Source organism: Paenibacillus sp. XP01 (assembly GCF_057364885.1).
Map to the genome: position 1 here is coordinate 2,870,040 of NZ_CP139481.1, position 115,343 is coordinate 2,985,382.

The window sequence follows — 115,343 nt, forward strand, 5'->3', positions numbered from 1 at the left end:
AGTCGCTTAGGAAGAGGATGTTCCAAAGTTTACTTTGGAGACACCCTCTTTTTTATTATTTTGCACAATGACGCAAGATGCGCCGAAAGTTCGATAAAGGAGTGACATGAAAAATCATCAAAAAGGTTTATTTTCTATTTTTTTCAAAAAAAGGACTTGTGCAACTCCGATGTTGAATCTATAATAACCATAAAATCCCAAGTATCTTCAAACCGAAAACGTATGCTTCCATTTACCTCAGGTCCTTCCTTACCGTCAACCGGACAAGCATCCTCTCTGTGTAAAATTGTTGCAATACCCCTAATACACCCTTGATTTGCAACTCTCCCGACACGCCAACACCAAGAAAACCTCCCTGTTAGACAAGCTGCATGGATTTCGCGGATTTCCGTTTGCCTATTAAATTCTAACGAAAAACCTCAGACCTTTCGCCATCGTGATTTTGAACGACTTACACTGCTGAACCGAATCCTGTTTTCACAGCGGTACATGGATCGACACTTCTATCGCAAAGGGGGTGGTGCCAGATGTAATCGACAATCGTAAGGGCTTCAATGTTGTAACCATGCTGAAAAGCACGTGCTATTCGCCAAATTAAAAAACCGGGTAAAGGGAGTGGAAAAGTTTGATAAAGATGAATCGGCTGCGCAAGCCTCTATCTATGGGTCTATCGGTTCTCCTTGCGTTATCTATCATTCAACCGGTCTCCGCACAGAACACCCCCTCGCAGAAGCTGGATATGAAATCGAGCCTGAACCAGCTGGCGACCGACAAGGTCAGTTCCAAACTCAGCAAACAATTTGATGGCAACGAATACGTGACTTACCTGGTTAAAATGAAAGAACAGACGGATACGGCACGCGTTTCGAAGCAGGCCATGGAAAAGGCAACCACCGATAAAATGACGGCTTCTTCCGCCAAATTGTCCGTGCGAAGCTCTGTCGTCAGCTCATTGCGGGAGACGGCCTCACGCACCCAGTATTCGCTGGAACAATACCTGGATCAGCAGGTTGACCAAGGCAAGGTCAAGGAATATAAAAGCTATTTCGTCGTGAACGCGCTGATGGTAACGAGCACGAAGGACGTGATGGAGCAGATTGCCCTGCTGCCGGAAGTCGGTAAAATTTTGCCGAATGAGACGCGTTATCTGGACCGGGCCGAGGTCAGCGGCAAAACCGAAGCGGCCGCTCCGGACAAAGCTCTCGCACCGGCAGCCGTGCCTGCCAAGGCTTCCAAGGAGCAGGCGGCATCGCCGAGCGTTGAAAAGGGCGGATCCTCCACGGCTGTCAGTGACGCTCCCAAGCCGAAGACACAGACGGAGAACGTGGAATGGAACATCGACTACGTTGGCGCTCCGGCCGTCTGGGATAAAGGCATTGACGGCACCGGCATCGTTGTGGCCAATCTTGACAGCGGAGTCGATTACACGCATCCGGCCCTTTCCCAAAAGTGGAGAGCGCGCGACGCTTCCGGCAATATCGTCAGCCCTGAGCTGAGCTGGTATGATCCGCACAGCGGTTCAACGCTTCCGGCAGACGGTGACGGACACGGGACGCATACGATGGGCACAATGGTGGGATCCGAGCCGGACGGCACCAATCAGATCGGTGTTGCTCCTGGCGCGAAATGGATCGCCGTGCGCATTTTCAATCCCGAAACCACCGATGCCATCATCCTGGATGGCGGGCAGTGGCTGTTAGCTCCTGTGGATGCCCAAGGCAATTTGCATCCAGAGCTTGCACCCGACGTGGTTAACAACTCATGGGGCGGGGGCGCCGGCCTGGACGAGTGGTTCCGTCCAATGGTGCAAGCTTGGCGGGATGCGCAGATTTTTCCTGAGTTTTCGGCAGGGAACGTCAGATTGACGAATCCGGGCGGACCGGGCTCCGTCGCCAATCCGGCAAACTATCCCGAGAGCTTTGCGACAGGCGCAACGGACATTAACGGCAATCTTGCTTCCTTCTCCCTACTCGGACCCTCCCCGTATGGAGAGATCAAACCCGAAGTGTCCGCACCGGGCGTAAACATCCGCTCCTCCGTTCCGGGCGGAGCGTATGAAGGAGGATGGAACGGCACATCCATGGCAGGGCCGCATACGACAGCTCTTGCCGCTTTGCTCCTTCAAGCCAACCATTCCCTGACGGTAGACCAGCTTGAAGAAATCATCACCGATACGGCGACGCCCCGCACGGACAGTCAGTATCCCACTTCGCCCAACAACGGATACGGTCACGGCATCATCAATGTTTTGGATGCGGTAGGCTCCGTGCTTGAAGGGATCGGTACGGTATCCGGAAGGGTGGTCACCGCAGGCGACGACCTGGAAGAGCCCGTACTGGAGCATACGCCGGTGAATGCGGCGTTCGCGGGATTTGACGTGCCGCTTTCGGCTCGCGTAACCGATGATGTCGGCGTTGTATCCGTCGAGGCTTTTGCGAGAACGAAAGGCACGGCTTCATACGTGTACCTTCCCATGACGCGTGTATCCGGCGATGCCAAAGACGGTACATATACGGCGACCGTTCCGGCATTCCTGATCGACGAGCAGGGGCTGGAATACTACATTCGCGTCAACGATTACGGCAATAACGGCTTCGAAAGCGACGTATACCAAGTCTCTGTCTCGAACGGCGTACAGCCGGGCTATTTCCAAAATTTCGAGCAGGATCAGCTCGGGTTCACCTCTGGCGGAGAAGGCAATACGTGGGCTTGGGGAGTGCCGACAAGCGGGCCGGGAAGCGCTTTTTCAGGCGAAAAGGTGATCGCGACCAATCTGGAAGGCAACTACGCAGCCAACAGCAATGCTTACTTGGTAGCCCCGCCGATCGACCTGACGGATGCGCCGGATGGAGCGCTGCTCACCTTCAAGCATTGGTACGATTTCGAGAACAATATCGATTTCGGCAAGGTGTACATCGCTGCCGAGGATAATGATTTTGTGTTTGAGGAGGCACTGAGCTTCACGGGCACAGGCGGCGATTGGAAAACGCAGTACGTTGATTTGCGCGAGTATGGAGGCCAGCGTGTATTCGTACAGTTCAACGTAACCAGTGACAATTCCGTGCAGAAAGCAGGCTGGTATATTGACGATTTTGCCGTGCAGGAACTGGACGACACGGCTCCGGGTGCACCGAATTCGCTGACGGCGGATGCAGATATCCTGGGGAATGTAGCTCTGTCATGGCGTGCACCGGCTGACGAAGACCTGGAATCCTATGTTGTTTACCGGTCCGAGGCATCCGGTACCGGATATGAAGCGATAGGCAGCACAACGGCGACCGCTTTTACGGATACGGCAACGGTTACAGATGCCACTTATTTCTATGCGGTGTCCGCCGTGGATTACAGCGGCAATGAGGGAGAGAAATCCAACGAGGTTTCCGTCGCCGTAACCGTGCCGGAAGAGATCTATGTCGCCCATTTCGACGGAGATACAGATGGTGACTGGACGCATTCGGGAACGAAGGACGAGTGGGAACGAGGTATACCGGCAAGTGGTCCTGCCAGCGCCGTGTCGCTGCCGAACGTATGGGCCACCGACCTGGACAACACCTATGAGAACGGATCGAATTCCTCGCTGGTATCACCTGTCATTGATTTGAGTGATGTATCCGAAGCAACGCTGACCTTCAACCATTGGTACGAGATTGAGGGAGGATACGACTATGGTTACGTGGAGGCGACCGCGGACGGCGGCGCGACGTGGACCGAACTGGGCAAGTTCTCGCACAGCACCAATGGCAAACAGTGGACACCCGTGTTCTATAATCTGGGAGCGTTCGCGGGCCACGAAGTCCAGTTCCGTTTCCGTCTAACCTCGGATAATAGCGTTGTGAAAACCGGATGGTACATCGACGATTTCCGCATTCTCGCCCTGGGTGCGCAGAACGTGACGGCAGACGATATCGTGCCCGGCAGCGACAAGCCGAAGCCGGTGTACGATAATCCTTGGTTCAAAGTGACGAGCACGGACAAATTCGAATTTAACCAGAATGCCAAAACCGATGAGCGTCCAAACGCGGACGCAGACGCCGCAGCTCCGGTAACTCCGCAAAGCCTTCCGGCCAGCGCGACAGTCACGGTGCTGGAAACGGGGCGCTCGGTCAAAACCGATCCGGCAACCGGAAAGTATAGCTTCACGCATGTTGCCGGTGAATACACGCTGAAAGCGGAAGCATACGGTTTCTATCCGCGGACCCAGGCAGTGACCATCACCGATGGCAGCGGAGCCAAGGCGAATTTCAATCTGGAGGCCATTCCGGTTGGGCAGATTGAAGGAATCGTGACCGATGAACGGACAGGGGAACCCGTGTCCGGGGCTACCGTGCTGGTGCAGGAAGATGCGCGGGTGCCAGCCGTTCAGACCGGGGAAGATGGCCGATTCGCCCTCGAAGTACTTGAAGGGGACTATACACTTTCCGTTCGGGCCGCGGATTATTACGGTGATACGCTCAGTATCAAAGTTCCCGGCAACGGGACGGCCCAGGCAAATTTTGCTTTGAAGCCATTCGTTGGATTCCCGGGAGAGATCGCCTATGACGACGGAACCGCCGAGAACGCCAGAGCGTTCGTGTCGGCCGGAAATGCGTGGGCCGTGCGTATGACGCCGGAGCAGGATTCATCCCAGCTGACAGGAGTGTCCCTGCGCTTCTGGAACACGGCGTGGCCGCAGCCGGGAGGAACAGCGTTCCAATATGCCGTATACGATGCGACCGGAGCAGATGGCGCGCCGGGCCGTTTGCTGGCCGGGCCATTCGATGCCGAAGCGCTGCGCAACGACCAGTGGACCACGCTGAGTCTCCCCGAACCGGTCGTGGTGGAAGGAGATTTCTACGTTGTATATGAACAGACCGCTGCCGGAACGAACGCGCCGGGTCTGGCGACGGACGAAAACGGTACTAATGCCGGCCGAAGCTGGCAGCGCGTGAACGGAGCATGGAGCACATCCCCGGCAGAAGAGGGCAATTACATGATTCGTGCCGTAGTGCGGTATCCGGTGAACGCGCCGGTAATCACTTCGCCGGCCAACGGGTCGTATACGAAGGATTCCACGGTTCTCGTGAGTGGAACTTCACCGGCATCCGGAGCGGAAATCCGCATCTATAATGGAGACGAAAGCATTGGAACGGCAGCCATTGAGAACGGCCAATTCGAGCTGGAAGTGGAAGTCCAGCCTGGAGAAAATACACTTAGCGCGGAAGTGGTCGTCAATGGCAAAACGACGGAGCGTTCCTTGCCAGTCACGATTACGCTGGATCAGACCGCACCGGAATTAACGATAACTTCGCCGGAGGACGGAGCTCGCATCAATACAGAAGTCGTGCATATTGTCGGCAATGCGCTGGATGCTTATCTGGACAAGGTTACCGTCAACGGACAAACGGTACAATTGGACGGCGAGGGTGGCATTAGCCATCGGGTGCTCGTCGATGAAGGGGAAAACCTTATCACGATTACGGCTGCTGATCTTGCTGGTAACGAAACGACGATCACACGCACCGTATACGTAGAGACAGCCTTGCCTGTACTCAGCAACATTGCACCTGCTGAAGACGTTCGAATCCGGGCAGGCGAAGTGGTGAATGTCTCGTTTGACAGCGCACCGTCTCTGCAGGCTTCCTTCCGGATCGAGCTGCCGCTTGGCCTGAACGGTTCAGCCCGTGCCGAAATTCCGCTGATCGAAACTGAACCGGGTCATTATGAAGGGACGTATACCACTCCGTCCTCGCTGGTGCTTGAAGGCGGGGTCATCGTGATCCGGGCGTGGGATGCCGCAGGCAATGAACTGGAGACGGACGCTCCGGGCAGACTATTTGTCTCTGCGGGCGGAGAAGAGCCGGAACCGCCTGCTGGCGCAGAGCCTGTCGCGATCATTGAAGCGCCATCCACAGCCAAAAAGAAGAAGAACGTTGAGTTCAACGGAGGTTCTTCTTATGTGGAAGGTGGCAAAATCGCCAGCTATGCTTGGGACTTTGGCGACGGGGATACGGCTTCCAAGGCCAAAGCGAAGCATAAATTTACCGCCCCGGGCGTCTATACGGTCCAGTTGACCGTGACCGATAACAATGGGGCACAGAGCAGCGCAAGCCACACGATCACCATTGAATAACCTGCAGTTGGCTCGTATTGTCGCCCATGAGTTTGGAAACTGACCACAATCAATGAAGGAAAAGGATGGCACAATTTAATCCGTTGGAAAAGCGGACAGGTCGACGGCGCAGCACTCACGCCGTCGGCTTGTTCGTTTTTGGTTTCGCATCTGGTGTGACATAATCTAACTTTTATCGCGTTGTAATGTCTTATCTTCATTTACAAAATTGCGTTAATGTTATTGACGTAAAATAACCGAACCTATATATTGAGAAACAATACAAATATAAATGGTTTAAGGTTTATACCATATACTTTAGTTCGGGTGAATCGTTAAACGTGAAGCATTAAACATTGGAATGGAGAGATTTCATGCAAAAAGAGTGGAGATTCGATACGGCTGCCGTACATGTGGGGCATCAGCCGGATCGTGCAACGCGAGCAGTCTCGCAGCCGGTTGTGCCTGCCGTGGCATACGCTTTTCCCGATGCGGAAACGGCTGCGGCCGTTGTCGCCGGGAAGATGGATGGCACGTACTATGGCCGGTACGGCAATCCGACGACGCGTTCGCTGGAAGAGAAGATCGCCTATATGGAACGCGGCGAGGATGCGATCGGCCTTAGCAGCGGCATGGCTGCAATATCGTCCGCGCTGCTTGCTTTTCTCCAGCATGGGGATCATGTCGTCGTCACGAAGGATATTTACGGGGGCACCTATAATTTTATCACGCAGATGGGACCTCGCTTTGGAATCCAACACGATTTCGCGGATTGTTGCAGCGTGAAGGCGCTGGAAGCGGCCATTCGTCCCAACACCAAAGCGATTTACGTCGAAACGCCTTCCAATCCGCTGCTGACGGTTCTTGACCTGCGTGGGATCGCCGCCGTGGCCAAGTCGAGAGGCATCCCCTTGATCGTGGACAATACGTTTATGACGCCGTACCTGCAAAGGCCGTTGGAGCTTGGTGCCGATGTCGTCGTACACAGTGCCACCAAATATTTGAACGGGCATGGCGACGTCGTGGCCGGGTTCGTGGTAGGTACGAGTCAAGTCATCGATTTTATCCGCAAACGGATCTCCGGCGATTTGGGTCAAAATCTGAATGCGTGGGAAGCATTCCTTATTCTGAGAGGGCTCAAAACGCTGGGTCTGAGGGTGCGCACGCATTGCGAAAATGCCCGCCAGGTTGCGGAATTTCTGCAGAGCCATCCTCGGGTGCAGGCGCTCCATTACCCGGGTCTGCCCAGCCATCCCCAGCACGAACTCGCCAAATTGCAGATGGACGGGATGGGGGGCATCGTGTCTTTTGAAGTAGAGGGCGGTATTCAGGAAGCCCAAACATTCATGAATGCGCTAAAGCTGGCGATGATTTCGTTCAGCCTGGGCGATCCAGAAACATTGGTGCAGCATCCGGCCACCATGACCCATTTTTCTGTTCCGAAGAACGAGCGGCTGCGTTTTGGGATAACGGATGGCCTCATTCGACTGTCCGTCGGGCTGGAGGATCCTTCGGATATCATTGCAGACCTGCGCCAAGCGTTTGAATCATTGGCGGGTTTGATCACAGGGGGAGAGACAACAGCATTAACCGGCCAATAGGGGAAAAAGAGGGGATTTGAGCTCTTTTTGTTGTCGAATGACGTGTTCATTCGTTGGAACGTGCATGTTTTTGAAAAAAACTATTGCATATGTGTTTACTCGGAATTATAGTATGAGTATAACGTTTAATGGTATAAGGTTTAGACATTATATCGATCGGAGTGTTGATATGCAGGGTCAGCTGACTTTCCAGTTCGAGAAAGTATCTGCGAAAAAGGTCAGTGAATTTATTCGCGAGCAGTTGGAGGAAGCGATTATCCTCAAGGAAATCATGGGTGAGGACCAACTTCCGTCCGAACGCGAGCTGGCCGAAATCTTTAACGCGAGCCGTATTACCGTTCGCGAAGCGTTAGCCGCGCTGGAAGCAAAAGGATTGATCGAAAAGCGGGTCGGCGCCAAAGGAGGCACGTTTGTTCTGCCTATTACGGCTAACGCGCATAAAAGAACCAAAGAAGAAATCATGCGTGACTGGGAACAAATGCTGCACGTATTCGAGTACCGCACGCTCGTCGAACCTGAAGGCGCATTTCTGGCTGCTGAGCGGATCACCGCAGGCGAGCTGGAAGTGCTGGAAGGCTACGTGATGCAGAGCAGGGAACCCGATTGCTCGCGTGAATGGTTTCGGGCGCTGGACGTCAAATTCCATTTGGCGATCGCGAAAGCGTCCGGCAATCCGTACATAGAGCGAGCGGTTCGCGAGATCCGGACCAAAATCAATCCGGCCTTGGACTTGATGCCTTACGATGACCGGATTCGTTCCCTGAACCACGGCATACATATGGACATCCTGGAAGCGTTGAAAGCTCATGATCCGATACGGTCTCGCGATACGATGAAGAAACATATCGAATCCTCTGCGGATGCCATTTATGCCCGATTGAACGCAACGGAACCTACAGGAAAGGATTGACAAGCAATGGAACAAGCAAAATTGATCGAACTCGCGCAGGCGCTGCAGCCGCGCCTTACCGAATGGCGCCGGGATTTTCACCGCAATCCGGAAATCGGTTATGAAGAGGTAAGGACGTCGTCCATCGTAGCCGAGCATTTGGAGCGTTTAGGGCTTGAAGTCACCCGTAATGTAGGCAAAACCGGCGTCGTTGGTGTGCTCCGCGGAGAAACAGACGGACCAACCATTGCACTGAGAGCGGACATGGATGCACTGCCGATCCAGGATCTGAAAGGCGCGGAATATAGCTCTCAGATCGAAGGCAAAGCACACCTGTGCGGGCATGATGCCCATACGTCCATTCTGATGGGAGCGGCGGAGCTGCTTACGAGCCTTGGGAAGCCCAAAGCGGGCAACATCAAATTTGTATTCCAGCCTGCTGAAGAAGGTCTTGCGGGGGCACGTGCCATGATCCATGACGGCGTGCTGGAAAATCCAAAGGTAAGCGCGATTGCGGGCCTTCACATGACGCCTGGCATGGATACGGGCACCGTGGGCGTAAGCCGGGGCGTTGCTTTTGCTTCGGCAGACCGTCTGGTCATCAAAATCTTCGGCAAAGGCGGACATGCGGCAAGACCGCATGAAGGCATTGACGCGATTGCGGTATCCGCGCAAGTAATCACGGCGCTGCAAAACATCTCCAGCCGTTTGGTGGACCCGCTCGAGCCTGTCGTCGTAACGATCGGCAAAATCAACGGCGGATACATGGGAACGGCGATTGCCCCGGAAGTCGAGATGATCGGCACGGTTCGTACATTGTCTCCGGCTCTGCGCGAACGAATGCCAGCCTTGATCGAGCAAGTGGTCAGCGGGGTCTGCAGCTCGTTCGGCGCAGGGCATGAAGTAGTGTACGGCGACGGTTACCCGGTCGTCGTGAATGATGTGGGCATGGTTGATTTTCTGACGGAAACGATCGACGGCTTGGATTGGGCCAAAGGCTGGACCAGCATCGTGCCTTCCACGGGCGGCGAGGATTTTGCCTTCTATTGCGAGCAGGTTCCGGGCGTATTCTTCAGGCTTGGTTCGGGCAACGAAGAAGAGCGGACGCGTTATCCGCTTCACCATCCGATGTTCGATCTCGACGAATCGGTCATGCCATATGGCGTGGGTATGCTGTCGGCAGTAGCACTTCGCTTTTTGGAAAAACATACGAATCAATAAGGGGGAGCAGGCAACATGAAAAAGAGAACTTGGGCAAGCATGTGGTTGACATTACTCGCAGTCGTATTGGTGCTCAGTGCTTGCAGCGGGCAAAGCGGAAGCGGAACGACGGCAACCGGAACCGAAAAGGGCAGTGAAAGCGGCGCATCCAGCAAAACGCTGACGATTGCGACGCCTACGGACATCGAGAGTTTTGATCCGCACAACAATAACAACACGGCCAGTGAAGCGGTGCTGGTCAACGTGTTCGATTACCTGCTCAAAAACGACAGCAACCAGAACAAGGTTCCCGGTCTTGCAACGTCATGGGAGCAAGTGAACGATACCACGTGGAGATTCAAGCTTCGTGAAGGCGTTACGTTCCATAATGGAGATCCGTTCACATCGGCTGACGTGAAATACACGATCGAACGTGTCGCTAAAGACGAAACGCTGAAACAGAACAGTTACTTCAAAAACATCGTTGAAGTGAAGGAAGTGGACGAGCACACTGTCGACATCGTTACAGACGGTCCTGACCCGCTGCTGCTGAACCGTTTGTCCAAAATGGGTGCAGGCATTCTGCCTGCCAAATACATTCAGGATAACGGCTTCGATGCTTTCCTGAAAAATCCGGTCGGCACAGGCCCATACAAGTTCAGCAAATGGACGAAAGACGACCGTGTCGCGCTTGTCAAAAACGAAAATTACTTTGATGGCACGCCGAAATGGGATCAGGTTGTATTCCGCGTCGTTCCAGAGGCCTCAACGCGGGTATCCGAGCTGCTTGCTGGCGGCGTCGATGTGGCTGCTTCGATTCCATCCACGGACATTGCGCGCATCGAAGGCGAAGCGGACAAAAAAATCGTCAAAGCACCGATCCAGCGCGTACTGCAGTTGATCTTCCGCCAAACGGAAGGAACGATCACCGCAGATCCGAAAGTGCGTGAGGCTGTCGAACTCGCCATCGACAAACAAGGTATTGTCGATAGCATCGCCGGAGGCGCAGGCGTCGTTACCCGCACTTCCGTAACACCGGGCAACTTCGGTGCAGACCCATCGTTGTACCAGACATCCCTCTATGATCAAGAGAAGGCTAAACAGCTGTTGAAAGAAGCAGGTTATGCCGAAGGCGAAGCAGAAATGACGATTTCGGTTTCCTCCCAGTACAAAGAGCAGGCTGAAGTTGTGGCGGCGATGCTGGAGCAAGTCGGCTTCAAAATCAATCTGGACGTGCTTGAGCCAAGCGCTTTCAGCGAACGTTACAGCTCGAAGTCGTTCAAAGAGATTTTCATGATCGGTATCGGAAATTCCTTGTTCGACGCTTCGAACAACTACAATCGTTACATGCTTGAAGAAGCCAAAGGCGAATCGGATTACAACAATCCGGAAGTCGAGAAATTGCTGCAATCCGCGCTCGTGAATATGGACCCGGCATCGCGCGAAAAAGAGTACCAGCAAGTACAGCAAATTTTTGCGGAAGACCGTCCGGCCGTATATCTGTATCAGATGGAAGGCGTGTACGGAACAAGCGCAAGCGTGAACTTCGAACCGCGCAAAGACGAGATGTTCTACGCCGATGAGATTACACCTGTGACTCAGTAACGTCGGACAGAATGACCTGTCCAGGCAAGGATCGGCCGTGAACGGCAGGGACGGAAAGATCAGGTTCCTGCCGTTCTTTCTTCATATTAAGAAATACATCCTATATAAACCGGACGAATCAATCACACAAGGCCACTGCGAGTGGAGTACCATCTTCTGAATCGCGTTTCGCTTGTCCCCAGATTTTTTCGATCCCCTTTTTTCAGAGGGGAAATCCGGTGAACAGCGTATGCTTCCGATGCAGCTTTCTTTCAGAAAGCTTGTGGATCGCTTCGCTTCTTCAGATGGGTTCCGGCTCTCCGTTAACGTGTGTATGTTTTTTGCGGTGTATATAGGAAGGTGATTGGGTTTCATGAGAGTGGTTTCGGATGATGCTTGACTTGAAGCATGGCGGCATAAGAATGATTTTGGTTTATTGGAGGTGAACGGGGAATGGGGAAATACGTATTGAAGTCTTTGCTGCAGGTCATACCGGTACTGTTCATCGTTTCCCTTATCGTGTTCATTCTGGTAAGGGTTACGGGCGACCCGGTCGCCCTGATGCTGCCCGAGACGGCCACCGCCGAGGATCGTGCGGTACTGACAAAAGCGTTGGGGTTGGACCAGCCTTTGTACACGCAATATGTAAAATTCCTCGGCAATGCGCTGCAGGGGGATTTCGGCGAGTCTTTCCGGTATGGGGAACCTGCGCTGCAGCTGGTGTTGGAGAGATTGCCGGCCAGTTTCGAGCTGGCCGTGGCGGCGATGATTTTTGCCGTCTTGCTGGCGATTCCGCTGGGGGTTGCATCCGCAGTCAAACGGAACACGTTTACGGATCTTGTCATTTCGGGGTTGTCGGTCATCGGCAAGGCGATGCCCAACTTCTGGATGGGAATCATGCTGATCCTGCTGTTCTCGGTTATGTGGGGGGTACTGCCGGTATCCGGTCGAGGCGGATTTTCCCATCTGATTTTGCCCGCGTTCACGCTCGGCATCGGTCTTGCCGCGCAGATGACACGGCTGATCCGGTCCAGCATGCTGGAAATTTTGAGCCAGGATTACATCCGCACTGCACGTGCCAAAGGACTGGCGCGCATCGTTGTCATCGGCAAACATGCATTCCGGAACGGGCTTATTCCGGTCGTGACGATTATGAGCTTGCAGTTTACGAGCCTGATCGGCGGTACGCTTATCACGGAAACCGTTTTTTCATGGCCGGGATTGGGACAATTGCTGGTCGTTGCCATCAATACGCATGACATGGCCATTGTGCAAGCCGCTGTATTCGTCATCGCACTGATCGTGGTGCTCACCAATATTTTGACGGACGTGGTCTATAGACTGCTTGATCCGCGGATCAAATACGACTAAAGGAGGTGCATTCCCATGACAGAAGGCAACGAAATGCAGGTGCAGGGCCCGGAAGCCGCGGTGGAGAAAGGTTTGCCCGCTTCCAGCGGGTTCCGATACATCTGGAGACAACTATGGGTTAGCAAGACGGGAATGGTAGGGGCTGTCATCGTTTTAATCGTATTGTTGACGGCGGTCTGCGCACCTTTGATATCGTCGCATGATCCGGCGGCCGTCGATCCGCTCAAACGTTTGAAACCTCCGGTATGGATGGATGGCGGTTCATCGGAATATTGGCTCGGCACGGACAATTTGGGCCGGGATATGTGGACCCGCATCGTATACGGAGCCCGCGTTTCATTGATCGTCGGCCTGGGCGCCGTGCTCGTTTCCGGCTTCATCGGCGCGGTGCTTGGCCTTCTGTCCGGATTTTACGGCAAATGGGTTGATGCGTTCATCATGCGTGTCGGAGATGCGTTCATGGCCATTCCGACCATTTTGTTCATGTTGGTGGTGATGGCGATCGTCGGTCAGGGTTTGACCACGCTGATTTTTGTCATCGGCGTCACCAACTGGGTCGCATATACCCGTGTCGTGCGGAGCGAGGTGCTCAGCATCCGGGAGAGGGACTACGTGCATGCGGCCAAAGCAATAGGCGCACGTAACGGCAGGCTGATCATCAAACATATCGTGCCGAACATTCTTTCTTCCTTTATCGTGATCGCGGGTATGAACGTGGGCACGACCATTATTGCGGAAGCTTCGCTCAGCTTTTTGGGGATGGGCATTAAACCGCCTGACGTTTCGTGGGGCGGGATGCTTAGCGATGGTCGGCAATATGTAGCTACGAGCTGGTGGGTGGCAACGTTCCCCGGACTTGCCATCACATTCACCGTACTCGGCGTTATCTTCCTTGGGGATTGGCTGCGCGACATGCTTGATCCTCGCACAGACAAAACGGAAAAATGATTCAGGCAGAATTACATCACATTGCGGAGGGGAGCAACGGAAATGAACAAACGGCCGATTACCCCGGAGGATTTGTATGCATACCGCTGGGTCACCGATCCTGTCGTCAGCATTCAGGGACGGGCGGCTTACGTGCAGCAGACCATCGATCGGGAAAAGAACGAATATCAAACCCATATTCGCACCATCTTGTTGGATGGTTCGGAAGATACAGCCGTGACCGCAGGCATGAAGGATTCGTCGCCTTCTTGGTCACCGGATGGCAGCATGCTTTCATTTTTACGTTTGGAAGAAGGCGGAAAGGGCCTGTGGGTTATTCCTGTGGATGCCGATAGCATAGAGCCGAAGAGGCTCGTCGCACCGGAACGCAAAATATTGCAATATGCCTGGTCTCCGGCGGGCACGCATATTGCCTTTACGAGCAAGGTACGGCAGGATTCGGCAGTCGTGGATGCCGAAAGCTCCAAAACAGCGCCATTGCGAGGAAAGGTGTATGAGCGCACCACGCCGAAGGCGGAAGGCTCAGGCTGGTGGGACGGATTGTACAGCCATTTGTTCGTATATGATATCGAAAATGATGCCATTACCCAGCTCACCGCCGGTTCCTGGAATGTGAGTTCACCGGTCTGGTCGCCGGACGGGACCGAAATTTCTTTTGTCTCCAAGCAGGTTGAAGATGCTTCGCTGGATGCCGATTTGCTCTATTTTGCGGATGTATATACGATCCGGCCTGGAGAAAGGGAGCCGCGCAAGGTCACTGATTCCAGCCTGCTGATAAGCCAATTTGCGTACACGCCTAATGGTGAAAGTCTGATGCTGCTGGCCAGCGACCGTGAATTCGGCAGCGGAAGCCATAACCGGCTGTACGAGGTGCCAAGCGCCGGAGGGCAGCCGACGCCGGTTGCGCCGGGGCTGGACATGCAGCTCGGCAACGCGGCGCTGGGCGACATGAAATCCGCCGGCGCTTCGCCCTCTCCGCAGATGGCAGCGGGAGACGGCGGTGCATCCATGTATGTACTGGGAACGCATGACGGCACCGTAGACGTGTACCGAATCGGGACAGAAGGAACAGCCGAAGCGGTTACCCTCGGCGGGGAACGGGATGTATATCAGTACGCGATTTCATCGGACGGTCAAACGCTCCTGTTCGCCGCATTGACGGATGAACGTCCGGGCGAGCTATACGCCCTTAATCTGAAAAGCGGGCAAGAAACCCGGCTGACGCACCATAACGACGAACTTATGGACCAGCTCCAAGTAAACAAGCCTGAACGGATCGAATTCGTTTCATCGGACGGATGGCGGATACAAGGATGGCTGCTATTGCCGGAACAGCAGGAAGCAGGAGCGAAGGTTCCTCTTATTTTGCAGATTCACGGGGGGCCGCATGCGATGTACACCGGGGTGTTCAGCCATGAAATGCAGACGCTCGTTGCACAAGGGTACGCGGTGTTGATGGTCAATCCTCGCGGCAGCATGGGATACGGCCAGCAATTTGCGAAAGCTTGCCGGGGAGATTTTGCCGGGGGAGACTGCAATGATTTGCTGGAAGCCGTGGATGTTGCGTTGGCCCAGTATGATGTCTTGGACGATACCCGGTTGGGCGTTGCCGGCGGCAGTTACGGCGGGGTGATGACCAACTGGATCGTGGCACACACGAACCGTTTCAAGGCTGCGGTCACACAGCGCAGCATCTCCAACTGGCTGTCCATGTACGGAACGAGCGATATCGGCATTTCGTATGTCGAAGGTGTCATCGGCGGCAATCCGACCGAACACGCGGACATGTTGTGGTCCCGCTCGCCGCTCGCGCATGCGCACAACATCGAAACGCCGCTGCTGATTATGCATGGGGAACAGGACTACCGTACGCCGGTCAGTCAGGCGGAAGAATTGTACACGACCCTCAAACGGCAGGGGAAAGTGACCAAGCTTATCCGCTACCCGGGTTCCAACCATTCCCTGCTGAAGAGCGGCAAACCTTCTTTGCGGGTGGACAGCTTTGAACAGGTCAATGCCTGGTTCAGCCAGTATCTCTAAAGAAGGGGGAGAATGAACATGAGTTTGACGCAGTTGTCGATTCCGGTCGGCTTGCTTGTGGAAAATGTGCTGACAAGCGGCGAGCCGGTCGAAGTTATCATCGATTGCTTGCGGCGCAGGGATTTCGATCCATTGCTGCCCAAGATCAAAGAGCCTGCGATGGATCTCGAACCCCGGCTCGATACGGCAGCAGAGATCGGCGAAGATTGGGAAAAGGCGATTCGCGAAGGATACCAATTCAAGTTTTTGCATATTAATGGTGTGAAACGTCTACTGGATTTCAGGTTTGACCGAAAGGTTGATCGCGATTTCGTCGAAACCGGCCTTGCTCTGCAGCATGTCCGTTTGACCCGGGAAGAAATCGGCGTGCTGAGAACCCTCGTGGGCAGACAATGGGACGTGTACGAAGAAGCGGAACAAAACGATGCCGCAACGGACGGGGTCCGCTTGGCAGGTATTCGCCTGAAATTTGGTTGATCAAACGGCAGGTTAAGCCGTACGCTACAAGGCCTCAACTCAACATCAGCATGATGAAGAGTTTGAGGCCTTTTTTTAGGGAGGAGCGGCCTTATGGCAGTGTTTTGCGATGCTCTTAATGTTTGCAGGAATTGAGCGGGAATAACGAGAAGTGTTGGGAGAAATCCATGCACGAAAGGGGAAAACGATGTCGACGGGGTACATTTCATTGCTGGTGGTCATTTTCGGAAGCATTACGGGTTTGATTACGATCTTGGTGGTGATGAACACGATTCGCGCGAAACAGGGAGAGCTGAAACGGCGAAAAGAGATTTTGCTGGGCGGAATTCCGGCTAAGGCCGTCATTCGGCATATTGTCGAAACTTCATCCAGCATGGACGACAGGCCAGGTGTGCGTATGGATCTTACGGTGACGCCGGATAACGAAAGCAGCTTCGACGCCGTGGTGGAAACCTACATTTCCGTGCTGGCGGTGCCCCATTTCCAAAAAGGAAGCGAAATCGACGTGAAATACCAAGTGATCGACGGCAAAAAGATCGTTGAGGTGGCGGAAGCGTATATTCCTTAGACGTTTCCGCTTGGCAGCAATCGGTTTATCACTGAAATAAGCACAATGACCACGGTTTATTCCATGGTCACTGCGATGACCGTATGCTTTACTCTTCCTAGAGCGAATTCTTCGAATAGGAGGAAGCACAGCATGTTTACGTTGACGGCACAGACGGAAATACATAGCAATCTGGACTCCAGGCCGGTGGAACGGGCCATCCGACGATTTTATCGCGATTTGGGCATGACGATGGCAGGGGAGACCGAACCGGGTTCCTCGGATCCGATCCGGATCAGTTGCGATGACAGCTTGAATGAAGAAGCTTATATCATTGAAGTGAAAGATCGCCGGATGGATATACGGGTTGCGGATGAATTGGGATGCATTTACGCATTGAATTACATCAGCCGGGAGTATCTCGGCATTCAGCCGTTGTGGTTTTGGAATGATCAGATGTTTGAAAAAAGAGAGGCCAGGTCGATCGACGAAACCACGATCTGTTCCTCGGCCGCGGCGTATCGCTTCAGAGGCTGGTTCGTGAACGATGAAGTGCTGCTTCACGCTTGGACGCTGGAGGGAAGCAAAGAAAAGCCTTGGGAAATGGTCATGGAAACGTTGCTCCGCTTAGGTGGAAATCTGGTTATCCCCGGCACCGACCACAATGCCAAAATATACTCCGATCTGGCTACCGACATGGGCTTGTGGATCACCCATCACCATGCGGAACCGCTCGGTGCGGAAATGTTTTTGCGGGCGTATCCCGACCTGAATCCTTCGTTTGCGGAACATCCCGACCTGTTCAGGCAATTGTGGGAAGAAGGGGTGCTGAGGCAGCGGGACAAGAAAGTGGTCTGGAACATCGGTTTCCGCGGGCAGGGGGACCGTCCGTTCTGGCTGGATGACGAAAGGTATGCGACCGATCAGAGCCGGGGGGAACTGATTGGCTCGATTATGGAGGAACAACGTTTGATTGTGCAGAAGCACGTTGACCATCCGGTATTTTGCACGAATTTGTACGGAGAAATGGTCGAACTTTACCAACAGGGGCACCTCCATATTGCAGACGATACGATTAAAATCTGGGGAGATAACGGATACGGCAAAATGGTCGCCCGCCGTCAACATGGCGTCAATGCAAGGCCTGTTGCGCTCCCGGCTGAGGATCGCCAAGGAGAAGCGCATGGCGTGTATTATCACGCCTCGTTCTATGATCTGCAGGCGGCCAGCCACATGACGATGCTGCCCAATTCTCTGGCAATGGTGCGGGACGAGTTAGTGAGCGCGAGGCAGCGCGGTGTACGTGAATTCATCATCGTAAACTGCTCCAACGTAAAACCTCATGTGTATACGCTGCAAGCGATCGCGGAGTTATGGTCCCAAGGAGACGTGGACACGGCATCGTATCCAGAGCGATACGTGAATGATTATTTTGCAGGCGAGAACGGAGGCATTGCCGAATTATTCGATGCCTACGCATCCTGTGCACCGAGATACGGCGATCATCCGGATGAAGGCTGCGGAGACCAGTTTTACAATTACACGACCCGGCAGCTGCTGTCGCAATGGCTGCGATCAGATACGCAAAGTGCTGCCGAAGGCATGCGCTGGGCATGTCCTGAACAAGGCTTTGCCGAACAGGTATCCTGGTATGCACGGATATGTGCACAGGCGCTGGAGCAGTACGGGGAAGCATTGTCTCGTACGCATCAGGTGAGGCAAGAAGTATCGAACCAAAGGTTGCTGGACGACAGCATCGGGCTGCAATATCGAATGTATTACGAGTTTGCCCAAGGCGGATCTGCCTTTTGCCGCGCATTCGAGCGTTACTGCGAGAACAATTACATGGCTGCCTTTTACGAGCTGGGCAAGTCCAAGGAAGCGTACGAAGCAGCGGACCAGGCTATGCGCGACCGGGAACACGGTCACTGGCAAGGCTTTTACTACAATGATTGCCTGACGGACGTCAAGCAGACGGCCTACTGGCTCGGCATCCTGATGGGCGTTGTGCGCAACATGGGGGAGGGGCCGCATTTTTTTAGATGGCAGCGAGAAGTGCTGTATGCTCCCGAAGACAGAAACGTCATCCTGATTACCAACTTCGAAAATCATCTGACCAATGAGGAATTATATGAGGCGATGAAAGCGAAGGGAGAAGGGTGATTGAATCATTTTGAATGGAGGAGAGAGATGTTATCCAAATATGCATACCTGATCTTATTATTTACTGTAATGTCATTAAGCATAATTGGTTGTACATCCGAAACTAGCGCTACCGAACAAATGGCTCAAAACGTGATGAAAGAAGACAATAATAACGATATTTTTATAATGGAGTCGATCCTATATAAAAAGGTTAAGGTCGTTAATGAAGAAGAGTTTAAGTCCGTCAAAACGACCTCCTATGGAGAAATATCTATGAATTATCAAAAAAATAAAAAGTTTCAGGAAGGTATGGCTTCTGTATTGCCTCCGGGTACCAAATTGTATCGCTCTGTAGCTCATCCTGAATATGTATATTCAAATGAGAATCAGAGATATACTTTTTACAAGTCTGTTCCTGAAGGTTAATTTTAAAAGCATCGGATATATGCGAAGGAGACACATTCTACGAATCGAGTGTGTCTTTTTTTATTATAAGACTCAAATCATTTTCTGAATGAAAATACGGGGTCAACGATATACATTCTCTTGGGTGAAGGATGAAGACCTTGCCTCGCACTTGCTTGACAATCCGTCGAATAAATGGAGTTAACTGGATAGCATTTTTTGAATTGTGTTAATCTGTCTTATAATGGACTGCATTTAGAGAGAGGGATGTTACTTGAAAAGAAACATTTTATATATTGAAGATAACGAGAAGATCGGCCGTTGGGTAAAGGAAGAATTGGAACAGCGAGGATTCTCGGTTCAGTGGCTGCTTTCTGGGGAAGGAGCCGAAAAAGAAGTTCATGAGCATGAAATCGTTATTTTGGATATCATGTTACCCGGTATAGACGGGTTTACGGTGGGAAAACGATTGAAAAAGGCAGCTCCTGATGTCCCTATTTTGCTGTTATCTGCTCGAACATCCATAGATGATAAGGTAGACGGTTTACAATTTGCGGATGACTATGTAACGAAGCCCTTCCATATGGATGAATTAGTTGTAAGATTGGAAGTATTAACCCGTCGAAGTGGCGGAATACGTTCCGAACGCATTTCGTTAGGGAATCAGATTGAAGTCGATCCGGAAGGTCAAATGATATTTGACAAGCGGACAGGTGAAGAAATTATATTGACTGGGAAACAGCATCAAATCTTAATGTACTTCTTACGGCACCCCAATCAAGTTTTACCCAAAGAACAAATTTATGAAGCAATTTGGGAAGAAGCTTATATAACGGGTGATAAAACATTAATGGTGCATATCCACCGACTGCGTCAAAAGCTGGAACGTCATCCCGATTCCCCGGAGATCATTGAGACGTTGAAGGGTATAGGATATCGGGTGAAATTATGAAGCAAAACAAATCATTATTTCGTCGATTTCTAAAAGTGCATTTTCTATTTATCTTTTTCCCTCCGATGATGCTTATTTTCATCAGTGCGTTTTTCGGTGTTTCAAGTACTCATGAAAAAAATGTAAATGCATTAAATCTGTTTTACGTTTCGGTGCTATTGTTTGGTTTTATTATGGTCGCATTTGTGATCTTATCTTGGGTGTTCTTTATGAAACTTCAAAAACGTCTCGCTCGTTTACAGGAAGTCATGTCATCTTCAGCTAAAAATAACTCATTCCCTAAACCCCTATCTGTTCAAGCGGATCGTATGGATGAGATAGACCAGTTAGGAAGCTCTTTTAATTGGATGATTCAGCAGCTTGAAGACAGTCGAAAACGAGAATATGAAGAGGAGTTGTTACGACATCGGCTGATTGCGAATTTATCTCACGATTTACGAACGCCGCTTACCATTTTGCGCGGACACGTCACCAGATTAAATCAAGAATCCATGAGTTTAGAAGGGCAAAACTCGTTAATAGAGATCAACCATACGATTACAAGAGTCGGAGATCTAATGGATGATTTACTGACCTATACATTGCTTACATCAGGAAAACATCCTTTTCGGCCCGTTTCAACAGATATTGGGCGTTTAGTAAGGGCATCTGTTGCTGCGTGGTATCCTGTATTTGAAGAAAAAGAAATTCAGCTCGATGTTGATTTACCAGCAGACGAAACTTTTTATTGGGAAACAGATCCTTCGTGGATGACACGGGTTCTGGATAATTTGTTTCAGAATGTTATTCGCCATGCCGCAGAGGGGAAATATGTAAACATTGCTGTTGACGTAGAAAAAGAACGGATCATTATTGCAGACAGAGGTCCGGGTATGGCTCATTCTTCCTATGGGCGTGGGGCGGGAATTGGTTTATCAACTTCAAATTATATGTTGGAAAAAATGAAGCTGAAAGCTGACTTTACATCCAATGAAAATGGCACAAGTGTAGCTATTGGTAGAGCGTAACCTAAAGTTAACCCAGAAGTAAACAGCAGAATAACCGGGATGTAACTTTGCCTCTTTATACTTAGAACCATAACAGAAAGGAAGTGTTATGGTTGCTTACATTTAATAATCTCGTCAAACATCGCGGGACTCATGAAATCTTATCAGGTATCAGTTTTACAGCCAGATCGGGTAGAGTAACCGGTTTTTTAGGCCCAAATGGAGCAGGAAAAAGCTCTACACTTCGCATCCTGCTTGGATTAGACCGTGCAACCTCGGGGACTGCACTAATTCATGGCAAGCCATTCGCTGAATTACATCATCCTCTAGCAACAATAGGCGCCGCACTGGATGGATCTGGAGCTCATCGCGGGCGAACAGGACGGGCCCATTTACGTTGGATTGCTCGTGCTGCAGGATTGCCACGCTCACGTGTCGAGGAAGTTCTGGAAATCGTGGGTCTTACTAATGCGGCGGGCAAACGAGTTGGGAGTTATTCCCTTGGTATGGCGAAAAGACTTGGAATGGCAGCTGCACTGCTCGGAGATCCCGAAATATTGGTTTTGGATGAACCCGTAAACGGGCTCGACCCGGAAGGAATTCGCTGGATTCGGACGTTTTTACGTGAACGTGCGGAGTCTGGAAACACGGTGTTACTATCCAGTCATCTAATGGGAGAGCTTGCAGAGACGGTTGATGATGTGGTGATTATTAAGCATGGAAAAATCGTTGCAGATGGAACATTGAAAGAAGTAATAGGTTTTCATTCGACGCTGGAGGAAGCCTTTTTTGCCCTGACATCTGACAAAGCAGGTGTCGTTGTATGAGAGCATTCAACGCGGAACTGTCTAAATTGTTCTCTCTGCCGGGCATTTGGCTTGCCTTTCTTATTGGAGCATTTGCCCCAGCGGTCATTGCTGCCCTGGACAGTACAGCACAAAAAGAAGAGATTATTGCCGGAGTCAGCACAAGGCTATCGGAAGTTGGCTTTATTGGATTAGGTCTTGGTGTGCAAGGTGTCATTATTCTAGGTGTGCTTGCCGTCAGCAGCGAGTATTTGACAGAGAGCAGCGAATCTGGTGGAGGACAACAGATAACAACAAGTTTAACGGTTGTTTCATCCCGGCTTTATGTATTGCTGGCAAAAGCGGGGGCTGTGACAGTAATCAGCATACTTTTTAGTATTGTTGCTATTATAACAACGTTGTCGGCCACACATCTTATTCTTGGTGAATATACCCCTGTATTTGAATGGTCTAAACTGATCGGTGCAGTTTGTTACTGGATACTCACTGCTCTTTTGGCTTTTGGGATTGCTGTTCTAACGAAGAATGGCATTATTCCGCTGGCTGTGCTCATCATAAACACATCCGTTGTATCATTCAGTTTCCTGCTTTCTAAGGTTACAAAGTTGGCGTTATACTTACCGGATCGGGCTGGCCTTGAAATGTTTATGTTTATGAGCGACAGATTTCTCACCCCGTTTACAGGCGGGTTAGTCATGCTTGCTTGGGTTATCGTTCTTTTCATTGTTGCAGCTATTGTATTCCTTAGGAGGGACGTTGCAGCATGAGTGTCCCTTCTAGTAAAAAGATACCATTAATTCTTGGTGCTGAACTGGACAAATTACTAACATTACCCATGACTTGGCTCACTCTTATGGGCACATTCATTCTTCATTTAGTTTTAGCCGCGGCTTTTACTTCGATTGGTCTACAAGGGGCTGCAGGGACGCAAAGTTTGCTGAATATAGGTTTTTCTTCTATGGGATATCTTCAAGCAGGATTTGTTATGCTGGGGATCTTAGCTGCTTGTTCCGAGTATGCTGGTGGCCAGATCCGAACTACCTTAACTACGATGCCTTGGCGGGGGGCTCAATTATTCGCGAAGCATCTGGCATTGGCCATTATAACCATTCCTGCGGCGTTTATTATGGTTGCATCAGGTGTGCTATATACTTTTATTATGATGAGAGACACGGTAGCAGTGATTGAGATAGACACCATAATAAAAACGGTAATAGGTGCAACAGGTTATTTAACATTAACTACACTTCTTAGTTCAGCTATGGGAGCTGTATTGAGACGAACCACTCCTGCATTAGTCATTATGCTTGGTTATTATTACGTTGTCAGTCCATTGGTGAGTGATTATCTATCTAGCCTTAGAAATTATTTTCCCGATACGGCAGGATATTATATGTATATGCCGTCATTCTCTGATGAAATAAATGTCCTCACACCCATGCAAGGCGCAGGCATTTCAATGTTATGGACACTGTTCTTTATTACAGTAGCTATTGTGTTTTACTGTAAAAGAGATGCCTAATTTTAAAATTCATCAAATCAAGGTGGTGCACCAATGACAACGGAGGTACTATATAGGTTGAACCGGAAATTTACACGATAACGAAGAGGGCAGAAAGAATCTGGAGAAGCGAAGCGGTCTAAAAGCTTTCTGAAAGAAAGCTGCTTCGGAAGCATAGGAGATTATATGATTGTAAGGGCGGAACAATCGTTCCGGAAAAAGTACGCTGCTCCGAATTGTAGGTGGGCTAATTCCAATACGGTGCGGTGAATCAAAAAGGCGGCAGCTCTGACGAAACGGTTCGTCGGAGCTGCCGCTGTTTGTGCTGCAAACGTATAGCTGGCTGCCAATCAAATTTAATTGGAGTTCAGCTGAACTTTTTTGCCTACAGGTTGTTGTCCCGCTCTTGCAGGGGCCTCTTCTTCCTGTGCAGGCTTCGTGCGTTGGATGAAGAATGACAGCACCAGAGCGACTGCGGATATACCGATAATTACGATGTAGGCGTCGTTGATGCCTTGAATCATCGAATTGGTCATCATCTGCTGCTGATTGGCTGCCTGAGCCGTGCCGTCTGCCATCATGTCCTTGAAATGGGTGGCAGCACGGTTGGTCATGACGCTGACGAGCAGGGACGTACCGACGGCGCCGGCCACTTGTCGGATCGTATTCGAGATCGCCGTGCCGTGCGCATTCAATCGTGCAGGCAGTTGGTTCAAGCCCGCCGTTTGGATTGGCATCAGCAGCAACGCCATACCGATCCGCCGTCCGGTAGACATCAATACCAGGTAAGTATAACTTGTCGAATCCGTCAAATCGATAAATCCAAGCGTCGTGACAATGACGATCACCATACCGATCACGGACAGCCATTTTGCGCCAAAACGGTCAAACAGTCTGCCGGTGATTGGCATCAGGAATCCCATGACAAGTGCGCCCGGCAGCAGCAGCAAACCGGATTCCAGCGCGGTGTAACCGCGAGCGTTCTGCAGGTACAGCGGCAGAAGCATCATGTCGGCATACATGACCATCGTGATGGCAATGCTGATGATCGTTGTCAGCGAGAACATGTTGTACTTGAATGCCCGCAGGTCCAGCAAAGGCGATTCCGATGTGAGCTGACGCCAAGTAAACAGCGCGAGGGCCACTACGCCGGCCGCAATGAAACCAAGCACTTCACCGCTCGACCAGCCGAGGCTGCCAGCTTGGCTGAATCCGTACAACAGGGCGCCGAAACCGATGGTGGAAAATAAAACGCTGAGCGTATCCAGCTTGGTGCGGATGCGTTCGGATACGTTTTTCAAATAAATGAATCCACATACGATGACGATGAGCGTCAATGGGATCATGCCGTAAAACATCGTTTCCCATGCGTAGTTTTCAAGAATGTAACCTGCCAGCGTAGGCCCGATGGCCGGGGCGAAAATGATCGCAAATCCGACCATGCCCATGGCGGCCCCCCGTTTTTCGGGAGGGAAGAGCGTCAAAATGACGTGCGTCAGCAGCGGCATGATAATGCCCGCGCCTGCGGCCTGAATCATGCGTCCTGTCAGCAATGTGCCAAAGTTGGTGGCGATGGCCGATACGATCGTTCCGACCAAAAAGATAAGCATCGACGCCTGAAAAAGCTGTCTCGTCGAAAAACGCTGCATGAAATAGGCCGTGATCGGAATGAGCACGCCGTTCACCAGCATGTAGCCGGTTGTGAGCCATTGCGCTACGGCTGCCGTGATGCCGAAGTCGTTCATGAGCTCCGGCGTGGCAACGCTCATCAAGGTTTGATTCAAAGTGGCCAAAAATGCGCCCAAAATCATGATGAACAGTATGGGTCCTTTTTTTACATTTTGTAGTTCTGTCTGGCTCAATCCATTCCATCCTTTCAATCTTCGTGACTAAATTTACAACGTGTTGTATAGTTGACATTGTATTTATTGAATTATATACATATTCTTCTGAATTACAATTGACGCATTTGCACAAAGCTGTTGTTTAATTTACATTTAAACGACATACTGTTGCATAAGTTTAAAATAATCGACTGATTAATTAAAATTGTAATCTTTCAAAATAAAGGAGATTTGCCAATGACACACAAAAAGAAGTCCGCGATCGATCCGCGAATCATACGAACGCGGCAGTTGATTCGCGAAGCGTTTGTGGAACTGCTGCAGGAGATGGATATCGAGAAGCTGTCCGTGAACCGGATCGCGGAGCGGGCAACCATCAATCGGGTCACGTTCTACCTGCATTATCGCGATATAACGGACATGATGGAGAAGATGGCCGACGAAATGATCGAAAACATCGAAGGGATCGTGCTGGAGCATTCGCTTCAAGAGGGCCAAGGGCCTGAGAAACCAAGTGATCCGTGGCCGGTGCTGGTGAAGTTGCTGGAGCATTTCGCCGAGCAGTCTTCCTTCTATAAAGTGGTGCTGGCGACCAAACGCACCCCTGTTTTTACGGATCGTTTGTTGAAGCTGTTAAGCACGCTGGTCCGATCCAAAATCGAAAGCATGGGCGGTGAGCGCAAACTTGCGAAAGCAGGCATTCATGAAGAGGTTGCGGTCTGGTATGGATCGGCTGCTTTGATCGGAACGATAGTAGCGTGGTTAAAAAACGACATGCCTTACTCGCCTCATTTTTTGGCCAAGCAGTTTTCGCTGATTCGTTCCCATCCCTTTCAAGAGTTGATTTAGATGTGAGAAACCAGTGAGGTCACGGCACGATGCAAGCCATTTGATGTATAATGGACAGATATGCAAATCAGGAAGGGAATGCAGTCATGAAGAAAGTCATCGTCATCGGAGCAGGAATTTTGGGAGCATCGACCGCATATCAGTTGGTCAAAATGGGAGCGGACGTGCTCATCGTGGACCGCAGGGAGAAAGGACAGGCCACAGACGCTGCCGCAGGCATCATCTGCCCATGGGTTTCCCAGCGGCGCAATCAAAAATGGTATCGGTTAGCCAAAGCGGGGGCAGGTTTTTATCCGGGATTGATCGAGGAATTGCAGGCAGAGGGAGAAACGGACACAGGCTACGCCAGGGTAGGCGCACTCAGCATTCATCACGACAGGGATAAGCTCGTCAAAATGGAAGAACGGGCAGCAGCGCGCAAACAAGATGCGCCGGAAATCGGAGACATTGCCATGCTTGATGAAGCCGAAACGCTGGCACGGTTCCCGCTGCTGTCGGAAGGGTATCGGTCCGTGTTCATCGGTGGGGCGGCTCGCGTGGATGGACGCGCTCTGCGCGATGCATTGCTTCGGTCCGCGCAGCGCGGGGGTGCCACGATGATCGAAGGAGACGCGGTCATTCAGCATGAATCCAATCGCGTTTCGGGCGTAAGGGTCGGGGAAGATTTCTATGCGGCAGACGAAGTCATTGTTTGCGCCGGTGCATGGGCGAAAGCCTTAATGCAGCCGCTGGGCATTACGTTTAAGGTTCATTATCAGAAAGCACAGATCATGCACTTCATACTGACGGATGACAACCAGGATACCGGAAATTGGCCTGTCGTCATGCCGCCATCGGATCAATATTTGCTTGCATTTGACCAACGTAAAATCGTCATCGGGGCTACGCACGAAAATGATGTTGAAGGATATGATACCCGGGTCACGGCTGCAGGCATGCAGGAGGTGCTGAATAAAGGACTGGACATCGCAAGCGGTTTGGCTGATGCAGCCCTGCAGGAAGTCCGGGTCGGTTTCCGTCCGTTTACGCCGGGATTTCTGCCTGTCATGGGGCCGATCCCGGGATGGGAAGGACTCGTCGTAGGGAACGGGCTTGGCGCTTCGGGCTTAACGATGGGGCCGTTTATTGGCAGTCAGCTCGCGAAATGGGTGCTGGGGGCGAGAACGGACATCGACTGGAGCGACTACGATCCGGCCCAAGCGATGGACTGAATGCATCGTACTTTGTAAGAAAGCTGGGGATGAGGCTTGGAACTCAGCTTAACGCAAAAGGGCTATTTTAGCTTGGCACTTGGGGGAGAGGAGATTGAGGAAACTTTCATTATTGGTATTTTTTATTCCGGCCATCGTATTAAGCGTGATGGTATGGAATGATTACACCGATGATTTGCAGGGAAACGAGGATCCATATTCGTCGATCGCGGGCATGTTTTATTTGGATGAAGGGGAAGAAGTGGTCGTTTTATCCAAAACGCAGGACTTTACGTGGGCGAGACTGGGGGTCTTTGATGCCCAAACGGGAGCGATACTTAAGGATGTGATGGTTCAGGAGGAGATGCAAGGCGTCATCCCGGCAGTCGTTTATCAGGATCAGGGGATTATTATTCCTACATATAGTGATGGGTCGGGTTTGCAGTTGAATCATGTCTCGAATAGCGGAGAGGTTAAGGAACTCGCGCAAAGCACGCTTCATGTACCCGGATCGTTGAGTTCGAATGTGGCAGCTTGGAGAGGCCATATTCTGATCACCGGGGAGACGATAGGTTCTGCCTATTATGTGGCTGAAATTCAAAACGGGATGAAGAAGTTTGCATTGCTGAATACCGATCTTCTGCCTTCCGATCCAATACGGGCAAGTTTTGTGGGCAGCAGCTTGAACAACGAACAGGGCGTGCCATTGCTTGAAGTCGATTTGCAAAATGGACAAACGGCGTTGGTTAGCGGCATTCTGGATGAAGACGAACGACCTGAAGTCAAGATTCAATCCGAAGAACAAGGAACCTTTGACGCCCGTGACGAGGCTGGTTTACAATTTGCCAAACCATTCGGAATCGACGTCTCTCGCTTAATCCGTATCGATGGTGCAAAAGGGAATCAAGCCCGATTCTATAATGCACAGTCTGAGGAGTGGGGAGAACTTGTTCCAACCCCAAAACCGCTGTATCGTGCCAAGGTTGTATTATTGAATGACGAAGAAGTTTTGATCGCCGGCACGGATACAGAAAATGGGCAGGAACAACTTGCGGGTTATGTGTACAACGAAAAAAACGGCAGCTTCACTGACGCTTCGGCACTTGTAAGTCGACTTACATACAAAGACTTTGCTTCCTCGGATGGCGAATTTTACAAAGAGTCGGGGAGTGACAGCCTGTATTACTCGGACATGGAGAGCGCTGCAGGATGGATGAATATAAGTAATGGTCAAGCAGGCTGGATCGACTCGAATACGTTGGCAAATTGGAGAGAGGCAGCAATGACACAGCGCATCTCGCTTTCCACCTTTATGGCATACGTCCGTGAGGGAGGCGCCCTCATCATCAACTGGATGGCCTGGCTGTTGATTCCAACGCTTATGTTTTTGGTGCCTGCCATCGCCGGACCACTGCTTCGCCAGAAACACTCTCGCAATCTCAAGGAAGGCAGGCTGGTTACGGGGACGATCGCAAGTATGCAGGAGACAGGCGTCTATGTGAACAACTTGCCGCAGGTCAAATTTGTTGTGCAATTTGTGGAAGCTGGACAGCACAAGCAGGTCGAAATCAAGAAGGTCATTTCCTTGGTAAACGTACCAAGGCAGGGAGATGACGTGCTGATCAGCTACAATCCCCGAAACAACAAGGCCATGTTTGTAACGGAAGAGGATGTGAACGTGGAGAGCGACCCGCCGCAAACTATCCCCGATGCCTTGTTAGATCGAATTGAATACCGGGAGCCATTTAGGCGTGGGCAAGCACTGGTGCTGCATTTTGTCACCAGGGAAGAAGATTACCCGGTTCCCGTGATCCAACCGCCAGGGTTCGAATATCATACCGGACGGCGTGCGAACCTGATCGTCTCCGATGGAGTTGCCCGTATTCGCAGCTACGACGGCACGGGTCGGGAAGAGGAAGCGCAATTGGCATTGGAAGCGGAAGTCGTTAGCGTGGAGAAGGCGAATCTTGAAATCGAAGGGCGCCAGCTTCTGGTTATGGACCTGCTAGTATCCAGGGGTGACGACCGTTTGCGCAAGAGCAACAGCCTGTTTGTACCTGAACGATATGCTGTGCAGACAGGCGTTCGTATCCCGATGCAGATGGGCGAGCAAGATTTCGAGCGGGAACTGCGTTTGTCCAAAGGCAAACAAGGTGCTGCCATCGTTCGTACCGTAACTTATGAGGGGCATACGGTTGGGGAGCGCCCGGTAGCACGCATTGACGTTGAACGGGGCGGTAAACTATACCGGATCCGCCAATCGATTGAGCCGGTGCACGGGGTACAGGTTGGAGATGAGATATGGATTGCGTATGACGAAAATTCACAGGAAGCAATGATTGTGAACTATGCATCCTGATCGATAACTACCCATAAATAAGCATGGGTCGAAAGTGGAAGCGCTAAGCTGCCGTGCATCCCCATTAGAACGGGTTATGAATATATAATATGGACAGCCGACCAATTAACCGGCTGTCTTTTTCATTAAGATATAACAGGCAGGATAGTTGTAAGAGTTATGTGCGGAGAACCGTATCAACCGGGCATTGTGGAATCGTAGAAGCCTCCAAGGCGGGAAAGAAAAGTGTTAGAAGTGTCGATGCTGGCAGAGAATTCGCTTCTGACTTTAGTTTCGTGTGGAAGAACGAGAAAGGCTCTAACAATTAATGACTGTATTTCTCCATGATTTATCTGAATTTAATCGTGACTTTGAGGGTCTATTTGAATTGATGTATTGGATTGGTTTTTTGAGAACCTTGACTTTGGAAATGATGTCCAAGGGTATACACGCGAAAAGCGTCGTACCTGAAGAGGTGAATGCCGTGAGGCATTTAATAAAATTGGGTGGTACCACGTGAGCACAACTCTCGTCCCTTTGGGATGAGGGTTTTTTTGTTTGTCAAAAAATGAGGGAGGGAATGATTTGTACACGCGCACCGATCAACAATTTCATCATCGCGTAGTCCAAGATTTGTTTTTGAGACTTCTGGAAAATGGCCATCTTTATAAAAAAACGTTCTGCAGACATATTGTGAAACAGATCAACGATTTTTACCAGATCGATATGTTGAAGGGACTTGCCCCGTATGTGGTAATCGAGCCAGAGGTGATCAATGCGACTTTTGTTCAACATTGCTCGATCCGGCGGATTTGTCTGAGAAGACATGCAAACTTTGTGGAAATCCTCCGATCGAGCGACCAACAGAGCATTTTTACCTTGCACTGTCTGGGTTTCAAGCTGAATTGACCAAATATGCACAAAAGGCTCGGGGATGGAAAGAATTTGGCCCGCTCTGCTCTTGGGAGTAGGAGGGCTACATTTACCGGATCGAATGATCTCATGTGAGTACATGACACTAGAAGGGAAAAAGTTTTCAACAAGCCGTAACTGGGCAGTCTGGGTGCCGGACATTCTAAAAAGGTATCAACCGGACTCCATTCGGTACTTTCTGATTGCAAATGGACCAGAGAAGCGTGACACTGATTTTTCGTGGAGGGAATTCATTTACAGTCACAATGGAGAGTTGCTAGGCGCGTTCGGAAATTTTGTTAATCGAACGTTGGCCTTTATCGGCAAATCCTTTGGAGGATGCGTTCCCTCAGGGGAGATTAGTGAGGGATGGAAAAGGGCAACTGAAGAGATGTATCGAGATTCTGGGATTCTAATTGAAGAAGGTCGTCTAAAAGAAGCGATCGAGTTGATTTTCACCTATGTTCGTCAAGCAAATAAATATTTTGATGAGCAAAAACCATGGGTGCAAATCAGGGAGAATCGAGAGGCATGTGAACATACACTACATTCTTAAGTACAGATTAATGCCAATCTTGCCAATTTGCTTCAACCTTTCATCCCCTTCTCGTGTGAGAAAATAAGAACATTTCTAACGCTTGAAAGACCGAACTGGCAGTTAACTTTTGTTCCAGATGGCTTACAAATTCAAAAGTTAGAGCTTTTGTTCGAGCGCATTGATGTCAGTCGGATTGAAGAAGAGCTGAGTTTATTGGAGAAGCAAAAACTGTAGCCTGGAAAGGGAAGGGCCATCCATCGGAGGGCCTCTCTTCAAAACTTGCCGTTACAGACAGCGCGGAGGGAAGCGTATCACAAGTAATGATATAGTGTAGATTTGTGCTGCATCTCGAGAGAGGTGCTTTTTTATTGTAAGCTGCCTTACGTCACAAATACAGCAAGATCTGAAAAGTAAGTCCAGAACATATTTGTTAAGTTAGATTCAACAAACTAAAACAAACCAAAATCCAATAAGAAAGGGGCTGAACACAGAATAACTCATAGGATGTTTGCGTGATAGGAGAGAAAGGAACAAGCAATAAGCAACAAGAGTATTAATACCTAATAGTGGAGGAATCAATGTGAATAGAGAGCACAATACAATGGTGAATAAATCAACGATAACAGCACATCTTCTACATCAATGGTCAGGATTTATGGCAATAATAGCAGGGATTCTATACATCGTCATTCAATTGATCCACCCGATAGATCATATTTCCTCTGTGAACACGAACTCTTGGCAGGTGGTTGCATGTTTGACTATGGCGATGTCGCTCTTTACACTGATCGGTATTACGGCATTCTATATAAGGCAAGCGAAAGAATCGGGATGGCTTGGCTTGATCGGGTTCCTTATGTTCAATTTGTTCTGGTTCATCTCCATAATTTTTAGTTTCATTGAAGCATTCGTTTTGCCGTTGCTGACGAGTGATGCTGAAAAGTTTGTGGGAGGAATGGTTGGAATCTTTGGAGGAACAGTTAGCGAAGTTAATCTGGGTATCTTCCCGATATTAGCGCCGCTCGCGGGATTGTTGTATATGTTAGGAGGTTTGCTGCTGGGCATCGCCACATTAAGGGCCAGGGTCTTTCCTCGCCCAGCAGCCATTCTGCTGGCCTTCGCTGCTGTAGTGACCGTAGCTGCTGCAATTATTCCCCATCCACTTGATCGGGCATTGGCAATACCTATGGGATTAGCGCTCATATGGATTGGATATGTTATTTGGTCGGAACGTAAGCAAGCATCGGTTTAGAGGTTTTTTGATATTACCAAATGGGATGAAATGAATAGCTCCTCTGACGGTTGGTTCCTCGGTGCAGTATTAAATTTCCATATCGTCAGGGAGTTTTTTGATAGGTGCATAAATATGGTAGGTTGAATTCAAATTGTGAACATCTTCAAAGACCTGAATCAGTTCAATATCGGATTGATTAGACTCTTGCCTGGAAATCTTTAAGAATCTTGCATAGTCGGTTTTGAGGACTTCTCCAATGTCTAGCATGTCACCACAATAGTTAAACCTCGCACAAAAAATAGTCGGTACATCAACCGTGAAATAAAAGGGTTTATGAATTTGAACATCACTTGGGATTCCGAACAGAACTTTGAACCGTGTTGAGTTTGGTTGACAGTTTGAATAAATGACAAAACAGGAACCATTTATATGGTCATCAATGTGGTTCAACAACAATCTTGAATGGGAGTGGATCTTCTTTTTGTAATCATCAGCAGCTAGGTCTACTTCAAAGGCAATCCCGCTTATTCGGGTCTCTTTGAAATCTGTCAGCGTGAAATCCGTGACGATATCCCCATTTATATTTTTAAATGGTCTTTTGACCACTGCAGGTATTGGAGTCGGATCGATTTTTTTGAACCCTGCTCTTAGCGAACTTGGAGCTACGCCGTAATGTTGTTTGAAGGCCCGGGTGAATGAAGCTTGCGTACCAAAAGCGAATTGATATGCAATGTTGGTTAAAGATAAGTTATTTTCATAAATAAGTGATAAAGCGGCATTCAATTTTCTAGATAGAATGTACTGATTTAATGAACAGCCCATCATGGCAGAGAAAAGCCTATGAAAATAATACTTAGACATATTGAAATTAAGGGCAACGGATGCCACGGATAAAGGTTGTTCTACATTTTCCTCGATATGAATCAATGCTTGTTCTATTATCCTATGATGGTTCATACTGACTCCCTTCATCACGCACTTTAATTTATTGTGCTAAGTATATCACAAGCGTTCCATTGCTATAAGGCAATTCGCAATTCTAATCACCTGGGATGTCCAATGAATATAAAGGGAGTAGTACTCATTTTTTTATGCGCTTACATTGTGCTTCTCCGCCGTTTTCAGTAAAATATTTGTAATTTCAATGGTTAAAGGAGAGCGGACACGTGCTGGAACTCAGCTTTGACGACCCTGAACGATTGGCCGGCGTTGCCCATGCCCTATCGGCCCGTTCGCGCATCGATATTCTCCAGCTGTTGCAGTTCGGCAGACTGAATGTCATCGAAATCGCGGAGGCGCTGGATCTTCCCATCTCAACGGTGGCTAACCATGTGAAGGTGCTTGAGGCGGCCCAATTGATCCATACGGAAATGCTGCCGGCGACCCGCGGGGCGATGAAGCTGTGCAGCCGCGTCTGCGACGCCGTACACATGGAACTGAGACGGACGGGACGAACTGCCGAAGTGTCGAGCTATGAAGTGCAGATGCCGATCGGGCACTACAGCGACTGCGAAGTGATGCCTTCTTGCGGCATGGCCAGTGCGGAAGGCATCATTCTGAAGGATGATGATCCGGCCAGCTTTTACCATCCCCTTCATATCGATGCACAACTGATCTGGTTGCAGAGAGGGTATGTGGAATACCTGCTTCCGGTCGACATTCCTGCGGAGGCCAGGATCCTTTCGTTGGAACTTTCCATGGAAATATGTTCGGAGGTGCCTAATTACAACAATGTTTGGCCGTCGGACATCTCCGTGTGGATCAACGGCGTAGTCATCGGAACATGGACCAGTCCCGGGGATTTCGGCGATCGCCGCGGCAAGCTGAATCCCGCGTGGTGGAACAACACGTTGACGCAATACGGACATCTTAAGGTTTGGCAGGTTAACGAGAGCCATACCAGCCTGGATCATGAGCGGATTTCCAGCGTGAACCTGCATCACCTGAGGGTGCTGGAAAGCCCCAAGCTGCGTCTGCGCATCGGCATCGACCCCAATGCGGTGCACCAAGGGGGAATGAACCTTTTTGGCAGCGGGTTCGGGGACCATGCGCAGCACATTCGGATGAGCGTGATGTATTCGACAAAACCCTGAAGACAGGAGACGGACGGGAATGAGGTTGCAAAAACATGGAAAACGCAAATATGCCATTCATTGTAAGTATCGAACGCTTTAAACCGCATACGTATCAGCTGGAGCAGGGCGAAGGTTTCTTTATGTCCCACTCGCACGGGTACGATGAACTGACTCTTGTGCTCGAAGGTGAAGGGTATTACAGTTCCCCCCAACAAAATATTAAAGTCGCTGCCGGGGATATGATCGTGATCCCGCCGGGGCTTCACCATGGTTTTGTATGCACTACGCCTTGGCAGGGCATATCCGTGCATTACCGCATGGACATTTTACCTGTGCAGAGCCGCTATCCCTTTCACCGGTCGGACCAGGAAGGAGAACGCATTCATCACGCCCATCTGACGCAGGATGATCTGCAGTGGGCCAATTTCAGTCTGGCCCGGTTGGAAAAAGAATGCTTGTCGGACGATCGGGACATGGATGGGCTGCATCTGAAACAGCTTGCATTGGAGACGGTGCTGCAATTGTTTCGGCGCAATCTTGTCCGTGAGCAGTCCAGTGAGGCAGGCCGTTCGGAGCAGAGGGTCATTCAGGACATTTTGAAGGAGATCCACATGAAGTATTTCACCTCCTTAACCGTAGGGGATCTTGCCGCCAAACATTTTATGTCCGAAAGCCATTTGCGCAAAAAATTCGTGGAGGCTGTCGGGGTCTCGCCCAAACAGTACATCATCAACTTGCGGATCAAAGAGGCGAAACGGCTGCTGAGGCAGTCGAGCAAAGCCATTGAGACGATTGCCGCCGAGGTCGGATTTACTTCATCGAGCCGTTTCTATGATTCGTTTGTGAAATCGGTAGGCGCAACGCCGCTGGAATGGCGGACCAATCAGCAATAATATAGCGATTTGATCGAAAACCGCCCTTGGGGCGGTTTTTTTCGACCGACGAAACCGATCAAAGGTGTTCTTTTTTTGAGCTTCAAATGAAGCGTTTTCATAATTGTTTATGAAACATGTTTGCCAGATAATGAGAGAAGAATCGCGATATTACACATAACAAAGGGGAGGGCACATGAATTTGATCAACGAGAAAAACGTCTTCCGCAATCCGGTCGTTGCGCAGGCAGCTGATCCATGGGTGATGAAGCATACGGACGGTCAGTACTATTTCATGCACACGCGGTCGGATCGGTTGGAACTGGTGCAGTCGGCATCTTTGGCCCGCATCGGAGAAGGCAAAAGGAAGGTCATTTGGAACCCCGAGCCGGGCGGTGCCTATAGCCGCAACTTGTGGGCGCCGGAGATCCATCATGCAGCGGGGAAATGGTACGTCTATTTTACCGCCAATGATGGGGGTGGCGATGAGACTCGCCGAATTTGCGTGCTGGAGAACGAACGCGCCAACCCTCTTGAAGGGGAGTGGACGTGGAAAGGGGCGCTGGACACTCCTGTTCCCGGATTGGACGGAACGGTGTTTACGCTAAGAGGAGAACTGTATTTTCTTTATGCCGGGTATGGTCACTTTCCCGATTACGGTTCGGCCATCTACATTATGCGTATGTCCAGTCCTATCAAGGTCACTGGCGATCATGTGCTGCTCACGGCTCCGACCATGGACTGGGAGAAGCAGGGCGGCATGGCGATCAATGAGGGACCGGTGCTGCTGCACAGAAACGGACGTGTATTCCTCGTATATTCCGCAAGTACGACTTGGTCCGAGGATTATTCACTGGGCATGCTGACGATGAACGAGCAGGACGATCCGATGATTCCTAGTTCCTGGAGCAAGTCGGATAAACCTGTATTCAAAAAAAATCCGGAACACGCCGTGTACGCGACCGGACACAACAGTTTTACCAAGTCACCCGATAACACGGAGGATTGGATCGTTTACCATGCGCTCCCCGCTCCGGGAGCGGATACGGCACTGCGGGCAACACGCATTCAGCGTTTCGAGTGGAACGAAGACGGAACTCCATGCTTTGGCGTGCCACTTGGCGATGAGCAAGAGCTTTCTTTTCCATCCGGTGATCACGGTGAGCGAGAGGGAAGGTAGTCGCTATGCGGCATTTGTTTCAAAAACAATGGAAGTAAACCGGAGTTTCTCCAGAACACCCTAAGGAGAAGCATTTTTTTAACATATGTTTCAAAAAAGAAAGATGAAAACGGTATCATTTTTATGTTTTGTACGTTTGACGGGTGTGGATTACAAAAAAACAATAATAAAAAAACGTTGTTCGAAAGGGCTTCCCACAAATCGATTCGGGGGGATTCGTATGACGAAATGGTCAAAACGTTTGATCACGCTTACCTTGCTGCCTGCGCTGGTGCTGTCCATCGCCGCCTGCAGCAGCACAGATGCCGGGCAGACGCCAGCTCCGGAAAAGGGGAATTCCATAGAGCGGAAGGAAGTGGCTTTTACCGATATTAGCTCAACGATCAGGGGGAATACAGCTCCTTCCCAAGCGCAGATCGATGAGGTCAACACAACGTTAAACGATACGTACTTGGGGGACCTGTTTGATCAAAAAATACCGAACGACTATTCCGCTTACCCGTATTCCAAAGATGTTACGCTGGATGTTTGGCTGCCTGCCGACCCGAACATCCCCGATATGAACAATCATAAGGTCCAAAAGCAGATCGAAAAGCTGACGGGCATCAAGGTCAACTTTATTACACCTCCCGTCGGACAGGAAGCGGATGCGTTCACGCTCATGATCTCGTCGGGCGAACTGCCGGATATCATCATCAACCCCGAGCGTTATCCGGGAGGCCTGGAAGCGGGTCTGAACGACGGTGCGTACATGGATCTGACCGATCTGATGGAAACCAACGCGCCCAACTACTCCGCATGGCGCAATTCGGACGAAATGCGCAGGAAAACGACGGTGACGGACGACGGCAAACTGCTTGGTTTCTATGGCATCGCGCCGTATTCGGAATGGACCTGGTTCGGCACGTTGATCAAAAAGGAAGCCCTTGAAAAGACGGGGCTGGACGTACCGGCGACCATTGACGAATGGCATACGTTTTTGCAAAAAAGCAAAGAAGCCGGTTATGCCGAACCGCTGAATTACGGCTCATCTTACGGCCAAATTTTTACTGGCATTATCAATGGCGCCTACGGCGTTTGGGACTGGACGTTCCTCGACAATAACGGAAAAGTAGCGTGGGGGCCTGCCCAGCCGAAGGCAAAGGAGTACTTGGCCACCATGCAGCAATGGAACAAGGAAGGCTTGCTCAACCGCGATTGGGCGACGGCGGACTTCAACCAGCGCATGGCGAGCGCGATATCGGACAAAACGTCTGTCATGATGGATTCGCCGGATACGATGTGGAGTTATTGGAAGCAGCAAAACGACATTGATTTTGTCGGTGCTCTGAACCCGGTCTTGAACGAAGGCGACAAGTCTGCCACAACGTACAAAAATTTCATGCGTACCGGACGGGCTGCAGCGATTACGACCCAATGCAAGGACGTTGAAGCAGCGATGGCGTGGCTGGATTTTAACTACAGCAAAAAGGGCTGGGAAATCGTGAACTATGGCGAATACGGGACCGTGCACTTGATCGACGAGAATGGCAAACCCTATTTTCCGGAGGACAGCTATATTTACAACGATCCCGATGGTCAGCCTGTAGCCACAACGTTGCTCAAATACCGCATGCATTCTTGGCCGTCTATTCGCGACGAGCATCATTCCAATCCGCTAATCGTTGCAAAAGGCAGTTATTCGGGGGATATCCGGAAGGAATGGACCGAGAACATGGATACGAGCATGGCCATGCCGCCGATCACGTTCACCCAGGAAGAAGCCTCGCGGGAAGCCGAATTGGGCAACCAGCTCGCGACGCTTCGCAGTGAATATTTTGCCAAAATCATCATGGGCGAGCTTCCGGTGGATGCGTACGACAAGTTCCTGAGCGAGGCGCAGAAGATGGGGCTGGATGAATTTCTGAGTCTGCACCAGGCCGCGCTGGACCGCTATAACCAAAGGTAGGGTGAAAGACATGCTGAAGGGAAGCGGAGAAGCCGGAAAAGAGGTGTTTATTCCATGCTGACGATACGTAAAAACAAAAACGTGGGCGGCCTGGCGACCGCTTCGCCGCGCGGAAGCAAACGGAACATGATCAAGAAAGACTTCAGGAAGAACTGGTTCGCCTACCTGCTCGCCATTCCGGTCATTGCCTGGTTTCTCGTGTTCTGCTACGGGCCGATGTGGGGTGTGCTGATCGCATTCAAGGACTATAAACCGCTCCTTGGCTTTGATGGCAGCCAGTGGGTGGGGTTCAAACATTTTATCGAATTTTTCGAAGGCCCGTACTTTTGGCGGGTCGTCAAAAATACGCTGCTGCTCAATGTTTGGGGCATCGTGTTTGGTTTCACGGCTCCCATCATTCTTGCGTTGATGCTGAACGAAGCCCGCGACGGCCGGTTCAAAAAAATAGTGCAGACGATCACGTACATGCCCCACTTCATTTCACTCGTGGTCGTCTGCGGCATGATCCACATTTTTACGGCCGACGGGGGCATCCTGACCCAACTGCTCGAATTCATTACCGGCAAGGAGTACAGCTCGCTGCTCGGATACTCGTCCCTGTTCAGGCCGATCTACACCTTCTCGGGCATTTGGCAGAGCATCGGGTGGGAAAGCATCATCTATTTGGCGGCGATGAGCTCCATCGACCCCGCACTGTACGAAGCTGCGGAGATCGACGGCGTGGGCAGGATCAAGAAGATGTGGCATATTACGCTGCCGCAGATTAGTCCGGTCATCGTCATCCTGTTCATTTTTGCGATCGGCGGTCTGATGGCTTCCGGATACGAAAAGATCATTCTGTTGTACAATCCGCTGACCTACGATACGGCTGACGTTATTGCGTCATATGTATATCGGCGCGGGCTGAGGGAAGCCAGCTTGAGTTATTCCACCGCCGTCGGCCTGTTAAGCTCGGTGATCAATTTTGCCCTGTTATGGGTCACGAACCGGCTCGCCAGACGTTATTCCGATGTGAGTTTATGGTAGGTTGGCAGAAAGGAGATGTGGGGATGAGCGTACGCAAATCGATGGGCAACCGCATGTTCGACGTGTTTAACTACACGCTGTTGACTGTGCTGACCCTGGCGTGCCTGTATCCGATTTTGCATATCGTGTTTGCGTCCTTCAGCGATCCGGCCAGGCTGGTTGCCCACAAAGGGCTGCTGCTGAAACCGCTCGGCTTCACGCTGGACGGATATAAGCTGATTTTCAAGGATAACAGCTTGCTGGTGGGGTACAAAAACACAATCATTTACGTCGGGCTGGGCACCTTGATCAACATGGTTATGACGATCATGGGCGCGTTTGTGCTCTCCCGGCGGGACCTTTATTTCAAAAACGCCATCATGATCGTGATCACGATTACGATGTTTTTCGGAGGAGGACTGATTCCCTGGTTTCTGCTGATGAAGGATATCGGCCTGTTCAACAACCTGTGGGCCATGGTTCTGCCCACCGCGCTGAGTACCTGGAACATCATCATTCTGCGGACCGGCTTTCAGGCGATTCCCGCCGAGCTGGAGGAGTCCGCGACCATTGATGGCGCAAGCCAGGCCCGCATCCTGTTCTATGTCATTTTGCCGTTGTCGAAAGCGACGCTGGCGGTCATCTTCCTGTATTACCTCGTGGGGAACTGGAATTCCTGGTTCAACGCGATGGTGCTTTTGCAGGATCGGGACAAATTCCCGCTGCAGCTGCTGATGAAGGAGATTCTGGTCGCCAACGATTCATCGGCAACGACGATGGGCAGCGCGGGCGGCGTCGTCATCGACAGTGCCGGAAGCTCGACCGCTTACCGGGAACTGGTCAAATATTGCACCATCGTTGTATCCACCATACCGATTCTGATGGTATATCCTTTCCTGCAGAAATATTTCGTCAAAGGGGTATACGTCGGTTCGATCAAAGGCTGAAGGAGATTGGTTAACCATGACAACTGAAAAGGCAACCGCAGCATCGATCGCGCGTGCGGATTATCCGAGACCGCAGTTTATGCGCAAGACATGGAGCTGCTTGAATGGCGAATGGGAATTTCAGTTCGACGATGCTTGCATCGGCGAGGAAGAGAAATGGTACAGTACCGAGCGGTTAACGGCATTTTCGCGTAAAATTCAGGTCCCGTTTGCCTTCCAAAGCCCGCTTAGCGGCATCGGTGATCCTTCGTTCCATGACATCGTATGGTATCGCCGAAGCTTCGAAGTCCCGGCCGAATGGAAGGGCAAACGGATCGTGCTCCATTTTGGTGCAGTGGATTATTCGGCCAAAGTGTGGGTGAACGGTAACCTTGTCGCGACGCATGAAGGAGGTCATACCCCGTTTCAGGCAGACATTACTTCCGCGCTGGCGGACAACGACAATTGGGTTGTCGTGCGCGCCGAGGATTTCAGTCGCGACGTTTCGCTGCCGCGGGGCAAGCAGTATTGGAAGGAGCAATCGGCGAGCATTTTCTACACCCGTACGACGGGAATTTGGCAAAGCGTGTGGCTTGAACCGGTCTCCCGCGTGCATTTATCCAGGATCAGGCTCACCCCTGACATCGATCGGAACGAAATCCGGGTGCGCGCTTTCCTGGAAGGTCTCCGTTCATCCGAAGAGCTGACGCTTGAAGTGTCGGTCACATATCAAGGAAAGCTTGTAGCAGAAGACCGGTACGGGATCAGACAGAATGAGGCGATGCGGACCATCGGTTTGAATGACTTTTTCGAACATGGCATGGGGCGTTTGTGGAGTCCGGAACATCCGCATTTGTATGACATTCACCTGCGTTTGCTGCGTGGAGAAGAATCCCTTGATGAAGTCGTCAGCTATTTCGGCATGCGCAAAGTATCGATCGAAGGCGGCAAGCTGTGCCTGAACAATCACCCTTACTTTCAGCGGCTGGTGCTGGACCAGGGGTATTTCCCTGATGGCGTGCTGACCCCTCCTTCCGACGAGGCTATCCAAAAGGATATCGAGCTGGCCAAAGCGCTGGGCTTTAACGGCGTGCGCAAACACCAGAAAACGGAAGACCCCCGGTTTCTGTACTGGTGCGACCGGATGGGATTGCTGGTCTGGAGCGAGGCTGCGAATGCTTACGCCTATTCCGAATCGTATGTTCGTCGTTTCACGAGGGAGTGGCAGGAGATCATCGAGCGGGATTATAATCACCCTTGCATCGTGACCTGGGTACCGCTGAACGAAAGCTGGGGCGTCCCGAACGTGCAGGTCGATGAGCGCCAGCAGCAGCATGGGTTAGCGATGGTGCATCTGACCAAATCGCTCGACGGCAGCCGGCCGGTCGTATATAACGATGGCTGGGAGCATATGACGACAGACTTGCTGACGATCCATGATTACGAGAGCCGCCAAGAGGTGCTGGAGGCGCGTTATGCAAGCGTGGAATCCGTCACCAGCTCGATGCCGTCCAATCGCAGGCTGTTCGTTGGCGGAGCGGCTTACGAGAGTCAACCGATCCTGGTGTCGGAATTCGGGGGCATTGCGTTCAAAAAAAGCGAATGGGAAGGCTGGGGTTACTCCGGCGCCGAGAACGAAGAGGAATTTCTGCAAAAGCTGGAGGCCGTCGTGCGGCCGATGTTCGATTCTCCGGTCGTGCAAGGGTATTGTTATACGCAATTGACCGACGTCGAACAGGAGATCAATGGACTGCTGACGTACGACAGACAGCCCAAGGCTCCGCTGGAAGCGATTCGCCGCATCATGGAAGGCCGGAAATAAGCCGTTCAAATCCAATTCGGGAAGGAAGCGTGTTGAATGATGAAGGTCAGGCATGGAAAAACACTGCTGCTCGCCCTATGTGCCCTGCTGGTATTCCCTATGGACGGTGCTTCTTATGCCGCCAGCACGCAGAACAACTTCTATAATGTCGTCATGCAGGACGGGGCGGACCCTTGGGTTTACAAACATACGGACGGTTATTATTACTTTACGAAAACGACCGGCGGCAATGTCACGATCTGGAAATCCAAGCAGCTGACGGCGATCGACGCGGCGCCTACAACGGTGGTAAATACCGGATGCTGCGGCATATGGGCTCCTGAGCTGCATTATATTAACGGGGCTTGGTACATCTATTATGCCAAAGATGATGGGGATAACGTGAACCATCGGATGTATGTCATGGAAAATACGTCTCAGGACCCGACGCAAGGCACTTGGCAGTACAAAGGCCAGATCACCGACCCGACGAACAAATGGGCCATCGACGGCACGGTGCTGCAAACGGGCGGGCAGCTGTATTTTATCTGGTCAGGCTGGGAAGGCGACACGAATGTGCGGCAGAATCTGTATATCGCGCATATGAGCAATCCATGGACCATCGATTCCAATCGCGTGGAAATTGCGCGGCCTACGTACGCTTGGGAGACCAACCATTCACCCAACGTGAATGAGGGCCCTCAGGTCATCATCCGCAATGGCACGATCAGTCTGGTGTATTCGGCCAGCGGCAGCTGGACCAACGATTATTGCCTCGGGCTGATCACGGCCAGCACATCCGGCGATTTGCTGAATCCGGCGTCCTGGCAGAAACGAAACCAGCCGATTTTCCAATCGGGTAACGGCCTATTCGGCCCTGGCCACCATTCGTTCACGAAGTCTCCGGACGGCACCGAGGACTGGATCGTGTATCACACGGCCAAATTCAACAACAGCGGCTGGAATCGGGAAATTCGGATGCAAAAGTTCACGTGGAACGCGGACCATACGCCGAATCTCGGAGTCCCGGCCAATCCCAATCAACCGATCGCTTTGCCTTCGGGCGAAGCAGCGGTTGTCCGGTACGAAGGCGAAGAGGGAACTTTCGGCGGGGCGGCCTACGCTTCGCAAAGTCCCAACGGCTCGGGAGGCTGGAAGGCAGGACATATTGATACTGCCGACAGTTACGTGGAATATGACGTCAACGTGCCGATGGCAGGCGAATACATCCTGCTGGCGAGAACAGCGAATGGCACGGAGGGCGGGAACTGGTCCAACCTTCGCTTAAGCGTGAACGAAGGCACCGCAAATGCATTCCATATCACGAACAAGGGCTGGGAAAACTGGGGACTGTCCACGGCCAGAATCCAGCTCAAGGCAGGTGTGAACAAAATCCAATTCACCAAAGGAGACGGGTACGGCGAGATCGACTACTTTGATATCAAGCCTGTCAACGGAGAGATATGATGGTCTGTTTGGGAGAGAGTTGTTTGCGTGCGGAGGAAGACGAGGAGTGCCCCAACGACAGGTCATGAAATGAATGCAGGTGCCCTGTTAGCGTAAAGCGCAGCGGGGCACCTTTTTTTTGAATGAGGGTGTGGACAGTGTTGGATTGTAGGCGATAGTTGCGCCAGATTCTAGCGAACCTGAGGCACGTTATCGGCCCACAAAAGCGCAGAAACTGCACGGATGAGGCGGAATAAGGTGACTGAAGTTCGTTAGCCACACAAAGTGGCGAAAAACGCCCGGATAAGACGTGTGAGGTTCGTTAGCGCTCAGCCGAACGTCGTGAAAAAGGGGCGACCTCATCCAGCACATTTGGCTGCTGGCGAGAGTCGCTCCTTTTACGCAGCGAAGCTGCTTTTCCAAGCAAAGTTGCAGCCTCCAGAGATCAAGCCTGCTCGCAGTTCATCACTGCTCGCTCAAACGTGTACGATTCCCCGTCATCCGGTACGAGTACCTGTGAGGCCATGCCTTTCTCCTGCGCGAATGCCTTCAGCTCGGCTCTCGACAGCGTCCAATGGTTTACGGCCTCCATATGCACCGACACGATCGTTGCTTCCGGCGCGGCTTTGTGTACTTCGAAGATGTCTTCTTTGCCCATCACGAGAGAGCCTCCTTGCAGAAACTGGTTGTCGCCGCCGTTAACCACGATCACGTCAGGACGGTGCGTCAGAATGGTTTGTCCCACTTCTTCGTACCAAACGGTGTCTCCGGCGACATAGAGCGTGGGTTCATCCGGATGTTTGAACACTACGCCGCAGACAACTCCGGCCAGATTCAAGATTTCGCCCCGGCCATGCTCACCTTTGGTTTTCACGAGCTGAATGTCCCCGAAAGTGCTATCCTGCTTCAGCACTTCCGTATGTTCAAAACCGTCCTCAGCCACTTTGGCTGCATCTGCTTCGTTTTGCACAAACATCTTGATTCCTTGGGGAAGCCGTTGTATGGCTGCCTCATCATAATGATCCAAATGCAGGTGCGTCACAATGACGGCGTCCACGTCGACAATTTGTTCGATCGGCAGCGGCAAACCTACGAGCGGATTCATCTGATCCTGTCTGACCGAGTTGGGAAACGGGGGATATGCACCTTGGTCAGCAAGAAAAGGATCGACCAAAAATGTTTTTCCGGCATATTGGATAATGATCGTTGCATTACGGATTTGCGTTATTTTCATGGGTGAGTGCTCCTTTATTTCAAGATGCCTTCAGTGTACAGGATGGACAGCGGCCGTTTACATAGATAAAATCAAGTCATTACCTGCTTTGGCTTGATTTATGAAAGAAAAGCGATCGGAAGAGGGTGCTGCACTTGCAGTGGCCTGGTATGATTGGTTAATGATTAATGCGGTTTCGATAGAGAGTGGATGAATGGACAGAGAGGGGGCGATGTCGTGCTGGATCAAACCGATGTGCGCATTTTGGAGGAGCTGTCCAGAAACAGCCGCATCACGATGAAAGAGCTTGGCGAAAAGGTTCACCTTACGGGGCAAGCGGCTGCGACGAGGGTAGCCAAATTGGAAGATCAGGGCGTCATCGAGGGGTATACGATTAACATTAACCAATCTAAAATCGGATGTCAGGTGCATGCAATGATCACGATTTTTACGCAAAGCCTGCATCACAAACCGTACCTTGATTTCATCGAGGCATATAAGCCGAACATGCTTAATCATTACAAAATCAGCGGCGAAGGATGTTATATGCTGGAGAGCCGTTTTCCGTCCAATGAAGCGTTGGACCGATTTTTGGTAAAGCTGAACGAGCATGCAAACTACAAGTTAAACATCATCATTAACAAACTTTGATCTGCCTGACGATGTTACGTCATTGTTAACTTTTTGCCTGAAAAGTATTGAATTCTGGTTCTGCCTGTGTATAATATGAACTACAACTGAAATTCACAAATGTTTTCTAGGGTTCCGCGACGTCCTGTCGGCTGGTCCGAGAGAAAACTCACAGTCGCGAGCGACTGTGTCACGGAAGGATAAAAGCCTGGGAGATAAACTGCTGCATGCAGTTTTCTCCCGGGCTTTTTTTATTTTTGCTGCTTTACATCAATATTACATGCAGCGTAATCAAAAGGAGGATGCAGAAAATGAACAAGACATGGGGATCTGTCGTTATTGCGGCATTGTTTGAGGTTGGATGGGTCATCGGACTGAAACATGCCAGCGGATTTTTGGAATGGGGAGCCACGGTGATTGCCATTATTGTCAGTTTCACGTTAATGATTATGGCCGCGCGCACGCTTCCGGTCGGAACGGTGTATGCCGTGTTTGTCGGGTTGGGAACGGCCGGAACCGTCCTTGCGGAAATTTTGTTGTTCGGGGCGGGGGTGGAGGCGTCCAAACTGCTGCTGATCGGTGTGCTTTTGCTTGGCGTAATCGGTCTTAAAATGCTCAGCAAAGAAAAGAAACAAGAAAATGGGGTGCAGGAACGATGAACTGGGTATTTTTAATTTTGGCGGGGATTTTCGAAATGGTTGGCGTACTCATGATCAATAAATTCAACAAAGATCGGAATATGTTGTCCGTGATCTATATGATTGCAGGATTTGGCTTGAGTTTCTTCTTCTTGTCCTTGGCGATGAAAACACTGCCGATGGGAACGGCGTACGCCGTCTGGACCGGCATCGGAGCATCGGGCGGAGCGATTCTTGGCATGATTTTTTATGGTGAACCGCGGAATGCAGCAAGGATTTTGTTCATCGCCATGGTGCTTGGGTCGGCGGTCGGATTGAAATTGGTCAGTTGATGAATGAGAGAGAGTAGCAGCCACGAACCGTGGAAACCATATTGCGTCATGCACCTAAAAGAACAAAACACCCAAAAGAACCGGATGCCTCGGCATTCTGGTTCTTTTTGGCATTTTCAGAGCACCTGGCATTTCACTTGCCTTGTGCGTTCACATGGCTTCTTCGATCTCAGCCAACGTGCTGCTTTTGGACGTAGATTTCAGCCGTTGATTTGCGTAGATCAGCAGACCCAACACGATCCAGCCGGTACCGAGCAGCAGAGAGGAAGCTTCGAGCCTGGTGATGAGATACAGGATGAAGATCGCGCCTAATAAAGGGAAGAGCATGCGGACGATCCAGTCCTGAATGCTGCGTCTTTTCTCGCGAATAATGTAATGGCAGATGACGGACAGATTCACGAACAGGAATGCGGTGAGCGCGCCGAAGCTGACAAACATGATCGCGGTTTCCAGGCGGATGAAGAGCGCCGCCAGCGAAATCAGGCTGACCAGCACGATATTGAACACGGGTGTGCGGAATTTGGGGTGGATCGAGCTGAATTTGCGCGGCAGCAGGGAGGATCTTCCCATCACGAACAACAGTCTGGAAACCGTAGTCATGGACGACATGCCTTGTGCAAGCACGGAGAAGATGACGACAAAAGTAAAGATGGACGCAAGCGTTCCGCCGCCGATGGCCTGCATCAATTCGAAACCTGCGGAGTCCATATGGCTGAACGTGAAGGATGGGAGCATCTGTTGAATCAGATACGCGGTCGCAAAATACATGATGCCGGCAGCGCTGACGATGATCAGAATGGCACGCGGAATCGTTTTTTCGGGGGTACGCGTTTCTTCCGCCATCGTGGTGATCGAGTCAAAACCGAGGAAAGAAAAGCAGACGAGCGATGCACCGGCCAATACGGCAGAGATTGGGACGCCTTCGACGGAATTCAGGGGATTCAAGCCGGCAGTGATGCCTTGCGTCATCGCTTTATATACAAGAAAGGAACAGAAGCCGGCAATGAAGACGATCTGCATGAGCACAAAAACTTTGTTGACGTTCGCTGACGTTTTGATGCCAATGATGTTGATCGTCATCACGACCAGCGTAAGCAGAACGATCCAGACGGAAGAAGGGATGGAAGGGAACTGCGCATGGAGGTTAATCCCGAACATGAGCACGGCCACGATGCAGGAGAACAGGTAATCGAGCAGGATAACCCATCCGACCAAAAAGCCGATAAACGGATTCATCGCTTGACTTACGTAGGTGTAGGCAGAACCTGACACCGGGAACGCTTTGGCCATCTGTCCGTAACTGGCCGCGGTAAACAGAATGGCGATAAACGCAAGCACGTAAGCGGCCAGCAGCATGCCTTGGGAACCTTCATGAAGCACGCCAAAGCTTGTGAAAAATATCATCGGGGACATCCATGCCAATCCCATCGTCACCACATGGCTTAAGGAGAGATTTCTTTTCAGTGTTAGTTTTTGTGACATATTAAAACCTCCTTCAAAATTCATAACGAATCGATCGTTTTGTTCATGTTATAACACTTCACATTCTTGCAGGGCTTTTGTTAAAAATCAAGCCTTATTTTTCGCTATAACCGAACGTTTGATTATTTTCTTTAGTAGAATTTTCGCGGTTTTGAATAAAGGATGTGAAAAAACACAAGCCGAAAGACCTGTTCTTGAACTTTTTTCAAAAAAACTATTGTGATTCATGATTTTACGTGTTAGTATTCATAACATGAATTGCATAAAATGTTTTCTAGGGTTCCGGGCCGCTAACGCCGGCCGACTGGTCCGAGAGAAAACGCATCAGGAATCCGATCTGATGTACACGGCGGGACAAAAGCCCGGGAGAATCGATCAAAGAGCGATCTTTGATGTTTCTCCCGGGCTTTTTTCTATACTTTTTTTCAGGAGGAATGCACAATGACAGTCCCATTCACAATGACATTGCAGCCTGGCGGCAAATGGTCCGCCCGCATAGGCCGAGGGAAGAACATTACCCTTAAGGCAACCGGAGAACGCGCCAATGTTGCGGCACTGCTGTTCCATACACTCGATCCGGCCGAGCGCTATAACATGCCAGATACGTTGAAAGCCCAGCACACCGCATTTTTGACAAGCGGCAACGTACTGATGAGCGACCAAGGCAGAGTGCTCGCTTCGATCACGGAGGATTCGGTGGGATGGCATGATCCGTTATCCAGTTATACGACTCGGGAAGCTACGGACGAAAAATACGGAACGACAACATACCAGGCGCAGCGTAATGACTGGCTGCGAAACGGCGAAGAGAACTTCAGGGTAGAGCTGTTCCGCCATAACCTGTCGCCACGCGATATCGCGGTCCCGGTCAACTTTTTCTCCAAAGTGGTTTGCGAACGGGACGGCACGATGCGATACACGGCTCAGGAAACATCTGGCCGGTCGGTTACGCTCCGCACGGAGATGGATATTTTGCTGGTTCTATCGAATACGCCGCATCCGCTTGATCCTTCAGATCAATATCCGGATGCAAGCATCATCGTTACCGTGACCGACGCCGAACCTGTATCGGAACTTGATCCATGCGTACTTCATTGCGGCGAAAACCGCAGAGCCTTCGAAAATACATGGAATGCCTATACATTGATGAAAGGGGTCAACTAATATGAACACATTTCAACCTGTACAAAGCGAGATGCGCACCGAAAACGCCATCTACGAACATATCATTCCAGCAGGAGACGGTTGGCTGCACGATCTGCTGCCAGGACAAACGCTGCGCATCGTTGATATGGAAGGCAATCAAGCGGTGGATACGCTGTTTTATTCCACGACAGACCCGTCCGACCACTACAGCGCGGTGCGGACGATTACCCAACAGGGCAATCTGTACTTGACCACAAGTTCGACGCTGCTCGCCGAATCGGGCCAGGCACTGCTCCGAATTACAGCCGATACCTGCGGCAGGCATGATACGATCGGTGGCGCTTGTTCGGCACAGAGCAACACGGTGCGTTATGCGCACGATACACTTCCGATGCATAACTGCCGCGATACGTTTATGCTGATGCTCTCCCGGCGGGAGGAATATACGAAGCGGGACTTGGCGCCAAACGTCAATTTCTTCATGAATGTTCCGGTCACGCCGGAAGGCGAGCTGACGTTTGCCGACGGCATTTCCGCACCTGGCCGTTACGTGGAATTGCTTGCGCTTGCTCCGGTCACCGTGCTGATCAGCAACTGTCCGCAATTGAACAATCCATGCAATGCCTATAACCCTACTCCAGCCAAAGTGCTTGTATGGGATGCAGAAGGAGTGAACGCGCATGTTTAAAAAAGTACTCATTGCCAACCGCGGTGCCATTGCGGTGCGCATCATGCGGACGTTGCGCCGGATGGGCGTATCCAGCGCAGCCATTTACACAAAGGCGGACCGGGACAGCCTCCATGTGGAACATGCAGACGAGGCGATCCTGATCGGGGAAGGTCCGGCCAGAGAGAGCTACGTGAACGCCGAATTGGTTCTGCAGACGGCCATCGAGGCTGGTGCAGACGCCATTCATCCGGGATACGGGTTTCTGAGCGAAAATGCGGCATTTGCGAGAGCGTGCGCAGAGAAGGGCATCGCCTTCATCGGGCCATCCCCCGAACATATTGAGCTGTTCGGCTTGAAGCATACGGCACGGGCGATGGCCGCGGAAGCAGGCGTACCACTGCTGCCCGGCACGGAATTGATGAACACGCTGGAGGAAGCGGTTCAAGAAGCGGACCAAATCGGTTATCCGGTCATGCTGAAATCGACGGCAGGCGGGGGCGGAATCGGAATGCGGGTCTGCGAGCATGAAGAAGCGCTGAGGGAAGCTTTCGAATCGGTATCGCGCCTCGCGGCAGCCCATTTTAACGACGACGGCGTTTTTCTGGAAAAGTACATCGCTCGCGCACGTCATGTCGAGGTTCAAATTTTCGGTATCGGCAGCGGCGAAGCGTTTGCATTGGGAGAACGCGACTGTTCCGTGCAGCGCCGCAACCAGAAAATCATTGAAGAGACTCCGGCACCGTGCTTGCCCGACGATGTCCGGAAAGAGATGCATGAATGCGCGCGCAGGCTGGCGATGTCGGCAGGGTATCGCAATGCGGGGACGGTGGAGTTTCTGTACGATCCGGATGAGGAGCGTTTCTATTTCCTTGAGGTGAACACGAGGCTTCAGGTAGAGCACGGCGTGACGGAAGAAGTGCTTGGCATTGATTTGGTCGAATGGATGGTCAAAGAAAAGGCCAATGAATTCGGTTCGCTGAATGTGTCTGTACCTGCGCCGACAGGTCATAGTTTGCAGGTGCGGTTGTACGCAGAGGATTGCATGAACGAGTTCCGGCCAAGCGATGGACGCATCGATGCCATCCGTTGGCCTGAAGGGGTGCGGATCGAGAGTTGGATTCAGCCGGGGTTACATGTAACGACGCTGTATGATCCAATGCTGGCGAAATTGATCGTGCGTGCCGAGACGCGGAGCGAAGCCATTGCCAAGATGAAAGTCGCGCTGCAGCAGCTTCGCGTGTACGGCGTGACCACCAATCAGTCATATATTGAAGCGTTCCTGGATAACGATGCATTCGCAAGCGGAACGGTGCATACCCGAATGCTTTCCGGCTTTAAACCGATGGAGCATGCGATCGAAGTGCTCGATGGCGGCGTACAGACTACCGTGCAGGATAGCCCGGGCAGAATCGGGTACTGGGATATCGGAGTGCCGCCATCCGGCCCGATGGATCAGCTTGCTTTTCGCATCGGCAACCGGCTGCTGGGCAATGAAGAACAAGCGGCCGGACTGGAGATGACGCTTCGCGGGGGAACATACCGTTTCAGGGATGAGCTCACTTTTTGTTTGACAGGTGCAAATATGAATGCCGAGCTGGATGGCCTCATCGTTGAACCCTATTCACCGATCACTGCCTCTCCTGGCGCAGTGCTGACCTTGGGCGAGGCCAAACAAGGGATGCGGACATATCTGCTCGTAGCCGGAGGACTTGACATGCCGCTTACGCTCGGGAGTGCGGCGACGTTTACGCTGGGAGGCTTCGGCGGACATGGGGGCAGTGCGCTGCGGACCGGAGCCGTCCTTCGGGTGGGCAAAGCCAAAGGAAGCCCGCTTGCTCCGCTTGCAGCGGATCGCAGACCCGAGTATAGCAATGAATGGACGATTGGCGTCATCCCGGGTCCGCATTGCACCGACGAGTACGTTCTGCCCGCGTATCTTGGCCAGTTGACCGAGACAACATGGGAAGTGCATTTCAACAGCTCCAGAACCGGCGTCCGCCTGATCGGCCCGGCTCCGCTGTGGGCGAGAACCGATGGTGGGGACGCCGGACTGCATCCGTCCAACATTCATGATAACGCGTATGCCGTCGGCGCGCTGGATTTGACGGGCGACATGCCGATCCTGCTCGGACCGGACGGGCCGAGTCTCGGCGGATTTGTCTGTCCCGTAACGACGGCGACCGCAGAACTATGGAAGCTGGGTCAATTAAGCCCTGGCGACAAGGTTCGTTTCAAGTTGATCACCGTCGAAGAAGCAGAACGGCTCAGAGCGGAGCAAGAGGAGTATGTGCAACAGCTTGACGTTCAACCATTGCTGCCAGCGCTGCCCGAAACGTCCAGGGGCGATTACATGCCGATCCTGGCCCAAGCGACAGAAGGCAGACGTTTTGCCATCGCCATCCGCTGCTCCGGCGACGAGAACATCCTCGTGGAATACGGGGAGCGGGAGTTGAATCTGTTGTATCGTTTCCAGGCGTACGTGCTTATGGAAGCCATCAAATCTAGTGGAAACATTCCGTTCATCGAGCTGACTCCCGGCATCCGATCGCTGCAAATCCATCTCGATGCGTCCCGTATGTCCGTCAAAGAAGCGGCAGCACTGGTGATGGAGTTGGACTTGCAGCTTCCGGAGCTGGAAACGATCGAAGTGCCTTCACGGATCGTCAAACTGCCGCTGTCCTGGGATGATCCGGCGACGCGTCTTGCCATTGAGCGTTACCAGCAAAACGTTAGACCGGATGCGCCGTGGTGCCCAAGCAATCTGGAATTTATCCGGCGCATGAACGGGCTGGGTTCATTGGAGGAAGTTGCCGAAATTGTGTTTAATGCTTCGTATCTCGTCATGGGGCTCGGCGACGTGTATCTCGGAGCACCGGTTGCCGTGCCGCTGGACCCTCGCCACCGGCTCGTGACGACCAAGTATAACCCTGCGCGCACGTGGACGCCGGAAAACGCCGTAGGCATCGGCGGCGCATATCTTTGCGTATACGGGATGGAAGGTCCGGGCGGATATCAATTCGTCGGTCGTACGGTGCAGATGTGGAACACGTTCAGAGAGACGAACCATTTTGAAGCAGGAAAGCCTTGGTTGCTGCAATTTTTCGATCAGCTTCAATTCTATCCTGTGTCGGAAGCGGAGCTTCTGAAGATGCGCGAAGAATTTCCGCGTGGCGGCTTTGCCGTCGAGGTGGAGGAGACCACGTTCCATTTGGGCACGTACCTGGAATGGTTGAACTCGATCGCCGAGGAATCAGGCAACTTCCGTAAGCAGCAGCAGAGCGCATTCCAGGCCGAACGGAACTATTGGAAGGAGCTTGGCATTGCCGAATACGTCTCCGAGCCTGAAGCCGCGGCTGCGCTGGAAGAGGTAGAGATGCCGGAGGGCAGTCTCGGCATGAGCAGTTCCATGTCGGGCAGCGTGTGGAAGGTGTTGGTCGAGCCAGGCCAAGAGGTTCGTAAAGGCGACACTATTATAATAGAAGAAAGTATGAAAATGGAGTTCCCGCAGCTGGCTCCGGCAGATGGAGTTATTGCTTCGATCTACGTTTCGCCAGGGGATCAGATCAAGTCGGGAGACTGGATTGCGGCGATCATTCCGGCGATCAAGGAGGAGGTTGTGCGATGACGATCAATGCCGTTCCGAAAAGGATGACCATCGATGCGCTTCGTACCGGTTATCTCCGTGGCAGCTTCACGCCTTCGGAGGTGGTGGAGAGCATCATCAGGCGGGCAAGCGATACGGAAGATGATCATGTCTGGGTCACGCCGCCGTCGATGGAGTTGATTGCTCCATATCTGAACAATATTCAACATTTGTCCATCGCCGATTATCCGCTGTGGGGCATCCCGTTTGCCATCAAAGACAATATTGAAGTGCAGGGCTGGCCCGTGACGGCAGGTTGTCCCGAGTATGAGCGCGAGTCGGAGCGGCATGCAGCTGTCGTGGAAAGATTGGTCGCTGCCGGCGCCATCCCGGTCGGCAAAACCAACCTCGACCAATTCGCCACAGGGCTTGTAGGTACAAGAAGCCCATATGGTGAAACGCACAACGCTTTGCGGCCTGAGCTCATCAGCGGAGGATCAAGCTCGGGTTCGGCGGTAGCCGTTGCCTTGGGGCAGGCAGCTTTCGCGCTCGGCACCGATACCGCCGGTTCGGGCAGGGTGCCAGCCGCACTCCACGGTCTTGTCGGGTACAAACCGGCTGTAGGGGCATGGCCTTCCATCGGTTTGGTGCCCGCATGCCGGAGCATCGACTGCATCACCGTTTTTGCGCATGCGCTCGGAGATGCCGTCGCCGTCGATGGCGTGGTGCGGGGGCCGCATCCCGAAGATGCTTTCTCGAAAGCCCGCCCTCTTGGGCCGTCCCGCGCACCTGCCAGATGGTTGTTTCCCAAAGGCGACCTGACGTTTTTCGGCCCATTTGCCGAAGCGTATGAAGCGGCCTGGAAAAGGGCGAAACAAACCTTGCTGCAGTCAGGGATCAGCGTGGAGGAGGTCGATGTGTCCCTGCTGCAAGAGGCTGCTGCGCTTCTGTATGAAGGACCGCTCGTCGCTGAACGGTGGGCGGATTTGGAGTCGTTTGTGCAGGCGCATCCCGGAGCCTTGTTTCCCGTAACCGAAGATATATTGCGGACAGGCGGCAAAGAGGAATTTACGGCAGCTTCGCTGTTCCGGGCGCAGCACCGTCTGGCCGAGATTCGCCGCAGCACGGAAGTTTTGCTGAAAGATGCCGTCCTTGTCCTGCCCACATGTGGAGGAACGTGGACGAGGGCACAAGTGCGGCAGGATCCGATTCGAACGAACAGCCTAATGGGGCTGTATACGAATCATTGCAACTTGCTCGATTTAAGCGCCGTTGCTGTTCCAGCAGGAGATGCGGCAGAACATCTGCCGTTTGGACTGACGCTGTTTACGCTGCCCGATCAGGAAGCGGTTATGGTAGAAGCTGCAAAATGGGTGGAGCGGAGCCAAGAACGCATGTTGGTGGCCGTTTGCGGGCTGCATATGAGAGGTATGGCGCTGGAACCTCAGATGACCGGGCTGGGGGCTTATTTTGTGGAAGAGGCGCGGACTGCACCGGAATATCGCTTGTATCGATTGGATACGACTCCAGCCAAGCCTGGCTTGGTTCATGTGCTTGAAGAGGGCGAATCCATCGCATTGGAGCTGTGGAGCATGCCGATTTCCTCTTTTGGCGTATTCACGGCAGCCATTCCCGCCCCGCTCGGTATCGGCAAAATCCGGTTGCAGGAAGGCAGAGTTGTGTCCGGTTTTAGTTGTGAAGCCTCGGCTGCACCAGAGGGCGTGGATATCACGTCCATGGGTGGATGGAGGAACGCGGAAGCGAATAACACTGTCTCGCATACAAGCTAAACACGATAACGAAGCGGCTGATCCTAAGGATCGCCGCTTTTTTGTCATCCGTAAAATTTTTACATAAGCCATATACAGAATTCATAAAATTCCACAAAACCTTTTATATACTTAATTTGCTTGTTACAACGGACAAAGGACCAGGTGGTAGACAACATGTTAAAAAAACGGGATTTGCATGAATGTCATTCATTGTACAGTTTATTGACGGACCCCGCAGTTTCTCCCTACGTTCGTTATCAATGCCAATCGGTGGAAGAATACTTATTTCTGACCAAACAATTGATCGCCGAAGAAGAACAGCATACGGTCATTTCACGCACCATCCTGAATGAAGCCGGTCTGCCGATCGGAACCATTGATTTGTATCAGATCGTAAATAACACCGGGTTCCTGGCCACGTGGATCGGGGCGCCGTATTTTGGAAACGGGTACAGCCAGAGAGCGAAATCGGCCTTCTTTGTTGAATTGTTTCTCGAACATGCGATTGAAACGGTATTTTTAAAGATTCGCAAGCAAAACATTCGATCCAGCAAAGCAGCCCAAAAACTGCCGTATGTCAGATTAGCCAATGAATTGTTTCACGAAGTATACCAATCGGTTAATGCCGGAGAACCAATCTATGATCTGTACTATGTGGAACGGTCCGCCTTTATGGAGAGCCATATCGATCTGCACCAAGTGGTGGCAACGTAGCAACAGACATGAAAAGGAACCGCCATGTAAATTAAATTGTGGATCGTACTGATTCTGTATGGAGACTTGTTGGTTCAATGAATATAGTTTGTGCTATCAAAACAAAACGTTTGAAACGATAAAGGTTATCTTTTGCCTATTAGGCTAAAGTATGACCTTTTTTTGATGGATAGGCTCTGTTAAAGGTTTATAATTGACCATAATTGTAAAACTGTCTTGGTGATAAGGCTGTATTATGAGCTATTGAATTCATTTATATATGATGTCATGACTCTCTACTTTTCCGTCTTCATCAAAATGAAGTTGCAATAAATTAACCTTTACCCCTAATCCTGCACTTCCGATGTAGTACAAGAATTGTCGTGATGGTTCAGTTAACTTTTCTGCCGGTTCTCCAAGCAAGTCAATAATTTCATTCTCTGTCATACCCTTAAGTTTGTACTTACTTGTTAAACTGCTTATCATACCGTCTCTCTTCTCCGGTTCTTTATTCCACGTTTCTTGGTCAAAGTGGCTGCATGAACTAAGAATGAGTACCATTAGAAATGAAATGATAATTTTCTTCATCGGAACATCCTTTCAGTTAATCAAAAATAAGCAGAAAGCCGAAGCTTTGTGTTCCTGTCGGTGACAGTATGCAGGCACGATTTGACGAACATATCTTTCTTATTCGATGAGTTATTCTCATATTTCTTAGCCGTCTATTTAACGAAACCAAGCCAAGTGTGTGACTACTTCATCTTAAGGTTTAACAAAGCCAATGGATAAATAGTTATATTAAAATTTCAGACCAGGGACTGATCTGTCTCATCGCTTGTTTCGTTAGAATGGTCATATATTGAAAATGATGTTAACGATTCATCAAGATGATGAATCGGAAAGGTGGATCAGTGGCGAGTAGAAGAAGCAAAACAAAGAAGGCGGCGTGGCTCGTTGTCCTCGCTCTTATTCTAATCAGCGTGGTTGCGTTGGTTTTCCCGACGTGGACACCCGGTATTGAAGGAGAGCGCAGCATCAGCACCTTGGAGCAAATCGAGATTAACGGCTCGAAACATCGAATCATGATCCGCGGCCATGACCGCGATAATCCAGTGATTATTTTCGTGCATGGCGGTCCGGGATCGTCAGAAATCGCTTATGCCGCAAGCTTCCAGAACTTGTGGGAGCAACATTTCACCGTGGTCAATTATGATCAAAGGGCCAGTGGGGCCTCCTATCATTATTTTGAAAACTACGATGATTTGTCGTCCAAGGTGTTAGTCGAGGATTTGCTCGCTATTACCGACCATGTCTCCGAACGTTTGGGGCAAGACAAGGTCATCCTCATCGGTCATTCCTACGGTACATATGTCGCAGCGCAAGCTGCACAGCAAGCCCCTGAGAAATATACAGCTTACATCGGAATTGGGCAGCTTGGGAATGCGACGGAAAGCGAAATCGATGCATTGGAGTATGTCATCAACGAGGCGCGGCGGGTTGGCGATGAGGGGGATGTGCAGCATTTGGAGCAGATGTCTGAAGAAATCCGCAAAGGGACTGCCCTTACGCCGAGATCGTACGTAACCAAGTATGGCGGTGCTTCCAGCAGCGGGGAAATGCCTGACGGTAACGTGTTCGACATGGTTCTGGGGAGCGAGTATAACCTGCTGGATATCATCCGCTATTACGTTGGCATCCTGAGTCACCAACAAGTGCTTCTGGACGAGGTGTTTGACACTCCATTGTCCACGGTCGTGACAGAGCTTGACCTACCCGTATATTTCGTAATGGGTAAATATGATTATATGACTTCATCCGCTGCGGCCAGAACATACTTCGATCAGTTAAATGGCAAGCAAAAGCAATTCATTGCCTACGAAAATTCCGCCCACTTCCCGCATATTGAAGAAAAAGACAGATTCAGCGAGTGGATGATCACCACCTTTGCAGAGAACTAACCTATATAAGTAGAACGAATGATGGTTAAACGTAGCCACTGAGTGATGAGGAACATCTTCCGATCGCTGTTATCCCCACATTCCAAATGAGATCAGGTCAGCCGACAGGTTGGCCTTCTTTGTTGTTCCGTGAAGAAACTTGGCAGGCCGAGGTTGTAATCATATAAATTCACGTTGGAAATGATGATTCCTCCACGTCATTGAGACTTGTAAAATGAAGCTAATGATCATGACAAGGAGAGGTTTAAATGGAAAAATCAGACGTTTCATTACCGAAACAATCACGACCCTACCGCAATCATATTAACGATCCTTTCTGGTCACCGTATGTTGAGCTCGTTCGCAACGTCGTGGTTCCCTATCAATGGGAAGCGCTCAATGACCGGATCGAAGGGGCAGAACCCAGCCGGGCCATCCGAAATTTCCGCATTGCTGCCGGTGAAGAGGAGGGCGAATTCCATGGCATGGTATTTCAGGACAGTGATGTGGCCAAATGGATCGAGGCTTCTTCTTACCTGCTTGCTGCCAAAACCGACGAGGTGTTAGAGCAGCAGCTGGACGAAGTGATTCATACGATCGCTTGCGCGCAGCAGCCGGATGGCTATCTGAACACGTATTTTACGTTGAAAGAGCCGGGTCAACGCTGGACCAACTTGGCCGAATGCCATGAGCTCTATTGCGCCGGTCATATGATCGAGGCAGGTGTCGCCCACTATGGAGCAACAGGGAAACGCACCTTGTTGGACGTCGTCGTCCGGTTGGCTGACCACATCGTCGACGTATTTGGCCCCAAGCCGGGACAATTGCAAGGTTACGATGGTCACCAGGAAATTGAGCTGGCACTGTTCAAGCTCTACAAAGTGACCGGCAATGCGACGTATCTGGACCAGTGCCTGTATTTTCTCGATCAACGAGGTCAGCGGCCGCATTATTTCGTCCAAGAATGGGAAAAGCGTGGGAAAAGCGTACATTTCGGCGGACTGGATATGGTTCATCATCACGAATACTCGCAATCCCATCTGCCGGTACGTGAGCAAGACGCGGCTGTTGGGCATGCCGTCCGTCTGGTATATATGTGTTCTGCCATGGCTGACGCTGCGGCCGAGACGGGGGACGAGTCGTTGAAGCAGGCCTGCCGCCGGTTATGGAACAGCATCGTTGGCAAACGGATGTACATTACGGGAAGCATCGGTTCGTCCGCGAAAGAGGAAGCGTTTACAGGAGACTATGATTTGCCTGGAGATACGGCGTATGCCGAGACCTGTGCTTCGATCGGATTGATGTTTTTTGCTCGCCGCATGTTGAACCTGGAAGCGAACAGCATCTACGCCGACGTGATGGAACGTGCGCTGTACAACACCGTCATTAGCGGCATGTCTTTGGACGGCCGGCGTTTTTTTTACGTCAATCCGCTGGAGGTGCATCCGCATTTGCATCATGCCAATCCCAATTACAGCCACGTCCGTTCCCGGCGTCAAGGTTGGTTCGGTTGTGCATGCTGCCCGCCGAACATTGCCCGGTTATTGGCATCACTCGATCAATATGTGTACACGGTCAGTGAAAATGAATCGACATTGCATGTACAACTTTATATCGGAGGAGAAGGCGTTTTCTGCGTAAACGGGAACGAGATTCATGTACAGATGGAGTCGGACTATGCTTCGCAAGGAAAAGTGACGATGAGGTTCACTCCACAAACTTCGCATGACGTCCACTTTATTCTTGCACTGCGCAAGCCGGGCTGGAGCGGTACTCCTGAGATCTCCATCAATGGTGAGCTGGATCCGAGCGTTGAAATGGATGAAGATGGTTACATTCGTCTGGAGCGTTTATGGGCTGCGGGGGATGAAGTGCAGATCCTGTTTCCGATGCATGTGCTGCGGATGAAAGGCCACGAGGGCATACAGGATACGTTTGGCCGGGTAGCCGTGCAGCGGGGACCGTTTATGTACTGTCTGGAAGAAGCCGACAACGGGGAAGGCCTGTATCGGATTTATTTGCCGCGCGAGAATGAATTCAGGGTGGGGAGCGGTCAGGGGAATCCCATGAACGTGCCGGACCTGACCATTGCTGCCAAAAGGATGCAGACGGATGAAGCATGGGGCGGCCAACTGTATCGCAGCGATGCGAAATGAGGGTTTGGATTCACGAGTGGCATGGTGACGGACTTCACTGAGAGGGGGGGGATCGGCGCTGTAGCGATACGGGAATGTGGAAAAGAAAGATGATCCGAGGGTGATGAAGAGGAGGTATGCGCATGCAAGGTAAAAATGCCGATGAAGAAGCCGGAGCTCTGCCTGTACCGGAAGTCGACGCAGAATCTCCGAGCGAATCGCCAACCAATCATCCAGTCGATGAAGTGCCCGTGGATGAAGCCGTCATTCAATCCATTGCCGACACGGAAATCACGGTTACCGTTGGCGAACCGATTCCATTGCCGGATGTCGTCGCCGTCACCTACACGGATGGCAGGGATTTACCTGTCGTATGGGAGCGCATTGCGGAAGAACAGCTTGCATCCCCGGGAACGTTTGCGTTGCAAGGGACTTTAAAAGGCAAGGATTTGAAGGTCGCGGCGACGATCAAGGTTGTGGCCAAAGCCGAATAATGACATGATTTTGGCGTAGCGGGTCACAAGACCGCCTGATGACATGAAGGCAAGCTGTTTGCGGCAGCATGCACCCTAGTCATCAGGCGGTTATTTGGCGTGCATTTGCTGAATAACGCTCGGTCTTTTGTCACGATTTTGCGGTCATTTCGATACCGGTGAATTTGCTGCGGAAGGTAGAAGGAGAGATGCCTTCTTTTTTCGAAAAACAGGAGGAAAAATAGGAAACATGATTGAAACCGACCTCTTCCGCGATGCGGGAGATAGACCACGCCGTCTGCAGCAGCAGTTTTTTGGCCTGTTCCAGCCGATAATGAAGCAAATACTCCATCGGGGTCATGCCATAGACCTTAAGCATGCTGCGAGCCAAATAATTTGGATGATAGTTAAGGTCCTGTTGCAATAGGGGGTTAGAGATGGGATGGGTATAGTTTTGGCGAATATATAGTTCGATTTTTTCGGCGATCCGGATCGCCGTGGCATCCGCCAGCGAAGACAGGCCAAGGTCAAGGTGCTGCATGAATTGCTGAAACGCGGCTTGGCGCTTCCAATTGCGCATGGATTGCGGTTCCTGATCGAGCTGGGAGAAGTGCTCAAGCATCTCCATTTCTTTGGGGGAGATTTTCATATGTTTTGGAATAAAGATGGAGCAGACGTCGCAGTGGTTCAAGTACGCGCTTTTTTTGTGGCTCTCCATCAGCTGCGCCTGGTTTGCCAGACACTCGTCCATATCGGCCGATTCTTTCCAGCTCCCATAGGTTTGAAAATGAATCCAGATCAATTCGGTCTCTGCTTCGCACGGAGCGCTGCCATAATGATGCCCATCCGGCTTGAGGATGAGGGCTTCGCCTGCGCGCAGGAGCCATTCGATCCCGTTTTCACCCAGGGCCAGCGTGCCCTTGGTAACGACAACCAGGTCAAAAACACCGATATCGCTGCGGCTGATATGATGCTCGCCTGCTTCGTAACGGGCGCGTCCGCAATCAATGAAATAGGGGATCGGCGGGGTGATGAAATGAAGGATGGGCGAGTTCAAACAGGGCACCTCCAACAGGTTGGAATATTTAAAATTCATGTTGGCATCGAGCATTTCCTTTTTATGATACAGCAAGTAACATAGAAAATAAAGCGCTACCATTTAGAAGTTATAGGCCACACATCGGTTTGGAATCCATGATGGAAAAGGGGACTGGGACATGAAAAAACAGTTGATTTGGGTTGGGGTTTTCCTGCTGGTCATGATGACTGCCCTGGCAGGCTGCAGCGCAAAACCGGAAGCGTCCGACGGGACGGGGGAACCGGCTGCAGGCGGCGAAACCAAGCTGATATTTTGGACGTTTGTGGATGCACACCAGAAGTTTTACGAGAGCATGGCAGAGAGCTGGAATGAAGAACATCCGAACCAGCGCATCGTGCTCGAAGCAACGACGATTCCTTATGATGACATGCACACCAAGCTGCTTCTGGCACTGCAGTCAGGCGTTGGGGCACCGGATCTGGTGGACATCGAACAGAGCAAATTCCCGAATTTCATGAAAGGCGTGCCACAGCTCGTCGATCTGACGGACATGATTACGCCGGAGCTGAATAACATTGTACAGTCGCGGGTGGACATCTACAGCAAGGACGGGAAGTACTATGGCATCGACTACCATGTCGGAGCAACGGTCATGTATTACAACCAGGACATTTTGAACGAAGCCGGGGTTAACCCGGATGAGATCAAGACGTGGAGCGATTTTCAAAAAGCTGCGCATATTGTGCTCGAAAAAACGGGCAAACCGATGATCACGTTCGAAGGCAACGGGAACTGGTCGTGGTGGCCTGCCATCAGTCAACAGAAGTCCGATCAGATTGACGAAAACGGCAATGTGACGGTCAATGCAACAATTAACGTGAAGACGATGCAATTTTTCCAACAGATGGTGAAGGATGGCGTAGCGGCTGTTGCTCCTGGAGCCGGACATGATACGGAAGAATATTTCGGATATATGAATCAGGGAAATGCGGCGGCCGTGTTTATGCCGTTCTGGTTCATGAACCGTTTTACTGACCATATTCCCGACCTGAAAGGTAAAATGATCATTCGCCCGATGCCGGCCTGGGAAGAAGGCGGCAACCGTTCTGCGGGCATGGGAGGCACCGCCACTTCGATCACGAACCAATCGAAATCCGCGGATTTGGCTCAACAATTCCTGGCCTACGCGAAGCTGTCGAAGGAAGGCAACCTCCAGATTTGGAAGCAGCTCGGCTTCGATCCGATCCGTACCGACGTCTGGACGGATGCAGCGATGAAGGAGACCAACAAATTCACCGAATATTTCGGAGCGGATATTTTTGATACACTGCTGACGGTAAAAGACGAGATCGCGCCGGTGCATATTCGGGAGAAATCGCCGGAAGTGTTCGATGCGGTCCGCAACAAGGCCATTCCGGACATTTTCATTAATATGAAGGACCCCGAGCAAGTCCTGAATGACGTGCAGGCAGAATTAACGCGGTAGAAAGACATGAAACAACGGGCAGCCCGGAAAGGTGAATGCAAAATGCGAGCGGCTGCCCGCAACATGTTTGATTCATGGATTTTAGATAAACAGGGTGGAGGTTGATTCCGTGCAGCTTCACAATGAAACGCAGGTTCGGGCACAGGTCAGGTTTCGTTCAAGACGTAAATGGAATGCCCGGACATGGGCGCCGTATCTGTTCGTGATGCCGTTTATCGTGTCGTTTTTAATCTTTTTTGCTTATCCGCTATATCGCGCAGGCATGATGAGTTTCCAGCAGGTGTTGCCTGGTGATGTGCAGTTTGTGGGGGTGGAGAATTATCGCAAGCTATGGAACGCCGATTTCGGGACAGCGCTCTGGAACAGCACGCGGTATACGTTCTGGACGATGCTGCTCTTAATTCCCGTTCCGCTGGTGCTGGCCGTTTTGCTCAATTCGAGCCGCATGCTGGCCCGCAATCTGTTCCGTTCCGCGCTGTTCATTCCCGCATTGACCTCCGTCGTGGTGGCCGGGGTTATTTTCAGATTGATTTTCGGCGAACTGGATGGCGCACTGATGAATACCATCTTGAACACCTTTGGCATTCCTAGCCAGCAATGGCTGTACAGCTCGTCCCTTGCCATGGTGGCCCTCGTAGTGCTTGCCGGTTGGCGCTGGATCGGAATCAACATGCTGTATTTCCTTTCCGCATTGCAGAGCATACCCAAGGATCTATATGAGGCGGCGGATATCGACGGCGCAGGGGTGCTGCAAAAGTTTACCCGGATCACGGTGCCGATGCTGAAACCGATTACGATCTATGTTATCACGATAACGTTATACGGCGGTTATGCCATGTTTACGGAAAGTTACATGCTGTGGGCAGGCAAGCCTTCTCCGCAGCATATCGGTTTGACGATGGTGGGTTACATTTACGAGCAAGGGTTCCAATACTTCAACCTTGGCTTCGGCGCGGCCATCGGCATCACGCTGCTGGGCATTACGCTCGTGATCAGCATGCTTCAGCTGACGATGCTTGGCATGTTCAGAAAGGAGGATTGAGATGAGACAGCGATGGGCTTCCAAACGAATCACGCCTACCTCCGTCCTACTTTTCCTGGTCTTTGCCGCACTTGCCGTGCTTATGCTGTTTCCGCTCTATGCGCTAATGCTGGCCTCGATCAAACCTGCTACGGAGCTGTTCCGTTACGGCCTTAACGTCAGGCTGGATTGGAGCATCATGAACCTGGATAACTATCGGGCCATCTTTGCCGGAGAAGGAGCGGCGGGGAATTATTTTACCTGGTACAAGAACAGTCTGGTCATAACAGCGCTGTTTACCGTCTTGAGCCTGTTGTTTTCTTCAATGGTTGGTTATGGTCTCGGTGTGTATCGGTTCAAAGGTCGGAATCTGATCTTTACACTGGTGCTTGTCGTCATGATGATTCCGATGGAAATTATTGTGCTGCCGCTGTATGAGCTGACCATTTCGCTGAAACTGATCAATACGGTCTGGGGTGTGATTCTGCCGTTCGTCGTGGCTCCGCTGCCGATCTTTTTCTTCCGTCAGTTCGCGCAGGGTTTGCCCAAAGATTTCATGGATGCGGGCAGAATCGATGGCTGTACGGAGTTTGGCATCTTTTTCCGCATCATGATGCCGCTTATGACGCCGGCATTCGGCGCGATTGCGATTTTGCAGGCGATGAACAGCTGGAACAACTTCCTGTGGCCGCTCATCGTGCTTCGTACGACAGAACAGTTTACGCTGCCGATTGGACTGGCATCATTCGTATCGCCGCTCGGAAATAATTATGAGGCATTGATTGCCGGAGCTGTGCTCGCCATTGTGCCGATCCTTGTGCTGTTTCTGTTTTTCCAGCGATACTTTATCGCCGGCCTGACGGTTGGGGGAGTTAAAGGATGATTCGCGGTACCGAGTCAACTACAAAATCCAAAAGGACGCTACTGACATCACGTTGTCAGTAGCGTTCTTTTATAATAATGCTATACAAAACCGTAAAAAACATCCACACGTTAACGGAGAGAGGCAGAACCGATCTGAAGAAGCGAAGCGTTCTATATAGGTTGAACTAGAAATTTACACGAAAACGGAGGGGGCAGAAAGAATCTGGAGAAGCAGAGCTAAAAGCTTTCTGTAAGAAAGCTCCATCGAAAGCATACGCTTCGTGTTTATCACCGGATTTTCCCTTTGAAAAAGGGAATCAAAAAAATCAGGGGATAATAGCGATCGGAAGATGATTCTGACCACGCAGTGACTCTGTGTAAAAATCATTGGTTCATGCTACTGACTCGACTCGCAGTGGCCTAGTGTGATTGATTATTGCGGTTTAAATAGACGCACAAAAGGAGGCACCCCCAAGATGACGATGTCCCAACATGATATATTGAATGATCTGAAAAAAAACCCGGAGCATCGAAAGCGCCGATACTGGATCGGCTGTGTCTCGGAATCCCATGCGAAGCACGGAGTCGAACAAGGGATCGGACAGACCTGCCACGGCAAAGCGGCCAAATTGAAGCAAATGAGTGAAGGAGACTACCTGATCTACTACTCGCCGCGCACAGACATGATGAATGGTGAGCCATTGCAGGCGTTTACGGCGTTGGGCCGGGTTGCCGACAATTCGGTCTACTTGTTTCGAATGAGCGAGACGTTTGTTCCTTATCGCCGAAAGATCCAATACGTTTCCTGCCGAAACGTAAGCATCAGAGGACTTCTCCATAAGCTCTCGTTTACCCGAGACCGGTGCAACTGGGGACAAGTCTTCCGATACGGACAATTTGAAGTCAGCGAAGACGATTTCATGATGATTGCGAATGAAATGCTGTCAGAGGACCATGGATTTCATGTTGAGCCTTCGGAAGAACAGATGACTTTGTTCTGAGTTCTTTTAAAAAGTCGCCATGTGCGGCTTTTTTTTGTACCCCTCAAGAATTCATGGATTATCCTGTTTCATGAGAGCTTTCTCTTTGCTTTTTGCGATAGTCATTGGGACTGCATCCCATTTCCTGTTTAAACAGCTTGGTGAAGTGCGAATAGTTGGTATACCCCACATGTCTGGCAATGGCATGGACCGATTGCGTGGTCGTTTCCAGAAGATGCCGGGCGGCGGCAAGACGGGTGTGAATGACATAATTGCCGAGTGATATGCCCATCTCTTTCTTGAACAGCCTTGCGAGATAATCCGGGTTCAGGTAGACCAGATCCCCGAGGCTGTTTCGTGTCAGATCTTCTCCGTAATGAGTGCGTATATAATGGGTAATCTCGTGTACAACCGACTTCGGCTGCTCGGCAGCATTCAGATATTCCGCAGCCGTATTGACCAGGTAGGCAATGTAGGCTTGCATATCTTCAATCGAATGCAGGGATTGCATGAACAGTTGATCATTCGTTTTGCCCATGTACAGCTTGTGGACTTCAATTTCCTTGCTTTTCAATTGGGCATACACCAGCTGCACCAGATCAAGACGCAGCAGGCTCAGAACAGCGGTGCCTACAATGCCTTCGTGTACAAGCTGATGCATATAACGACCGGTTTCATCCAGAAAGGACTGGAATCGGTGTTCGTTTAGCAATTGCTCGAGCAATCCCAGGTCAGGCGGTGTGTAATTCAATTGGGGCCTGTTATAGTTTTCCAGCAAAAAGGTCTGGTTGCGGTGTTTGATTCGCTCTTCATTCATTAACAACAGCTCGTTCACCGTATGGCGAATCTGCCCCAGCGGCAGAGAGAAGCCGATACTGCAGCAGGCATCCGATTTCAGGTAATTGTTCACCTCCGGGATGAACGAGCGGCACATGGATTCGATGAGCTGTCCATCCGGTAACCTGTTCCATTTTAGAATAACGATCCAGTTATGATCCTTGATCTCGGTTATGGCTTCAATCGAAAATAAAGCGTCCTGAAACCGTTCGACCATCACGTTCAAACACGCATAATCAAACAGATTTTTGTCGGTTTTGCCCAGCGTATGATCATATGGAAACAGGTTCACCAGAATAGGAAGAAATAGGTCCGTTGCTTCGTAAGGCCAATTTTGCTCCGTCAAAAAAGCAGAAACATCGGCGGGGTCAGACAGCACGACTTTACCGGAGATGAGCCTGCGCCAGCTGTCCTCGATGAGCTTGCTTCTATTTTTCTGCCACAGCTCGCCTTCATCAATGGCCTTCTTAATAAACTGCTGATCCCTGGCTTTGGCAACCGCCTTTTGAATAATCAGAGTCAGCTTGTCGAATTCGATCGGCTTTAGAAAATAATCAAAACTTTGCAGCTCGATCGCTTTCTGCGCATAGTTGAAATCGGCATAATTGGTGAGAAAGATCGTCTGTACGCTGTGCGACTCCTCCCGGACCCATGCGAGCAGCTCGAGCCCGCTTCCCTGGGGCATCTCAATATCGCATATCAAAATCTGAACCGGATGGTTTCGCAAAATTTCTTTGGCTTGCGCAATATTGTAGGCCGTGAAGATCGTGTCGATCCCGAGGGCCCCCCAGTCGATTTTCTTTTCCAAAGCCATGACAACAAAGTAATCATCGTCAACCAGCAATGCATTCATGGTTTGCCACCTCTCCCGAAGGTTCTGAATTCAGTAAGATTTTAGGCAAGGAAAGCGTGATTCGCGCACCGCTTGCGTCGTTTGCAAACGTAATCGTCGCTTCATGCCGATACAGCAGCTCCAAACGTTGAATGGTATTCATAATGCCGATCCGGTTGCCGCCGGTTTGTTCCAGTGCTTCCCCGCGCACCAATGCGTCAAGAATTTCCGGACTGAATCCGGGTCCCGTGTCGGAGATCTGGATGAGCACAACATCGCCATGCTCTCGCCGCTCTTGCGTTACGGACAACGTAATACATAATTCCCGATCCCGCGAGACGCCGTATTTGACGGCATTTTCAATAAATGTCTGTATAACAAGCGGTGGCACAGCGACACCCGTGATCCCCTCGGACTGTTCGATCCGATAGGAGAAAGCATCCCGGTAACGTGATTTCTGGATGTCCAGAAACGTTCTCGCATGTTCGATTTCATTCTCCAGCAGAACGAAATTATCTCCGCTTTGAAAGATATAACGGAAATATCGGGACGTAGCCAGGGCCATGCTTTCAATCTCTTTATACATTTGCATCTGCGCCATACTGTACATGCTCGTCAGGCAATTCAGAAAAAAGTGGGGTTTGATCTGTAACTTCATATAATCCAAACGTATTTTTTGTTTCTCCAATTCCTGCTCGTAGCGATCAATCTTGAATCGTTTAATCTGGCCCACCAGTTCCTTGAACTGTGCATTGACCTGCTCCAGTTCCATAATCCGGCTGCTTTTGAGGTCTGCTGCCTCATCGCCTTCGTTAATGAGGGCTAGATTTTTGGAAAATCGCTGAATGGGAACAAGCAGATTTGTTCTGAAAAACATTAGGATTGCGCTTAATGAGCAGGTTACAATCAGAAAAAGCAGCATGATGAGCAGCTGAGCCACCATGATTTTCTCAAATGCACCAAACTTGATGACCATACGCGCGCTGAAATCCGCATTCGAGAAGTCGCTGCTGACGACATTGTGCGATTGGAGCACATCCATGAAGGAAGGCTGCGGGTCTGCCGTGTTTTCTCCGCTGGCAGGTCCGGAAAGCTGCATGCCGTTCTCATCCACCAGGGAGGCGTATCCGTTGGCGCCCAGATTCATTTGCTGCAATGGGGCAATGAGATCATCTGCAGATATCAACGCGATAAGATACCGATTGTAGTACGGCGCAATATTGATCAGATAAGAAGTACCGTTCACGTGGATAGGCGTCCAGTGGGAGTAGAACTTCTCATATACCCCTTTTTCACGAGTCAAGGTGATGATCTGTCTTTTCACTTCCGAATAGTCCGAATAAGAGATGCTTATTGGCGCACAGTTGAGGAAGTATTCGCTGCTTTCCAAATAATAAAAGAAATTGTAGGACTGGCTATAGTTTCGCTGCAGTTCGGCAAAAAGCTTATGCAGCTTCTCATTGGACTTCAGAAATGGAATGCTGTTTACGCCATACGTATTCATCGTGTCGAGATTTTCGTCGTTGGCCAGCGTCCATCCCATGAAATGATTAATGTAGGCAAAATCATGATTAATGCGATTAATGTACAAATCAGCGGTATTTTGCAAATATTGGGCGGATTGCTGCTTGACCAGGGAGATCGAAGCGATGCTGATGATCAGGTCCAGAACGAACACGACAAATGAAATGACGAACATCATGCGAATGTAATGCCGAATGGGATAGGGCTTGATGGCGTTCAGGTTTGCCATGAACAATGCACCCGCTTTCTGGATTGCTTCGTTATGAATGCGCTTTAATATCTCAGGAATAGTATAAAACCTTTGCTTGAAAAAAGCATAAAGATTTGCTTTTTTGGGGTTCAGAAGTCCGGAATACACATATGAAAGTCCGGATCGCGATATGTTTTGTGCCAGCAAGCATTCGGGTTACGCATAAGCGTTCAAAAAAGGAACATCAGAAGTCCGAATACCGTCCCTAGGGGTCCGATATAGCGAAGGGGAAGTCGTTTATACTGAAGCTAATCCAGCGCTGACAGGTCCAAGCGGGAAAGCAGCACCAGTATATGTACGGGAGGGAAGGGAAAACCATGAGGACCAATGCACTTTATTTAGGAAAAACAATGGAGAGAATCAGGCGTAATTGGGGGCTTTACGTTTTACTTTTTCCGGCTGTTCTGTTAACACTGTTATTCGCCTATAAGCCGATGTACGGCGTCATCATCGCATTTAAGGATTATAGTCCGGCGTCGGGAATCGGAGGCAGCCCATGGGCGGGGTTCAAGTACTTTGAAAAGTTTTTTCATTCCTATCAATTTACCAATACGATTCGGAATACACTTGTGATCAGTCTGTACAGCTTGGCTACGTTTCCGATCCCGATTATGCTTGCGCTTCTGGTGAACCAGATGAGAGCAGGGAGGTTTAAAAAGTTTTTCCAGACCGTCTCCTATATGCCTCACTTTATATCAACGGTAGTTATGGTCGGATTGATGCTGATTCTGCTCTCGCCCAGTACGGGGCTCGTCGGCAATGTGTATCAGCTGTTTGGAGCACAAGCACCGGACTTAATGGGCTCATCGGCTCTGTTCAGCAGCGTGTATGTGTGGTCTGACGTGTGGCAGCATGTCGGTTGGGACAGCATCATCTATATTGCCGCGTTGTCTGCCGTAGATCCAAGCCTCTATGAAGCGGCAACGGTCGATGGGGCAAGCCGGTGGCACAAGATTCGTTATATTGATATTCCGATGCTGATGCCGACGGCGATCACGCTGCTCATTCTGCGAATGGGCGGACTACTGGGCGTAGGATTTGAGAAGGTCTATCTCATGCAGAATGACTTGAACATCCTCTCCAGTGAGATTCTGTCCACGTATGTCTACAAAATCGGTTTGCTGAGCAGTCAATACAGCTTCTCCTCGGCGATCAACCTGTTTAATACGGTGATTAATTTCATTTTGCTTATTCTGGTCAATCAGTTGTCCAAGAAATACAGCGAGAACAGCCTATGGTAGAGGGGAGAGAAACCAAATGAGCGTTATGGAGCCGGCCGCTATGACCAGAACTCCCCGAGTGAAGCGACGATCACGCATGACGGTTGGAGAGGCCGTGCTGTATGCCTTTGCCATTCTTTTTCTGATTGCGGTCATTTACCCGATTTATTTTATCGTCATCGCCTCCTTCAGCGATCCTTCCGCTGTGGCTAACGGACAGGTGTGGTTCTTCCCCAAAGGTTTTACGCTGGAAGGATATAAGGAACTGCTGCGGCATGACAATATCTGGATCGGATATCGAAATACCATTCTATACACGGTGGTAGGAACGTTGATCGGACTTGTCGTTAATATTTCGGCGGCTTATGCCTTATCGAGAAAGGATCTGGTCGGCCGAAAATTTTTCTCGCTGTTCTTTATTTTTACGATGTTCTTTAGCGGCGGATTGATTCCAACCTTCCTGACCATTCGCGATTTTCATCTCTACAACACGTTTCTGGTGATGGTGCTTCCGTTCTCTGTGGTGGTGTTCGATATGATCGTCGCCCGGACCTTCTTCCAGACCAGCATTCCCGGGGATTTATGGGAAGCCGCCCAGATCGATGGCTGCGGTAATCTGCGGTATTTTGCGTTGATTGTACTGCCGCTGTCCAAAGCGATCATCGCGGTTCTGGGATTATGGATTGCCGTAGGGTATTGGAATTCATATTTTAATGCCCTGATCTATCTGAAAGACCCTAATCTGTATCCGCTTCAATTGATCCTGCGGAACATTCTCATCACGAATCAGATGCAATCCGGCATGGGAACCGGAGAAGCTGCGCAAGTCGCCCTGCGTCTTGCCAATCTGATGAGATATTCCGTGATTATTATCGCCACGATTCCGATCATGTGCGTCTATCCGTTCATCCAAAAGTATTTCAATCAGGGGGTGATGATCGGCGCAGTGAAAGAATAAGGCAGATGATCATTCATTACGAATCAAGGAGGGTCCCACATGGGGAAAAAGATAGGCAAGAAATTTTTCACCAAAATGAATAGTTTGCTGCTCGTCACAGCGATGCTGGCAAGCGCTGTCGGGTGCAGCAGCGGAAATAGCGGCGAGGCCGCCGAGACTCCGATATCAAGCGATTTTAATAAAGAAGGTCTGCCAATTGTTAATAATCCTGTAACACTCAAAGTACTGACGGTTCGCTGGGGCAACATGGGTGACACCTTTACCCAGAACCAATGGCTTAAGGATTTGGAGAAGGAGGCCAATGTGAACATTGAGTGGCAGGTCATGTCCTCCAACGATTGGGGTGAACAGAAATCCATCATGCTTGCCAGTGGCACGCTCCCGGACATTATTTTGGGGGACCAGGTGTTCAGCGATTCGGACATTGTCAATAACCTGAGCTATTTCCGTCCGCTGGATGAATATATCGATTCGTATATGCCTAACTTGAAGGCGGCGATGGAAGAGACGCCGGAGATGAAGAAAATAAGCACATTTCCTGACGGCAAAATTTACTCGATGCCCACCCGATTGCCTGCCCGTCCGAAGAGCAGGAATCAGCCTGTCATCAACAAGGCATGGCTCGATAAACTGGGATTGAAGGCACCTACGACGACAGAGGAACTGTATCAGGTGTTGAAAGCGTTTAAGGAGAACGATCCGAACGGAAACGGTAAACCGGATGAAATTCCGTACACGGAAACGGGTCTGAATATGGACTTTCTGAATCCGTTCGGGATCACCGATATTAATGCCAGCAGCATGATCATTCAGGATGGAAAACCGGTCTTCTATCCGACAACGGAAGCATATAAAGAAGCACTTATTTACACACACAAGCTGTATTCGGAAGGTCTGATCGATCAGGAACTGTTCACCCAAGACAACACGATGACGTCAGCCAAATGGCAAAATGCAGACATTCCTATCGTCGGCTTCAGCAACCAGTGGACGCCTGACGCGGTGTTTGGCAAGTGGAGCGACCAGTACGAAGCGATTGCGCCCATTGCCGGACCGGATGGCAAACGTTATCAGCCAGGCGACCCCGGCGGCATGAATCTGGCCCGCAATGAACTCCTCATTACAAGCTCATGTACGGTTCCGGAAGTCGCGGCACGCTGGGCCGACCAATTTTATACCAATGAAGCAAGCATTCAGAACTTCTGGGGGGCGATCGGAACGGTCATCGAGAAAAATGATGATGGCACATACACGCTCATGGACCCGCCGGCAGGCACCAGCGCCGATGCCTGGTACTGGGATCAATCCCTGCGCGACTTTGGCCCGAAATATGTAAGCCCTTCCTTTGAAGAGAAAATCAAGCTTAATCCACAGGCGGGTGACGGACTCAAGCTGCAAATCGATCAATTGGGCAGCGCAGATGTAACAACCCCCTACCCAAAGGTCATGTACAATGCGGAAGAGTTTCAGGAACTGCCGACGCTGACAACGGATATTGATGGCTATGTGGCCACCATGCGTGCTCAGTGGGTCACCAAAGGCGGCATTGAAGAGGGCTGGGATGCGTATGTCAAAAAGCTGAACGACATGGGACTTGAACGGTTAGTGACCATCCGTAATGATGCTTACGAGCGCTATATGAACGTTAAATAGGCCTGGAATTCAGCCGTGCACTTTATTGTATAAAAAATTTGCTATATAAATCGCAGAAAACATCCATGCGTTAACGGAGAGGCAGAACCGATCTTAAGAAGCGAAGCGTTCGCGTTTATCACCGGATTTTCCCTTTGAAAAAGGGGATTCAAAAAAATCCGGGGATAACAGCGATCGAAGATGGTACTGCGCTCGTAGTGGCCCAGATGGAGTTATTACTGCGGTTTATATAGCAGCCTGAGGAGGAATTCAATGCGCAACAAATACTTCGTCTGGTCACTCGTATTAACGATGCTGGTCTCGAACGTATTCCTGACCATGGGATCTCCTGCCAAAGTATCGGCTGCTGGCGGGGCGAATCTGGCACTGGGCAAACTGGTGACCGCGAGCAGCTATAACCAAACGTACAGCCCGGCCCATGTGATCGACAATAATCAGGCGACCTATTGGGAGAGTGCAAACAACGCGTTTCCGCAATGGATTCAAGTGGATCTTGGAGCGAATACGAAAATTGACCAAATCAAAATGAAGCTGCCCGCAGCCTGGGAAACGCGTACCCAGACGATCGCCGTTCAAGGCAGCACAAACGGTTCAACGTTTACAGACATCGTGGATGCCAAGGATTATGGTTTTGATCCATCCGTGGCGGAGAATACGGTTACGGTTGATTTTGAAGCAACAGAAACAAGGTATGTGCGTCTCCAGATGACCGGAAATACCGAATGGCCCGCTGCGCAATTGTCCGAATTGGAAATGTACGGTCCATCTTCTCAGGTACCAAACCCTGACCCGACAGAACCCGGGGCGCCTGTGGAAGGAACAAATATTGCGCTGGGCAAAGCAATCACTGCGTCGTCCAGCACTCAGTCTTATGCTGCTGCGAATGCAAACGATAACGATATCAATACGTACTGGGAAGGGGGCAGCCATCCAAGCTCGCTGACGCTGGATCTCGGCTCCAATCATCAGATTACATCCATCGTACTGAAGCTGAACCCCGATCCGGTCTGGAGTACCCGTACGCAGACGATTCAAGTGTTAGGGCATCACCAGGACACAACCACATTCAGCAATCTGGTTTCCGCCCAATCGTACACGTTTAACCCGGCTTCCGGCAATGCCGTGACGATTCCTGTGACGGCAACGGTTAAACGTCTGCAATTAAACATTACGGCGAACTCGGGCGCTCCCGCAGGGCAAATTGCTGAATTTCAGGTATTTGGCACCCCTGCGCCGAATCCCGATCTGACGATTACAGGCATGTCCTGGACGCCATCTTCACCCGTCGAGAACAGTCCGATTACGCTTCATGCCATTGTCAAAAACATTGGCTCTGCCGCTTCTCCGGCCTCTACCGTCAACCTTTATCTGAACAATGAGCTGGCTGGTTCGGCATCCGTAAACGCTTTGCAGGCAGGGGCTTCAACAACGGTATCGCTTGACATCGGCAATCGGAGCGCTTCATCATACACGCTTAGTGCAAAGGTGGATGAGAACAACCAGATCGTCGAAGAGAATGAAAGCAACAACCATTATACGCATTCATCTTCCTTAGTCATCGCACCGATTACAAGCTCAGACCTGGTAGGGACGGTCTCTTGGAGCCCGAGCAATCCTACCGCAAACAGCACGGTAGCTTTTACCGTTAATCTGAAAAATCAGGGGAATCAGGCTTCGGCAGGCGGTGCGCATGGGGTTACGGTTGTTCTCAAAAATGCTGCGGGAGCAACAATTCAGACATACTCCGGCTCGTATAACGGCGTATTGGCACCGGGAGCATCCGTCAATGTCAATGTCGGCAGCTGGACGGCTGCAAACGGTACCTATAATGTGACAACCACCGTTGCCGTCGATGGCAATGAAGCCCCGGTAAAACAATCGAACAACGTAACGACCACCGCGCTGACCGTATACTCTGCCCGCGGTGCGAGCATGCCTTATACAAGGTATGATACGGATGATGCTGCTCGTGGCGGCGGTGCAGCGCTGAAGTCAGCACCGACGTTCGATCAGGCATTGACGGCGTCGGAAGCCTCAGGGCAGAAATATATTGCTCTGCCATCCAACGGCTCCTATGCACAATGGACGGTCAGACAAGGCGAAGGAGGCGCAGGCGTTACGATGCGATTTACGATGCCGGATTCGGCAGACGGCATGGGGCTGGATGGATCGCTGGACGTGTATGTAAATGGCAGCAAGGCGAAGACGGTTCCCCTGACCTCCTATTACAACTGGCAGTACTTCTCCAGCGATCATCCGGGAGACACGCCAAGCGCCGGGCGCCCGCTGTTCCGTTTTGACGAGGTTCACTGGAAACTGGATACACCTCTGAAAGCCGGGGACACGATTCGGATCCAGAAGACCAACGGGGATAACCTGGAATATGGCGTCGATTTTCTTGAAATCGAATCCGTACCTGCCGCCATCCCGCGTCCGGCCAACGCTGTTTCGGTAACCGATTTCGGTGCGGTGGCGAACGATGGCAAGGACGACCTTGCCGCATTCGAAGCAGCCGTTCAATCCGCCGTTTCTACAGGCAAAACATTATACATCCCGGAAGGCACATTCCATCTGGGCAACATGTGGAAGATTGGCACGCCCGCCAATATGATCGATAACCTCACCGTTGTTGGTGCAGGCATTTGGCATACGAATATTCAATTCACCAATCCGAACGCGGCATCAGGAGGTATTTCCCTCCGTGTGCAAGGCAAACTGGATTTCAGCAATGTCTACATGAACTCCATGCTGCGCTCACGCTACAGCGAGAACGCAGTCTACAAGGGATTTATGGACAATTTCGGTAAAAACTCGATAATCAGCAATGTATGGGTGGAGCATTTTGAATGCGGGTTCTGGGTAGGGGATTATGCACACACCCCGGCGATGATTGCCGATGGCTTGGTGATTGAGAACAGCCGCATTCGGAATAACCTTGCTGACGGTGTCAACTTTGCCCAAGGCACGAGCAATTCGACGGTGCGCAACAGCAGCGTCCGGAACAACGGCGATGATGGTCTGGCCGTATGGACCAGCAATGTGAACGGTGCACCTGCAGGGGTGAACAACACCTTCTCGTTCAACACCATCGAGAACAATTGGCGCGCAGCGGGAATCGCCTTCTTTGGCGGCAGTGGGCATAAGGCAACGAACAATCGGATTGTTGACACGGTTGGCGGTTCGGCGATCCGAATGAATACCGTTTTCCCGGGATATCATTTCCAGAACAACACGGGCATTCTGTTCTCAGATACCACGATTGTTAACAGTGGTACCAGCAAGGACCTCTATAACGGGGAACGCGGAGCGATCGATCTTGAAGCTTCCAATGATGCCATCAAGAACGTAACCTTTACCAATATCGATATTCTCAATACACAGCGCAGTGCCATTCAATTCGGTTACGGTGGCGGTTTCGAAAACATTGTGTTTAACAACATCAATATCAATGGTACCGGTCTGGATGGAGTTGAGACATCACGCTTCACAACGCCTCATAAAGGAGCAGCCATATACACGTATACCGGTAACGGTTCAGCAACGTTTAACCATCTGACAACGAGCAACATCGCCAATCCGAATGTGCACCAGATTCAAAATGGATTCAATTTGATTATTCAATAGGATTTGTTCATACAAGGACGGGGAGCTCTTTGGGCTCCCTGTTTCTGTTTAAATCACCTCTTTGTTGCTGTGCACTGTCAAATTTGACGATACCGTTTAGAAATCTGACGAATGCTCGTATAATAGAATCTATATAAGCCGCAATAAACATACACAAGTTAACGGAGAGGCAGAACCAATCTGAAGAAGCGAAGCGCTCGCTTAAAAGCTTTCTGAAAGAAAGCTGCACCGGAAGCATAAGCCTATCACCAGATTTTCTCCTTTGCATAAGGAGGTTAGAAAAATCCGGGGATAACAGCGATCGGAAGATGGTACTGCGCTCGCAGTGGCCTAGTGTGATTATTAGTACGGTTTCTATAATGTAATTATAGAACAAGAGTCAGATTTGAAATCGGGAGGCCATATTTTACATGAACTATACCTTTTCCAACCGCATCGCTGCATTGCAGCCATCGATTATTCGTGAGATTCTGAAGGCCACTTCGGGTCAAAATGTCATTCCATTCTCGGCGGGAAATCCCGCTCCGGAAACCTTTCCTATAGAGGCCATTCGAACATTTACCCAAACGATTCTGGAACAGGATCCGGTAACAGCGCTGCAATACGGGATTACCGAAGGATATGCACCGCTGCGGGATGCATTAACCCGGCACTTGCAAACAGGCTTTGATACGGGTAAACCGACGGACGAGCTGTTCATCGTATCCGGAGCGCAGCAGGGGATTGAACTCGCTTGCAAAGTATTCTGTAATGAAGGGGATACGATTATTTGCGAGAGCCCCAGCTTTATCGGTTCCCTGAACTCTTTCCGGGCTTCAGGCGCCAAACTTGTCGGTGTTCCCATGGAAACGGACGGCATGGATATCGGGAAGCTGGAACACGCTCTGCAAACGGAGCAGAATGTAAAGCTGATTTATGTGATTCCGAGTTTCCAAAACCCGACCGGCATTACCACCAGCCTGGAGAAGCGTAAAGCCATTTACGATCTTGCCAAGAAGTATGGGGTCATGATTCTGGAAGATAACCCGTATGGGGAGCTTCGTTTTAATGGAGAAGACGTCGCAACGATCAAATCGCTGGATGATGAGGGGCTGGTTATTTATGTAGGGTCTTTCTCCAAAATTTTGTCTGCCGGATTGCGCGTCGGATATGTTCTGGCACCTCATGAGGTTGTGCAGAAGATGGTTGTCGCCAAGCAGGGAGAGGATGTACATACAGCCATGCTGCCACAGATTTTGGCATACAAGTTCATGACGGAGTATGACTATGCAGCACATATCAGCAGCATTCGTGCCATTTACCGCCGGAAATCGGACTTAATGATGAACAAGCTGCAGGAGCATTTGGGCGAGTCCATTACCTTTACCCACCCGGATGGAGGGTTGTTCCTCTGGTGTGACCTGCCAGTTCGCGTCCCGATGCTCGACTATGCCAAAACAGCTGCGGCCGAGGGCGTAGCCGTTGTTCCGGGCACTGCGTTTCTTGTGGATGAAAACGAACCTAGTAATGCGATCCGTCTTAATTTTTCAACTCCTTCCGATGAGCAGATCGTGAAAGGGATCGAAATTTTGGGACAGGTGCTGAAAAAATTTGATTGAAGCAATCCAAGTCGCCATCCGGCGGCTTTTTATATATCAACAACTTGGCCCAAGTCGAGTTGCAGGATCTTGATCCCGTTGCCGTAAAAGACAAGAGCATGGTGCTGCATGCATAAACTCGGCACCCTTATGGAAAACTTCTGTAGTGCGAATAAACAGCATAATCCGTTTTTGGGAGGTGACCTGTATGAGTAAGCCAGATAACCGCAAGGATAACGTGGATCACTTGCAAAACGCGGTTCAGAACACGATCGAAAACTACCATGAAGCAGAGGATTATCTCGAGGAATTCGGCGATGAAATTCCGGCCAGGGAGAAAGCTCAAATCGAGGAAAAAAACGAACGTCGTAAACATAGCATTTCCGGATTCCGTGAAGAAATCCGGGACGAAGCAAGACACCAGCAAAACTCATAATATGGAGATGCGAAAAACGCGAATGTAACCCACCTATATAAACCGCACTAAACAATCACACAAGGCACTGCGAGTGCAGTACCATCTTCAGATCGCTGTTATCCCCAGATTTTTTGGATCCCCTTTCTAAGGGGAAAATCCGGTGATAAGCCTATGCTTCCGATGCAGCTTTCTTTCAGAAAGCTTTTAAGCGAACGCTTCGCTTCTCCAGCTTGGTTCTGCCTCTCCGTTAACGTGTGTATCTTTTTTGCGGTTTATATAGCTTAAACGCTTAAACCATATTACCCCAAAAAAACCTCCATACCCGTGGAGGTTTTTTGGGTTGGTATAGACCCGCCAACCTGAGATGTTAGACAAACCATTCGCTGATTTTTGTGTGGGTAAAAGGAAGCGGCAAGGGACACGTGAAGGGAGTCTTAACATATACAATGCTTCCTTATTCTTATATGACATATTATTAATATTATATGGGTTGTTAAGAAAAGAGGTTATATAATAGCCCTATATCTAAGAATACGTAAGCGCCATCACCGTGATTTTATATTCTGAAAAGTTATACATACGACCCATAAAGGAGCGGCATTCATGTTAACGAACATTCATTTGCAAGGAAGCTGGAAGCTTCAATTGGACGAACAAAAGCAAGGCGTGCAATTCCCGTACAATGATAGCATCGAGCTGCCTGATACAACGTCCCATGCCCAAAAAGGGCCCAAAAATGATCAAGCGCTCATCGGGGCTTTGACGGACGAATACGCCTTTGAAGGATGGGTCTGGCTGGAGCGGGAAGTCCACATCCCGGCAGAGCTTGCAGGCAAGACATGCCATCTGTATCTTGAACGGACGCGCAAAACGCATGTGTGGGTAGACGGCGCGGATTTGGGTTCGGCGGACAGCCTCAATACGGCGCATGTGTATAAGCTGCCGAAAGGGTTGGCGGAAGGCAGCCACACTATCACCATTCGGGTGGACAACACCGATTATCCGACCAAAGGCGGTCATCTCACGTCCCTGGATACCCAGACGAACTGGAACGGCATTACCGGCAGGATCGAGCTTCAATTTTACGAAAACGTGTACATGGAGGATGTGCAGATCTATCCGGATGCGGCCCGTCGCAGCTTCCGAATCGTGAGCAAATTGTCGGGTTCTGCGCCAGGCATGACCCTTTCCGTGACTGCAAACAGCATTAAGCCTTACACGCAGGTGCAGGCGGCTTTGGAGGGATCGGTTCGCGAGCATCACGTGTCGGAGCAAACGTACGCATGCTTGCAGGATGAGTTTAATGTGGTTTATGACATGGGAGAAAACGCCCTGTTATGGAGCGATGCTGAACCTAACCTGTATCAACTGGCCCTTTCTTTGATCGACGAAAACGGGGAAATCAAGGATACGCAGACTTTCGTCGTTGGGTTGCGGGATTTCGAAGCCAAAGGGGATGCGTTTACGATCAACGGCCATAAAACGTTTTTGCGCGGCAAGCATGACGGACTTATTTTTCCGCTGACGGGATATGCACCGACCGATGTCGAAGAATGGCTGCGCATTATGGGCATCGCAAAATCGTACGGCATCAACCATTATCGTTTCCATACGTGCTGCCCGCCGGAAGCCGCGTTCACTGCTGCTGACATGCTGGGCATCTACATGGAACCGGAATTGCCGTTCTGGGGCACGATCACCGACGACAATGATCCGAACCACAACCAGGCCGAACAGGACTACCTGATCCGTGAAGGGTTCGCCATGCTCAAAGCCTATGGCAACCATCCTTCGTTCGTCATGATGTCTCTTGGCAATGAGCTGTGGGGAAGCAAGGAACGGCTGAACGGCATACTGAAGGCGTATAAAGCAGCCGATCCGCGTCCATTGTATACGCAAGGTTCGAACAATTTTCAATTCGTGCCAGACATTTTGGAAGAAGAGGACTTTTTCTGCGGCGTGCGTTTTTCCAAAGAGCGGTTATTCCGCGGTTCCTATGCGATGTGTGATGCGCCGCAAGGGCATGTGCAGCTTGATGTTCCAGGCACGATGAAGGATTACGACGATATGATTATTCCGCAAGTAAACGCCTCAGAAAAGGGTGAAGCGGGAACGGGAGAACAAGAGATCCTCATCCAGTACGGCACCGAATCCAAAACCGTGACAGGGGCTGCCGCCGAACAGGAGCTCGTGCCAAGCATTCCGGTCATCTCTCATGAAATCGGACAGTATGCGATGTATCCGAATTATGAAGAAATCGGGAAATACACCGGTTCGATCAAGGCTAAAAATTTTGAGGTATTTAAGGAACGTTTGCAAGAAAAGGGCATGGCGCATCTGGCAGACCGCTTCTTTCAAAGCTCGGGCAAACTGGCGGTCGCCTGTTACAAAGAAGAGCTTGAAGCCGCCTTCCGCACAAAACATCTGGCCGGATTCCAACTGCTGGACCTTCAGGACTTCAGCGGACAGGGAACGGCGCTTGTCGGCGTGTTGGATGCCTTCATGGATTCCAAAGGAGTGGTTACGCCTGAAGAATGGAGAACCTATTGCTCGGATGCGGTACTTCTCGCCCGGTTCGAGAAATACAACTACTCGTCAGGCGACCGCTTTGATGCACGCCTGGAATTAAGCTACTTTCGAACGGCTTCGTTGGAAGGGCATGTTTTGGAGTGGGTATTGAAGGATGGGGAAAACAACACCATCGCGCAAGGAGAGCAAGCTGTCGAATGGACGTTAGGCGAAACTCATGGCGAGCTTGCCAACATTTCCATTGCACTTCCAGAAGTCGACAAAATGACAGAGGTTGAGCTGTCCATGCGCATCCAAGGAACGGATATCCGCAAGCAGTATGAACTATGGATATATCCGGAAGTTAACCCGAGTGCCATAGAGCAAGCGAACATATTCACGCATTTGAATGAAGAGGTGATTGAGCGACTGGATCTAGGAGAAAACGTACTCTTGTTGCCATCGCCGGACACGGTCAGCCGTTCTGTTGAGGGTACCTATTGCACGGATTTCTGGTGTTACCCTATGTTTAGATCCATTTCGGAGAGCATGAACAAACCCGTTCCGGTGGGCACGCTTGGATTGTTGATTGATAACGAACACCCGGCACTGCGCCACTTCCCGAGCGAAGTCCATTCTACCTATCCTTGGTGGCATGCCGTGATGAACTCCAGTTCAATCATTTTGGATGAAATTGCGAGCGGGATCACACCCATCGTGCAGACGATTGATAATTTTGAACGGAACCATAAGCTGGGACTGTTGTTCGAATGTCGGGTTGGGAAAGGCAAACTGCTGATCGGGGCAATCAACCGCGATGAATTGGTGAGAAAGCCGGAGGGCCGGCAGTTGTTGTACAGTCTTGCTCAATACGTGCAAAGCGAGGAATTCCAGCCCGATGCCCGAATCGAGCTGGATGTGCTTCAACAATTGATCGGTTAATGTCAGACGATTGAATAATGGTGGAGAGGAACCTTGCTCTTTACCCAGCATGTGCGGACTGCCGTTCTGTTCAGGAATGGGAGTCCGCACTTACGTATTGGAGCAGCATGCAGGCGAATTGCTTGGTCATATGCAGGTCTTTGGGGTTTTGGCGAGCTGCCTGCCCGAGGCTCATTTTTTGCAGCATGCCCATCATGGACGTGAAAATGAAATGAGCCGTATCGAGCGGTGCGGGATCAGGTTTTAATGTGCCGTCGGCGATGCCGGTCGTCAGCGCATTCATGAGGAAATGCCGTTCTTTGCCTTCATTCACGAAAAGATCGTAACGGGATTTCAGCTCGGTATTGGAATCATAGGCTTCATAATGGAGATCGAACAGCAGAATGTACCGGATATGTTCCGGATGCTGCCATGCGTATTGAACCCAAGCGTCAAGCATGGCCGCGAGCTGCTGCTTGCCGCTCCATTCGGGCGAAGCTGCCCGCGTAACGTTGTCCGTGAGATCTTCCATCAGCTGCATCTGGACCTCGAACAGCAGCTCGTCGATCGTTTGAAAGTGTTTGTAAAAAGTAACCCGGCTGATGCCTGCCGCATTGCAGACGTCCTTGATGTTCACGCGCAGGAAGCCGTGCTTCAGGAAAAGCGCCCTGCCTGCGGCAATCAGCTCGTCCCGGTTTTTGTTTTTGAGATGCTGGTGCCAAGTTTCACTCATGTTCGAGAAGGTTTCCTTTCTTCAGGCTCCTTGCCTTAATCGTTAAGGACAGGGAGGCCAGAAGGATGATTGCACCAAAAATATAGGGAATATTTATGTTTTTGTCAAACAAGGACCCTGCCAAAACGGGACCCAGAATGTTGCCCAAGCTGGTATACGTCGTATTTAAGCCCGAAGCATAACCTTGCCGGTCGCCTGCCGCCTTGGAGATTAACGTGCTGACCGTAGGCCGCAAAAAGGCGTTAAACGCAAAGAATAGTGCGGATACAACCAGCAAGTAAGCGAGATTAACTTTGACGAGCATCAGCACCAGTGCGATCGGGGTGACGATCAATGACAAGCGGATCAGCTTGATTTCGCCCATGCGCCGAATGAACCGATCCAGCAGCCAGACTTGAACGATGATGCCGATGACGGCGCCGACGGTAATGATGATGGAAATTTTGGCAGCGTCAAAGCCGTATTTCTGCTCCACGAACAGGGCGTATACCGTTTCGTAATTGACGAGACCAAAGGTCATGACCAGAATTAACAACAGGTAACGGAAATACGGCGTTCGGAAAGACTGTGCAATCTGTTTGCCCATCGTCTCGCGGCCCTTTGACGGCTGCGGGACTTTTCTTTTGTCAGGGGTTAGCGTCTCCGGCATAAAGATCGTTAGCAGCGTCGCCAGCAATCCCAGACCGGAAGCAAAGAAGTAGGGCATGCGAATGCCCCATTCGGCAATGATGCCGCCGAGTCCAGGTCCCAGCACCATCCCCAAATTCATGGCAGCACCCAAATAACCCATGCCTTTGGCCCGCGTTTCATGGGTCGTAATGTCGGCAACATAGGCCATGTTGGACGGTACCATAAGCCCGAGACCGATGCCTCCGATAAATCGGGCGAGATACAATAAAGGCAGCGTGGAGGATACCGCAAACATCAGATCCGAGATTACGGTGAGGAACAATCCGGCCATAATCATCTTTTTCCGTCCGAACCGGTCAGACAATTGCCCGCCGATCGGCGAAAAAATAAATTGGGCCGCGCCAAAGGCGGCGATCAAATAACCGGCAGCCGTTCCGCCGGCGCCAAATTGCTTCAGATACTCAGGCAGGATGGGAATGACCATGCCCTGCCCCAGCAAAGCGATAAACAAATTTAGCATCAGAATGAACAGGGGGAAGCGGGCTGATTTCTGCAAAGTGCTCATTGTGCGGATCTCCTTTGTTTACATCGTGTAAAGGTTTACTTCATGTAAATGATTTTATGATGAATGCTTTTGTTTTGTAAATGATTTTTTGGCTAAAACGAAAAAGCAAGCAGACAGTGTGGCGTCTGCTTGCTTGCTTCCTTCGGCATTACAACGTTATCGTATGCTCATATTTTTCCTTCAGGTTTCGTATATCCGTCTTGGGTGGCGCTCCAAACATCCGGGCATATTCACGGCTGAATTGCGACGGACTCTCGTACCCGACGCGAAAGGCCACATCGGCCGCTCCGGCCGACTCGGACAGCAACAGCCTTCGCGCCTCCTGCAGACGCATTTCCTTCAAGTATTGCAAGGGGCTCATACCCGTGACTTCTTTGAAATGACGGTGAAACGACGACACGCTCATATTGGCAAGCTCGGCCAGTTCATCGACCCGCAGCGGGTCGGCATAGTGGCGAACGATATGTTCAATCGCTTCCCGGATATGGTACGTACTGCTGCCTTCCAAAGCAATTTGTGCCAGCCGGCTTCCATATGGACCCTGCAGCAGGCGATACAGAATTTCCCTGATCATCATGGGGGAGAGAAACGGGATATCTTGGGGACGATCGAGCAAACGCGCCAGCCGCAGTACCGAATCCAGCAAATCGCGTTCCATTTGTCCGACGAAAAGGGCGCGTTTCGAATTTTCCTTGGCCACGGGCTGTAATCCCGACTCGTTCAGCACTTCCAGGATCTGGTCAGGCTTGAAGTCAAGCCTGAAGGTTAAATATGGCTCCTCCGGTGAAGCATTAATGATCTGCCCAACGACGGGCAAGTTCATGGAAGCAATCAAATAATCGGAGGGCGTGTATATATAACGCTCCTGTGCCAGCAATATTTCTTTCGAACCGCTCGCGATGAAGCAAAAACTGGTTCGATAAACGCCATAATGCGGCTCGGTTGTCTTGGAATAACGGATGAAATGCAAGGTCGGGAGCTTGGTCTGATTCGCTCCTTCATGCGCACATTGTCTGGCGATCAGTTCAGCCAGCTCACGTCGCTGCGCCTGTAGTTCCTCCATCATGGCATACCTCCTGAGTTACGGATCAGATCTATTATAAGCTTCCTTCGCATCGGATATAAATAGAGATGAGAGGAATAGGCAAGAAGTTGCGACGAATGGATAACATTCATCAGCAGTGCTCAGGCATAATGAAAACAGGCATTATACACCTGACATCAACCAATAAGGAGGATTCATCGATGGAATATGTAAAGCTGGGCAATACCGGTCTGGATGTATCGCGCATATGTCTGGGCTGCATGGGATTCGGAGATCCGGATCGCTGGATCCACAAGTGGGTGCTTACAGAGGAAAACAGCCGTCCAATCATCAAGCAAGCGTTGGAAATGGGCATCAACTTTTTTGATACGGCCAATGTTTACTCGCTCGGAGCCAGTGAGGAAATCGTCGGACGGGCGCTGAACGATTATGCCAACCGGGACGAAGTCGTGATCGCGACCAAGGTGCATGGGCGAATGCATCAAGGACCTAACGGCGGCGGATTATCGCGCAAAGCCATCATGAGCGAAATAGACAAGAGCTTGAAACGGCTGGGCACGGACTATGTCGATTTATACCAGATTCACCGTTGGGACTACGATACGCCGATCGAGGAAACGATGGAAGCCATGCACGATGTCGTGAAGGCAGGCAAAGCCAGATATATCGGGGCTTCGGCGATGTACGCATTCCAGTTTCTGAAAGCATTGAACGTTGCGGAACGTAACGGCTGGACCCGGTTCGTCTCCATGCAGAATCACCTCAATTTGCTCTATCGTGAGGAAGAGCGAGAGATGATGCCACTGTGCAGAGAGGAAAAGATTGGCGTGATTCCATACAGTCCACTCGCTTCGGGACGGCTTACGCGTGATCCGGAAGCGACGACGCTGCGTTCGGAAACGGATCAGATCCAGAAGTCCAAATACGATGCGATGGCAAATACCGATCGCGTGATCGTGGAACGTGTGGCCGAGATCGCATCCAATCGCGGCGTTTCTCGTTCCCAGATCGCCATGGCCTGGTTGCTGCAAAAAGAGCCCGTGACGGCGCCGATCGTGGGCGCAACCAAAGCGTCGCATCTGAAAGAAGCCGAAGCGGCGCTGACCGTCAAGCTGACTGCGGACGAGGTCGCTTTCCTTGAAGAACCTTACGTGCCTCATCCCGTCGTTGGACCGAATGCAGGAAAATAAATACATCGCATATGCAAAAGCGGATGAATGGTCGCCAAAAACCGTCATCCGCTTTTTTGGTGTGTCAATAGGAACGGCGGCAAACCGAGGTTCCTAGTTCAGTACGCCGCTGCCAATAATATCTACCGAAACCTCGGGTTGAAACCGAACGTTGGCATAAGCATCGTTCCAGTCGAGGCTCTTCCATAATGCAGGATGGTGGGCGATCAGCTGCCTGCCAATGCCGAACGCGTCGCAGCCGCCCTGCTGAAGCTTCTGGATGATCTGCCTCGCATCTTGTGTCATTTGCTCGGAGAGCTCCCGGTTCAGTCGTTGGATCGTATTCTGCTGCTGCACGTGGTCGTCCGCATATTCCACGACGGTTACCGGCAGCTTCAGTTTCAGACTGACGTTAATGCGGCCTTCCTGATCGACGCCCACTTTCAGCTTTCGTTTGATCCGTTGTGTATTCGCTTCATAGGTCACGTAATTTCGGGGATCATTGTCCGGACCTGAATTCACCTTTTTGACAAAGCGAGCAGTTTTGTTCCACTTTCCGCTTAATAGCACGTATAATACGGACTGCTCGGTATCCAGGCTGCCCGTGAATTTTTGATCATGGAACATGGCAATGCCCTGTGCCGCGATATCCTCGCCCTCCAATGCCAGATAAGGCAGGACGAAATCCTGACCGGGATCGAGCATGGGCGGCAATAACTTTTCCAGCGTCATCTCCGGAAATACGCATAAATCCTCCAGGCTCTTGATTTTCTGGATGATAAACTCCCCGACCATCAGGTTGCCCACCTTTTTTTGCTCAAGGACCTTTCCGGCCAGGCCGTCCACGATCGCCAATTTTACATGGGACGTGGGGTAATCCGGCTCGCGATAGAGGACATCCAGATATGGATAAATATCATGCTGGGCCAATTTCTTGCCATACATGATCAGGCCGTATTTAAAAAAGCGAACATCTCCCGTAACTTTGGTACGAATTCGGTCCGTGCTCTGACGAACCGATCTTCCCGCCGCTGAATGGACCTCGTTGTCGCTGTTTCCTTGATTGCCTTCAAAGTCATTCACGATTTCCAATGTCTGTTGGATTTCGCCTTGGTCGGTAAGATCATAGGCCGAAGCATTTGCCAGCCGGGCGTCCTTCAAGCTGTCCTGATCCCAGCACCCGCTCAGGAGCACAGCCAAGGAGAAAAAGAAGAGCCCGATTCTTTTTTTCTTCATGGCTTGGTTTCCTCTTTTCTGTTAAACATATAGGACAGCAGCAATAAGAGCAGAGGCAGGGCGACAAGGAAAAAATAAGCGGAATTGTTCGCGATACTGCCGATCAAATCCAAATGCTGCTGCTGCTGCGGCAAGTAGGCAATCACGCAAGAAGCGACGACGATGTAAGGTACGGACTTCCGGTGATTCTTCTGTTTGAGTAAATAGCTGAGTCCATAAGAAGCCGCATAATAGTAACCGCTGATTGAACCGAAGATCGAGATGAGCCAAATCGGGAGAAACAAGTAATCGACCCGGTCCATCGTTCCCAGCGGGATGGAGCGGAGCAAATATACGATAGGTTCCGGCATCAGGCCAAGCTGCTCCGGGCTGAATGCCGTCGAGCAGATCAGAACGGTAAAGCCATACAACAGCACAACGACGGCATTGGCTGCAGCGATGGCTTTCAGCTTGCCGACGTTATTTCCTTGTACCATGGGAAAGACGACGAGAATGAACTCGAAACCGAACATGGCCATGAGCGTTTCGGTAGATCCGCTGATAATTTTAGGCCATCCCGCTTCCGTCAAGGGAAGAAGGTACAGCAGGTTGGTTTCCTTGATGCCATAGCTGATCAGAACCATCATGGGGACGATCAGGAACGAGATCAGCACGAGAACCCGAGCGATGACGCGCAGATTTTGCCGGATCAGATAGATGCTGCCTAACATGAAAAGAGCCAGTATGGCCCATCGCGGGGTATTCTGAAACATCCAGCGGTTGATGACGTCCTGCGCATTTACGAGCACCGAAGTACCCATTAACAAATAATAGGCAATGTACGCGACAACCAGCAGTTTCCCGATCCAGCGTCCGGTAATCCGGCTCGTGATCTCATAGATGGAGGAACCGGGGAATCGGCGCAGCAGAAACCAGCACATGAGCATGATCAACTGGATTAGCAGGCCGCCAAGGATCACGGAGATCCAGCCGCCCCCCTTGGACAGCAGGTGCATCCGATAGGGGAGGGAAAGAATATCCACGCCGATTTCGAATTTGATGATCAGAAAAAACAATTGTCCCGGTGTTATGCTCGTTTCTTTATTCACGACGCTTCCAGCTCCTAGGGAAGTCTTGTTGCTTCAGCTTTTGGGCTTGCGTGCCATGCGGCCTCCCCCGAAGCGCCCAAATCGGGAAACGAATCATGACGTCTTTCATGTCGGCCAGGCGAAAAGGGGCGAGCGGCGCGAAATAGGGCGTGCCGAACGTTTCCAGTTTGCACAGATGAATCGTAAGGATAACCAAGCCAAACGAGATGCCAATATATCCGAAAATGGCTGCAGCCACCATCATGGGGAAGCGAAGGATGCGCACGGCGGAGCTCATTTCATGGGACGGAATCAGGAAAGACGAAATCGCCGTCAGCGAAACCACGATAATCATCGTATAGGAGACCAGACCGGCACGAACGATGGCATCCCCGATGACCAAACCGCCTACAATGCCGATCGTTTGCCCGACGCGGCTGGGCAGCCGCACACCGGCTTCCCGCAGCACTTCAAAAATCAGTTCAAGCAGCATCGCTTCCACCAAGGCGGGGAAAGGAATGTTTTGAAGCGATTTTTTGATCGTGTGGGCAAGCTCCAGCGGCAATATGGCCCAATGAAAGGTAATGGTGGCGATGTACACCGCAGGCAGGGTAAACGCGATCATGAAGCTGACCATGCGAATGAACCTGAGAAATGAACTGATCAGCCAGCGTCCATGGTAATCGTCCGGGCTTTGGTAGAAGGCAAAGAACGTGACCGGAGCGATCAGCGCCGATGGACTGCCGTCCGCAATGATGGCTACGCGCCCTTCCATAAGATGGGCCACGACCCGGTCCGGACGTTCCGTGCTGAGCTGCTGCGGAAACAAAGAATACGGGTTGTCTTCCATGAATTCCTGTATGAATCCCGGCGGCATGACCATATCCGAGTCAATGGATTGGATACGGTGCTGCACTTTTTCTACAAGTTCAGGGTTGGCCAGATCCTGAACGTATACCACCGCAACCTTGGTACGGGTTTTGGAACCGACCGTATGGTAGCGAACGATCAGGGAAGGGCTGGTAAGCTGTTTGCGTACCAAATTCAGATTGACTTGCAAAGGTTCAACGAATCCGTTATGAGGTCCACGAATGACACCTTCATTCTCTGGCTCCGCCGTGCTGCGGGCATACCATTTTTCGGAGCTGAGGATGTAGAATTCGCAAATTCCGTCTAAAATGAAGGCGCAGTTTCCCTGAATGAGAGCTTCGACGGCGGTTTGCAGATCGTTATCCTTGCTGCTGCCGAGCGTTGTGAACATGTTATGGGAATGCGAATCATTCGAGGAATCGTACAAGTCGCCCAAAATATGGGTCTGAACCACTTCCTGATCGACCAACGAGTCGATATACAGGAGCATGCCTGGCGTGTCATGAAGCACAACGGCGTGTTTGACCAGATCATCGGTGTGAAAGAGCTGCTGTTCAATGAAAGCAACGTTGTCGGCTAATGCTGCAACAGCGAAATGTGGTTTGTTCATGGGATACCTCTCGCGCTGGAAGATAGAAGTAATGTGTGCCGAATCAGGTGCAATTATCCAAATGGTTAGCCATCTACGCAATATCGATTTCAACCCGTCATTGCATTAGACATATAACCGCTTACGCTGTTATTCGCCGTTGAATGGGGAAATCGAGCAAATTAAAAAGCCGGGAAGCAGTTTCCCGGCCTTTTCGGTGTTCGACTATACATCATTCATCATATCAAAGGAGCGAAAAATCGCCACAGAGTCCAACATCGCTTGCTTGTGATTGGCATAATTGATCTGGTAAATACAAGAATACAACGCATTAAGCGCATATTCGAGCGCGATTTGCGAAGAGAAGGTGCCGATCTTGGCGTGATGCACTTCATCATTCGGTACCTGAATGCATATCGTGCTAAGCCGAGCCAGCTCGCTTTGGATGGACGCAGTAATCGTGACCGTCGGCATGCGGATATGACGGAAATGTCGTACAGCCTTCAGGAAGATCGGGGATTTGTTGTGATACGTCAAAAAAATGGCGCAATCCTCAGAAGTCATGTTCACCATATGATAAGCCCAGTCCGAAACTTCGGTCGCAATGACGACGTACTGGTTGATTTTGTACATTCTGTTCTGAAAGCTCTTGGCTCGAATCAGTGAGTCGCCCAGCGCAAAAATCAGAATCCGCTTCGCCTTGTGTAACAAGAGGGCTGACCGATTCAACAATTCGCCATCCAGCATGGCAAAGGTTCTGTCGATCGTTTCCTTCATCAATTCCGCGATATCCTTGGAGATCTGAATCGGTGATTCGTACAGTTGGAAAGGCATATTGGCATCTATGCTGTTGATTTGATGGAGATTGTCCTGCAATTCGCGAGCCAGTTTGATTTTGAATTCCTTGAATCCCGTTAATCCCAATTTCTGCGTAAGCCGAACGACGGTGGAATGCGAGGTGAAGGTGGCTTGGGCGAGCTCCTGCACGCTTAACGAAAGGCAGCTCTCCTGATGCCGCAAAATATAAGACGCAATGCTTTGTTCATTAACCGTAAAATCGTTCATTTGCTTCAATTGATGCAGCAATTTCATTGGCGTTCACCCCAGAATATTGTATCAGAGCCGGGACGGCAAGTATAGAAATGCACAATTTGTGCATAGAATCGGGCGATGCAGGTATACATCATGAACATTTATACCATTTTGAACGAGACATATACTGTAACGCCATCCTTTTATCTATAATCAAAGAACAACACGCCAAAAAGGGGATATTGGATCATGTTAACTATCGGATATATCGGAAACGGAAAAAGCACCAATCGCTATCATTTGCCGTTTGTCCTGACACGGGACCATATGAAAGTCAAAACCATCTACTCCCGCCACCCGGAGAAAAGTGAATGGGAACGAATTCCAGGCATCGAGTATACGGACCAGCTTGAACGCATGATGAGCGATCCGGACATCCGGTTAATCGTAGTGTGCACGCATACGGATACGCATTACGATTACGCAAAAATGGCGTTGGACCACGGCAAGCACGTGTTGGTCGAAAAACCGTTCATGATGACGCATGAAGAGGCTGTGTCCATTTTCAATTACGCGCGGGAGAAGAACCTGCTGGTTCAATGTTATCAGAATCGCCGATACGATTCGGATTTTCTGACTGCGCAAAAGGTGCTGCAGAGCGGAAAGCTGGGGGAATTGCTGGAAGTGGAAATGCACTTCGATTATTTCCGGCCAGAGATCCCGGAATCGACCACGCATTTTTCCTATCTATCCAGTTATCTGTATGGCCATGGCTGCCACACCATTGATCAGGTTGTGTCCTGGTTCGGAAAACCCGAACGCGTTCATTGCGACGTGAGACAATTGCTCGGACAGGGGAGGATGAATGATTATTTTGATCTGGACCTGTACTACGGCGCACTGAAGGTGTCGATCAAATCGAGTTTTTTCCGGCTGAAGGAGCGGCCGAGCTTTGTGCTTTACGGCAAAAAGGGCGTTTTCGTCAAACAAACCAAGGATCGGCAAGAAGAGCATTTGAAGCTGTTTTATCTACCCGAAGGACATGACGACTTCGGTGTGGATCTGCCTGAACATTATGGAACGCTGACCTATGTGGATGAGGAAGGTGTTTATCATGAGGAGAAAGTGGTATCTGAGCGCGGGGATTATGGACGAGTGTATGAGGACCTCTATAATGCCATTTTTTATGGCTCTCCCAAAATGATCCGCGACGAGGAAACGCTCTGGAACATGGAAATGCTGGAGGCCGCCATCCAAGGATGCAAGTAGATATGAGGACGTTTCTGCGATAAAAAAATGGACAATCGGTCAATGCGTCGCCGAAATATGGACGGGAGGAACCACCATGAAACCACGAATCACGGTGCTCACTTTGGGTGTGGATGATTTGGAAAGATCGCTTGCATTTTACCGCGATGGGCTTGGATTTCCGACAGAAGGTATTGTAGGGCAGCAGTTTGAGCACGGTGCAGTTGCCTTTTTTGATTTGCAGCCAGGGTTGAGATTGGCCGTTTGGAGCCGAAAAGATATTGCTCATGACACGGGTCTTCCGCTAACGCCTTCAAGTCCGGTCACGTTTACGATCGGGCACAACGTGGGCAGCAAAGAAGAAGTGGACCAGGCGATGGAGCAGGCGCGGAAAGCTGGAGCAAGCATTGCGGTGGAGGCGCATGACACGTTCTGGGGCGGATATTCAGGTTATTTCCAGGACCCTGACGGTCATCTGTGGGAGATTGTCTGGAATCCGCAGTGGGAAGCTGAAGCATAAATAACATAAACATATAACGGGGATGCAAGCGTGAGTTAAAGCAGCATGAGCATGGAACAGAGAGCAAGCCGTCAATGCATGAAGTCGCGTGCCTGTTCGTTTATTCCAGACTATGGTAGAGTTAGTCATGGAGTATAGACAGGCATATGATATAAGAAGGAGCAGGGCAAGCATGAGTATGACCGAAAAAGAGAAAGCGGCTCAAGGATGGCTGTACGACAACAATAACGATCCCCAGTTGGTTGCGGAACGTTTGCAGGCGAAAGAACTGTGTTATGACTATAATCATCTCCGTCCAGGCATGTTGGAGGAGCGGGAAAGTATAATTCGCCGGCTTTTTGCCAAGACCGGGGACAAATTTTTGATCGAGCAGCCCTTCGTATGCGATCAAGGATACAACATCGAAATCGGCGAAAACTTCTATTGCAACCATAATGCCGTCATGCTTGACGCAGGTAAAATCACGTTTGGCGACAATGTGTTCGTTGCACCGAACTGCGGTTTTTACACGGCAGGACACCCGATTGACGTCGAGCAGCGCAATCGAGGACTTGAAATCGCTTTGCCCATCGCCATAGGAAACAACGTGTGGATCGGCGGTGGCGTTTCCATTCTGCCTGGCGTCACCATCGGCGACAACACCGTGATCGGAGCGGGAAGCGTGGTCACCAAAAATATTCCTTCAGGGGTTATTGCCGCAGGTAATCCGTGCCGGGTCATCCGGGAAATTACGGAAGAGGACAAACATAAATACCCGAAAAGGTAAAGCAACGAAAATCCCATCGTTCATACGACTGCATATCGCAGGAAGCCGCCGCCGTAAGGCGGCTTTCTTTTTTTCTGCGTTCCTTAGACCCAAAAAGGTGGGCGATATTCCGTCATTGGAATTGGCGAGCGAATGTTTAGAAAATGTTTATTCCCCATCGTTATACTTAAAGAATCATCGTGATCTCGGGATGGGCAACATGCTCCCTGCTGTACACGATTCACAGAAGTATGGACGTTTTGGAGGTACTTACGGATGAAGACAGCAATCATATAGGATGAGAAAGGGGAAATACTCTTTTCGATTGGAAGACAGATCATATCAGGCAATAGTTTACTTCACTTAGTACAACTCAAATTATAAATGCGGCATGAGCAGATAATGGGGGCATCGGAAAAATGGATATGGAAGAATACATGAGTCGTCGACTGAAAAAACAAAAACAATTGTTTGAGCAGCTGGGCATAAGCATGGACGCCCAACAAGTTCACGAAATAAAATTCAAATACACGGTCCGCGGATATGATCCGAAAACCGTCGACCAATTCCTTGATCAGGTTGTCAAAGATTACGAGCGTTTTTATGCGCATATCGTGGACATGATGGAACAGCAGCACGACTACGAACATCAGATTCGTCGTTTGAAGGAACATGCAGAACCGGAATGGAACCGGAATTTCACCCAGCGCAAACATCTGGAAGGCGTCATTAAACAACTCGAATACAGCGTTCGCGAATTGAACAGGATACATCATTCGTGATTTCGGAGCACCCTTGAAAGGGTGTTTTTTTAATTTCTGTCTACGCGCTTCGCTTCTCGAGATTGCTGATGCCTCTCCGTTAACGTGTGTATCTTTTTTCCGGTTTATATAGTTCAACTTAAATAATGGGTTCTCGGGTTATTGTAAACCTGATATTAAATTAATGGTTTACAAATATAATCGACCAAACTATAATTCAATGCATTAGACGTCGACGCTAAAATTTGGTTCATATGGTGGAGGTACTGCATTTGAAAACGAAAGAACTGGTATACGCCGCATTATTCGCTGCATTCATTGCCGTATTGGGCTTGATCCCGCCCATCCCGCTTGGATTCATCCCCGTGCCGATTACCGCGCAGACACTTGGCGTCATGTTGGCAGGCTGCTTTTTGGGGAAACGTATGGCAGCCATCAGCCTGGTGTTGTTTATTCTGCTGATTGCGATCGGCCTGCCGGTGCTCCCGAGTGGACGCGGCGGAATGGCGGTGCTGGTGGGCCCTTCCGCAGGATTCATTTTCAGTTGGCCCATTGCTGCGTTCTGCATTGGCTGGGCATCCGAGAACGTCTGGCCCAAACTGAAAACATGGAAACTCGTGGTCATCAATATTATATTCGGCGTCATCCTGGTCAGCCTGATCGGTGCGCCTGTCATGGCTCTTATTACCAATACGCCCGTTTGGGCTGGAATCGTGAGCTCGGCTTCGTATCTTCCGGGGGATCTGATCAAGGCGGTCATTGCTTCTGTCATCGTCGTGCAGCTTAAAGCGATCAGCCCGATCGAAGAGAAGATCCACCATTCCTGACATGGAGCCATACTGCGGTTCTAGGATCGAGCGACCAGTATGAATGAAAGGGGATACGAAATGAATCTGGCGGAGCCCATTCTGAATCGCGCAACCCGGTATCCCGATCGTATAGCCATTCGCCACGGAAGCGGACAACTTACGTATTCGCAACTTACCGAGCGAGTCGGAAGAATTGCTGCCGGATTGGGGCAACACTGCGCCCCGCAAGACATGATTGCCATCCTGTCCGCCAATCGGGTAGAATTTGCGGAAGTGTTCCTCGGCGCAGTGCAGGCAGGATGTGTGCCGGTTCTGCTGGATACCGGTTGGACGACGAATCAACTGGAGGGCGTCATTGCAAGCTGCAAGCCCAAGGTCATTTTTGGCGAGGGAGCGAGGTTGGAAGAATTCCGGACCCGGCATGACGGCATTCTCTGCTTTACGTTCGAAGACAAGGAACAAACAGGCACTTATGAACCGTGGCTAGCTTCGCATCCTCCTACGTCATGTGTGGACGCGTCCAACGAGTTGTTGTTCGTGGGCTTCACTTCAGGCACAACGGGAGTGCCTAAAGGGTACATGCGTACGCACCTTTCTTGGCTGCGCAGTTTCGATGCCACGGAAGAAGCCTTTCGGCTTGAGTCGATGGAGCATGTGCTGGCCCCGGGACCGTTCGTGCATTCCTTGTCCCTGTTTGCATTGGTGCAGTCTTTGTACAGCGGTGCGACCTTTTATGTCATGGAGAGATTTGTCGCGCAAAACGTCATGGAGCTCTGTTCCGACGTACGTGGCATGGTCTTGTTTGTCGTGCCTGCCATGATCGATGCTTTGTTGCAGCATGCTTCCGCAGTTGAGCATTCCGGCTCGATTCAGGCGCTGATCAGTTCGGGTGGTCAATGGCTGGAACGGTCGAAGGAGCGGTGCCGGGAAGTGTTTGCCGGTACGGCTTTATACGAGTATTACGGTTCTTCGGAAGCGAGTTATATCAGTTACATGGATGTCCTTCGGGAGAAGCGCCCCGGATCGCTGGGGAGACCGTTCAAGGGCGTAGAAATCTCGATCCGGAACGATCGTTTTCTGGAAGTGCCCGCGGGCACCGCGGGCGAACTTTTCCTCCGAAGCCCGATGATGTTCAAAGCCTATCATCAGCTGCCGGAAGAAACGGCAGGGGCGTTCAGGGAAGGCTGGCTCAGAACGGGGGATTACATGTATGTCGATCAGGACGGTTATCTTTATTTGGCAGGACGGGTGCAGAACATGATCAAAACCGGCGGATTGAAGGTGTTTCCGGAGGAAGTGGAGGCCGTCCTGCAGCGGATTCCTTCCATTCGGGAGGTGATGGTCTTCGGCAAACCGGACGAGCGTTGGGGAGAGCGGGTTACGGCGATGATCCAGTGGCATGCAGAGGTGCCGGAATGGAGTTTGGACGAAATAAAGCAGGTTTGCAAGCAATACGGCCTGGCAGCATACAAAATCCCGAAAGCGCTGGTGACGGTGAGAAGGTTTGCCTATACGAGCAGTGGCAAGATTGCCCGCCAGCTTATGAAAGAACAAGCGTGTTCGAATAAGGGATAGACTCAGATTAAGGATGAAAGAAAGGAGACGATGCCGTTTATGCTGACCTTGGATCAGGTTCATTTTTATTATCGCAAAGGACAGGACGTTCTGCACGATATCAGCCTGTCTGTCCCCAAAGGCGAATTCGCCGCCATCATCGGTGGAAACGGTTCGGGCAAGTCAACCCTCGCCAAGTTGATGAAGGGGCTGCTGCAGCCGAAGAAAGGCGAGATCCGATTTGATGATTGGTGTACTTCCAAGCCGGAAGAGGCGGCAAAGATCCATCAACATATCGGCATGGTCTTCCAGAATCCGGATGATCAATTCATTACGACGACGGTAACGGACGAGATTGTGTTCGGCATGGAAAACATTCGCCTGTCCCGGGCTGAGATGCATGTCCGCTTACATCAGGTGTTGAAAGAGGTCGGACTCGAGCGGGAAGCGGAGATGAGCCCGCATCAATTGTCGGGCGGGCAGAAGCAGCGCGTGGCCATTGCGGCCATACTGGCCATGCAGCCGGACGTCATCGTTCTGGATGAAGCGACATCGATGCTTGATCCGGAAGGAAGACGGCAGATTATGTGCATTTTGCAAGAGCTGCATCTTCGCGGCGTCACCGTCATTCATATCACGCATCATATGGATGAAGTGCTCTATGCGGAGCGCGTGATATGGTTGAATGCCGGACGGATGGCATTCGATGGAACGCCTGCGGCGTTCTTTGAAACGCAGCCGTTGAACGAATACGGATTGGAGCAGCCGTTCGCAGCCAGACTGCGAATGGCGTTGGCAGGTTCCGTCGGGGAGAAGCCGCTTACGCCGAACTGGAAGGAGTGGATTCGGGAACGATGGCATACGAGCTAAACCGGGTTAGCGTCCATTTTGCGGAGCGGACGGCATTGCGCAACGTGACGTGCACTTTGCGGGAAGGACGCTGGATCTCGATCGTCGGCCGCAGCGGCGCGGGTAAATCGACGTTTGCCCATGTATTGAAAGGACTCGTCATCCCCGATGAAGGAGAGTATCGCATCGATGAGCGGCGAATTTTCGGAGACGGCAAAGGAAGGGATGGCGTGATTCATGATGTGGGCATCGTTTTTCAGGTGCCTGAACATCAGTTGTTCGAAACTACCGTCGCCAGAGAGCTGGCTTTTGCGCCGCGAATGCAAGGATGGGGCTCACAGCGGATCGCGGAGGCCATCGACCGCGTTTTGCCGCAAGTCGGACTGTCTAAAGAACTGTTGGATCTTGCGCCATTCCAGCTAAGCGGCGGCCAGAGAAGGCGTGTGGCACTGGCTTCCGTGCTGCTGATGGACCCGGCACTGCTTATTCTCGACGAACCGACGTCGGGACTGGATCCGGCGGCCCGTATGGAAGTGCTGCATATGCTGCGTGAATGGCAGCGGGCGGGGCAGCGCACGATCGTATTTATTTCGCATCGGATGGAAGACGTTGCGGAGTATTCGGATGAGGTCATGGTATTTCATGACGGCCAATTGTTGGAGCATTGCGACGTACATACGTTGTTTTTGCAAAAAGGCGCTGTGATGGATCAGGCTGGCCTGCCGCTGCCGGAAGCCGTGCAGCTGCTGCATCTCGTCGAGGAGTTGTCCGGCCGGTCCGTGGATACGGGCAGCTGCAGGGAAACCGACATTCTGGAACAAGTGTCGGCGGTATGGCAAGCGAGGAGCCCGTATGCAAAATAATATTCTGTTCGGACAGTTCATGGCCAAAGAATCGCTGATGCACAGGCTTGATCCGCGCACGAAGCTGGTTAGTCTTATGATGATCATGTTCGGTTTGCTTAGGGTCGCGACATTATTGGGATTTGCTCTGGCTACCGTTTTGGTGCTGGTTTGCGTCCTCTTGTCGCGCATTCCGCTGCCTGTATATGTGAAGACGCTGAAGCCGGTCTGGTTTATATTAACATTTACGCTTTTATATAATGCCTTCTTCACCCATGGAGATCACGTCATCTGGACCTGGTCGGTCATTACGTTAACTGTGGATGGCATCGAAGCGGGAATAACCGTTGTGTGGCGCATTGCGTTGATGATTATGCTGGCATCCGTCTTAACGTTAACGACCAAACCGCTAACCCTTGCCCAAGGCTTGGAAAAGCTGATGTCGCCGCTTTCGCGTTTGCGCGTGCCCGTGGAGCAGGTTTCGCTGATGATTACCATCGCGATTCGTTTTATCCCGACGATTCTGGAGGAGATGGACCGCATCTTGCTTGCCCAGAAGGCCAGGGGTTACGATATCGCCGCCATGCCCCTGCCGAGACGGTTGTTTGCTTATATTCCAGTCGTGGTCCCGCTGTTCATGACGACGATTCAACGGGCGGAACAACTCACGTTGGCCATTGAGGCCAGAGCTTATGGGGATGGCAGGGGGAGAAGTTCTTATCGGCAATTAAAGCTGGCCAAGGCCGATTATTGGATCGGCGGAAGCGCAATGGCCATTGCGTTATGGATGATATGGGGAGGTTAGCGACGGATGGATTGGAATACGCGTATCACGGACATGCTTCGCATCCGGTATCCGATCATTCAAGGCGGGCTTGCCTACTTGGGGTACTCCGAGCTTGCCGCGGCCGTATCAAACGCGGGCGGGTTGGGGCAAATTACAGCCATGAGCCTGCCGGATGCCGAGACGCTTCGCCGCGAAATTCGCCGGGCGCGGACGTTGACGGACAAGCCGTTCGGCGTCAATCTCGCGCTCGGCATGCATCGCGCCGATATGGAAGCACGGCTTGCGGCCATTATTGAAGAGCAGGTTCCGGTCGTAAGCATAACGGGAGGCAATCCTGCTGAAATGCTGCGAGCATTGGAACGCGAAAGCATTCATACCCTTGTGCTGGTGTCCTCCCGCAGACAAGCGCAAAAGGCGGAACAGCTCGGCGCATCGGCGGTCATGGCGGTTGGTCACGAAGGCGGCGGCCATCTTGGGCGCGACGGCGTGGGAACGATGGTCTTGGTTCCCAGCATCGCGGATACGATACGGATTCCCGTCATTGCCGCAGGCGGAATCGGTGATGGACGCGGCTGGATGGCTGCGCTGGCTCTTGGTGCCGAAGGGATCGTCATGGGCACGAGGTTTGTGGCGACGAAGGAATGCGCGGCTGCATCGGCCTCTTACAAGCAGGCTTTAGTGAACCGTTCGGAGGCGGACACGACCGTGATCAAAGCATCCATCGGTCAGCCGGGAAGGGTGCTGCGAAACGCTGCCGCCGAGAGAATCCTTGCCGCAGAACAGAGAGGGGACGGCATCGAGCAGCTTATGCCGCTCATTAGCGGTGACGTTAACAGGCGCTGGATTCATGACGGATCGGAAGGAGAGGGCTTCGGCTGGTCCGGCCAAGTGGCAGGTCTCATTCAGGATGTGCCTTCCGTATCCGAACTGATGGAGCGTATGGTTCACGAAGCGGAGTGCATCCGGAATAAGTGGGGCGGTAGGCGCGAACATTGACATTCAAGGACATCCATTATACTGTATGGGAGCCAGCTTTCTTTTCTCTATGAAGGTGAATATTGATTTTTGGAGGCATAACCATGAACCAGCGTTTTCGGATCACGCGCACGATGCAGGAAAACCATAATGACCCGGCGATTTCGCTTGAAGAATGCAAAGGATATTTTGAATCCAAAGCCGATTTTGCCTATTCTTCGACTCTTGTCGTCAAAGGGCCTGAAAGCACGATGACCATTGAAGGGGACTTCTTCATGTGGAACCTAGGGGAGGCGGAAATTCCATTCCGTCTTTATGATGGAGACCTGTATGTTGCGGTCAGCAGCGAAGCCGTCGTTCCCAAAATGATCGAAATTGCAACCGATTTGCAAGCAGACATCGTTGAAGGATAAGTGCGTATAACGTAGGAAGTCGCCAGATGTGGCGGCTTTTTTTGTTGTCTTTGTCCGAGTTCGCTTCTGAACGAGTTGTGGAATACGTCGCTCTTGAAATTAGCAAACCGTGGTCCTCTATGGGCACTGTTCCAGAAATGGGTCGGCCGGTAATTACCGGTTGGCCCTTTTTGCGTGGTGAGACGAGGATGGGGACGTGAGAGCGTCTTTCATCAAATATTAGTTGACAACGTCCACAAAACGATCTACATTATTTGTTGACATAGTCCACAAAAAAGGGGATTGACGATGTATCCGACTGATCCGATCGTTGCGGATATCCGCAAATTCAACCGTTTCTATACAAGCATCCTTGGGCTGCTGGACAAACATATATTGACTTCCAAGTACTCTTTTACTGAAGCGCGAGTCATTCTGGAGATCGGTTTTATGGGACAATGCATTGCGAACAGTCTGGTCGAGAAGCTGGATATTGATCGCAGCTATATGAGCAGAATTATTGCCAAACTGGGCAAGGAAGGACTCATCAGGAAAGAAAATTCGGAGTCGGACAGCAGAACAAGCCTGATTTCGTTGACAGATAAGGGTCTTGAGGTGTTTTCCCAATTGGATCAAAAATCGGATGAGCAAATCCACCGTTTATTCAAAAACTTGTCGGAAAAGGATATTCGAGAGATCCATGCGTCCATGGTGTTGATTCAACAAAAATTAGAAATTTCGGAAGGTGCAGGCAATGATACGTTTTGACAATGATTATGCGGAGGGTGCGCATGGGCGGATTCTGGAGCGCATCGTTCAAACCAATGAAGAGCAGACTCCGGGATACAGCACGGATATCTATTGCGAAAGGGCAAGAGGCCTGATCCGAAAAGCATGTCATGCAGAGCAGGCAGACGTGCACTTTTTGGTTGGCGGAACGCAGACGAACACGACGGTGATTTCTTCGATATTGCGCCCCCATCAAGGGGCAGTGGCCGCTGTGTCCGGGCATATCGCAACATTGGAAACCGGGGCAATCGAGGCGACAGGCCATAAGGTGCTTACCCTTCCCAGCGACGATGGAAAACTGAGAGCCGAGCAAATCCGGGAATTACATATGACCCATTGGAACAGCGGCAACCGGGAGCACATGGTTCAACCTGGTTTGGTTTATATATCGCACCCGACCGAGTATGGCACAACGTACAGCCTGAGCGAATTGGAAGCACTGAGCCGTGCGTGCAGGGAATGCGGACTTCCCCTCTTTATGGATGGTGCCAGATTGGGGTATGGACTGGTTTCCGAAGGCAGTGATCTTGAGTTGGCGGATATTGCCCGACTGTGTGACGTCTTTTATATCGGAGGAACGAAACTAGGGGCGTTGTTCGGGGAAGCTGTCGTGATCGTCAACGATGACCTCAAGCAGGGATTCAGATATCAGATCAAGCAGCGTGGAGGACTGCTGGCCAAAGGCAGACTGCTTGGCATTCAGTTCGAAACGATGTTTGAGGACGGGCTCTATTATGACGTATCCCGCCATGCGGTACGGATGGCAACGGACATTCGAAACGCATTTGTGTTGAACGGATTCGGGATGCGCTATAACTCCGGAACGAATCAACTATTTCCGATTTTGCCGAACAACGTATTTGAAACGTTAAGCCAAACCTATTCTTTCTCCGTCTGGGAAAAACTTGGCGACACGCACACGGTCGTCCGGATCTGTACAAGCTGGGCAACCAAAAAGGAACATGTGGACATGCTGACCGATGACATTCACAGAATACAGCTTGCATCCGCCCATCTTAGCTATACATCAGCGTGAGATTGCAGCTGTGAGTGAGTTGCGAATAGTTTGCTTCAGACTATATATGATTCTGCAAGAGCCGCCTTTGGGCGGCTTTTATCGTATTTATGGGAATGAAAAGCAGGTATACTTCATTTAATTCATACTAATTTGGTCAGAATGATTGATATTATAGAGGTTTACCGTTATACTTCATGTAATACGTTAATCATCAGTGAGTAACAATAAGAAAGAAAACCTACATATAAGGGGGGGAACATGTGGCTCCAGAGTTATACGAATTGGAATTGGAGTACGAGCTCTTGAAACAACTTCGGGATGCGATTGCTCCTGTCGGTGCAAGCACGCTCGTGCATACGTTGGGAAAAAGATACGGCCTGAGCCAGGCTACCATCGGAAGACGGCTTATGGAAATGGATGTCGAGGGGTACACGGTGCTTGAAGGGCGAAAAGGCCGTGTATTGACCGAAGCGGGCCTGGAACGACTGAAGACGACGGAACGGGAATTGCAGCAGAAAAACGTGAACTCGCGCCTGATTCAGACGCTGAACCATTCGGGCGAAAAAGCGCTGCTCGACATTCTCGTCGCCCGAAGGGCGCTGGAACGGGAGATTGCTTCGCTGGCTGCGGAACGTGCCACGAAAGAGTACATCCATCTGCTCGAACAATCCATCGAGGCACAGAACCGGCAATTGGCGCAGAACGTTATTCCTTATGAGGAAGATCGGGAATTCCACCGGCTGCTGGCTTATGCGGCCCAGAACCAGTTCTTGCTCCATGCCGTCGAATTGGTATGGGACACGAGCAGGGACTTTCTGGAGACCGCGTATATCCGGCGTACGGTCGGGAGCGAATTAGTGGTCGATCACCGTCAGATTCTGGATGCCATTATATCGCGTTCTCCGGAAGATGCCGAAGCCGCGATGGTCAATCACATCAACCAGATGATCGAGGACGTCAAACGTTACTTTTCCATGAAAAACCAGTCGCTTAGCATCGAGAAAGCGCGTTGAAAAGGAGATGAACTTGTGACCACAAATTATCGCTTGGGTATCGACATCGGGGGCACGTTCACGGACGCGCTGGTGACGGATCGGCAAGGCCAGATGATCGCTGCGCTGAAGACGCCATCCATCGCCGAAGCGCCTGAACGGGCCATCTTTAACGCATTGGATCAGCTTCAGGCACAAGGCGTGAACATTGGCGATATCGACCTGTTCGTCCACGGCACGACGCTTGGCGTCAACACATTGATCGAACGCAACGGAGCGGTTACAGGGCTGCTTGTTACAAAGGGTTTCCGCGACATTCTTGAAATCCGGAGACTTCGCTTGGAGGATACGACGAACCTGTACGGCGATAAGACGGAGGCGCTTGTACCGAGATATCTCGTCAAAGAAATCGACGAACGGGCGCTTGCAAGCGGGGACGTGCTGCTGCCGCTAAACAGTGATCAGCTTGTTCAAGCAGTTGACGAACTGGTGGAGGAAGGCATTACGGCGCTTGCGATCAGCTTTATGCACTCTTACGCCAACCCTGCTCATGAGAAGGAAGCGGAAGAAATCATCCGGGAACGGCATCCGCAATTGTTCATTTGCCGAAGCAGCGCCATTTGGCCGCAGCAGCGCGAATTCGAGCGTACGCTGGCCACCGCCATGAATGCATATGTGGGAGAACGCATGGGCTCTTACTTTGTACGGCTTCAGGAGGGTATTCATGAATATGGGTTAAAAGCAAACCTGCTCTCCACGATGTCCAATGGCGGCATCATGACAGCGGCAAGTGCGGCTAGCGAGCCTGTTCGCACCTTGCTTTCGGGACCTGCCTCAGGCGTCATTGCAGCGACGCATATTGCCCGGAAGGCAGGCATCGATCAAGTCATTACGTTCGACATGGGTGGCACAAGTGTGGATGTGGCTTTGATCGACAAAGAGCCGGCGTATTCCACCGAGAACAAAGTCGGTGATTTTCCGGTCATCTTGCCTGCCGTGGACGTTACGGCTATCGGGGCTGGAGGCGGATCGGTTGCATGGCTGGACACGGTCGGCGTCCTTAAGGTTGGCCCACGCAGCGCCGGGGCTTATCCAGGTCCTGCGTGTTACGGCCGGGGCGGTGAGGAGCCCACAACGACAGACGCATACTTGCAGCTCGGCATCCTGCAGGCGGATCGTTTTCTCGGCGGCCAGATGCATCTCTATCCTGAGCTTGCGGAACGTGCACTGAACGCTGTGGGCCATAGGCTGGGCCTTGATGCAACGCAAACGGCACAGGCGATTCTCGATGTCGCCACAGCCAACATGTATGCCCAATTTTCGCCGCTCATGGCTCGCAAGGGCATTGATCCGCGCGATTTCACACTGCTGGCTTATGGGGGAGCCGGCCCCATGCATGCATTTCTGATGGCGCGGGAAGTCGGCATCCGCCGAGTGCTTGTTCCGCCTGCTCCTGGAACGTTATGTGCGATGGGCTGCACGGTGGCCAATCTCCGAAACGACTTTGTCTTTTCGCTTCACAAGAGCAGCCAAGCTTTAGCAGGCGGAGAGTTGGCTTCCTTTTATGCGGATCTGGAACGGCAGGGACGAAGCTGGGTAGAGGTAGAGGCACGGGGCGGCGTGGAACTGGAGAGCGTCTACTGTCTCTATAGCGCCGATATGCGATATGAAGGACAGGCCTTTGATTTGGAAATTGCATTGACGCAGGAAGAAATTGACCATCCCGAAAAGGCAAAATCAAAGTTCCATACATTCTATCAAAATGTGTTCGGAATCAGCCAGCCGGAATCGGAAGTGATGTTCATCAGCCTGCGGGCGACGATTGTCGGCATCGTGCCGAGCCATGGGAGCGTGGATTCGTTTGCCCAAGTCAACCACGCAAGTGGAGCAGAGGAACGAAACATAACGTTCGATCATGCGCGGAGAACGGCGAAAGTGTTGACAAGGGAACAGATTCCGCTGGATGCGGGCATCCCGGGTCCGGTTATCGTGGAGGAGTATGATACGACGATTTTTGTACCTCCAGGTTTTAACGTACGCAGGGACGCGCATGGCAATCTGATCGGGGAGGCGACGTAATGATCGCGGACAAGGTGTTTCTGGAAATTTTCAACAATCGGATCCAAGCAGCGGTCGAGGAAATGGCGAACGTCGTTCTGCGAACAGGGTTTACCGCTTTTGTCAAAGAGACCGGCGATTTCGGCACATATCTGTTGTCTCCTTCAGGGGAGACGTTTGGTTCACCGCTGGAAACAGGTTATAACCTCTCGCTCGGTATTCCTGCAGAAGCGACGATACGTAGTATCGAGGATTGGCAGGAAGGGGATTTGGTTATCTGCAATGATCCTTATGCCACGAAAGGCATGGTGACCCACCTTCCCGACATTCATCTGATCAAACCCTACTTCCACGAGGGGCGCGTCATTGCTTACGGCATGTGTTTCGTGCACTCATCCGATGTTGGCGGCAAGGTGCCGGGGAGCGTATCTCCCAGCGCGTACGATATTCACATGGAAGGCATTCGCATCGCTCCGGTCAAGTTATATGAAGCTGGCGTGTTGAACGAGCATGTCATGCGATTGTTTCTGGATAACAGCCGGATTCCGGAGCAAAACCTTGGCGACCTCAAAGCGCTGATGGCTGCCCTGAACCGGGGTGAACAGCGCCTTGCCGAACTGGTCGCTCGTTATGGCGTGAAACGGATTGAGCAAGGCATCGAGCAATTGCTCGAATATGCCGAAATGAAGGCACGTGCCATCGTTCGGGATATTCCGGACGGAGCTTACGATTTCTGGGATTATCTCGAAAAGGGACCCGGAGGATACCCCATCCGCTTGCGCTGCAAGATGACGATCGAGGATAGCGACATTCATCTCGATTTTAGCGGCACCGATCCTCAGGTTCGGGCTTCGTTCAATATCCCGACGCATAATCAGCAAGGGCATTACATGCTTGTACCGGCGTTGATTCGCTATTTCCGCACGCTGGACCCGACGATCCCATGGAACTCCGGCATGATTCGAATGGTGCGCAATTACGCGCCGCCGGCCTCGGTGCTCAATCCGGAACCGATGGCTGCCGTCGGTGCACGGGCGGCAACGTTCATCCGTCTGATGGACGTGATCACGGGCGCTCTTGGCAAAGCCGAGGCGAGCAAAGTACCCGCAGCCGGCGCGGGGCAAGCGTGCATCGTCATGATGGCGATGACGGACGCAGCGGACGGAAAGAAAAAGGTCGGGGTCATTCAACCGATTTGCGGCGGTTCAGGAGCAAGGCCGATGAAAGACGGTATTGACGGAATGGATTTTGCCGTTGGACACCTGCGCAACATTCCGGCCGAAACGGTCGAGTCCGAAATGCCGGTGCTGATTGAGCATTACGGGCTCCGTGAAGATTCGGCAGGCGCCGGCGAATATCGCGGTGGAAGCGGGATCGCATTGCGCGTCAGAATCGTAACACCGGATACGATCATGACAGCACGGAATATGGAACGCATGGAGTTTCAGCCATGGGGCAGGCTGGGCGGCGATGTCGGCACGCATGGAGAGGCCATCCTTAACGCGGGACTTCCGGAAGAGAAAAATCTTGGCCGGATTGACGAACTGCTGCTGCAACCCGGGGATACCGTAACCTTCCTGTCCCAAGGCGGGGGAGGATACGGCAACCCGTTGAACCGGAATGCACAGTCGGTGCTGGCAGACGTTCGAAGCGGTTTGCTTTCCCTGGAAAAAGCGCGGGAGCTTTACGGCGTCGTAGTGAAGGGCACGGATGTCGACGAGTCTGGGACACACGCACTGCGGTCTGCCAAGCAGCAGCATGCGCAAGAATTCAGCTATGGTCCGACCAGGGAACAATTTGAAGCAATCTGGAGCGATGAGATGCAGTTGACGCTGGGACAGGCACTAAAGGAATATCCACTCGCCCTCCGGGATTATTTGAAACGCCGGACGATGGATATCGTGGAACAAAGACATGCCGCTGGTTCATCCGTGACGCCACAGGAAATAGCCGCCATCGTGAACGGGTTGAGGAAAAACATCGGACTACAGGGAATCGGTCATCAGTAAGCCTGAACATGTAAACTTGTAATCGTATTAACCAACTAATCTTATGGGGGAATTCGTATGTTTAAATCAAACCGCAAACGTTTTTTCAGCCTGGCTTCGTTGACGCTGACCGCTTCGCTCGTACTTTCGGCCTGCGGCGGGGCAAGCAACTCGGGTACAGCTTCCGAGAGTGGGGATGCTTCGGACAGCAGCGGCGATAAAATCAAGCTGACCATGTTTATCTGGGCGGGCTCCAACCAGGATATCGTGCCTAAAGAAGTGGTTGCCGAATATGTCAAGGAACATCCGAACGTTGAAGTTACTTTCGAGGAATCCTCCAATGCAATCATGTATCCCAAAATGGTAGCAGGCAAACAGGCCGATCCGGATAACCCTGTCGTCAACTTCGGTTACTTTAACGCGGATGCCACGGCCAAAGGTGTGAACGATGACATGTGGGAGCCGCTGGATAGCAGCATCGTGACGAACATCAAGGACATTCCCGAGCAGTTCCACCAGCCTGACAACAAAGGCGTCGTATGGGGCGTATCGAGCTTTGCCCTCGTTTACAACAAGGATCTGGTAACCACGCCGCCGACGAGCTGGAACGACCTGTGGGAGAACGAGCAATTCAAAGGCAAGACGGCATTGTGGGATTACATGTTCTATTCCTATATTTCGCCGCTGATCGCGACCAAAGGACAGGAGATCGGCGCATCGTACGACAATCCCGAACCTGCATTCCAATATTGGGCTGACCATAGCGACCAAATCGGTACCCTCGTTACATCCAATGACCAGTTGAAAGCACTGCTCGAATCCGGCGATGCCCTGATTGCGCCATTCAGCGCACAGGTTGCCCAAACCTGGATCGACGGCGGTTCGCCGCTTGCCGTAGCCTACCCGAAAGAAGGAGCGATTTCGTTCCCGTATTCGCTCCAAGTCGTCAAAGGTTCGACGCCTGATCAAACACGCGTGGCCAATGAAATCATCAATGAGCTGCTGAGTGCCGACGCGTTGACACGTTACGCCGAAGCAACCGGCACGCCGGTGACCAGCACTGCCGCTGCCGTGCCGGATAAATACAAGGATGATCCTTCGTTCTCGGTAGAAACGCAAAGCAATGGCATCAATCCCGATTGGGACGTGCTCGCCCGGGACAGCTCTGCATGGAAGGAACTGTGGGATCGCCTCGTCAAAACCAATCTTCAATAATATAGTCGCCTGGAACATAGACGAATTTATCCCCAGGCAGGGATAGGAGGACCCGAGATGAGCAATGGGCAGGAATCCGTCTCGATCGAGGCAAAGCGCGTTACGAAAATTTATGGGGGACGGGCTGCCGTCGATCAAGTTACGCTTCAGGTCAACAAGGGAGAGTTTGTCTCCCTTCTGGGCCCGAGCGGCTGCGGCAAAACGACGCTGCTCCGAATGCTGGGCGGGCTCGAACAGCCCGATGACGGAATCATCATGCTCGGCGGGCAGGATGTCACGGGCGTTCCGGCATACGGCCGCAGCAGCAATATGATTTTCCAGCAGCTGGCGCTGTTTCCGCACATGGATGTATTCAACAACATCGCTTACGGACTCAAGGTGAAAAAGACGCCTAAAGCCGAGATCAAACGCCAGGTCCATGAGATGCTGGAACTTGTGCAGCTTGGGGATTACGGCAGACGGGCCGTATTGCAGCTGTCCGGCGGACAGGCACAGCGCGTAGCGATTGCGAGAGCGCTGATCAACAAACCCGAAGTGCTGCTGCTGGACGAACCGCTCTCCGCGCTCGATATGCAGCTGCGCCTCGACATGCAGCGGGAACTGAAGCGCATCCAGCGCGAATTCGGCGGCACCTTTATCTTCGTCACGCATGACCAAAGCGAGGCGATGAACATGTCCGACCGCATCGGCGTTATGCGTGCAGGCCAATTGCTTCAATACGCGACGCCGGACGAAATTTATGAGAAACCTGCCAACAGCTTTGTGGCCAAGTTTATTGGGGATACGAATCTACTGGACGTGTCCGTGGACGAGCCCGCTTCAAATGGGATCCGCGTGAGCATTCAGGGGCATTCGCTGCTTGCGGGAACAAACGAAGAACCTGCCGCATTCCGGCAAGGTGCGAAGCATTCGTTATCGATTCGCTACGAGTATATTCGTCTTGGAGACGAGGCGGCCAACTGCACCAACCAATTGCAAGGTCGTGTTATCGAAAGTGTGTACGGCGGAGCAAGTATCCGTTATGTCATCGAAACGCTGGGTAACCTGCGCATTCAAGCAAGTGTTCCGCATCAGCGCGGAGGATTGCGCTATGCGCCGGGCGAAGCCGTGCAGCTCGGTTTTGATCCGGAAGATGCCTTGCTGCTCGCTGACTCCGGTGCGGGTGCGGCATCATGAGCCGGATTACCGAAAAGGTCGTAAACATGTATTCGTCCGGCAACCGCAAATGGACGACCCAATTGCTGCTCCTTTTGCCGGCATTGCTGCTAATGGGCATTGTGTATCTCGGCGGATTGCTGATTTTCGGAAGATACAGCTTCGACATGTACGACAACGGCAAGCTGGTCCGAGGTTGGGACTTAAGCACGTACCGCGCGTTTCTATCGGATCCATATTATTGGAAACTGATCGGAAACACGTTCCGCATCGCGTTTAAGGTTACAGCGTGGAGCTTGTTGCTTGCATATCCGCTCGCTTATTTCATCGCCGGCTTGAAGAAGCCGGGATGGAAGCAGTTTTTGCTGCTGCTTACGTTTCTGCCGCTGCTCGTGAGTGCAGTGGTTCGTTCCTATGGCTGGCAATTGCTTCTGTCCAAACAAGGTTTCATGAACTGGCTGTTCATTCATCTGGGCATGACCGAGGAAGGGTTCAATATGATGAATAACGAGACGGGCGTTGTCATTGCCCTTGTGCACATCTTTCTGCCGTTTATGGTCTTTCCAATCCTGAACGTGCTGTCGCAGAGCGATGCTTCGCTCAAAGCGGCGGCGCAGGATCTCGGAGCCGGCAGCTGGCGAACCTTTTTTACCATTACGCTGCCATTGTCGGCCAGAGGTATTGCAAGCGGCATCCAGATCGTGTTTACGCTGTGCCTGACTGCATTTACGACCCCTCAGCTGATCGGCGGGGGCAGGGTGATGACGCTGCCGGTCTTCATCTACCAGCGAACGCTGGACACAAACTGGCCGATGGCCGCAGTGGCAAGCCTGTTCCTGCTGGTGTCATCCGTCGTGGTGTCGCTGCTGGTCAACAAAGGTGCGGAATGGCTTATGTTCCGTCGTTCCAGGGAAGGAGGACGTGCACATGGTTAAGTCGGGACGCGTAACCAAATGGCTTCTCGCGGTGTTCGTTGGGGCGGTCGCCGTATACTTGTTGCTCCCACTATTAATGATTGCATTCACGTCCGTAGGTTCCGGATCGGCAAGCAAATTTCCGCCCCAAGGCTTCACCTTGGAATGGTATGCCAATCTGCGGGAGCAAACCCAGTTTCTTGATGCTTTCAAAAACAGCCTGATCGCATCGGCGGGAGCCGTATTGCTGGCATTGGTAACGGGGACGCTCGCTGCAGTAGCCATCGTGCAGCATCCTTTCCCGGGTGCGGGATTGCTGCGGGCTTTCTTTGTATCGCCCATGGTCATGCCGAAAATTACGCTGGGAATCGCCTATCTGATTCTGTTCTCCAAAATGCACATCGCTGGCGGACTGTTCGGGCTTGTATTGGGAGAAGCCGTCATCGTGCTGCCATTTATATTGACCATTGTGGGCAGTGCGTTGGCGAACCTGAAGCCGGTCCATCGGGAGGCTGCGGCCGATCTCGGGGCAAGCCCGTGGCGGATCTTTTTCACCATTACGCTGCCGCAGCTCAAATTCGCCATGTTGTTGTCCGGGTCGATCGCCTTTGTATTTACGTTTGACCAGGTCGAAGCTGCGCTGCTGCTGCTGCGCCAGGACAGCTATACGCTGCCGATCCAGCTTTTCCTCTACATGGAGAAGTGGCAGGACCCCACGATCGCGGCCGTGTCGGTTGTACTGATCGTCGGTGCCTTGGCTCTATTCATGGCGATCAAGCTGGTGCTTCGCTCCATTCCGGGACTCGAAGGATGGTTTGGCAGCAGAAAAAAATAAAAGGGAGGACTCGAAACTATGAATCCACAGCAACCATCCGAAGGTTCAAGCTTGAACAGGGACCGTGCGGATGAAGTCATGAAAGCGCAGGGACTCCAAGCGCTGGTTGCCACAACGCCGGAAAATATCCATTATGTCATTGGATCGCAATTGCGAGCCAGCAATTGGACGATGCAGATCTATGCCATACTGCCCGCCGACCGTTCGGCAAGGCCGTGCATCGTCATTCCGACGAATCGTCTGGGGGTCGTCGCCCAGTTCGGCATCACAAACGTTGACATTTTTGCTTATAGCGATTTCTTTGTTGAGGGAACAATCGAAGGCAAACCTTCCACCGCTGACATTGATCTGTTCTATTCCTTGCTGCAAACGACGGTGATTCACAAAGGAGCGGCAGATGCCTTGTTTGCTGCGTTGAAGCACCTTGGCATTGAAAATCAGCCTATCGGCATCGACGAAATGCGGATTGCGCCGAATATTTGGGCCCAGGTCCAAGATGCCTTGCCGGATGGGGCTGTTGTTCCCGCGTATACATTGTTCCGGCATATCCGGCTTGTGAAAACGCCGTTCGAGATCGAACGGCTGCGCCGCGCCGCTGAGGTCAATGAACGGATCGAGCGGGAGCTGATCGAGCTTATCGCGGCAGGCGTGCATGAAAAGGAACTGGCAGACCATTATCGGCTTGCCGTGATGCGCGCAGGCGGAACGCCGGCCATGACGGCCGTGGGAGCAGGACCGCGCAGCGCCTTGCCGCTGATCGAAAACTATTTCCATACGATCGAGCAAGGGGACCAAATCCGCTTCGATCTATGCATGCAGTTGGACGGCTACTGGGCTGATACGGGACGTACCGTCGTTGCCGGCGAACCGACGGCATGGATGAAAAAGCATTTCAACGCCGTAAAAAGCGGATGGGAGACGGCGCTTGAAGCCGTACGCCCTGGCGTAAAGGCCGCAGACATATTTCATGCGGCAGTGTCCCGCGTACAGCGCGAAGGCATCCCGCATTACCGTAGACAGCATGTCGGGCATGCCATCGGCCTGGAGCTGTATGATGACCTGACCGTTTCCCCGGGCGACCAGCACATTCTGGAGCCTGGCATGGTGCTGTGCGTAGAGGTGCCTTATTACGAACTCGGCGCAGGCGGCTTCCAGATCGAAGATACGGTGGTCGTGACGCCGGACGGATATGAGTTTCTGACTCGCATGGAGCGCAAATTGTTCACGAAATAACGAATCCCGGAAGGCTTCAAAGCAAGCGATCAGGCAGCTGCCGATCCAGGAGCTTTCCTGCCGAGAAAGTTGGAATTTCAATGATTCAGCAGGGAACCAAGACGTTTCGAAACATTAGCCTTGCGCTGTTTGCCGCAGGATTCGTTACGTTTGCGCTGTTATACAGCCTCCAACCGCTCATGCCGGAGATTAGCGATGCATTTGCCATTACTCCGGCACAATCCAGCCTGACGCTTTCCGTTTCAACGGTGGCGATGGCCATTACGATGTTGTTTATCGGCACGTTGTCCGACGCCCTTGGGCGGCGCTTGATCATGACGGCATCCTTGGTGCTGTCTTCCGTCATTGCCATTCTGAGCGCATTCAGCCACGGATATGCCGACCTGTTGTTGCTCCGCGTTCTGCAAGGCGTGGCGCTTGCAGGTCTGCCTGCCACGGCGATGACGTATTTGTCCGAAGAAATCGAACCCGCAAGCCTGGGGTACGCCATGGGATTGTACATCAGCGGCAATTCGATCGGGGGGCTCGCCGGGCGATTTATCAGCGGGGTCATTACCGACTGGTTCAGTTGGCGTACAGCGATCGGATTTATCGGCATGCTCGGCCTGTGCGCAGCCGTCGTCTTCTGGCTGCTGATTCCGCTGTCGCGGAATTTCGTCAAGACTTCTCCCGGCTTGCGCCAGGCGATATGCCTTCTATGGTCACAATGCCGGAATCCCCGGCTCCTGAGTTTGTACGGGCTTGGCTTTTTGCTGATGGGAGGCTTTGTTACGCTGTTCAATTACATCGGCTTTGAACTGACCGGTGCGCCGTATCACCTCAGCCAATCCCTGGTAGGCAGTCTTTTTGTCGTATATCTCATGGGCACCGTAAGCAGCACCTGGATGGGCAGGCTTGCGGACCGTTATGGGCGTTCCCATGTACTCGGCATTGCTATTGCGATCATTCTGGCGGGCGCGATCTGTACCATGCATTCGGCGCTGTGGGTCAAAATCGTGGGCCTCGCATTGTTTGCCTTTGGATTTTTTGGCGGACATTCCATTGCCAGCAGCTGGGTAGGTCTTGTTGCAGAAAATCACAAGTCACAGGCAAACGCCCTGTATTTATTCTTTTATTATGTGGGTTCAAGCGTTAGCGGAACCGGTGGAGGATACATATACAGTCATTTCGGATGGATCGGCATTGTGGGCATGATCGGGGTGTACGCCATGGCTGGCTTCGCGTTATGCCGTTTTCTCTTGAACGGGCGAGCCGGGCGGGAGAGTGGCAATCCGATCTACTGACATTCGGCACGAACAAGTGAAAAAAATGAATTGAAGCGCTGCTGACATAACGGTGTCAGCAGCGTTTTTGTATTCTGATGGGTGAGGCGATATAATCTGGACATGAAGGGAGCGGGGCGAATGAACAAAACCGAACGGCAGCTAGCCATCGTTCTGGAGCTTCAGCGTACCAGAGTGATCAAAGGCCAGGAACTGGCGGCCAAGCTGGAGACAAGCGTCAGAACGATTTACCGGGATATTCAGGCGCTTAGCGAAGCTGGTGTGCCCATTGTTGGTGCCCCCGGCACCGGATATTCGTTAATGGAGGGTTACTTTTTGCCTCCCGTCAGTTTTACGGCAGAGGAGGCCGTAACTTTGCTGATCGGAGCCGATTTCGTGGAGCGGCGTTTCGATGACCGATACGGGAAGAATGCGCAATCGTCGCGCCGGAAAATCGAAGCGATTTTGCCTGAACCGATTCAAAACGAAGCGAAACGAATTCTCGGCAGCATACGCATGCTGCCCGATTTGAAGCAGCATGGGCACAAACGATCCGAGAAGTCACACCTGGATCTGATACGTTCCGCGATGCTGTCAGGCAACAAATTGCGTTTCAATTATGTCAAAAGGGTACCCGAACCAAGCGGAAACCGGGCTAGCGAACGGACTGTGGCCCCGCTCGGGCTTGTGTTGGTGCAAGCCGGTTGGATGCTGCTCGCGCATTGCGATCTTCGGGGAGACACCCGTCATTTCAAGGTATCCAGAATCAGTAATCCCATTATGACGGAAGAAAGGTTCGAAGTGCCCACCGGCTTTAATTTACATGAATACATGCCGCGAGACGATCGGGATGTCCGTATTTCTGCCCGTTTCAATCCAGCTATAGCGGATCGGGTGAAAGAAACGAACATTCACTACATGGAAACGGAAGAATGGCAGCCGGAGGGATACGTGGTTCATTTCCGGGTTCGACAGGAGGAAGAACTGCTGCAATGGATTCTCGGCTGGGGAGCGAACGTTGAAGTATTGGAGCCGGAATCATTCCGATTGAGGGTTAGACAGGAAATCATGCACATGATGGCGCGCTACTGAACAGAATCCCAAACGTCAATTGAACTTCGAGGGAACGACGTTATAGTATTTTATAAATTGCTTTAGAAAAGGTAAAAGGATCGGCATCCCCCAGCCGTTCGGCAATTTTTGCTGCGGATTTACGCCCTTGTGCATATAAAAAGAAAAGGTCAAAGACCGCTGCCCGTCTAATGTTGGGCAGCGGTCTTTGGCATTCGGACATAGCAGCCGCCTTATTTTGCGGGAAAGCTGTATTTCCGGGCAAGAGACACTACGACCAG

The 115,343-nt window shown here is 51.2% G+C and carries 91 protein-coding genes, 1 pseudogene and 2 riboswitches (1 of these 94 only partly in view); of the genes and pseudogenes, 76 read left to right on the plus strand and 16 right to left on the minus strand.

Annotated features, from left to right (window positions below; translation table 11 throughout):
* Positions 1-625: 625 nt before the first annotated feature.
* From SNR34_RS13300 to SNR34_RS13380, 17 genes are all read left to right on the plus strand, one after another.
* A complete protein-coding gene (locus SNR34_RS13300; RefSeq protein ID WP_486182093.1) occupies positions 626-6,109 on the plus strand; it encodes a S8 family serine peptidase in 5,484 nt (1,827 codons plus the stop codon).
* Between the two features lie 353 nt (positions 6,110-6,462).
* Positions 6,463-7,689, plus strand: a complete 1,227-nt coding sequence (locus tag SNR34_RS13305) for a trans-sulfuration enzyme family protein (protein WP_486182094.1) — start codon at positions 6,463-6,465, stop codon at positions 7,687-7,689.
* Between the two features lie 169 nt (positions 7,690-7,858).
* Positions 7,859-8,599: a FadR/GntR family transcriptional regulator gene (locus tag SNR34_RS13310; protein ID WP_236416822.1), complete on the plus strand. Its 741-nt coding sequence runs from the start codon at positions 7,859-7,861 to the stop codon at positions 8,597-8,599.
* A gap of 6 nt (positions 8,600-8,605) precedes the next feature.
* On the plus strand, positions 8,606-9,799 hold the full coding sequence (locus SNR34_RS13315; protein WP_486182095.1) for a M20 metallopeptidase family protein: 1,194 nt from the start codon (positions 8,606-8,608) through the stop codon (positions 9,797-9,799).
* A 15-nt stretch (positions 9,800-9,814) separates the two neighbouring features.
* Positions 9,815-11,383, plus strand: a complete 1,569-nt coding sequence (locus tag SNR34_RS13320; RefSeq protein ID WP_486182096.1) for an ABC transporter substrate-binding protein — start codon at positions 9,815-9,817, stop codon at positions 11,381-11,383.
* Between the two features lie 432 nt (positions 11,384-11,815).
* Positions 11,816-12,733, plus strand: coding sequence for an ABC transporter permease (locus SNR34_RS13325; protein WP_236416825.1), 918 nt, complete (start codon positions 11,816-11,818; stop codon positions 12,731-12,733).
* A 15-nt stretch (positions 12,734-12,748) separates the two neighbouring features.
* On the plus strand, positions 12,749-13,681 hold the full coding sequence (locus tag SNR34_RS13330) for an ABC transporter permease (RefSeq protein WP_486182097.1): 933 nt from the start codon (positions 12,749-12,751) through the stop codon (positions 13,679-13,681).
* A 42-nt stretch (positions 13,682-13,723) separates the two neighbouring features.
* Positions 13,724-15,721, plus strand: a complete 1,998-nt coding sequence (locus SNR34_RS13335) for a S9 family peptidase (RefSeq protein WP_486182098.1) — start codon at positions 13,724-13,726, stop codon at positions 15,719-15,721.
* Between the two features lie 18 nt (positions 15,722-15,739).
* Positions 15,740-16,198, plus strand: a complete 459-nt coding sequence (locus SNR34_RS13340; RefSeq protein WP_486182099.1) for a hypothetical protein — start codon at positions 15,740-15,742, stop codon at positions 16,196-16,198.
* A gap of 187 nt (positions 16,199-16,385) precedes the next feature.
* Entirely contained in the window at positions 16,386-16,766 is a 381-nt protein-coding gene (locus tag SNR34_RS13345) for a hypothetical protein (protein ID WP_486182100.1), read from the plus strand.
* Positions 16,767-16,898: 132 nt separating this feature from the next.
* Positions 16,899-18,908: a glycosyl hydrolase 115 family protein gene (locus SNR34_RS13350; protein ID WP_486182101.1), complete on the plus strand. Its 2,010-nt coding sequence runs from the start codon at positions 16,899-16,901 to the stop codon at positions 18,906-18,908.
* Entirely contained in the window at positions 18,909-19,316 is a 408-nt protein-coding gene (locus tag SNR34_RS13355) for a hypothetical protein (protein ID WP_486182102.1), read from the plus strand.
* Positions 19,317-19,569: 253 nt separating this feature from the next.
* Positions 19,570-20,247 carry a response regulator transcription factor gene (locus SNR34_RS13360; RefSeq protein ID WP_486182103.1) on the plus strand — a complete coding sequence of 226 codons (678 nt, stop codon included), beginning with the start codon at positions 19,570-19,572 and terminating at the stop codon, positions 20,245-20,247.
* Complete coding sequence (locus SNR34_RS13365; protein WP_486182104.1) at positions 20,244-21,254, plus strand: HAMP domain-containing sensor histidine kinase; 1,011 nt, start codon at positions 20,244-20,246, stop codon at positions 21,252-21,254. The genes SNR34_RS13360 and SNR34_RS13365 overlap by 4 nt, the downstream gene beginning before the upstream one ends.
* An 83-nt stretch (positions 21,255-21,337) precedes the next feature.
* Complete coding sequence (locus SNR34_RS13370) at positions 21,338-22,060, plus strand: ABC transporter ATP-binding protein (RefSeq protein WP_486182105.1); 723 nt, start codon at positions 21,338-21,340, stop codon at positions 22,058-22,060.
* Positions 22,057-22,806, plus strand: coding sequence for an ABC transporter permease (locus SNR34_RS13375; RefSeq protein WP_486182106.1), 750 nt, complete (start codon positions 22,057-22,059; stop codon positions 22,804-22,806). Before SNR34_RS13370 ends, SNR34_RS13375 begins: the two co-directional genes overlap by 4 nt.
* Complete coding sequence (locus SNR34_RS13380) at positions 22,803-23,561, plus strand: ABC transporter permease (protein ID WP_486182107.1); 759 nt, start codon at positions 22,803-22,805, stop codon at positions 23,559-23,561. Before SNR34_RS13375 ends, SNR34_RS13380 begins: the two co-directional genes overlap by 4 nt.
* A gap of 335 nt (positions 23,562-23,896) precedes the next feature.
* Here SNR34_RS13380 and SNR34_RS13385 read toward each other — a convergent pair whose 3' ends face one another.
* Positions 23,897-25,351 (minus strand): DHA2 family efflux MFS transporter permease subunit, encoded by a 1,455-nt coding sequence (locus tag SNR34_RS13385; protein WP_486182451.1) that lies wholly within the window; start codon positions 25,349-25,351, stop codon positions 23,897-23,899.
* 270 nt (positions 25,352-25,621) lie between these two features.
* On the opposite strand from SNR34_RS13385, the gene SNR34_RS13390 reads away from it, so the two are divergent.
* The 5 genes and pseudogenes from SNR34_RS13390 (at position 25,622) to SNR34_RS13410 (ending at position 32,463) form a co-directional block, all read left to right on the plus strand.
* The gene (locus SNR34_RS13390) at positions 25,622-26,233 is read left to right on the plus strand and encodes a TetR/AcrR family transcriptional regulator (protein WP_343260839.1); all 612 of its coding nucleotides are present in this window, start codon (positions 25,622-25,624) and stop codon (positions 26,231-26,233) included.
* A gap of 86 nt (positions 26,234-26,319) precedes the next feature.
* Positions 26,320-27,444: an NAD(P)/FAD-dependent oxidoreductase gene (locus SNR34_RS13395; protein ID WP_486182108.1), complete on the plus strand. Its 1,125-nt coding sequence runs from the start codon at positions 26,320-26,322 to the stop codon at positions 27,442-27,444.
* Positions 27,445-27,538: 94 nt separating this feature from the next.
* Positions 27,539-29,782, plus strand: a complete 2,244-nt coding sequence (locus tag SNR34_RS13400; RefSeq protein ID WP_486182109.1) for a hypothetical protein — start codon at positions 27,539-27,541, stop codon at positions 29,780-29,782.
* A gap of 534 nt (positions 29,783-30,316) precedes the next feature.
* A pseudogene (locus SNR34_RS13405) lies at positions 30,317-31,445 on the plus strand (methionine--tRNA ligase); the annotation flags it as partial.
* Positions 31,446-31,791: 346 nt separating this feature from the next.
* The gene (locus SNR34_RS13410) at positions 31,792-32,463 is read left to right on the plus strand and encodes a hypothetical protein (RefSeq protein ID WP_486182110.1); all 672 of its coding nucleotides are present in this window, start codon (positions 31,792-31,794) and stop codon (positions 32,461-32,463) included.
* A gap of 69 nt (positions 32,464-32,532) precedes the next feature.
* On the opposite strand, the gene SNR34_RS13415 is transcribed toward SNR34_RS13410, so the two are convergent.
* Positions 32,533-33,417 carry a helix-turn-helix transcriptional regulator gene (locus SNR34_RS13415; protein WP_486182452.1) on the minus strand — a complete coding sequence of 295 codons (885 nt, stop codon included), beginning with the start codon at positions 33,415-33,417 and terminating at the stop codon, positions 32,533-32,535.
* A gap of 194 nt (positions 33,418-33,611) precedes the next feature.
* On the opposite strand from SNR34_RS13415, the gene SNR34_RS13420 reads away from it, so the two are divergent.
* From SNR34_RS13420 to SNR34_RS13455, 8 genes are all read left to right on the plus strand, one after another.
* Positions 33,612-34,538, plus strand: a complete 927-nt coding sequence (locus tag SNR34_RS13420) for an ArsR/SmtB family transcription factor (protein WP_486182111.1) — start codon at positions 33,612-33,614, stop codon at positions 34,536-34,538.
* Between the two features lie 50 nt (positions 34,539-34,588).
* Positions 34,589-35,413, plus strand: a complete 825-nt coding sequence (locus tag SNR34_RS13425) for an AraC family transcriptional regulator (protein ID WP_486182112.1) — start codon at positions 34,589-34,591, stop codon at positions 35,411-35,413.
* Between the two features lie 175 nt (positions 35,414-35,588).
* Positions 35,589-36,572 (plus strand): glycoside hydrolase family 43 protein, encoded by a 984-nt coding sequence (locus SNR34_RS13430; protein ID WP_486182113.1) that lies wholly within the window; start codon positions 35,589-35,591, stop codon positions 36,570-36,572.
* A 220-nt stretch (positions 36,573-36,792) separates the two neighbouring features.
* Positions 36,793-38,520, plus strand: coding sequence for an extracellular solute-binding protein (locus SNR34_RS13435; protein ID WP_486182114.1), 1,728 nt, complete (start codon positions 36,793-36,795; stop codon positions 38,518-38,520).
* 54 nt (positions 38,521-38,574) lie between these two features.
* A complete protein-coding gene (locus SNR34_RS13440) occupies positions 38,575-39,546 on the plus strand; it encodes an ABC transporter permease (protein WP_486182115.1) in 972 nt (323 codons plus the stop codon).
* A 23-nt stretch (positions 39,547-39,569) separates the two neighbouring features.
* Entirely contained in the window at positions 39,570-40,472 is a 903-nt protein-coding gene (locus SNR34_RS13445; protein WP_236416862.1) for a carbohydrate ABC transporter permease, read from the plus strand.
* A 16-nt stretch (positions 40,473-40,488) separates the two neighbouring features.
* On the plus strand, positions 40,489-42,273 hold the full coding sequence (locus SNR34_RS13450) for a glycoside hydrolase family 2 protein (protein WP_486182116.1): 1,785 nt from the start codon (positions 40,489-40,491) through the stop codon (positions 42,271-42,273).
* A gap of 39 nt (positions 42,274-42,312) precedes the next feature.
* Positions 42,313-43,719, plus strand: coding sequence for a family 43 glycosylhydrolase (locus SNR34_RS13455; protein WP_486182453.1), 1,407 nt, complete (start codon positions 42,313-42,315; stop codon positions 43,717-43,719).
* 424 nt (positions 43,720-44,143) lie between these two features.
* Here SNR34_RS13455 and SNR34_RS13460 read toward each other — a convergent pair whose 3' ends face one another.
* Positions 44,144-44,932, minus strand: a complete 789-nt coding sequence (locus tag SNR34_RS13460) for an MBL fold metallo-hydrolase (RefSeq protein WP_486182117.1) — start codon at positions 44,930-44,932, stop codon at positions 44,144-44,146.
* A 216-nt stretch (positions 44,933-45,148) separates the two neighbouring features.
* Here SNR34_RS13460 and SNR34_RS13465 point away from each other — a divergent pair, with 216 nt between their 5' ends.
* The 3 genes from SNR34_RS13465 (at position 45,149) to SNR34_RS13475 (ending at position 46,511) form a co-directional block, all read left to right on the plus strand.
* Positions 45,149-45,562: an Lrp/AsnC family transcriptional regulator gene (locus tag SNR34_RS13465; protein WP_339277939.1), complete on the plus strand. Its 414-nt coding sequence runs from the start codon at positions 45,149-45,151 to the stop codon at positions 45,560-45,562.
* 95 nt (positions 45,563-45,657) lie between these two features.
* Positions 45,658-45,758: riboswitch (guanidine-I (ykkC/yxkD leader) on the plus strand.
* Positions 45,759-45,852: 94 nt separating this feature from the next.
* A complete protein-coding gene (locus tag SNR34_RS13470) occupies positions 45,853-46,200 on the plus strand; it encodes a DMT family transporter (protein WP_486182118.1) in 348 nt (115 codons plus the stop codon).
* Positions 46,197-46,511: a DMT family transporter gene (locus SNR34_RS13475; protein WP_236416872.1), complete on the plus strand. Its 315-nt coding sequence runs from the start codon at positions 46,197-46,199 to the stop codon at positions 46,509-46,511. The genes SNR34_RS13470 and SNR34_RS13475 overlap by 4 nt, the downstream gene beginning before the upstream one ends.
* 150 nt (positions 46,512-46,661) lie before the next feature.
* Here SNR34_RS13475 and SNR34_RS13480 read toward each other — a convergent pair whose 3' ends face one another.
* Positions 46,662-47,993 carry an APC family permease gene (locus SNR34_RS13480; protein ID WP_486182119.1) on the minus strand — a complete coding sequence of 444 codons (1,332 nt, stop codon included), beginning with the start codon at positions 47,991-47,993 and terminating at the stop codon, positions 46,662-46,664.
* 263 nt (positions 47,994-48,256) lie between these two features.
* A riboswitch (guanidine-I (ykkC/yxkD leader) is annotated at positions 48,257-48,364 on the plus strand.
* A 70-nt stretch (positions 48,365-48,434) separates the two neighbouring features.
* Between SNR34_RS13480 and SNR34_RS13485 the strand changes: the two genes are divergently transcribed.
* From SNR34_RS13485 to SNR34_RS13505, 5 genes are all read left to right on the plus strand, one after another.
* Entirely contained in the window at positions 48,435-49,157 is a 723-nt protein-coding gene (locus SNR34_RS13485) for an urea amidolyase associated protein UAAP1 (RefSeq protein ID WP_486182120.1), read from the plus strand.
* A gap of 1 nt (position 49,158) precedes the next feature.
* A complete protein-coding gene (locus tag SNR34_RS13490; RefSeq protein WP_486182121.1) occupies positions 49,159-49,827 on the plus strand; it encodes an urea amidolyase associated protein UAAP2 in 669 nt (222 codons plus the stop codon).
* On the plus strand, positions 49,820-53,434 hold the full coding sequence (gene uca, locus SNR34_RS13495) for an urea carboxylase (RefSeq protein WP_486182122.1): 3,615 nt from the start codon (positions 49,820-49,822) through the stop codon (positions 53,432-53,434). The genes SNR34_RS13490 and uca overlap by 8 nt, the downstream gene beginning before the upstream one ends.
* Complete coding sequence (atzF, locus tag SNR34_RS13500) at positions 53,431-55,182, plus strand: allophanate hydrolase (RefSeq protein WP_486182123.1); 1,752 nt, start codon at positions 53,431-53,433, stop codon at positions 55,180-55,182. The genes uca and atzF overlap by 4 nt, the downstream gene beginning before the upstream one ends.
* A gap of 156 nt (positions 55,183-55,338) precedes the next feature.
* Entirely contained in the window at positions 55,339-55,878 is a 540-nt protein-coding gene (locus SNR34_RS13505) for a GNAT family N-acetyltransferase (protein WP_486182124.1), read from the plus strand.
* Positions 55,879-56,127: 249 nt separating this feature from the next.
* Here the strand turns inward: SNR34_RS13505 and SNR34_RS13510 are convergent, their stop codons facing one another.
* Positions 56,128-56,445: a hypothetical protein gene (locus SNR34_RS13510; RefSeq protein ID WP_486182125.1), complete on the minus strand. Its 318-nt coding sequence runs from the start codon at positions 56,443-56,445 to the stop codon at positions 56,128-56,130.
* 302 nt (positions 56,446-56,747) lie between these two features.
* Here SNR34_RS13510 and SNR34_RS13515 point away from each other — a divergent pair, with 302 nt between their 5' ends.
* From SNR34_RS13515 to SNR34_RS13525, 3 genes are all read left to right on the plus strand, one after another.
* On the plus strand, positions 56,748-57,815 hold the full coding sequence (locus tag SNR34_RS13515) for an alpha/beta fold hydrolase (RefSeq protein ID WP_486182126.1): 1,068 nt from the start codon (positions 56,748-56,750) through the stop codon (positions 57,813-57,815).
* Positions 57,816-58,063: 248 nt separating this feature from the next.
* The gene (locus SNR34_RS13520; protein ID WP_486182127.1) at positions 58,064-59,950 is read left to right on the plus strand and encodes a glycoside hydrolase family 127 protein; all 1,887 of its coding nucleotides are present in this window, start codon (positions 58,064-58,066) and stop codon (positions 59,948-59,950) included.
* 122 nt (positions 59,951-60,072) lie between these two features.
* Positions 60,073-60,423 (plus strand): Ig-like domain-containing protein, encoded by a 351-nt coding sequence (locus SNR34_RS13525; protein WP_486182128.1) that lies wholly within the window; start codon positions 60,073-60,075, stop codon positions 60,421-60,423.
* 130 nt (positions 60,424-60,553) lie between these two features.
* On the opposite strand, the gene SNR34_RS13530 is transcribed toward SNR34_RS13525, so the two are convergent.
* Positions 60,554-61,498: a helix-turn-helix transcriptional regulator gene (locus SNR34_RS13530; protein WP_486182129.1), complete on the minus strand. Its 945-nt coding sequence runs from the start codon at positions 61,496-61,498 to the stop codon at positions 60,554-60,556.
* A gap of 121 nt (positions 61,499-61,619) precedes the next feature.
* Between SNR34_RS13530 and SNR34_RS13535 the strand changes: the two genes are divergently transcribed.
* The 4 genes from SNR34_RS13535 to SNR34_RS13550 all read left to right on the plus strand — a co-directional run bounded on the left by SNR34_RS13535 (position 61,620) and on the right by SNR34_RS13550 (position 65,813).
* On the plus strand, positions 61,620-62,927 hold the full coding sequence (locus SNR34_RS13535; protein ID WP_486182130.1) for an ABC transporter substrate-binding protein: 1,308 nt from the start codon (positions 61,620-61,622) through the stop codon (positions 62,925-62,927).
* Positions 62,928-63,036: 109 nt separating this feature from the next.
* The gene (locus SNR34_RS13540; protein WP_486182131.1) at positions 63,037-63,969 is read left to right on the plus strand and encodes a carbohydrate ABC transporter permease; all 933 of its coding nucleotides are present in this window, start codon (positions 63,037-63,039) and stop codon (positions 63,967-63,969) included.
* A gap of 1 nt (position 63,970) precedes the next feature.
* A complete protein-coding gene (locus SNR34_RS13545) occupies positions 63,971-64,831 on the plus strand; it encodes a carbohydrate ABC transporter permease (RefSeq protein ID WP_339277951.1) in 861 nt (286 codons plus the stop codon).
* Between the two features lie 457 nt (positions 64,832-65,288).
* Positions 65,289-65,813 carry an EVE domain-containing protein gene (locus SNR34_RS13550; protein WP_486182132.1) on the plus strand — a complete coding sequence of 175 codons (525 nt, stop codon included), beginning with the start codon at positions 65,289-65,291 and terminating at the stop codon, positions 65,811-65,813.
* 58 nt (positions 65,814-65,871) lie between these two features.
* Here SNR34_RS13550 and SNR34_RS13555 read toward each other — a convergent pair whose 3' ends face one another.
* Both SNR34_RS13555 and SNR34_RS13560 read right to left on the minus strand, forming a co-directional pair.
* Complete coding sequence (locus SNR34_RS13555; RefSeq protein ID WP_486182133.1) at positions 65,872-67,482, minus strand: response regulator transcription factor; 1,611 nt, start codon at positions 67,480-67,482, stop codon at positions 65,872-65,874.
* Positions 67,463-69,214, minus strand: coding sequence for a cache domain-containing sensor histidine kinase (locus SNR34_RS13560; RefSeq protein WP_343260815.1), 1,752 nt, complete (start codon positions 69,212-69,214; stop codon positions 67,463-67,465). Before SNR34_RS13560 ends, SNR34_RS13555 begins: the two co-directional genes overlap by 20 nt.
* A 371-nt stretch (positions 69,215-69,585) precedes the next feature.
* Here SNR34_RS13560 and SNR34_RS13565 point away from each other — a divergent pair, with 371 nt between their 5' ends.
* The 7 genes from SNR34_RS13565 to SNR34_RS13595 all read left to right on the plus strand — a co-directional run bounded on the left by SNR34_RS13565 (position 69,586) and on the right by SNR34_RS13595 (position 82,135).
* Positions 69,586-70,476 carry an ABC transporter permease gene (locus SNR34_RS13565; protein WP_236416895.1) on the plus strand — a complete coding sequence of 297 codons (891 nt, stop codon included), beginning with the start codon at positions 69,586-69,588 and terminating at the stop codon, positions 70,474-70,476.
* 25 nt (positions 70,477-70,501) lie between these two features.
* A complete protein-coding gene (locus SNR34_RS13570) occupies positions 70,502-71,413 on the plus strand; it encodes a carbohydrate ABC transporter permease (RefSeq protein ID WP_486182454.1) in 912 nt (303 codons plus the stop codon).
* 39 nt (positions 71,414-71,452) lie between these two features.
* The gene (locus SNR34_RS13575) at positions 71,453-73,066 is read left to right on the plus strand and encodes a type 2 periplasmic-binding domain-containing protein (RefSeq protein ID WP_486182134.1); all 1,614 of its coding nucleotides are present in this window, start codon (positions 71,453-71,455) and stop codon (positions 73,064-73,066) included.
* Positions 73,067-73,318: 252 nt separating this feature from the next.
* Complete coding sequence (locus tag SNR34_RS13580; RefSeq protein WP_486182135.1) at positions 73,319-76,690, plus strand: discoidin domain-containing protein; 3,372 nt, start codon at positions 73,319-73,321, stop codon at positions 76,688-76,690.
* A gap of 410 nt (positions 76,691-77,100) precedes the next feature.
* Positions 77,101-78,288 carry an aminotransferase-like domain-containing protein gene (locus SNR34_RS13585; RefSeq protein WP_486182136.1) on the plus strand — a complete coding sequence of 396 codons (1,188 nt, stop codon included), beginning with the start codon at positions 77,101-77,103 and terminating at the stop codon, positions 78,286-78,288.
* 187 nt (positions 78,289-78,475) lie between these two features.
* A complete protein-coding gene (tlp, locus tag SNR34_RS13590) occupies positions 78,476-78,703 on the plus strand; it encodes a small acid-soluble spore protein Tlp (RefSeq protein ID WP_236416901.1) in 228 nt (75 codons plus the stop codon).
* A gap of 585 nt (positions 78,704-79,288) precedes the next feature.
* Positions 79,289-82,135, plus strand: coding sequence for a glycoside hydrolase family 2 TIM barrel-domain containing protein (locus tag SNR34_RS13595; protein WP_486182137.1), 2,847 nt, complete (start codon positions 79,289-79,291; stop codon positions 82,133-82,135).
* A 70-nt stretch (positions 82,136-82,205) separates the two neighbouring features.
* On the opposite strand, the gene SNR34_RS13600 is transcribed toward SNR34_RS13595, so the two are convergent.
* The 3 genes from SNR34_RS13600 to SNR34_RS13610 all read right to left on the minus strand — a co-directional run bounded on the left by SNR34_RS13600 (position 82,206) and on the right by SNR34_RS13610 (position 85,108).
* Entirely contained in the window at positions 82,206-82,847 is a 642-nt protein-coding gene (locus SNR34_RS13600; protein WP_486182138.1) for a TetR/AcrR family transcriptional regulator, read from the minus strand.
* Positions 82,840-84,042 carry an MFS transporter gene (locus SNR34_RS13605; protein WP_236416904.1) on the minus strand — a complete coding sequence of 401 codons (1,203 nt, stop codon included), beginning with the start codon at positions 84,040-84,042 and terminating at the stop codon, positions 82,840-82,842. The genes SNR34_RS13600 and SNR34_RS13605 overlap by 8 nt, the downstream gene beginning before the upstream one ends.
* A gap of 148 nt (positions 84,043-84,190) precedes the next feature.
* On the minus strand, positions 84,191-85,108 hold the full coding sequence (locus tag SNR34_RS13610; RefSeq protein WP_486182139.1) for an AraC family transcriptional regulator: 918 nt from the start codon (positions 85,106-85,108) through the stop codon (positions 84,191-84,193).
* A 179-nt stretch (positions 85,109-85,287) separates the two neighbouring features.
* Between SNR34_RS13610 and SNR34_RS13615 the strand changes: the two genes are divergently transcribed.
* Positions 85,288-86,277 carry an aldo/keto reductase gene (locus SNR34_RS13615; protein WP_339277962.1) on the plus strand — a complete coding sequence of 330 codons (990 nt, stop codon included), beginning with the start codon at positions 85,288-85,290 and terminating at the stop codon, positions 86,275-86,277.
* Between the two features lie 93 nt (positions 86,278-86,370).
* Here the strand turns inward: SNR34_RS13615 and SNR34_RS13620 are convergent, their stop codons facing one another.
* The 4 genes from SNR34_RS13620 to SNR34_RS13635 all read right to left on the minus strand — a co-directional run bounded on the left by SNR34_RS13620 (position 86,371) and on the right by SNR34_RS13635 (position 91,110).
* Positions 86,371-87,492, minus strand: coding sequence for a Ger(x)C family spore germination protein (locus tag SNR34_RS13620; RefSeq protein WP_486182140.1), 1,122 nt, complete (start codon positions 87,490-87,492; stop codon positions 86,371-86,373).
* On the minus strand, positions 87,489-88,580 hold the full coding sequence (locus tag SNR34_RS13625) for a GerAB/ArcD/ProY family transporter (protein WP_486182141.1): 1,092 nt from the start codon (positions 88,578-88,580) through the stop codon (positions 87,489-87,491). Before SNR34_RS13625 ends, SNR34_RS13620 begins: the two co-directional genes overlap by 4 nt.
* Entirely contained in the window at positions 88,573-90,039 is a 1,467-nt protein-coding gene (locus tag SNR34_RS13630; protein WP_486182142.1) for a spore germination protein, read from the minus strand. The genes SNR34_RS13625 and SNR34_RS13630 overlap by 8 nt, the downstream gene beginning before the upstream one ends.
* Positions 90,040-90,243: 204 nt before the next feature.
* Positions 90,244-91,110 (minus strand): MurR/RpiR family transcriptional regulator, encoded by an 867-nt coding sequence (locus SNR34_RS13635; RefSeq protein WP_486182143.1) that lies wholly within the window; start codon positions 91,108-91,110, stop codon positions 90,244-90,246.
* 189 nt (positions 91,111-91,299) lie between these two features.
* Between SNR34_RS13635 and SNR34_RS13640 the strand changes: the two genes are divergently transcribed.
* From SNR34_RS13640 to SNR34_RS13750, 23 genes are all read left to right on the plus strand, one after another.
* Entirely contained in the window at positions 91,300-92,319 is a 1,020-nt protein-coding gene (locus tag SNR34_RS13640) for a Gfo/Idh/MocA family oxidoreductase (protein ID WP_339277967.1), read from the plus strand.
* 76 nt (positions 92,320-92,395) lie between these two features.
* The gene (locus SNR34_RS13645; RefSeq protein ID WP_236416912.1) at positions 92,396-92,818 is read left to right on the plus strand and encodes a VOC family protein; all 423 of its coding nucleotides are present in this window, start codon (positions 92,396-92,398) and stop codon (positions 92,816-92,818) included.
* Between the two features lie 178 nt (positions 92,819-92,996).
* Positions 92,997-93,584, plus strand: coding sequence for a sugar O-acetyltransferase (locus tag SNR34_RS13650; protein WP_339278385.1), 588 nt, complete (start codon positions 92,997-92,999; stop codon positions 93,582-93,584).
* A 398-nt stretch (positions 93,585-93,982) separates the two neighbouring features.
* Positions 93,983-94,345, plus strand: a complete 363-nt coding sequence (locus SNR34_RS13655; protein WP_236416913.1) for a DivIVA domain-containing protein — start codon at positions 93,983-93,985, stop codon at positions 94,343-94,345.
* Between the two features lie 251 nt (positions 94,346-94,596).
* Entirely contained in the window at positions 94,597-95,151 is a 555-nt protein-coding gene (locus tag SNR34_RS13660; RefSeq protein WP_236416914.1) for a biotin transporter BioY, read from the plus strand.
* Between the two features lie 60 nt (positions 95,152-95,211).
* Positions 95,212-96,708, plus strand: a complete 1,497-nt coding sequence (locus SNR34_RS13665) for a class I adenylate-forming enzyme family protein (protein ID WP_486182144.1) — start codon at positions 95,212-95,214, stop codon at positions 96,706-96,708.
* Between the two features lie 39 nt (positions 96,709-96,747).
* Positions 96,748-97,557 (plus strand): energy-coupling factor transporter ATPase, encoded by an 810-nt coding sequence (locus tag SNR34_RS13670; RefSeq protein ID WP_486182145.1) that lies wholly within the window; start codon positions 96,748-96,750, stop codon positions 97,555-97,557.
* A complete protein-coding gene (locus SNR34_RS13675; RefSeq protein ID WP_343260803.1) occupies positions 97,542-98,399 on the plus strand; it encodes an ATP-binding cassette domain-containing protein in 858 nt (285 codons plus the stop codon). Before SNR34_RS13670 ends, SNR34_RS13675 begins: the two co-directional genes overlap by 16 nt.
* Entirely contained in the window at positions 98,389-99,183 is a 795-nt protein-coding gene (locus SNR34_RS13680) for an energy-coupling factor transporter transmembrane component T family protein (RefSeq protein WP_343260802.1), read from the plus strand. The genes SNR34_RS13675 and SNR34_RS13680 overlap by 11 nt, the downstream gene beginning before the upstream one ends.
* 6 nt (positions 99,184-99,189) lie before the next feature.
* The gene (locus SNR34_RS13685; protein ID WP_486182146.1) at positions 99,190-100,161 is read left to right on the plus strand and encodes an NAD(P)H-dependent flavin oxidoreductase; all 972 of its coding nucleotides are present in this window, start codon (positions 99,190-99,192) and stop codon (positions 100,159-100,161) included.
* 83 nt (positions 100,162-100,244) lie between these two features.
* A complete protein-coding gene (locus tag SNR34_RS13690) occupies positions 100,245-100,553 on the plus strand; it encodes a hypothetical protein (RefSeq protein WP_236416920.1) in 309 nt (102 codons plus the stop codon).
* Positions 100,554-100,841: 288 nt separating this feature from the next.
* Positions 100,842-101,300, plus strand: a complete 459-nt coding sequence (locus tag SNR34_RS13695; protein WP_236416921.1) for a MarR family winged helix-turn-helix transcriptional regulator — start codon at positions 100,842-100,844, stop codon at positions 101,298-101,300.
* Positions 101,287-102,357 carry a threonine aldolase family protein gene (locus SNR34_RS13700; protein WP_343260800.1) on the plus strand — a complete coding sequence of 357 codons (1,071 nt, stop codon included), beginning with the start codon at positions 101,287-101,289 and terminating at the stop codon, positions 102,355-102,357. Before SNR34_RS13695 ends, SNR34_RS13700 begins: the two co-directional genes overlap by 14 nt.
* A 242-nt stretch (positions 102,358-102,599) precedes the next feature.
* Positions 102,600-103,352, plus strand: coding sequence for an FCD domain-containing protein (locus tag SNR34_RS13705; protein WP_236416923.1), 753 nt, complete (start codon positions 102,600-102,602; stop codon positions 103,350-103,352).
* A 15-nt stretch (positions 103,353-103,367) separates the two neighbouring features.
* Complete coding sequence (locus tag SNR34_RS13710) at positions 103,368-105,410, plus strand: hydantoinase/oxoprolinase family protein (protein ID WP_486182147.1); 2,043 nt, start codon at positions 103,368-103,370, stop codon at positions 105,408-105,410.
* Positions 105,410-107,398, plus strand: coding sequence for a hydantoinase B/oxoprolinase family protein (locus SNR34_RS13715; RefSeq protein ID WP_486182148.1), 1,989 nt, complete (start codon positions 105,410-105,412; stop codon positions 107,396-107,398). Before SNR34_RS13710 ends, SNR34_RS13715 begins: the two co-directional genes overlap by 1 nt.
* Before the next feature lie 57 nt (positions 107,399-107,455).
* Positions 107,456-108,592: an ABC transporter substrate-binding protein gene (locus SNR34_RS13720; protein ID WP_486182149.1), complete on the plus strand. Its 1,137-nt coding sequence runs from the start codon at positions 107,456-107,458 to the stop codon at positions 108,590-108,592.
* A 57-nt stretch (positions 108,593-108,649) separates the two neighbouring features.
* Positions 108,650-109,768: an ABC transporter ATP-binding protein gene (locus SNR34_RS13725; protein ID WP_486182150.1), complete on the plus strand. Its 1,119-nt coding sequence runs from the start codon at positions 108,650-108,652 to the stop codon at positions 109,766-109,768.
* On the plus strand, positions 109,765-110,682 hold the full coding sequence (locus SNR34_RS13730) for an ABC transporter permease (RefSeq protein ID WP_236416932.1): 918 nt from the start codon (positions 109,765-109,767) through the stop codon (positions 110,680-110,682). Before SNR34_RS13725 ends, SNR34_RS13730 begins: the two co-directional genes overlap by 4 nt.
* The gene (locus tag SNR34_RS13735; protein WP_486182151.1) at positions 110,675-111,496 is read left to right on the plus strand and encodes an ABC transporter permease; all 822 of its coding nucleotides are present in this window, start codon (positions 110,675-110,677) and stop codon (positions 111,494-111,496) included. The genes SNR34_RS13730 and SNR34_RS13735 overlap by 8 nt, the downstream gene beginning before the upstream one ends.
* Before the next feature lie 18 nt (positions 111,497-111,514).
* Complete coding sequence (locus tag SNR34_RS13740) at positions 111,515-112,729, plus strand: M24 family metallopeptidase (RefSeq protein WP_486182152.1); 1,215 nt, start codon at positions 111,515-111,517, stop codon at positions 112,727-112,729.
* Positions 112,730-112,809: 80 nt separating this feature from the next.
* Positions 112,810-114,012 carry an MFS transporter gene (locus tag SNR34_RS13745; protein WP_486182153.1) on the plus strand — a complete coding sequence of 401 codons (1,203 nt, stop codon included), beginning with the start codon at positions 112,810-112,812 and terminating at the stop codon, positions 114,010-114,012.
* A gap of 120 nt (positions 114,013-114,132) precedes the next feature.
* Positions 114,133-115,083: a helix-turn-helix transcriptional regulator gene (locus tag SNR34_RS13750; RefSeq protein WP_486182154.1), complete on the plus strand. Its 951-nt coding sequence runs from the start codon at positions 114,133-114,135 to the stop codon at positions 115,081-115,083.
* Between the two features lie 15 nt (positions 115,084-115,098).
* Here SNR34_RS13750 and SNR34_RS13755 read toward each other — a convergent pair whose 3' ends face one another.
* Positions 115,099-115,343: the 3' portion of a hypothetical protein gene (locus SNR34_RS13755; RefSeq protein WP_486182155.1), read on the minus strand. Its footprint extends 142 nt past the window's final position; 245 of the gene's 387 nt are visible here — the last part of the coding sequence; its start codon lies off the right edge, out of view — the gene reads right to left on this strand; it ends in the stop codon at positions 115,099-115,101.

Excerpts from the sequence above, each read along its gene's own strand:
- SNR34_RS13305 (WP_486182094.1), top strand. The coding sequence starts at position 6,463 with ATGCAAAAAGAGTGGAGATTCGATACGGCTGCCGTACATGTGGGGCAT.
- SNR34_RS13310 (WP_236416822.1), top strand. The coding sequence starts at position 7,859 with ATGCAGGGTCAGCTGACTTTCCAGTTCGAGAAAGTATCTGCGAAAAAG.
- SNR34_RS13315 (WP_486182095.1), top strand. The coding sequence starts at position 8,606 with ATGGAACAAGCAAAATTGATCGAACTCGCGCAGGCGCTGCAGCCGCGC.
- SNR34_RS13320 (WP_486182096.1), top strand. The coding sequence starts at position 9,815 with ATGAAAAAGAGAACTTGGGCAAGCATGTGGTTGACATTACTCGCAGTC.
- SNR34_RS13325 (WP_236416825.1), top strand. The coding sequence starts at position 11,816 with ATGGGGAAATACGTATTGAAGTCTTTGCTGCAGGTCATACCGGTACTG.
- SNR34_RS13330 (WP_486182097.1), top strand. The coding sequence starts at position 12,749 with ATGACAGAAGGCAACGAAATGCAGGTGCAGGGCCCGGAAGCCGCGGTG.
- SNR34_RS13335 (WP_486182098.1), top strand. The coding sequence starts at position 13,724 with ATGAACAAACGGCCGATTACCCCGGAGGATTTGTATGCATACCGCTGG.
- SNR34_RS13340 (WP_486182099.1), top strand. The coding sequence starts at position 15,740 with ATGAGTTTGACGCAGTTGTCGATTCCGGTCGGCTTGCTTGTGGAAAAT.
- SNR34_RS13345 (WP_486182100.1), top strand. The coding sequence starts at position 16,386 with ATGTCGACGGGGTACATTTCATTGCTGGTGGTCATTTTCGGAAGCATT.
- SNR34_RS13350 (WP_486182101.1), top strand. The coding sequence starts at position 16,899 with ATGTTTACGTTGACGGCACAGACGGAAATACATAGCAATCTGGACTCC.
- SNR34_RS13365 (WP_486182104.1), top strand. The coding sequence starts at position 20,244 with ATGAAGCAAAACAAATCATTATTTCGTCGATTTCTAAAAGTGCATTTT.
- SNR34_RS13375 (WP_486182106.1), top strand. The coding sequence starts at position 22,057 with ATGAGAGCATTCAACGCGGAACTGTCTAAATTGTTCTCTCTGCCGGGC.
- SNR34_RS13380 (WP_486182107.1), top strand. The coding sequence starts at position 22,803 with ATGAGTGTCCCTTCTAGTAAAAAGATACCATTAATTCTTGGTGCTGAA.
- SNR34_RS13385 (WP_486182451.1), bottom strand. The coding sequence starts at position 25,351 with ATGATTTTGGGCGCATTTTTGGCCACTTTGAATCAAACCTTGATGAGC.
- SNR34_RS13390 (WP_343260839.1), top strand. The coding sequence starts at position 25,622 with ATGACACACAAAAAGAAGTCCGCGATCGATCCGCGAATCATACGAACG.
- SNR34_RS13395 (WP_486182108.1), top strand. The coding sequence starts at position 26,320 with ATGAAGAAAGTCATCGTCATCGGAGCAGGAATTTTGGGAGCATCGACC.
- SNR34_RS13415 (WP_486182452.1), bottom strand. The coding sequence starts at position 33,417 with ATGAAGGGAGTCAGTATGAACCATCATAGGATAATAGAACAAGCATTG.
- SNR34_RS13425 (WP_486182112.1), top strand. The coding sequence starts at position 34,589 with ATGCCATTCATTGTAAGTATCGAACGCTTTAAACCGCATACGTATCAG.
- SNR34_RS13430 (WP_486182113.1), top strand. The coding sequence starts at position 35,589 with ATGAATTTGATCAACGAGAAAAACGTCTTCCGCAATCCGGTCGTTGCG.
- SNR34_RS13435 (WP_486182114.1), top strand. The coding sequence starts at position 36,793 with ATGACGAAATGGTCAAAACGTTTGATCACGCTTACCTTGCTGCCTGCG.
- SNR34_RS13440 (WP_486182115.1), top strand. The coding sequence starts at position 38,575 with ATGCTGACGATACGTAAAAACAAAAACGTGGGCGGCCTGGCGACCGCT.
- SNR34_RS13445 (WP_236416862.1), top strand. The coding sequence starts at position 39,570 with ATGAGCGTACGCAAATCGATGGGCAACCGCATGTTCGACGTGTTTAAC.
- SNR34_RS13450 (WP_486182116.1), top strand. The coding sequence starts at position 40,489 with ATGACAACTGAAAAGGCAACCGCAGCATCGATCGCGCGTGCGGATTAT.
- SNR34_RS13455 (WP_486182453.1), top strand. The coding sequence starts at position 42,313 with ATGAAGGTCAGGCATGGAAAAACACTGCTGCTCGCCCTATGTGCCCTG.
- SNR34_RS13460 (WP_486182117.1), bottom strand. The coding sequence starts at position 44,932 with ATGAAAATAACGCAAATCCGTAATGCAACGATCATTATCCAATATGCC.
- SNR34_RS13470 (WP_486182118.1), top strand. The coding sequence starts at position 45,853 with ATGAACAAGACATGGGGATCTGTCGTTATTGCGGCATTGTTTGAGGTT.
- SNR34_RS13475 (WP_236416872.1), top strand. The coding sequence starts at position 46,197 with ATGAACTGGGTATTTTTAATTTTGGCGGGGATTTTCGAAATGGTTGGC.
- SNR34_RS13480 (WP_486182119.1), bottom strand. The coding sequence starts at position 47,993 with ATGTCACAAAAACTAACACTGAAAAGAAATCTCTCCTTAAGCCATGTG.
- SNR34_RS13485 (WP_486182120.1), top strand. The coding sequence starts at position 48,435 with ATGACAGTCCCATTCACAATGACATTGCAGCCTGGCGGCAAATGGTCC.
- SNR34_RS13490 (WP_486182121.1), top strand. The coding sequence starts at position 49,159 with ATGAACACATTTCAACCTGTACAAAGCGAGATGCGCACCGAAAACGCC.
- uca (WP_486182122.1), top strand. The coding sequence starts at position 49,820 with ATGTTTAAAAAAGTACTCATTGCCAACCGCGGTGCCATTGCGGTGCGC.
- atzF (WP_486182123.1), top strand. The coding sequence starts at position 53,431 with ATGACGATCAATGCCGTTCCGAAAAGGATGACCATCGATGCGCTTCGT.
- SNR34_RS13505 (WP_486182124.1), top strand. The coding sequence starts at position 55,339 with ATGTTAAAAAAACGGGATTTGCATGAATGTCATTCATTGTACAGTTTA.
- SNR34_RS13510 (WP_486182125.1), bottom strand. The coding sequence starts at position 56,445 with ATGAAGAAAATTATCATTTCATTTCTAATGGTACTCATTCTTAGTTCA.
- SNR34_RS13515 (WP_486182126.1), top strand. The coding sequence starts at position 56,748 with ATGAATCGGAAAGGTGGATCAGTGGCGAGTAGAAGAAGCAAAACAAAG.
- SNR34_RS13520 (WP_486182127.1), top strand. The coding sequence starts at position 58,064 with ATGGAAAAATCAGACGTTTCATTACCGAAACAATCACGACCCTACCGC.
- SNR34_RS13525 (WP_486182128.1), top strand. The coding sequence starts at position 60,073 with ATGCAAGGTAAAAATGCCGATGAAGAAGCCGGAGCTCTGCCTGTACCG.
- SNR34_RS13530 (WP_486182129.1), bottom strand. The coding sequence starts at position 61,498 with ATGAATTTTAAATATTCCAACCTGTTGGAGGTGCCCTGTTTGAACTCG.
- SNR34_RS13535 (WP_486182130.1), top strand. The coding sequence starts at position 61,620 with ATGAAAAAACAGTTGATTTGGGTTGGGGTTTTCCTGCTGGTCATGATG.
- SNR34_RS13545 (WP_339277951.1), top strand. The coding sequence starts at position 63,971 with ATGAGACAGCGATGGGCTTCCAAACGAATCACGCCTACCTCCGTCCTA.
- SNR34_RS13550 (WP_486182132.1), top strand. The coding sequence starts at position 65,289 with ATGACGATGTCCCAACATGATATATTGAATGATCTGAAAAAAAACCCG.
- SNR34_RS13555 (WP_486182133.1), bottom strand. The coding sequence starts at position 67,482 with ATGAATGCATTGCTGGTTGACGATGATTACTTTGTTGTCATGGCTTTG.
- SNR34_RS13560 (WP_343260815.1), bottom strand. The coding sequence starts at position 69,214 with ATGGCAAACCTGAACGCCATCAAGCCCTATCCCATTCGGCATTACATT.
- SNR34_RS13565 (WP_236416895.1), top strand. The coding sequence starts at position 69,586 with ATGGAGAGAATCAGGCGTAATTGGGGGCTTTACGTTTTACTTTTTCCG.
- SNR34_RS13570 (WP_486182454.1), top strand. The coding sequence starts at position 70,502 with ATGGAGCCGGCCGCTATGACCAGAACTCCCCGAGTGAAGCGACGATCA.
- SNR34_RS13575 (WP_486182134.1), top strand. The coding sequence starts at position 71,453 with ATGGGGAAAAAGATAGGCAAGAAATTTTTCACCAAAATGAATAGTTTG.
- SNR34_RS13580 (WP_486182135.1), top strand. The coding sequence starts at position 73,319 with ATGCGCAACAAATACTTCGTCTGGTCACTCGTATTAACGATGCTGGTC.
- SNR34_RS13585 (WP_486182136.1), top strand. The coding sequence starts at position 77,101 with ATGAACTATACCTTTTCCAACCGCATCGCTGCATTGCAGCCATCGATT.
- tlp (WP_236416901.1), top strand. The coding sequence starts at position 78,476 with ATGAGTAAGCCAGATAACCGCAAGGATAACGTGGATCACTTGCAAAAC.
- SNR34_RS13595 (WP_486182137.1), top strand. The coding sequence starts at position 79,289 with ATGTTAACGAACATTCATTTGCAAGGAAGCTGGAAGCTTCAATTGGAC.
- SNR34_RS13600 (WP_486182138.1), bottom strand. The coding sequence starts at position 82,847 with ATGAGTGAAACTTGGCACCAGCATCTCAAAAACAAAAACCGGGACGAG.
- SNR34_RS13605 (WP_236416904.1), bottom strand. The coding sequence starts at position 84,042 with ATGAGCACTTTGCAGAAATCAGCCCGCTTCCCCCTGTTCATTCTGATG.
- SNR34_RS13610 (WP_486182139.1), bottom strand. The coding sequence starts at position 85,108 with ATGATGGAGGAACTACAGGCGCAGCGACGTGAGCTGGCTGAACTGATC.
- SNR34_RS13615 (WP_339277962.1), top strand. The coding sequence starts at position 85,288 with ATGGAATATGTAAAGCTGGGCAATACCGGTCTGGATGTATCGCGCATA.
- SNR34_RS13620 (WP_486182140.1), bottom strand. The coding sequence starts at position 87,492 with ATGAAGAAAAAAAGAATCGGGCTCTTCTTTTTCTCCTTGGCTGTGCTC.
- SNR34_RS13630 (WP_486182142.1), bottom strand. The coding sequence starts at position 90,039 with ATGAACAAACCACATTTCGCTGTTGCAGCATTAGCCGACAACGTTGCT.
- SNR34_RS13635 (WP_486182143.1), bottom strand. The coding sequence starts at position 91,110 with ATGAAATTGCTGCATCAATTGAAGCAAATGAACGATTTTACGGTTAAT.
- SNR34_RS13640 (WP_339277967.1), top strand. The coding sequence starts at position 91,300 with ATGTTAACTATCGGATATATCGGAAACGGAAAAAGCACCAATCGCTAT.
- SNR34_RS13645 (WP_236416912.1), top strand. The coding sequence starts at position 92,396 with ATGAAACCACGAATCACGGTGCTCACTTTGGGTGTGGATGATTTGGAA.
- SNR34_RS13650 (WP_339278385.1), top strand. The coding sequence starts at position 92,997 with ATGACCGAAAAAGAGAAAGCGGCTCAAGGATGGCTGTACGACAACAAT.
- SNR34_RS13655 (WP_236416913.1), top strand. The coding sequence starts at position 93,983 with ATGGATATGGAAGAATACATGAGTCGTCGACTGAAAAAACAAAAACAA.
- SNR34_RS13665 (WP_486182144.1), top strand. The coding sequence starts at position 95,212 with ATGAATCTGGCGGAGCCCATTCTGAATCGCGCAACCCGGTATCCCGAT.
- SNR34_RS13670 (WP_486182145.1), top strand. The coding sequence starts at position 96,748 with ATGCTGACCTTGGATCAGGTTCATTTTTATTATCGCAAAGGACAGGAC.
- SNR34_RS13675 (WP_343260803.1), top strand. The coding sequence starts at position 97,542 with ATGGCATACGAGCTAAACCGGGTTAGCGTCCATTTTGCGGAGCGGACG.
- SNR34_RS13680 (WP_343260802.1), top strand. The coding sequence starts at position 98,389 with ATGCAAAATAATATTCTGTTCGGACAGTTCATGGCCAAAGAATCGCTG.
- SNR34_RS13685 (WP_486182146.1), top strand. The coding sequence starts at position 99,190 with ATGGATTGGAATACGCGTATCACGGACATGCTTCGCATCCGGTATCCG.
- SNR34_RS13690 (WP_236416920.1), top strand. The coding sequence starts at position 100,245 with ATGAACCAGCGTTTTCGGATCACGCGCACGATGCAGGAAAACCATAAT.
- SNR34_RS13695 (WP_236416921.1), top strand. The coding sequence starts at position 100,842 with ATGTATCCGACTGATCCGATCGTTGCGGATATCCGCAAATTCAACCGT.
- SNR34_RS13700 (WP_343260800.1), top strand. The coding sequence starts at position 101,287 with ATGATACGTTTTGACAATGATTATGCGGAGGGTGCGCATGGGCGGATT.
- SNR34_RS13715 (WP_486182148.1), top strand. The coding sequence starts at position 105,410 with ATGATCGCGGACAAGGTGTTTCTGGAAATTTTCAACAATCGGATCCAA.
- SNR34_RS13720 (WP_486182149.1), top strand. The coding sequence starts at position 107,456 with ATGTTTAAATCAAACCGCAAACGTTTTTTCAGCCTGGCTTCGTTGACG.
- SNR34_RS13725 (WP_486182150.1), top strand. The coding sequence starts at position 108,650 with ATGAGCAATGGGCAGGAATCCGTCTCGATCGAGGCAAAGCGCGTTACG.
- SNR34_RS13730 (WP_236416932.1), top strand. The coding sequence starts at position 109,765 with ATGAGCCGGATTACCGAAAAGGTCGTAAACATGTATTCGTCCGGCAAC.
- SNR34_RS13735 (WP_486182151.1), top strand. The coding sequence starts at position 110,675 with ATGGTTAAGTCGGGACGCGTAACCAAATGGCTTCTCGCGGTGTTCGTT.
- SNR34_RS13740 (WP_486182152.1), top strand. The coding sequence starts at position 111,515 with ATGAATCCACAGCAACCATCCGAAGGTTCAAGCTTGAACAGGGACCGT.
- SNR34_RS13745 (WP_486182153.1), top strand. The coding sequence starts at position 112,810 with ATGATTCAGCAGGGAACCAAGACGTTTCGAAACATTAGCCTTGCGCTG.
- SNR34_RS13750 (WP_486182154.1), top strand. The coding sequence starts at position 114,133 with ATGAACAAAACCGAACGGCAGCTAGCCATCGTTCTGGAGCTTCAGCGT.